This window comes from Thermosynechococcus sp. GLH187 (assembly GCF_031583395.1).
Lineage (GTDB): Bacteria > Cyanobacteriota > Cyanobacteriia > Thermosynechococcales > Thermosynechococcaceae > Thermosynechococcus.
On the sequence record NZ_CP134175.1, the window covers coordinates 2,516,732 to 2,628,746 of the forward strand.

113 protein-coding genes, 2 tRNA genes and 1 pseudogene (2 of these 116 cut by a window edge) are annotated in these 112,015 nt (G+C 54.1%); 63 read left to right on the forward strand and 53 right to left on the reverse strand.

The features are described 5' to 3' along the window. On the reverse strand, window positions 1-276 hold the 5' end (the start) of the coding sequence (gene ftsH / locus RHI63_RS12305; protein ID WP_310743119.1) for an ATP-dependent zinc metalloprotease FtsH. It extends 1,653 nt beyond the left edge of the window; 276 of the gene's 1,929 nt are visible here — the first part of the coding sequence; it begins with the start codon at window positions 274-276; its stop codon lies beyond the left edge, outside the window. A gap of 136 nt (window positions 277-412) precedes the next feature. Here ftsH and RHI63_RS12310 point away from each other — a divergent pair, with 136 nt between their 5' ends. Together RHI63_RS12310 and RHI63_RS12315 are read left to right on the forward strand one after the other, a co-directional pair. Further along, window positions 413-2,212 (forward strand): aspartate kinase, encoded by a 1,800-nt coding sequence (locus tag RHI63_RS12310; protein WP_206200405.1) that lies wholly within the window; start codon window positions 413-415, stop codon window positions 2,210-2,212. Continuing rightward, window positions 2,199-3,113 (forward strand): DMT family transporter, encoded by a 915-nt coding sequence (locus tag RHI63_RS12315; RefSeq protein ID WP_310743863.1) that lies wholly within the window; start codon window positions 2,199-2,201, stop codon window positions 3,111-3,113. Before RHI63_RS12310 ends, RHI63_RS12315 begins: the two co-directional genes overlap by 14 nt. On the opposite strand, the gene RHI63_RS12320 is transcribed toward RHI63_RS12315, so the two are convergent. Continuing rightward, window positions 3,103-3,462 (reverse strand): hypothetical protein, encoded by a 360-nt coding sequence (locus RHI63_RS12320; RefSeq protein ID WP_310821646.1) that lies wholly within the window; start codon window positions 3,460-3,462, stop codon window positions 3,103-3,105. The genes RHI63_RS12315 and RHI63_RS12320 overlap by 11 nt on opposite strands. Before the next feature lie 78 nt (window positions 3,463-3,540). Here RHI63_RS12320 and prmC point away from each other — a divergent pair, with 78 nt between their 5' ends. Beyond that, complete coding sequence (gene prmC, locus RHI63_RS12325; protein WP_206200408.1) at window positions 3,541-4,416, forward strand: peptide chain release factor N(5)-glutamine methyltransferase; 876 nt, start codon at window positions 3,541-3,543, stop codon at window positions 4,414-4,416. On the opposite strand, the gene RHI63_RS12330 is transcribed toward prmC, so the two are convergent. Then, entirely contained in the window at window positions 4,413-4,676 is a 264-nt protein-coding gene (locus RHI63_RS12330; protein ID WP_149819902.1) for a DUF3493 domain-containing protein, read from the reverse strand. The genes prmC and RHI63_RS12330 overlap by 4 nt on opposite strands. A 107-nt stretch (window positions 4,677-4,783) precedes the next feature. On the opposite strand from RHI63_RS12330, the gene RHI63_RS12335 reads away from it, so the two are divergent. Further along, window positions 4,784-5,362, forward strand: a complete 579-nt coding sequence (locus RHI63_RS12335; RefSeq protein ID WP_206200409.1) for a M23 family metallopeptidase — start codon at window positions 4,784-4,786, stop codon at window positions 5,360-5,362. A gap of 19 nt (window positions 5,363-5,381) precedes the next feature. Here the strand turns inward: RHI63_RS12335 and RHI63_RS12340 are convergent. Further along, window positions 5,382-5,455: transfer RNA gene (locus RHI63_RS12340), tRNA-Asp, on the reverse strand. 63 nt (window positions 5,456-5,518) lie between these two features. On the opposite strand from RHI63_RS12340, the gene RHI63_RS12345 reads away from it, so the two are divergent. Continuing rightward, window positions 5,519-5,905 carry a HEAT repeat domain-containing protein gene (locus RHI63_RS12345; RefSeq protein ID WP_302678443.1) on the forward strand — a complete coding sequence of 129 codons (387 nt, stop codon included), beginning with the start codon at window positions 5,519-5,521 and terminating at the stop codon, window positions 5,903-5,905. On the opposite strand, the pseudogene RHI63_RS12350 reads toward RHI63_RS12345, so the two are convergent. Beyond that, window positions 5,858-6,662, reverse strand: a pseudogene (locus RHI63_RS12350) (IS630 family transposase). The gene RHI63_RS12345 and the pseudogene RHI63_RS12350 overlap by 48 nt on opposite strands. A 131-nt stretch (window positions 6,663-6,793) precedes the next feature. On the opposite strand from RHI63_RS12350, the gene RHI63_RS12355 reads away from it, so the two are divergent. Next, a complete protein-coding gene (locus tag RHI63_RS12355; protein ID WP_206200410.1) occupies window positions 6,794-7,126 on the forward strand; it encodes an endonuclease domain-containing protein in 333 nt (110 codons plus the stop codon). Window positions 7,127-7,324: 198 nt separating this feature from the next. On the opposite strand, the gene RHI63_RS12360 is transcribed toward RHI63_RS12355, so the two are convergent. Further along, window positions 7,325-7,762, reverse strand: a complete 438-nt coding sequence (locus tag RHI63_RS12360) for a single-stranded DNA-binding protein (protein ID WP_206200411.1) — start codon at window positions 7,760-7,762, stop codon at window positions 7,325-7,327. A 178-nt stretch (window positions 7,763-7,940) separates the two neighbouring features. On the opposite strand from RHI63_RS12360, the gene RHI63_RS12365 reads away from it, so the two are divergent. From RHI63_RS12365 to RHI63_RS12375, 3 genes are read left to right on the forward strand one after another with little or no spacing between them, the layout of a single operon-like run. Beyond that, on the forward strand, window positions 7,941-9,239 hold the full coding sequence (locus tag RHI63_RS12365) for an FAD-dependent oxidoreductase (RefSeq protein WP_310743120.1): 1,299 nt from the start codon (window positions 7,941-7,943) through the stop codon (window positions 9,237-9,239). A 38-nt stretch (window positions 9,240-9,277) separates the two neighbouring features. After that, the gene (locus RHI63_RS12370) at window positions 9,278-9,853 is read left to right on the forward strand and encodes a DUF3365 domain-containing protein (RefSeq protein WP_310743121.1); all 576 of its coding nucleotides are present in this window, start codon (window positions 9,278-9,280) and stop codon (window positions 9,851-9,853) included. A 12-nt stretch (window positions 9,854-9,865) separates the two neighbouring features. Next, window positions 9,866-10,342, forward strand: a complete 477-nt coding sequence (locus tag RHI63_RS12375; RefSeq protein WP_206200414.1) for a DUF3122 domain-containing protein — start codon at window positions 9,866-9,868, stop codon at window positions 10,340-10,342. On the opposite strand, the gene RHI63_RS12380 is transcribed toward RHI63_RS12375, so the two are convergent. The 3 genes from RHI63_RS12380 to RHI63_RS12390 are packed head-to-tail and all read right to left on the reverse strand — an operon-like array spanning window position 10,339 to window position 13,355. Next, a complete protein-coding gene (locus tag RHI63_RS12380) occupies window positions 10,339-11,814 on the reverse strand; it encodes an anthranilate synthase component I (RefSeq protein WP_399382245.1) in 1,476 nt (491 codons plus the stop codon). The two genes, RHI63_RS12375 and RHI63_RS12380, sit on opposite strands and share 4 nt — an antisense overlap. Beyond that, window positions 11,712-12,614: an energy-coupling factor transporter transmembrane protein EcfT gene (locus tag RHI63_RS12385; protein ID WP_206200416.1), complete on the reverse strand. Its 903-nt coding sequence runs from the start codon at window positions 12,612-12,614 to the stop codon at window positions 11,712-11,714. Before RHI63_RS12385 ends, RHI63_RS12380 begins: the two co-directional genes overlap by 103 nt. A 9-nt stretch (window positions 12,615-12,623) precedes the next feature. Continuing rightward, a complete protein-coding gene (locus RHI63_RS12390; RefSeq protein WP_302678449.1) occupies window positions 12,624-13,355 on the reverse strand; it encodes a PspA/IM30 family protein in 732 nt (243 codons plus the stop codon). A gap of 239 nt (window positions 13,356-13,594) precedes the next feature. Here RHI63_RS12390 and RHI63_RS12395 point away from each other — a divergent pair, with 239 nt between their 5' ends. After that, window positions 13,595-13,909, forward strand: a complete 315-nt coding sequence (locus RHI63_RS12395) for a pentapeptide repeat-containing protein (protein ID WP_310438619.1) — start codon at window positions 13,595-13,597, stop codon at window positions 13,907-13,909. On the opposite strand, the gene RHI63_RS12400 is transcribed toward RHI63_RS12395, so the two are convergent. Then, window positions 13,910-15,010 (reverse strand): histidinol-phosphate transaminase, encoded by a 1,101-nt coding sequence (locus RHI63_RS12400; protein ID WP_206200419.1) that lies wholly within the window; start codon window positions 15,008-15,010, stop codon window positions 13,910-13,912. Window positions 15,011-15,124: 114 nt separating this feature from the next. On the opposite strand from RHI63_RS12400, the gene RHI63_RS12405 reads away from it, so the two are divergent. Then, on the forward strand, window positions 15,125-16,066 hold the full coding sequence (locus RHI63_RS12405; RefSeq protein WP_206200420.1) for a DnaJ C-terminal domain-containing protein: 942 nt from the start codon (window positions 15,125-15,127) through the stop codon (window positions 16,064-16,066). Window position 16,067: 1 nt separating this feature from the next. Here RHI63_RS12405 and panB read toward each other — a convergent pair whose 3' ends face one another. Continuing rightward, a complete protein-coding gene (panB, locus tag RHI63_RS12410; RefSeq protein ID WP_206200421.1) occupies window positions 16,068-16,853 on the reverse strand; it encodes a 3-methyl-2-oxobutanoate hydroxymethyltransferase in 786 nt (261 codons plus the stop codon). A 116-nt stretch (window positions 16,854-16,969) separates the two neighbouring features. Between panB and RHI63_RS12415 the strand changes: the two genes are divergently transcribed. Further along, window positions 16,970-18,493 (forward strand): bifunctional aminoglycoside phosphotransferase/ATP-binding protein, encoded by a 1,524-nt coding sequence (locus RHI63_RS12415; RefSeq protein ID WP_206200422.1) that lies wholly within the window; start codon window positions 16,970-16,972, stop codon window positions 18,491-18,493. 45 nt (window positions 18,494-18,538) lie between these two features. Continuing rightward, window positions 18,539-19,825 carry a homoserine dehydrogenase gene (locus RHI63_RS12420; RefSeq protein ID WP_255521468.1) on the forward strand — a complete coding sequence of 429 codons (1,287 nt, stop codon included), beginning with the start codon at window positions 18,539-18,541 and terminating at the stop codon, window positions 19,823-19,825. Here RHI63_RS12420 and cysW read toward each other — a convergent pair. From cysW to RHI63_RS12450, 6 genes are all read right to left on the reverse strand, one after another. Next, window positions 19,822-20,661: a sulfate ABC transporter permease subunit CysW gene (gene cysW, locus RHI63_RS12425; RefSeq protein ID WP_206200423.1), complete on the reverse strand. Its 840-nt coding sequence runs from the start codon at window positions 20,659-20,661 to the stop codon at window positions 19,822-19,824. The genes RHI63_RS12420 and cysW overlap by 4 nt on opposite strands. After that, complete coding sequence (cysT, locus tag RHI63_RS12430) at window positions 20,648-21,499, reverse strand: sulfate ABC transporter permease subunit CysT (RefSeq protein ID WP_206200424.1); 852 nt, start codon at window positions 21,497-21,499, stop codon at window positions 20,648-20,650. The genes cysW and cysT overlap by 14 nt, the downstream gene beginning before the upstream one ends. Further along, the gene (locus tag RHI63_RS12435; RefSeq protein WP_206200425.1) at window positions 21,499-22,545 is read right to left on the reverse strand and encodes a sulfate ABC transporter substrate-binding protein; all 1,047 of its coding nucleotides are present in this window, start codon (window positions 22,543-22,545) and stop codon (window positions 21,499-21,501) included. Before RHI63_RS12435 ends, cysT begins: the two co-directional genes overlap by 1 nt. An 85-nt stretch (window positions 22,546-22,630) precedes the next feature. Further along, window positions 22,631-22,957, reverse strand: coding sequence for a hypothetical protein (locus RHI63_RS12440; protein ID WP_190278112.1), 327 nt, complete (start codon window positions 22,955-22,957; stop codon window positions 22,631-22,633). A 123-nt stretch (window positions 22,958-23,080) separates the two neighbouring features. After that, the gene (locus RHI63_RS12445; RefSeq protein ID WP_206200426.1) at window positions 23,081-27,061 is read right to left on the reverse strand and encodes a magnesium chelatase subunit H; all 3,981 of its coding nucleotides are present in this window, start codon (window positions 27,059-27,061) and stop codon (window positions 23,081-23,083) included. A gap of 128 nt (window positions 27,062-27,189) precedes the next feature. After that, on the reverse strand, window positions 27,190-27,855 hold the full coding sequence (locus tag RHI63_RS12450; RefSeq protein ID WP_206200427.1) for an ABC transporter ATP-binding protein: 666 nt from the start codon (window positions 27,853-27,855) through the stop codon (window positions 27,190-27,192). A 25-nt stretch (window positions 27,856-27,880) separates the two neighbouring features. Here RHI63_RS12450 and RHI63_RS12455 point away from each other — a divergent pair, with 25 nt between their 5' ends. Next, window positions 27,881-28,768, forward strand: coding sequence for a Sll0314/Alr1548 family TPR repeat-containing protein (locus RHI63_RS12455; RefSeq protein WP_225901589.1), 888 nt, complete (start codon window positions 27,881-27,883; stop codon window positions 28,766-28,768). Here the strand turns inward: RHI63_RS12455 and RHI63_RS12460 are convergent. Next, window positions 28,765-29,754, reverse strand: a complete 990-nt coding sequence (locus RHI63_RS12460) for an FkbM family methyltransferase (RefSeq protein WP_206200429.1) — start codon at window positions 29,752-29,754, stop codon at window positions 28,765-28,767. The two genes, RHI63_RS12455 and RHI63_RS12460, sit on opposite strands and share 4 nt — an antisense overlap. 396 nt (window positions 29,755-30,150) lie before the next feature. Between RHI63_RS12460 and RHI63_RS12465 the strand changes: the two genes are divergently transcribed. Beyond that, window positions 30,151-30,891: a TerC family protein gene (locus tag RHI63_RS12465; protein WP_206200430.1), complete on the forward strand. Its 741-nt coding sequence runs from the start codon at window positions 30,151-30,153 to the stop codon at window positions 30,889-30,891. On the opposite strand, the gene ndk is transcribed toward RHI63_RS12465, so the two are convergent. Then, window positions 30,866-31,318 (reverse strand): nucleoside-diphosphate kinase, encoded by a 453-nt coding sequence (gene ndk, locus RHI63_RS12470; RefSeq protein WP_206200431.1) that lies wholly within the window; start codon window positions 31,316-31,318, stop codon window positions 30,866-30,868. The two genes, RHI63_RS12465 and ndk, sit on opposite strands and share 26 nt — an antisense overlap. A 55-nt stretch (window positions 31,319-31,373) precedes the next feature. Here ndk and RHI63_RS12475 point away from each other — a divergent pair, with 55 nt between their 5' ends. Next, window positions 31,374-32,171: a PhzF family phenazine biosynthesis protein gene (locus RHI63_RS12475; protein WP_310744626.1), complete on the forward strand. Its 798-nt coding sequence runs from the start codon at window positions 31,374-31,376 to the stop codon at window positions 32,169-32,171. Here the strand turns inward: RHI63_RS12475 and cobO are convergent. From cobO to RHI63_RS12495, 4 genes are all read right to left on the reverse strand, one after another. Further along, entirely contained in the window at window positions 32,168-32,770 is a 603-nt protein-coding gene (gene cobO, locus RHI63_RS12480; RefSeq protein WP_206200433.1) for a cob(I)yrinic acid a,c-diamide adenosyltransferase, read from the reverse strand. The genes RHI63_RS12475 and cobO overlap by 4 nt on opposite strands. Before the next feature lie 3 nt (window positions 32,771-32,773). Continuing rightward, complete coding sequence (locus RHI63_RS12485; RefSeq protein ID WP_302677368.1) at window positions 32,774-33,721, reverse strand: RNA polymerase sigma factor, RpoD/SigA family; 948 nt, start codon at window positions 33,719-33,721, stop codon at window positions 32,774-32,776. A gap of 355 nt (window positions 33,722-34,076) precedes the next feature. Beyond that, window positions 34,077-35,912 (reverse strand): flotillin family protein, encoded by a 1,836-nt coding sequence (locus RHI63_RS12490; protein ID WP_302678457.1) that lies wholly within the window; start codon window positions 35,910-35,912, stop codon window positions 34,077-34,079. A gap of 71 nt (window positions 35,913-35,983) precedes the next feature. After that, window positions 35,984-36,304: a hypothetical protein gene (locus RHI63_RS12495; RefSeq protein WP_206200436.1), complete on the reverse strand. Its 321-nt coding sequence runs from the start codon at window positions 36,302-36,304 to the stop codon at window positions 35,984-35,986. A gap of 349 nt (window positions 36,305-36,653) precedes the next feature. Between RHI63_RS12495 and RHI63_RS12500 the strand changes: the two genes are divergently transcribed. Next, window positions 36,654-38,195 (forward strand): bifunctional pantoate--beta-alanine ligase/(d)CMP kinase, encoded by a 1,542-nt coding sequence (locus tag RHI63_RS12500; protein WP_310821650.1) that lies wholly within the window; start codon window positions 36,654-36,656, stop codon window positions 38,193-38,195. Window positions 38,196-38,253: 58 nt separating this feature from the next. Continuing rightward, a complete protein-coding gene (locus tag RHI63_RS12505; protein WP_302678459.1) occupies window positions 38,254-38,607 on the forward strand; it encodes a hypothetical protein in 354 nt (117 codons plus the stop codon). 44 nt (window positions 38,608-38,651) lie between these two features. Here RHI63_RS12505 and RHI63_RS12510 read toward each other — a convergent pair whose 3' ends face one another. After that, window positions 38,652-38,873, reverse strand: coding sequence for a DUF4327 family protein (locus RHI63_RS12510; RefSeq protein ID WP_024123956.1), 222 nt, complete (start codon window positions 38,871-38,873; stop codon window positions 38,652-38,654). 268 nt (window positions 38,874-39,141) lie between these two features. On the opposite strand from RHI63_RS12510, the gene RHI63_RS12515 reads away from it, so the two are divergent. The 4 genes from RHI63_RS12515 to recF are packed head-to-tail and all read left to right on the forward strand — an operon-like array spanning window position 39,142 to window position 42,697. After that, on the forward strand, window positions 39,142-40,350 hold the full coding sequence (locus RHI63_RS12515; RefSeq protein ID WP_310821651.1) for an amidohydrolase: 1,209 nt from the start codon (window positions 39,142-39,144) through the stop codon (window positions 40,348-40,350). A 7-nt stretch (window positions 40,351-40,357) separates the two neighbouring features. Next, window positions 40,358-41,011: a response regulator transcription factor gene (locus RHI63_RS12520; RefSeq protein WP_206200440.1), complete on the forward strand. Its 654-nt coding sequence runs from the start codon at window positions 40,358-40,360 to the stop codon at window positions 41,009-41,011. Window positions 41,012-41,058: 47 nt separating this feature from the next. Continuing rightward, entirely contained in the window at window positions 41,059-41,547 is a 489-nt protein-coding gene (locus tag RHI63_RS12525; protein WP_206200441.1) for a DUF427 domain-containing protein, read from the forward strand. 10 nt (window positions 41,548-41,557) lie between these two features. Next, window positions 41,558-42,697, forward strand: a complete 1,140-nt coding sequence (gene recF / locus RHI63_RS12530; protein ID WP_206200442.1) for a DNA replication/repair protein RecF — start codon at window positions 41,558-41,560, stop codon at window positions 42,695-42,697. On the opposite strand, the gene RHI63_RS12535 is transcribed toward recF, so the two are convergent. Next, the gene (locus RHI63_RS12535) at window positions 42,636-43,022 is read right to left on the reverse strand and encodes a hypothetical protein (protein WP_206200443.1); all 387 of its coding nucleotides are present in this window, start codon (window positions 43,020-43,022) and stop codon (window positions 42,636-42,638) included. The genes recF and RHI63_RS12535 overlap by 62 nt on opposite strands. Before the next feature lie 7 nt (window positions 43,023-43,029). Next, window positions 43,030-43,335 carry a cell division protein SepF gene (locus RHI63_RS12540; RefSeq protein WP_149821405.1) on the reverse strand — a complete coding sequence of 102 codons (306 nt, stop codon included), beginning with the start codon at window positions 43,333-43,335 and terminating at the stop codon, window positions 43,030-43,032. Between the two features lie 237 nt (window positions 43,336-43,572). Between RHI63_RS12540 and RHI63_RS12545 the strand changes: the two genes are divergently transcribed. The 5 genes from RHI63_RS12545 to RHI63_RS12565 all read left to right on the forward strand — a co-directional run bounded on the left by RHI63_RS12545 (window position 43,573) and on the right by RHI63_RS12565 (window position 46,784). Beyond that, entirely contained in the window at window positions 43,573-44,349 is a 777-nt protein-coding gene (locus tag RHI63_RS12545) for an energy-coupling factor ABC transporter permease (protein WP_225901591.1), read from the forward strand. Next, window positions 44,342-44,647, forward strand: a complete 306-nt coding sequence (locus tag RHI63_RS12550; RefSeq protein WP_310821652.1) for an energy-coupling factor ABC transporter substrate-binding protein — start codon at window positions 44,342-44,344, stop codon at window positions 44,645-44,647. Before RHI63_RS12545 ends, RHI63_RS12550 begins: the two co-directional genes overlap by 8 nt. A gap of 7 nt (window positions 44,648-44,654) precedes the next feature. After that, window positions 44,655-45,443 carry a cobalt ECF transporter T component CbiQ gene (cbiQ, locus tag RHI63_RS12555; RefSeq protein WP_310438632.1) on the forward strand — a complete coding sequence of 263 codons (789 nt, stop codon included), beginning with the start codon at window positions 44,655-44,657 and terminating at the stop codon, window positions 45,441-45,443. 1 nt (window position 45,444) lies between these two features. Further along, the gene (locus RHI63_RS12560; protein WP_206200446.1) at window positions 45,445-46,305 is read left to right on the forward strand and encodes an energy-coupling factor ABC transporter ATP-binding protein; all 861 of its coding nucleotides are present in this window, start codon (window positions 45,445-45,447) and stop codon (window positions 46,303-46,305) included. Between the two features lie 116 nt (window positions 46,306-46,421). Then, entirely contained in the window at window positions 46,422-46,784 is a 363-nt protein-coding gene (locus tag RHI63_RS12565) for a response regulator transcription factor (protein ID WP_206200447.1), read from the forward strand. A 2-nt stretch (window positions 46,785-46,786) separates the two neighbouring features. Here RHI63_RS12565 and RHI63_RS12570 read toward each other — a convergent pair whose 3' ends face one another. Both RHI63_RS12570 and RHI63_RS12575 read right to left on the reverse strand, forming a co-directional pair. Beyond that, complete coding sequence (locus RHI63_RS12570; protein ID WP_310743129.1) at window positions 46,787-48,049, reverse strand: phospholipid carrier-dependent glycosyltransferase; 1,263 nt, start codon at window positions 48,047-48,049, stop codon at window positions 46,787-46,789. A gap of 1 nt (window position 48,050) precedes the next feature. Continuing rightward, the gene (locus tag RHI63_RS12575; RefSeq protein ID WP_310445732.1) at window positions 48,051-49,205 is read right to left on the reverse strand and encodes an HhoA/HhoB/HtrA family serine endopeptidase; all 1,155 of its coding nucleotides are present in this window, start codon (window positions 49,203-49,205) and stop codon (window positions 48,051-48,053) included. A gap of 128 nt (window positions 49,206-49,333) precedes the next feature. On the opposite strand from RHI63_RS12575, the gene RHI63_RS12580 reads away from it, so the two are divergent. Then, window positions 49,334-50,194, forward strand: coding sequence for a prephenate/arogenate dehydrogenase (locus tag RHI63_RS12580; RefSeq protein ID WP_225901722.1), 861 nt, complete (start codon window positions 49,334-49,336; stop codon window positions 50,192-50,194). Here the strand turns inward: RHI63_RS12580 and RHI63_RS12585 are convergent. The 4 genes from RHI63_RS12585 to RHI63_RS12600 all read right to left on the reverse strand — a co-directional run bounded on the left by RHI63_RS12585 (window position 50,171) and on the right by RHI63_RS12600 (window position 53,099). Then, window positions 50,171-50,662 carry a phosphate-starvation-inducible PsiE family protein gene (locus RHI63_RS12585; RefSeq protein ID WP_302677354.1) on the reverse strand — a complete coding sequence of 164 codons (492 nt, stop codon included), beginning with the start codon at window positions 50,660-50,662 and terminating at the stop codon, window positions 50,171-50,173. The two genes, RHI63_RS12580 and RHI63_RS12585, sit on opposite strands and share 24 nt — an antisense overlap. Window positions 50,663-50,664: 2 nt before the next feature. After that, entirely contained in the window at window positions 50,665-51,420 is a 756-nt protein-coding gene (locus RHI63_RS12590) for an MBL fold metallo-hydrolase (RefSeq protein ID WP_206200452.1), read from the reverse strand. Window positions 51,421-51,430: 10 nt separating this feature from the next. Then, complete coding sequence (locus tag RHI63_RS12595; protein ID WP_206200453.1) at window positions 51,431-52,927, reverse strand: serine/threonine-protein kinase; 1,497 nt, start codon at window positions 52,925-52,927, stop codon at window positions 51,431-51,433. A 99-nt stretch (window positions 52,928-53,026) separates the two neighbouring features. Beyond that, window positions 53,027-53,099, reverse strand: a tRNA-Thr gene (locus RHI63_RS12600). A 241-nt stretch (window positions 53,100-53,340) separates the two neighbouring features. Between RHI63_RS12600 and RHI63_RS12605 the strand changes: the two genes are divergently transcribed. From RHI63_RS12605 to RHI63_RS12625, 5 genes are all read left to right on the forward strand, one after another. After that, window positions 53,341-54,585: a protein kinase domain-containing protein gene (locus RHI63_RS12605; protein ID WP_302678468.1), complete on the forward strand. Its 1,245-nt coding sequence runs from the start codon at window positions 53,341-53,343 to the stop codon at window positions 54,583-54,585. A gap of 32 nt (window positions 54,586-54,617) precedes the next feature. Then, on the forward strand, window positions 54,618-55,289 hold the full coding sequence (locus RHI63_RS12610; protein WP_206200455.1) for a DUF1614 domain-containing protein: 672 nt from the start codon (window positions 54,618-54,620) through the stop codon (window positions 55,287-55,289). A gap of 69 nt (window positions 55,290-55,358) precedes the next feature. Further along, window positions 55,359-55,811, forward strand: a complete 453-nt coding sequence (gene ndhN, locus RHI63_RS12615) for a photosynthetic/respiratory NAD(P)H-quinone oxidoreductase subunit N (protein WP_149821379.1) — start codon at window positions 55,359-55,361, stop codon at window positions 55,809-55,811. A gap of 130 nt (window positions 55,812-55,941) precedes the next feature. Further along, window positions 55,942-56,202 carry a TM2 domain-containing protein gene (locus RHI63_RS12620; RefSeq protein ID WP_206200456.1) on the forward strand — a complete coding sequence of 87 codons (261 nt, stop codon included), beginning with the start codon at window positions 55,942-55,944 and terminating at the stop codon, window positions 56,200-56,202. A gap of 125 nt (window positions 56,203-56,327) precedes the next feature. Beyond that, window positions 56,328-58,133: a DNA polymerase III subunit gamma/tau gene (locus tag RHI63_RS12625; protein WP_302678469.1), complete on the forward strand. Its 1,806-nt coding sequence runs from the start codon at window positions 56,328-56,330 to the stop codon at window positions 58,131-58,133. Between the two features lie 13 nt (window positions 58,134-58,146). Here RHI63_RS12625 and RHI63_RS12630 read toward each other — a convergent pair whose 3' ends face one another. Beyond that, window positions 58,147-58,512: a DUF309 domain-containing protein gene (locus RHI63_RS12630; protein WP_206200458.1), complete on the reverse strand. Its 366-nt coding sequence runs from the start codon at window positions 58,510-58,512 to the stop codon at window positions 58,147-58,149. 71 nt (window positions 58,513-58,583) lie between these two features. Here RHI63_RS12630 and psb29 point away from each other — a divergent pair, with 71 nt between their 5' ends. The 4 genes from psb29 to ruvC are packed head-to-tail and all read left to right on the forward strand — an operon-like array spanning window position 58,584 to window position 61,669. After that, complete coding sequence (gene psb29 / locus RHI63_RS12635) at window positions 58,584-59,252, forward strand: photosystem II biogenesis protein Psp29 (protein WP_302677349.1); 669 nt, start codon at window positions 58,584-58,586, stop codon at window positions 59,250-59,252. Continuing rightward, window positions 59,239-59,985, forward strand: coding sequence for an HAD family hydrolase (locus RHI63_RS12640; protein ID WP_206201708.1), 747 nt, complete (start codon window positions 59,239-59,241; stop codon window positions 59,983-59,985). The genes psb29 and RHI63_RS12640 overlap by 14 nt, the downstream gene beginning before the upstream one ends. Before the next feature lie 11 nt (window positions 59,986-59,996). Beyond that, the gene (locus RHI63_RS12645) at window positions 59,997-61,184 is read left to right on the forward strand and encodes an NAD(P)/FAD-dependent oxidoreductase (protein ID WP_310438637.1); all 1,188 of its coding nucleotides are present in this window, start codon (window positions 59,997-59,999) and stop codon (window positions 61,182-61,184) included. Window positions 61,185-61,189: 5 nt separating this feature from the next. Beyond that, entirely contained in the window at window positions 61,190-61,669 is a 480-nt protein-coding gene (gene ruvC, locus RHI63_RS12650) for a crossover junction endodeoxyribonuclease RuvC (RefSeq protein ID WP_206200461.1), read from the forward strand. Here ruvC and RHI63_RS12655 read toward each other — a convergent pair. Beyond that, entirely contained in the window at window positions 61,619-61,888 is a 270-nt protein-coding gene (locus tag RHI63_RS12655) for a hypothetical protein (protein ID WP_206200462.1), read from the reverse strand. The two genes, ruvC and RHI63_RS12655, sit on opposite strands and share 51 nt — an antisense overlap. A gap of 112 nt (window positions 61,889-62,000) precedes the next feature. Here RHI63_RS12655 and RHI63_RS12660 point away from each other — a divergent pair, with 112 nt between their 5' ends. Genes RHI63_RS12660 through RHI63_RS12675 form a run of 4 tightly spaced genes read left to right on the forward strand, consistent with a single transcriptional unit; the run spans window position 62,001 to window position 65,629 of the window. Continuing rightward, window positions 62,001-64,046, forward strand: a complete 2,046-nt coding sequence (locus RHI63_RS12660; protein ID WP_310438638.1) for a flavin-dependent dehydrogenase — start codon at window positions 62,001-62,003, stop codon at window positions 64,044-64,046. 34 nt (window positions 64,047-64,080) lie between these two features. Next, the gene (locus tag RHI63_RS12665) at window positions 64,081-64,500 is read left to right on the forward strand and encodes a hypothetical protein (RefSeq protein ID WP_206201709.1); all 420 of its coding nucleotides are present in this window, start codon (window positions 64,081-64,083) and stop codon (window positions 64,498-64,500) included. Between the two features lie 25 nt (window positions 64,501-64,525). Further along, complete coding sequence (locus tag RHI63_RS12670; protein WP_206200464.1) at window positions 64,526-65,167, forward strand: MarC family protein; 642 nt, start codon at window positions 64,526-64,528, stop codon at window positions 65,165-65,167. Window positions 65,168-65,206: 39 nt separating this feature from the next. Next, window positions 65,207-65,629, forward strand: coding sequence for a gamma-glutamylcyclotransferase (locus RHI63_RS12675; protein WP_206200465.1), 423 nt, complete (start codon window positions 65,207-65,209; stop codon window positions 65,627-65,629). On the opposite strand, the gene aspS is transcribed toward RHI63_RS12675, so the two are convergent. Next, a complete protein-coding gene (aspS, locus tag RHI63_RS12680) occupies window positions 65,626-67,431 on the reverse strand; it encodes an aspartate--tRNA ligase (protein WP_206200466.1) in 1,806 nt (601 codons plus the stop codon). The two genes, RHI63_RS12675 and aspS, sit on opposite strands and share 4 nt — an antisense overlap. Window positions 67,432-67,691: 260 nt before the next feature. Between aspS and RHI63_RS12685 the strand changes: the two genes are divergently transcribed. The 3 genes from RHI63_RS12685 (at window position 67,692) to RHI63_RS12695 (ending at window position 71,037) form a co-directional block, all read left to right on the forward strand. Next, on the forward strand, window positions 67,692-67,928 hold the full coding sequence (locus tag RHI63_RS12685) for a hypothetical protein (RefSeq protein ID WP_206200467.1): 237 nt from the start codon (window positions 67,692-67,694) through the stop codon (window positions 67,926-67,928). A gap of 83 nt (window positions 67,929-68,011) precedes the next feature. Further along, the gene (locus RHI63_RS12690) at window positions 68,012-69,760 is read left to right on the forward strand and encodes a mechanosensitive ion channel family protein (protein WP_310743879.1); all 1,749 of its coding nucleotides are present in this window, start codon (window positions 68,012-68,014) and stop codon (window positions 69,758-69,760) included. Beyond that, a complete protein-coding gene (locus tag RHI63_RS12695) occupies window positions 69,760-71,037 on the forward strand; it encodes an NAD(P)/FAD-dependent oxidoreductase (RefSeq protein WP_310743132.1) in 1,278 nt (425 codons plus the stop codon). The genes RHI63_RS12690 and RHI63_RS12695 overlap by 1 nt, the downstream gene beginning before the upstream one ends. On the opposite strand, the gene RHI63_RS12700 is transcribed toward RHI63_RS12695, so the two are convergent. The 3 genes from RHI63_RS12700 to RHI63_RS12710 are packed head-to-tail and all read right to left on the reverse strand — an operon-like array spanning window position 70,971 to window position 72,878. Further along, complete coding sequence (locus tag RHI63_RS12700; RefSeq protein WP_310744633.1) at window positions 70,971-71,732, reverse strand: BMC domain-containing protein; 762 nt, start codon at window positions 71,730-71,732, stop codon at window positions 70,971-70,973. The genes RHI63_RS12695 and RHI63_RS12700 overlap by 67 nt on opposite strands. Then, window positions 71,732-72,496: a pantothenate kinase gene (locus RHI63_RS12705; protein WP_310821655.1), complete on the reverse strand. Its 765-nt coding sequence runs from the start codon at window positions 72,494-72,496 to the stop codon at window positions 71,732-71,734. Before RHI63_RS12705 ends, RHI63_RS12700 begins: the two co-directional genes overlap by 1 nt. Next, window positions 72,477-72,878, reverse strand: coding sequence for an AbrB family transcriptional regulator (locus tag RHI63_RS12710; protein ID WP_206200471.1), 402 nt, complete (start codon window positions 72,876-72,878; stop codon window positions 72,477-72,479). Before RHI63_RS12710 ends, RHI63_RS12705 begins: the two co-directional genes overlap by 20 nt. A 421-nt stretch (window positions 72,879-73,299) precedes the next feature. Between RHI63_RS12710 and RHI63_RS12715 the strand changes: the two genes are divergently transcribed. The 3 genes from RHI63_RS12715 to RHI63_RS12725 all read left to right on the forward strand — a co-directional run bounded on the left by RHI63_RS12715 (window position 73,300) and on the right by RHI63_RS12725 (window position 77,151). Beyond that, the gene (locus RHI63_RS12715; protein WP_310438641.1) at window positions 73,300-74,436 is read left to right on the forward strand and encodes an ABC transporter permease; all 1,137 of its coding nucleotides are present in this window, start codon (window positions 73,300-73,302) and stop codon (window positions 74,434-74,436) included. 47 nt (window positions 74,437-74,483) lie between these two features. Further along, the gene (locus RHI63_RS12720) at window positions 74,484-75,659 is read left to right on the forward strand and encodes a PP2C family protein-serine/threonine phosphatase (RefSeq protein WP_399379010.1); all 1,176 of its coding nucleotides are present in this window, start codon (window positions 74,484-74,486) and stop codon (window positions 75,657-75,659) included. Window positions 75,660-75,732: 73 nt separating this feature from the next. Continuing rightward, entirely contained in the window at window positions 75,733-77,151 is a 1,419-nt protein-coding gene (locus RHI63_RS12725) for a hypothetical protein (RefSeq protein ID WP_206200473.1), read from the forward strand. Here the strand turns inward: RHI63_RS12725 and RHI63_RS12730 are convergent. The 3 genes from RHI63_RS12730 to RHI63_RS12740 all read right to left on the reverse strand — a co-directional run bounded on the left by RHI63_RS12730 (window position 77,148) and on the right by RHI63_RS12740 (window position 79,817). After that, window positions 77,148-78,770: an MBL fold metallo-hydrolase gene (locus RHI63_RS12730; RefSeq protein WP_310821657.1), complete on the reverse strand. Its 1,623-nt coding sequence runs from the start codon at window positions 78,768-78,770 to the stop codon at window positions 77,148-77,150. The genes RHI63_RS12725 and RHI63_RS12730 overlap by 4 nt on opposite strands. Window positions 78,771-78,802: 32 nt before the next feature. Next, entirely contained in the window at window positions 78,803-78,937 is a 135-nt protein-coding gene (locus RHI63_RS12735) for a hypothetical protein (protein ID WP_255451743.1), read from the reverse strand. 64 nt (window positions 78,938-79,001) lie between these two features. Continuing rightward, on the reverse strand, window positions 79,002-79,817 hold the full coding sequence (locus tag RHI63_RS12740; RefSeq protein WP_302677336.1) for an FAD-dependent thymidylate synthase: 816 nt from the start codon (window positions 79,815-79,817) through the stop codon (window positions 79,002-79,004). Window positions 79,818-79,953: 136 nt separating this feature from the next. On the opposite strand from RHI63_RS12740, the gene RHI63_RS12745 reads away from it, so the two are divergent. From RHI63_RS12745 to RHI63_RS12775, 7 genes are all read left to right on the forward strand, one after another. Then, window positions 79,954-80,589 (forward strand): Uma2 family endonuclease, encoded by a 636-nt coding sequence (locus RHI63_RS12745; protein WP_310821658.1) that lies wholly within the window; start codon window positions 79,954-79,956, stop codon window positions 80,587-80,589. 155 nt (window positions 80,590-80,744) lie between these two features. After that, window positions 80,745-81,575 (forward strand): alpha/beta fold hydrolase, encoded by an 831-nt coding sequence (locus RHI63_RS12750; RefSeq protein ID WP_206200477.1) that lies wholly within the window; start codon window positions 80,745-80,747, stop codon window positions 81,573-81,575. A gap of 3 nt (window positions 81,576-81,578) precedes the next feature. Further along, on the forward strand, window positions 81,579-82,913 hold the full coding sequence (locus RHI63_RS12755; protein WP_206200478.1) for a GGDEF domain-containing protein: 1,335 nt from the start codon (window positions 81,579-81,581) through the stop codon (window positions 82,911-82,913). Between the two features lie 91 nt (window positions 82,914-83,004). Then, window positions 83,005-86,196, forward strand: coding sequence for an efflux RND transporter permease subunit (locus RHI63_RS12760; protein WP_206200479.1), 3,192 nt, complete (start codon window positions 83,005-83,007; stop codon window positions 86,194-86,196). 58 nt (window positions 86,197-86,254) lie between these two features. Continuing rightward, window positions 86,255-87,052: an ATP-binding cassette domain-containing protein gene (locus RHI63_RS12765; protein WP_310743139.1), complete on the forward strand. Its 798-nt coding sequence runs from the start codon at window positions 86,255-86,257 to the stop codon at window positions 87,050-87,052. 174 nt (window positions 87,053-87,226) lie between these two features. Continuing rightward, window positions 87,227-87,871 (forward strand): FHA domain-containing protein, encoded by a 645-nt coding sequence (locus tag RHI63_RS12770; RefSeq protein WP_302677331.1) that lies wholly within the window; start codon window positions 87,227-87,229, stop codon window positions 87,869-87,871. Between the two features lie 42 nt (window positions 87,872-87,913). Further along, window positions 87,914-89,332, forward strand: a complete 1,419-nt coding sequence (locus RHI63_RS12775; protein ID WP_206200482.1) for a protein kinase domain-containing protein — start codon at window positions 87,914-87,916, stop codon at window positions 89,330-89,332. Window positions 89,333-89,336: 4 nt separating this feature from the next. Here the strand turns inward: RHI63_RS12775 and RHI63_RS12780 are convergent, their stop codons facing one another. The 4 genes from RHI63_RS12780 to RHI63_RS12795 form a co-directional block, all read right to left on the reverse strand. After that, window positions 89,337-90,476 (reverse strand): DUF4335 domain-containing protein, encoded by a 1,140-nt coding sequence (locus RHI63_RS12780; RefSeq protein WP_310821660.1) that lies wholly within the window; start codon window positions 90,474-90,476, stop codon window positions 89,337-89,339. Continuing rightward, window positions 90,476-91,078 carry a DUF3038 domain-containing protein gene (locus RHI63_RS12785; protein ID WP_149821313.1) on the reverse strand — a complete coding sequence of 201 codons (603 nt, stop codon included), beginning with the start codon at window positions 91,076-91,078 and terminating at the stop codon, window positions 90,476-90,478. Before RHI63_RS12785 ends, RHI63_RS12780 begins: the two co-directional genes overlap by 1 nt. Before the next feature lie 9 nt (window positions 91,079-91,087). Beyond that, the gene (locus RHI63_RS12790) at window positions 91,088-91,291 is read right to left on the reverse strand and encodes a DUF751 family protein (protein ID WP_149821311.1); all 204 of its coding nucleotides are present in this window, start codon (window positions 91,289-91,291) and stop codon (window positions 91,088-91,090) included. A 94-nt stretch (window positions 91,292-91,385) separates the two neighbouring features. Then, the gene (locus RHI63_RS12795; RefSeq protein WP_225901593.1) at window positions 91,386-92,024 is read right to left on the reverse strand and encodes an HD domain-containing protein; all 639 of its coding nucleotides are present in this window, start codon (window positions 92,022-92,024) and stop codon (window positions 91,386-91,388) included. 27 nt (window positions 92,025-92,051) lie between these two features. On the opposite strand from RHI63_RS12795, the gene RHI63_RS12800 reads away from it, so the two are divergent. The 3 genes from RHI63_RS12800 to RHI63_RS12810 all read left to right on the forward strand — a co-directional run bounded on the left by RHI63_RS12800 (window position 92,052) and on the right by RHI63_RS12810 (window position 94,824). Beyond that, complete coding sequence (locus RHI63_RS12800; protein WP_310821662.1) at window positions 92,052-92,558, forward strand: SMI1/KNR4 family protein; 507 nt, start codon at window positions 92,052-92,054, stop codon at window positions 92,556-92,558. Window positions 92,559-92,691: 133 nt separating this feature from the next. Next, the gene (locus RHI63_RS12805) at window positions 92,692-94,038 is read left to right on the forward strand and encodes an AAA family ATPase (protein WP_206200485.1); all 1,347 of its coding nucleotides are present in this window, start codon (window positions 92,692-92,694) and stop codon (window positions 94,036-94,038) included. A gap of 3 nt (window positions 94,039-94,041) precedes the next feature. Beyond that, window positions 94,042-94,824 carry a hypothetical protein gene (locus RHI63_RS12810; protein WP_206200486.1) on the forward strand — a complete coding sequence of 261 codons (783 nt, stop codon included), beginning with the start codon at window positions 94,042-94,044 and terminating at the stop codon, window positions 94,822-94,824. Between the two features lie 193 nt (window positions 94,825-95,017). On the opposite strand, the gene RHI63_RS12815 is transcribed toward RHI63_RS12810, so the two are convergent. From RHI63_RS12815 to RHI63_RS12840, 6 genes are all read right to left on the reverse strand, one after another. Then, complete coding sequence (locus RHI63_RS12815) at window positions 95,018-95,515, reverse strand: chemotaxis protein CheW (protein ID WP_206200487.1); 498 nt, start codon at window positions 95,513-95,515, stop codon at window positions 95,018-95,020. Continuing rightward, entirely contained in the window at window positions 95,508-98,297 is a 2,790-nt protein-coding gene (locus RHI63_RS12820; protein WP_310821664.1) for a hybrid sensor histidine kinase/response regulator, read from the reverse strand. Before RHI63_RS12820 ends, RHI63_RS12815 begins: the two co-directional genes overlap by 8 nt. Before the next feature lie 2 nt (window positions 98,298-98,299). After that, a complete protein-coding gene (locus RHI63_RS12825; RefSeq protein WP_310821665.1) occupies window positions 98,300-101,122 on the reverse strand; it encodes a methyl-accepting chemotaxis protein in 2,823 nt (940 codons plus the stop codon). A 33-nt stretch (window positions 101,123-101,155) separates the two neighbouring features. Next, on the reverse strand, window positions 101,156-101,698 hold the full coding sequence (locus tag RHI63_RS12830; protein ID WP_206200490.1) for a chemotaxis protein CheW: 543 nt from the start codon (window positions 101,696-101,698) through the stop codon (window positions 101,156-101,158). A gap of 2 nt (window positions 101,699-101,700) precedes the next feature. Continuing rightward, window positions 101,701-102,063 carry a PleD family two-component system response regulator gene (locus tag RHI63_RS12835; RefSeq protein ID WP_206200491.1) on the reverse strand — a complete coding sequence of 121 codons (363 nt, stop codon included), beginning with the start codon at window positions 102,061-102,063 and terminating at the stop codon, window positions 101,701-101,703. A gap of 66 nt (window positions 102,064-102,129) precedes the next feature. After that, window positions 102,130-103,365, reverse strand: a complete 1,236-nt coding sequence (locus RHI63_RS12840; RefSeq protein WP_310743142.1) for a response regulator — start codon at window positions 103,363-103,365, stop codon at window positions 102,130-102,132. 268 nt (window positions 103,366-103,633) lie between these two features. Between RHI63_RS12840 and RHI63_RS12845 the strand changes: the two genes are divergently transcribed. Next, complete coding sequence (locus RHI63_RS12845; RefSeq protein WP_310821666.1) at window positions 103,634-104,440, forward strand: hypothetical protein; 807 nt, start codon at window positions 103,634-103,636, stop codon at window positions 104,438-104,440. Between the two features lie 29 nt (window positions 104,441-104,469). Beyond that, on the forward strand, window positions 104,470-105,192 hold the full coding sequence (locus tag RHI63_RS12850; protein WP_310744640.1) for a hypothetical protein: 723 nt from the start codon (window positions 104,470-104,472) through the stop codon (window positions 105,190-105,192). Window positions 105,193-105,247: 55 nt separating this feature from the next. Here the strand turns inward: RHI63_RS12850 and RHI63_RS12855 are convergent, their stop codons facing one another. Beyond that, on the reverse strand, window positions 105,248-107,050 hold the full coding sequence (locus RHI63_RS12855) for an iron uptake porin (protein WP_310821667.1): 1,803 nt from the start codon (window positions 107,048-107,050) through the stop codon (window positions 105,248-105,250). Between the two features lie 313 nt (window positions 107,051-107,363). Between RHI63_RS12855 and RHI63_RS12860 the strand changes: the two genes are divergently transcribed. Further along, on the forward strand, window positions 107,364-108,131 hold the full coding sequence (locus RHI63_RS12860) for a hypothetical protein (protein WP_310821668.1): 768 nt from the start codon (window positions 107,364-107,366) through the stop codon (window positions 108,129-108,131). A 12-nt stretch (window positions 108,132-108,143) separates the two neighbouring features. On the opposite strand, the gene lipA is transcribed toward RHI63_RS12860, so the two are convergent. Beyond that, on the reverse strand, window positions 108,144-109,031 hold the full coding sequence (gene lipA / locus RHI63_RS12865) for a lipoyl synthase (protein ID WP_206200499.1): 888 nt from the start codon (window positions 109,029-109,031) through the stop codon (window positions 108,144-108,146). 172 nt (window positions 109,032-109,203) lie between these two features. Between lipA and RHI63_RS12870 the strand changes: the two genes are divergently transcribed. The 3 genes from RHI63_RS12870 to gndA all read left to right on the forward strand — a co-directional run. Then, window positions 109,204-110,172, forward strand: a complete 969-nt coding sequence (locus RHI63_RS12870) for a protochlorophyllide reductase (protein WP_310438663.1) — start codon at window positions 109,204-109,206, stop codon at window positions 110,170-110,172. A 3-nt stretch (window positions 110,173-110,175) separates the two neighbouring features. Beyond that, the gene (locus RHI63_RS12875) at window positions 110,176-110,658 is read left to right on the forward strand and encodes a DUF3828 domain-containing protein (protein WP_206200501.1); all 483 of its coding nucleotides are present in this window, start codon (window positions 110,176-110,178) and stop codon (window positions 110,656-110,658) included. An 82-nt stretch (window positions 110,659-110,740) separates the two neighbouring features. After that, window positions 110,741-112,015: the 5' portion of an NADP-dependent phosphogluconate dehydrogenase gene (gene gndA, locus RHI63_RS12880; protein WP_206200502.1), read on the forward strand. Its footprint extends 168 nt past the window's final position; the window shows 1,275 of its 1,443 coding nt (coding positions 1-1,275); the start codon lies at window positions 110,741-110,743; its stop codon lies beyond the right edge, outside the window.

Sequence of the window (112,015 nt, forward strand, 5' to 3'; positions counted from 1 at the left end):
CAGTTCTACAAGTTCAGGATTGCGATCAAAGAGCCGTACCTCTTGGGGGGGAGATTGTTCGGGTTGATCTTTACGGCGAAACTTGGCTAGCCCCTGTTCCTGATAGAGTTCGACGGAGCTGACTTCACCCGCCTTGAGGGCATTGAGGAATTGACTGTAGGAAACGGTGTTGTTATTGCTCGATTGCGCTAAACCAATGTGAGTGGGAGCTAACGAGAGACCCACGACCAAAGCCAGTTGACTCAGCCGTTGGGAAAGGCGTTGAGCGTATTTCATCGGCACCCGTTTCCGAAATTCAGTTCTAATTTCCAGTTTAACAGCGATTTTTTAGTTCCCTAGCGCCCTGGATCAGCCACAGCCAAGAATCACCGCCCTAAATATAAAATAGGACAGCATTCTCTTTAGAACGCCCATGGGACTGATTGTACAAAAGTATGGCGGCACGTCCGTCGGTAGTGTCGAGCGCATTCAAGCGGTAGCCCGCAGAGTCAAGGCAACTGTGGCAGCGGGACATCAGGTAGTGGTGGTGGTCTCGGCCATGGGCAAAACCACGGATAGCTTGGTGCAACTGGCCTATGCCATTAGCGATCGCCCCAGTCAGCGGGAAATGGATATGCTGCTTTCCACGGGGGAGCAGGTCTCGATCGCCCTGTTGACGATGGCGCTCCATGCCTTGGGGGAACCCGCCATCTCCCTCACCGGTGCCCAAGTGGGCATTGTCACCGAACCGGCCCACACCCGTGCCCGCATTCTCCACATTGAGACCCAGCGCCTCGAACGGCACCTCAAAGAAGGACAAGTGGTGGTTGTGGCCGGCTTTCAGGGGATTACTGCTGCTGCGGATTTTGAAGTCACCACCCTTGGGCGGGGTGGCTCGGATACCTCGGCTGTGGCCTTGGCGGCGGCGCTGCGGGCGGATTGCTGCGAAATTTACACCGATGTCCCCGGCATTTTGACCACGGATCCGCGACTGGTGCCCAATGCCCAACTCATGAGCGAGATTACCTGCGATGAAATGCTGGAGTTGGCGAGCCTAGGGGCAAAGGTCTTGCACCCCCGCGCCGTGGAGATTGCCCGCAACTATGGCGTGGATTTGGTGGTGCGCTCCAGTTGGACGGATGATCCCGGTACCCGTGTCATTGCACCATCGCGGCCGCCGCGTCCCGTGGAAAATCTTGAACTGGGCAAACCTGTGGATGGGGTGGCGCTGGATACGGATCAGGCGAAGGTGGCACTACTGCGGGTGGCCGATCGCCCCGGCGTTGCGGCACAGCTTTTTGGTGAACTGGCACGGCAAAATCTTGATGTGGATTTAATTATCCAATCCATTCACGAAGGTCAGACGAACGACATTGCCTTCACCGTGCAAAAGCGCGTTCTTAAACAAGCCGAGGCTGTTGCTGTGGCCTTTTATCCCCGCTTGAATCCACGGGTTGAAGAGACGGATGTGCTCGTGGATGCCGACATTGCCAAGGTGAGTATCACCGGTGCCGGGATGATTGGCCGACCGGGGGTGGCCGCTCAGATGTTTTCGGCCTTGGCGGCAGCGGGCATTAACCTACAAATGATTTCCACCTCTGAAGTGAATGTCAGTTGTACAGTGGCCGCAGCGGATGCAGGTCGAGCGATCGCTGTTCTCTCCCAAACCTTTGATGTGGAAGCCGCCACCACTGTCCCCCAAGAAACCCCCGATGCCCCAGCGGTGCGGGGCGTTGCCCTTGATCCCAAGCAGGCGCGGATTGCGATTCGCGATGTGCCCGATCGCCCCGGTATGGCGGCGGCAATTTTCCAGACCCTTGCGGATGCCGCCATTAGCGTGGATATGATTATCCAATCCCAGCGATCGCGTTCCTTGGGGGGTGTGATGACCCGCGATATTGCCTTTACGGTGGCCTCTGCCGATGCCGAGCGAGCCACGGAACTACTCAAGGGGGTTCAGAGCCAATTGGGCTACGGCGACATCCTCATAGATACGGCGATCGCCAAAGTGAGCATTGTTGGTGTGGGGATGATCCACCGTCCGGGGATTGCAGCGCAAATGTTTGCGGCCCTCGCCCGTGAAAACATCAACATTCAAATGATTGCCACCTCGGAAATTCGCGTGAGTTGTGTGGTGGCAGAATCGGAGGGGGTGCGGGCGCTGCGGGCGGTGCATACAGCCTTTGGTTTAGATGGTGAGGCTCCCGTCGTCATTCCCGATGTCGGTAAATAGACCGCCCTATTGGCAAATTGCCCTTGTCCTCGGCGTGGGCGTGTTGGCGGTTTCTACAGCTGCTGTGCTGGTGCGCTGGGGGGTTGCTGATTTAGCCACCGATTCCCTAGGCATGACCGTGGGGTTGAGCATTTTCTTGGCCAGTGGTCGCCTCAGTTTGGCTGCTCTCTTTTTGACCCCGCAACTTTACACGTGGCCGTGGCTAGACCTGACTCGCCAAAATCTGCGTTGGGCACTGGCGGCTGGGGTTGCCCTTGCGGCGCACTTTAGCCTCTGGTTCACCTCACTGCACTACACCTCGGTGGCAGCCTCAACCACATTGGTGACCACAACGCCCATCTGGTCGGCGCTCGTCGGGTACCTTTGGCAGCGACAAACCCTTCAACCCCGTGCTTGGGTGGGCATGGCGATCGCCCTTGGCGGCAGCGCCCTAATTGGGACGGCAGAACCGACGAGTGCTGTGGCAAGGAACCCCCTACTCGGAAATGCGCTGGCGATCGCGGCGGCGTGGGCGGTCAGTGCCTACTTTATCTGTGGTCAAGCGGCTCAAAAGGCGGGTCTGGCGATTCACCACTACGCCCTTGTGGCCTATGCCACTGCTGCCTTGGTTCTCTTGCCCCTGCCGCCACTGCTGGGTCTGACTTACGGAGGTTGGCCGCTGAAGCTCTATGGTGCGATTCTCCTGCTGGCTTTGATCCCCCAGTTGGTGGGGCACACCAGTCTCAATTGGGGGGTGCGTTGGCTTTCCCCTACATGGGTAACTCTTCTGGTGTTGGCAGAACCGATTGCTGCGAGTCTCTTTGCCCTGCTGCTCTTTGGTGAGGTGCCGACAACGGCAGTGATGACGGGGGGCAGTCTGGTGCTGGTGGGTTTAAGTGTAGCACTGTGGCCTAGTCCCTAGGGGGGTTCGGCGATCGCCGCCGCTGTTTGAGGGTATCCAAAGCATCCCCCAAGGCGGTAATGAGTCCCTCACGGGTACGGGCATGATTTTGCCGTTCCTCCTCTAGGGCACGCCGTAGCCGTTCATTGTCCAAGAGGGCTTCAATCAGTTGTGCCTGAAGTTCGGCAACAGAGGTTTCACTGCGCACGCGGGCCTCAATCCGTGCCCGTTCGTCCGCCCATTCCGAGGCTTCGGGATCTACAGGCGGTGGGGGCGGTTCAGGAACCAGTGACGGCAGTTCATTTGCTCGCGCCTGCGCCCGTTGCAGTTGCTCTTGCAGACGTTGAAGCTGTTCCTGAAAATCTGCCACAGTGGATAAGGCACAGTTAGAAATTCTAGGGCTATTTTGATACGAGTATCCTCAGAAAACAAGGGTCAAGATATATTCGTGAGTAGCGAGGCACTCCAAGCATGGTGGCACTGGGCACAGGCGATCATTCCAGCCCCTGAGCGCGAGAGTGGCCTACGGGAGTTAAAACAATTTCTCAGTGCCTTCACACAGTTGAGTCCCCTTGACATCACCCTGCGCCGATTTCCGCCCGAGATTCCTCTAAAACTGCCCCTTGCAGAACTCCAAGAGCGTTGGCAACGCCGCTGGCAGGAGCGGGTTCCCCTGCAATATCTCATTGGTACGGTTCACTGGCACGATCTGGAATTAGTTGTCACCCCCAGTGTGTTGATTCCTCGGCCAGAAACAGAGGAACTCCTAGAAGTGGTGGCAGTAACGGTACCCCCTTGGCAACAACAGGGGCATTGGCTGGATTTGGGTACGGGGAGTGGGGCGATCGCTATTGGCTTGGCGCGGTTATTTGCGGCGGCGCTGGTGCATGCCGTAGATTGTAGCCCTGAGGCCCTAGAGGTCGCGCAAGTCAATATTCAAAAGTACGCTTTGGGCGATCGCGTGCGTTGCTATGTTGGCAGTTGGTTTGCCCCCCTTACCCATCTGCAAGGGCAGGTGCAGGGCATTGTCAGTAATCCTCCCTATATTCCCACCCGCCTAGTGGCCACTCTCCAACCTGAGGTGCAGTACCATGAACCCCCCCTTGCCCTCGATGGTGGTGCGGATGGCTTGCAGGCAATTCGTCAGATTGTTGAGACGGCACCAGAGTATCTTCAGCCCCAAGGCTGGCTCTTTATCGAATTGATGGCAACCCAAGGGGAAGCTGTGGCGGCGCTAGCAATGGCCACCCAAGCCTATGAACGAGTGGAAATTCTTCGGGATCTCAGTGGCCACGATCGCTTTTTGCTCGCTCAAGCAGTTTAGCCGCGATCCCAGCGCCAGAGAGCAACCATCAGGGCAACCACTCCGATTTGTAATGCCAGATTCCACACCAAATCGTTACCAGCAGTGCCCGCCAATCCCTTGAGGCCAAGGATAAAGGCACCCATGAGTCCGGAAGCGGCAAAAACGGCATAGAAAACGCGCCGTAGTCCCCGATAGGGAGCGGCTGCCTCGGCTCGCAGGCGATCGCGCAGAGTTGATTGAGTCACTTCAGCCGGTTGCTGGGGTTTGTGAGTAGCCATTTTGATTTTCCCATCACCTGAAAATATCCTACGTCCCTACAATGGGGAACGGTGTGCATCAATAACGGTCTAAGGCCGTAGGCCAAAAGAGATGTGAGGAGTTTGATATGCATTGGCAGCGAATCAGTGTAGCCCTGGCGATCGCCTTGGGTAGCACGGTTGCAATTCCCCAACTCAGTCAACCCTCCCAAAATACTGGTGCAGGGACACTCCGCTGGAGCGATGCTTCCTTTCCTGTGGAAAATTTCCAAGGCTATACCTCTCCCTTTGGCTACCGGCGATCGCCCACGGGGGAACCCACGACCGAATTTCACAATGGCCTTGATTTTGCTGCTCCTCAAGGGAGCTATATCCGTAATTGGTGGGTCGGGCAGGTGATTGAAGTTTCCGATCACACCGCCTGTGGCACACTGGTACGAATTCAATCGGGGGCTTGGGAACACGTTTACTGCCACATGATGGGGCGGGTTGAGCAGACCCCCCAAGGACGAGCCATGGTCGATCGCGCCGGTGGCATTTTCATCCTAGAGGGGCAGCGGGTACCCACGGGGGCACGTATTGGTCGAGTGGGCATGACAGGCCGCACCACCGGACCTCACCTTCACTGGACGCTCCGCCACCGAGGGCAATTGGTCAACCCTGCCGTGGTTCTACAGGCCATGTATGGTAGCCAGGCCCAACGATAACTTTCTGATTAAAAACTAACGGGACTGACGGGGCTCGAACCCGCAACTTCCGCCGTGACAGGGCGGTGCTCTAACCGATTGAACTACAGTCCCAATTTTTGAGCGATTTTTAGACTATCAGGAAAATCATGGCTTTGTCAACTGGTTAAATTTGCCTTGCTGGGCGATCGCCTGCGGGGCATCAATCAACTGCGTAGCCTTGACCCCAACGATGCCTTTCGGCTCATTCAACCCCTCAGCCAAGATGAAAATTCCCGTGTCCGCTACACTGCGGTGAGTCAAATTGCCAGCCTTGGGCACGTCAATCTCAATCAAGCCCATGACCTGTTGCGCGATCGCCTGCTCCATGACAGCGAAACGGATGTCCGTGCTGCCGCAGCGGATGCGATGGCTGCCCTACAAGTTCCCTTTGCCCTTGAAGATTTAGAAACGGCCTACCACAGTACCGATGATTGGCTGTTGCAGTTTATAGCAATTCTAATCAAGAATGAGACATCATCCAGCACAATACTTGCGAATCACCTCATCAATCGAACTGTTTGACCCTGCATACATCCGCGCTCGCTTCAACGCACTAAAGTTGTGCTCAATCACATTCAAATCAGGAGAGGATTTCGGTAAAAATAACACCTCGTGACCCGCCGCTTTCACCACTGCCTGAATCGCCCCTTTTGGATGAATCGGTGCATTATCCATCATCAACAACGACGGTCTCTTTAACGCCGGCAAACAGTACTGACTCAGCCAGCTCACAAACCCTAACGCATTCAAGTATCCGCAAAACAGCATTGGGGCGATGAAGTCTTTCTGGTATCTATACCGTCCTGCGACTCAACTCTCTCTTTTCTGACGCTTCCCCGCTCGCTCTCCATAAATTCGTTCGCCTCGCGCTGACCACCCATACTCACACTCCACCCAAGAGTCAAACCCCGTCTCATCGATAGACACCCCTGTTTCCTCCCCATGGCTCTCTACCCATGTGTTGAGCTGCTGTTGATACGCTTGTCGCTCTGCCTCACACCTTTCTTGGTAACGTATCTGTTTTCTTTCGAGTGATGCCCATCTGGGCGAGGGCATAACTAATGGTGGAAACTTGGACGCCAAATCGCTGGGCACGGTCGATTAAACGGTCATCGGGATGGGCAGCAACATCCGCTGCTAAGGCCGCCCAATCCAGTTTCCAAGGACGACGGGGGACAACTGTGGGGGCTAAGTCGTCTCGCTTCAGCCAGCGATGGATGGTGGCGCGGCTCACCTGAAAGATTTGAGTTGCTTCACTGATTTTGCCACCTTGCTGGATGTAGGAGACAACCCGCTCTCGTCAGTCTAAGCTATAGCTCATGTTCTTGAGTAACATTCATGACGCTTTGAGTATAGCCTATCCCTCTTGAAAATATCTCACTCCCTTTCGAAATAGCTATACGAAAAAGAATGACGCGATCGGAGGTGATTCTCTGGCAGCATCTCAAGGGCAAGCAGATGAATGGCTATGATTTCGATCGCCAACGTCCTATCGATGAGTACGTTGTTGACTTCTACTGCAAAAAGCTGAAGCTAGCGATCGAAGTTGATGGCTCATCCCACGATAGCGAAGAAGCTCAAGAGCAAGACCGCTACCGTCAGCAAAGGCTTGAAGCCTTAGGGGTTCGATTCTTGCGGTTTCGAGATGAAGAGGTGTGCCACAATGTTGAGGGAGTCCTTGAGGCGATCGCAACCTGGATAAAGGACAACGCCTCCAAAACTTTCCCTCCAGAGAGAGGCTAGGGGTGGGTCTGAGTTGGGCTGACTACGGAAGGGATGCGAAGGGAATTCTTGCCCTGTGAATTGCTGCGTGAATCTCATTTGTGACCTCTGCCCATCAGACTAAGAAGCCTCCCATGGCTCTCTAGTTCTCCTCATCCCAAACTGACGTGGGTGAGATGATGTGTTCGTGCTAAACGCTAGCTGAATCAGCGTCAATCCCTAGAAGGGTACCTCATCTAGGTTAATATCTTCGGGTTCGGGGGGTGGGGGTGCCACCTTCGGTGTGACAGGTGCCGTGGCTGCGGGTGTGGCCATGGGGGTGGTTGCCGGCTGTGCCGGATGATCCACAATATTGCCCTCAACGGTGTAGAAGCGGCTTACCACCAACTCGGCGCGTTTTTCTTTGAAACCTTCGGGGCGGTCAATGGTGTCCATTTTTAGCCGACCTTCTAAGATCAGGCGATCGCCCACTTTGCATTCTGCCTGCATTTTTTGCCCCAAATTGCCCCACGCCACTGTTCGCAAACTCATGGGTGGCTCTTCACTGCGCAGGCTAGCAAACTGCACCACCATTGTGGCCACCGCCATCTGATTTTCTTGGGTGTAGCGCAGTTCTGGCGCTTGAATCACTTCTGCAAAGAGGACGCAACTATTCATCCGATGAGCTTCCAACAGGTCGTGTTCTTTCCAGTATAGTCCCAACGGCTGCCGCGACAAGGCCACAGGATCAATACAGCGCGACGCTGGGGTTCTCCCTAGCACAGACGGCTGTAGCCAATTGTATCTTCTTATACTACCATATAGTTAATTAAATAAACTTACAGAGGACACGGTCATGGCACGGGTGGTTGTCCTTGGGGCGGGCATTGGCGGATTGCCCACAGCCTACGAATTGCGGCATCGTTTGGGCGATCGCCATCAAGTGGTGTTGGTCTCCGATGTGGATCGCTTTACATTTATTCTAGGACTAGTGGCAGTTGCCCTCGGACACCATTCCCTCGAACGCCTGCAAGTGCCCCTAGGGATCGTGAGCCGTCGCCATGGGTTGCAATGGGTGCAAGGCAAAGTTCAGCAGATTGACCCTAAAGCTAAGAAAGTCTATTTGCCTGAGCAAACCCTTGACTACGACTATTTAGTGATTGCCACAGGGGCAGAACTCGCCCTCGATTTGATTCCCGGCCTTGGCGTTCACAGTCATTCCGTGTGTACCCCCGCCCACGCAGTTGCCGCCCATCGAGGATGGCAAGCATTCCTCAAAGACCCCAAGGACTTAGTTGTGGGTGCGGCGCCGGGAGCCAGTTGCTTTGGGCCTGCCTATGAATTTCTGTTTTTGGCGGAGTATGCCCTGCGGCGTCATCGGTTGCGCGATCGCGTCAAGATGACATTCATTACCCCTGAACCCTACATTGGCCATCTGGGGATTGGTGGCTTGGCCAACAGTGATCAACTCACCCTAGACCTGATTGCACAGCGGGGCATTGAAACCATCACGAATGCCGAGATCACGGCCATTGAGCCGCATCGGATTTTGTTGCGGGATGGACGGGTAATCCCCTTTGGCTACAGCATGATTTTGCCACCTTTTCGCGGGCCAGCCTTTGTGCGTGCCTCGGGTCTTGGCAATGAAAAGGGATTTTTGCCCCTGCTGCCCACCCTTCAGCACCCCGACTATCCTGAAATCTATGGGGTCGGTATTAGTGTTCACCTGCCGCCGATAGAAGTCACCCCTGTGCCTATGGGCTTGCCCAAGACGGGTCAAATGACCGAGGAGATGGCGATCGCCGCCAGCCACAACATTGCCGTTGCCCTTGGGGAATTAGCCGCTGACCCTGTAGTGCCGACCCTCGATGCCCTCTGTTTTGCCGACTTTGGTGACACGGGTATTGCCTATATTGCCGCTCCTGTGATTCCTGAGACCCTCGGGCAGAAGCGCCGCTTGGCCTACGCCATTCAAGGATTGTGGGTGAGTTGGGTCAAGGCTGTCTTTGAGCGCTACTTCCTGCTGAAAATGCGATGGGGGCTAAGTGTTCCTTGGTTTGAACAGTGGGGACTGCGGCTCTTCTTTGGCCTTTCCCTTGTGCGTCCCCTTCAACCCCCCCTAGTTTCCAAGCAGCAACCGTTCGCAAAAGTTTGATATGCAACCGTTAACAACACTGACAAGGAGTAATTTTTATGGCGCGCCTCTTTCTCATGGGTCTGTTGATGGTTTGTCTATGGCTCAACAGTTCCTCAGTCACATTGGCCAGTGTGAATCCCGATGAACTGGGGAAAGCCGTAACCGCCATTGAACAGTTGGATCAAATGCGCATTGGCCTTGCCTCTACTTTAGAAGGAAGTCCCACGGAACCCACCCTTGACACCTTTAAGGCTGTTTGTGCCCCCGTGGGCAAGAAAGCGAAGGAAATTGCTGCTGCCAATGGCTGGCAACTGCGTCAGGTAGCCCTCAAGTACCGCAACCCCAACCATGCCCCGCGCACAGCGCTGGAAGTGCAAGCCCTCAATCGCTTTGATAACAATCGTCAACTCCAAGCCTTTTGGCAAACGGATGCTGAAGGGGTGCACTACTTCCGTCGCATTGATGTCCAAGCCAGTTGCCTTGCCTGTCATGGGGCGAAAAATCGGCGGCCTGCCTTTATTCAAGAAAAATATCCCAGCGATCGCGCCTATGGCTTCCGTGTTGGTGATCTGCGGGGCATGTACGCTGTGACGATTCCGCAAATTCAACAGGCACTCCAAACCTCACCCTAGGGAGGAACTTCAATGAAACGTTGGCAGCGTTTGTTACTTGTGATCCTGCTCGTCATTCCCCTGTGGCTAGCGGTGTCCCCCAGTAGCCCTGCCATGATTCGCACCATTGAAGAGGCTCCCAATCAAGTGGTGGTGCAGTCGCGGCATCAGTTGCGCGATAATCGTGGCTTCACGTGGCAGGTGATTCTCTTTTCCCGTCGTGACCAGTTGCAATTACGCTTGGTGGGGTTTCCCGAGCAGTACCACTTTCGCCATCTCGATCCCTTGGTGCTGATCACATCGAGCGGTCAAACCCTCACAGCCGTAGATGACTTTCCCAAGGCAGACTCCGTTGCCAATGTGGGACAGTTTGACCTGTTGCCCCTTGTACCGCGCTTGCCCCAGAGTGAACCCTTGGTACTGCGTCCGCCCCTAGAGGAGCAGGGGATTGAGATTGCTGTGCCTGCGGCTGTGGTAATTGAATGGCACGCTCTGATGGAGGGAGTCTAGGAACGGGGGCTGATGGGCGTAGGTGTCCCAAGGGCAAGGAGTAGGGCTTGGGCTTTGCTCAGGGATTCTTGCCATTCCCGCTCTGGATCACTGTCGGCCACAATACCGGCGCCCACTTGCCCCCAAGTCGTCTGGCGATCGCCCGCCACCAAAAGAGTACGGATGAGGATATTCAAGTCCAAATGCCCCCGCTGATCCCAGTAGCCACAGGAACCGTAGAACAAATTGCGGGGAAAGGGTTCCAAATCGGCCAAAATCGCCATGCAGCGTACCTTGGGACAGCCGGTAATCGTGCCACCGGGAAAGAGGGCACGGATCACATCCACAGGAGACAGCCCCGGCTGCAACGTGCCGCGAACATTGCTCACCAAGTGAATCACATGGCTGTAGTACTCCAGCGTTAGGAGTTCATCCACCACCACACTGCCCCACTGGCACACTCGCCCCAAGTCATTGCGCTCTAAATCCACGAGCATCATGTGTTCTGCCTGTTCCTTGGTATTGCTAAGGAGTTCCTCGGCCTGGGCGCGATCGCCCGCTGGGGTTTGGCCGCGCGGACGGGTACCAGCAATGGGTCGGGTTTGCACCCTATCTCCCTGCACTTGCACCAAGCGTTCCGGTGAGCAACTGACAATGTAGCCCCAAGGGGTCTGCCAAAAACTGGCAAAGGGAGACGGGTTAATCTGCTGCAGCCGCAGGTATTGTTGCCAAGGATCAACGCGCCCGTAATGGCAAAAGCGGGCCGACAGATTGGCCTGAAAAATATCCCCGGCACGAATATGGCGGAGAATCTGCCGCACCGCTGCTTGGTAGGTATCGGGTTGCCAGCCAGCGGCTAGTTCAATGCTGCCGGGGCGATCGGGTAGGGGCAGATGAAGGGCAGGGGACGTTTGCTCTAGGCTCTGTTGGAGAAGGGTTAACTCTGCCTCGGTGGAAGCTGCTAGATAGAGGAGATCTTCCTGATGATCTAAAACCGCGAAGGCTTGGGGTTCATACCAAAAGGCCACTGGAAAAGGGAGAGGATCAGGCTTCAGAGGCGGCAGGGCTTCAATTTCCCACGCCAACTCATACCCCAGCCATCCCAACCAGCCACCAGTAAAGGGCAGATGGCGCACCGCTTCAGGAACCGCTTCACATTGGGGAAAGCTGTGTAGCGTCGGCAGGACTTGACCCAAGGAGAGTGGCCACTGGCGATCGCGCCGTGGTGACCCCGCACAAATGGAGTAGCGCGCTTGGGGAGTCGGGGCTTGGGCTGGGCTTTCCAGTAAAACGGCAATTGGCTCAGTCAAAAACAATTGCTGAAAAATAGCGCGACCCGTGCGACGCCGCAGCGGCAAACAGCACCATAGCCACGGCTGACAGGGGAACATCAATGGTGTGTCACCCCCAACCAACCCAAACGAACCAACCAAAATAACCCCATGCCCCCCAGAGCCAACCAATCTCGCCGCTGCAGTCGCAGATGGTGCCAGGGATTATCGTAGGTTCCCGGTTCTTGAAAGCCCCGCACCTGCATCGCACAGGCCACCTGTTCTGCCCGCAGGAGTAAATTGTCCAACAGCCGTACTGCTAAGGTGAGCCACAACTTGATGCTGCCCTTAATGCCCACCAGTCGCCAATTGATAGCACGCGTCCGCACTGAGCGGCTCAGGTTTTGCACCTCTTCTAAGACCAAGGGAATAAACCGCAGCGACAGCGTCAAGGTCAGGGCAATTTCCGCCACCGGCAGCTTAAAGCGTTTCAGGGGCTGCATCAGATTTTCCAAGCCAGCGGTGACTTCTTCTGGGGCAGTGGTCAGCAAAAACAGATGCGTGCTGTAAAGGAGCGTAAACAGGAGGGTACTCAGGCGTAACCCCAAATCCAGCGATCGCTGGGAGACTTGCAGATGAATCGGAAACTGACCCACTTGGGCACGAAACTGCCACAGGATATAACTGTAACTCGTGGGCGGAGCGGTGGCTTCCAAAGGGCGGCGGGGTTGATAGGTGACCGCCATCCCATCGGGCATCAAAGCCGTGATGACTAGAATTAAACTCCCCACCAAGAGGAGCCACAGCAGTTGCCGCCGCCACACCCGTGCGGGAATCCCCCCTAGGAGGGTCAGGAGAATTAAACTGACCACTAGCCCCAACCGCCAACTGACATCCGCCAAAATAGGTGCCAACAGAAACGTCATCAACCATGCCAACTTAACCCGCGGATCAAGGCGGTGCAGCCAAGTCACCGGTTGTTCAAGGTATAGCCCCAAAGGGAGCGATCGCAGGAGATCCATGGAAAATAACTAGTTCTTCTTCAGTTCCCGCCGCAGGGCTTCCAACTCTGGATCGTAGGCAGGGGTGCTGCTGGGTGACAGTTGCGGGTTGGCCAATTCTGCCTTCAGCCGTGCCAAATCGTCATCCACACTGCCGGCTTCGAGGGCGGCAAACTTGGCTTCGAGGGTATCGCTATTGAGTTCAGCCACGGCTTGGGAGCGAGCCTCCATTTCCTGAACCCGTTCCTCCATGCGCTCAAAGGCGGCCATGGGGGCATTGGTGTTGAGGCTGCTAAAGGTTTGTTGCAGTTGCTCTGAGGCCTTGGCTGCCCGTGCCCGTGCCACCAGCATTTCTTTGCGGGTTTTCGCTTCCGCGATTTTGCTTTCAAGCTGCTGCATTTGTTTTTTGAGGGCTTCCACTTGGGTCACGGACTGCTCCAATTGCCCTTTGAGAGCCATGGCTGCATTCAGTGCTGTTTTTTTGCGACTCAAGGCCTCAAGCGCTAGTTGCTCATCCCCATGTTGCAGGGCAATTTTGGCACGGCGCTCCCACTCAGCCGCCTGCTGTTGATGTTGGTTGAACTGTTGCTCTAACCGCTTTTGGGAGGCGATCGCTTGGGCGACGGCTTGCCGCAGGGTCACCAGATTGTCCTGCATTTCAATCATGGTCTGCTCAAGGATTTTTTCGGGATCTTCAGCAGCACCCACCAGCGCATTGAGCCAACTGCGAACCACACGGCTGACGCGATCAAACAGTCCCACAGCGTTATCTCCCTATTGGTTCCTTATCTATAGCAGTATGCCACTTTCCTTAGACCCTTTGGCCACGAGTTCCAAAAACGGTCGCTGCCCTAGGCTTAAACTATAGTAAAATCATCAGAACCCTGATCCTACTTTTAGTGATGTCTGCTTCTTCGGGGCAACCTTCAGACGCCTTTGATAAACACGGTTTTCTCAGTCGCTACGCCCCAGCCATCATTAATCAAAATAGAGCTGATCAAATGCTGGCAGACTATGCCAAAGGGCGGCGTGACTTTCGGCGATTGGATTTGCGCGGTGTCAACCTAGAAGATGTGAATTTGGCAGGGGCCGATCTCAGTGGCTCGGATTTAAGCAATGCCACACTGACCAACGTGGATTTGACCAATGCCAAGCTGATTGAAGTTAAGCTGATCAATGCTGAACTGACGGCTGTGCAATTGCGCCAAGCCAACCTGAGTCGCGCCAACCTGCGGGGTGCCACACTGACCTACACGTCTTTAGCCACGGCAACCCTGCGGGGAACAGTCCTGCCCAATGGCCGCTTGTCCGATTAGCTAAAGCTGGTGCAAAAAAGCTTGCAGCCGTTGCCAAAAGCGCTCCATCTCCGCTGGTGTGCCAATGGTGACCCGAATGCCGCTAGCGATCGCCCGTACAAGAGTCCCCTGACGCCGCAAGGCATCACACAGGGGCTGGGTGTATTGCGGTTCCTGCAAGCGGAAAAAGAGGAAATTGGCCACACTCGGCCATACCCGCAGTTGGGGGCAACCCTGAAGCCGTTCATAGAGGCGCTCCCGCTCCGCTAGCACCGTGGGAATCTCTGCCAGCAACGCCGGCCGATGGTCAAGGGCAACTTGCGCCGCCACTTGAGAAAACGTAGGCAGGTTATAGGGCAGACGAACCTTTTCTAAAACCGCAATCACCTCGGCATTGCCAATGGCGTAGCCCACCCGATGGGCGGCGAGTCGAAAGGCCTTGGAAAACGTACGCAGAATCAACCAGTTGGGATGCGCTGCCAAGTCCCCCACCAGTGTCTTGCCCGAAAATTCAAAATAGGCCTCATCAATCACCACTAAAATGTCCTCAGGAAGCTGCTGTAGCCAGTCCACCTCCGCTGCGGTTAGGGGGTTCCCTGTTGGGGAGTTGGGTTGCAGCATAAAGAGAACGCGCACGGGGGGAGCCGCTTGGGCAATGAGGGTATTGGCTTCAGCAATTTGCACGGCAAAGGTGTCAGGATCGCGGGGCGATCGCTGGACGGGAATCCCTAGGGTTTGGGCGAGGATCCCGTATATGGAAAATGTCGGTTCTGCCACTAGGATAGAACCGTAGCCCCCGATCGCAGTGGCCAGTAAAATCGAGCGAATTAGCTCATCGGAGCCGTTGCCAACCGCAATTTGGTGTGGGGAGATCTCCGTTGAACTGTGTTCATTGACATAGCGGGCGATCGCCTGCCGCAGCGGCCAATGATGACTGTCGGGATAGCGATGACTGGCGAGGGTGCTGACATACTGTTGAGCTAACGCCTCCTTAAGGGCAATGGGCAAATCCCACGGAAACTCATTGGTATCGAGGTAATCCAGTTCTAGGGGTAGGGAGTCACTGCTGGGGGTGGAGTAGGCGCGGAGGTTGCTCAGTTCTGGACGAAGAAACGTCGCCATGCCAAGACGGTATAAAGGGATTCAACTATAATAGCACTGAGCTTTTTGCCTTAATTTGCTGCTAGCCCTGACACTAAATCTTCATCTTTTGATTACGTAGAGGCGAATGTTCCTATGGCGCGTACCGACTTCAAAGATTACTACCAAATCCTCGGGGTCAGCAAAAATGCCACGGATGCCGAAATTCGGCAAGCCTTTCGCCGCCTCGCGCGCAAGTATCACCCCGACTTAAATCCGGGGGACAAAGAGGCAGAAGCTCGTTTCAAGGAAATTAACGAAGCCCACGAAGTGCTCTCAGATCCGGAAAAGCGACGCAAATACGATCAATTTGGTCAGTATTGGCAACAGGCCAGTGCGGCGGGTGCCGGTGGCTTTAATGTCAATATTGGTGACTTTGGCGCTGACTTTAGTCAGTTTAGCAGCTTTGAAGACTTTATCAACGAGTTGCTGGGGCGATTTGCCACTGGCACCACCACAGGGCGTACCCGCACTTGGAGCAGCGCTGGCTTTGATTCATCGCCATTTGGGAGCACCGATATTGATTTAGAGGTACAAATTAGTTTCCAAGAGGCCTTTGAGGGGTGCCAAAAAACCTTCAAGATTGGCAATGAACAGGTGACTGTGACGATTCCCGCTGGCATTAAACCAGGAACGAAGTTACGACTGCGGGGGAAAGGTCAATATAACCCCTACACCCAACAGCGAGGGGATTTATATCTCGCGGTACAGGTGGCGCCCCATCCCCTCTTCCGCTTTGAAGAGGATCAATTGGTGATTGATTTGCCAATCACGCCGGATGAAGCTGCCTTGGGTGCTCAAGTCACGGTACCGACGCCCTCTGGGACTGTGGTTTTGAATGTGCCCCCTGGTACGCGATCTGGGCAATCGCTGCGGTTGCGGGGCAAAGGGTGGCGCAGTAGTAGCGGCATTACTGGCGATCTCTTGGCCAAGGTGCAAATTGTGCCCCCCAAATCCCTGAGTGCCCAAGAAAAAGAACTCTACGAAAAGTTGCGATCGCTGCGCACCTTTAACCCCCGTGCCCATTGGCCGCTCTAAGTTAGGGAAATTGCCGCGATTTTACAGCTTGGCAGTAGCTCTTAAGGGCAGCGATCGCCTGAGTGCCCAAGTCGGCATACACCTTAGCAAAGGGGGGCACCTGTGGACTCAAGCCCAAAACATCTGCCGTCACCAACACCTGACCATTACAGTAGGGGCCTGCGCCAATTCCAATCGTGGGAATTTCCAGCTTGGCAGTAATCTGCTGTGCCAAATCCGCAGGAATATGCTCCAAAATCACGGCAAAGGCTCCTGCTTCGGCCAGAGCAAGGGCATCTGCGAGAATTGCTTCTGCCCCCTGTGGCGTCTTCCCCTGTTGTCGCCATCCCCCCAACTGATGCACCCGCTGCGGCAACAGACCCACATGACCCAGCACCGGGATGCCGGCCTCCACTAAGCGCCGCGTTGCTGCCTGCACCACCGGAGAGGCACCTTCCATTTTCACTGCTTGGACGTCTGCTTCTTTGACTAAACGCCCCGCTGAGCGCAGGGCCTGTTCGGGGCTTTCGTGGTAGCTCAAAAAGGGCAGGTCACACACGAGGAAACTGTGGCTGACGCCCCGCCGCACCGCCTGCGCATGGTGAATCATCTGATCAAGGGTCACCGGCAACGTGGTTTGATAGCCAAGGGCAACCATACCAAGGGAATCCCCGACAAGGATCACATCCACCCCCGCCGCATCCAATAGCCGCGCCCACAGATAATCCCAAGCTGTGAGCATGGTAATCGGCTCTCCCTGCTGTTTTTTTTGCTGGAGTTGGGGTAAGGTTACGGGGCGACGCACCATAGTCAAATCCACGAGCTTCGTATCCCCATCCTCTAAAGGAACGCTCAAAACGTCAATTTAGCCACAGGCATAGAGTCTAGTGATATGATTGGGGCGCGATGTTAGCCACAATACGCATGTCTTTGCCTGCCTTTGTCGAAGCCCTATTAACCCCTGCTGCGTACCCCCATGCAGTGACCTCTCCCATTCAATTGCTGCAAACGCATATTTCCTACGTATTTCTGACGGGGGACTATGCCTATAAGGTGAAAAAGCCGGCGGATTTTGGCTTTTTGAACTTTACAACCCTAGAAAAGCGGCTATTTTACTGTCGGGAAGAGTTACGGCTGAATCGCCGTTTGGCGTCAGATCTCTACTTGGCGGTGGTGCCCATTGTGGCGGTAGGCGATCGCTATTTTGTGGCGGATCCCCAAGACTTACCTGCGGGAGCTGAGGTGATTGACTATGCCGTGCAAATGCGGCAATTTGATCAGTCGCAACTGTTTTCGCACCTCTTTGCAGCCAACCAAGTCACCCCCCACCTGATTGAATCCCTCGGTAAAGAACTGGCTCATTTCCACCGCGCCGCTGCCACAGATCCCCACATTAGTGAATTTGGTTCCCCGCGGGCGATCGCCCAAGTGATTAACAATTGCCATGCCTTGGCGGCTCAGTTTGTCGGTCGCTGTCAATCCCCAGAACAGTACGCGGCGATTCAGGCTTTTACCGATGACTTTCTGACCCGGCATCAGGAGTGGTTGGTGCAGCGGCAAGCCGCAGGCAAAATCCGCGAATGCCATGGGGATCTGCACCTGAACAATATCTGCCTGTACAACGGCAGGGTGCAAATTTTCGACTGCATTGAGTTCAACGAAGAATTTCGCAATATTGATGGCATCTATGACGCCGCCTTTTTGCTGATGGATCTAGAGTTTCGGGGTCGCGGGGACTTGGCCAATCTCTTCCTCAATACCTACTTGGAGTGGAGTGGGGACTACGCTGGGGCGGTGCTGTTGCCCCTTTACCTTTGCATCAGAGCCTATATTCGCGGCAATGTGAACGCCTTGGCCCTCAACGATCCCGCCATTAGCGAGGCCGAAAAGGCACAGATTCAAGCCACGGCTGCGGCCTACTATGAGGCGGCCTATCGCTACACCCAACCACGTCAAGCCAAGCTCTATGTCATGTGCGGTCTCTCTGGGGCAGGCAAAAGTACACGGGGACGGGGTCTCGCCCAAGCCGAGCAAGCCATTCAAATCCGCTCCGATGCCGTGCGTAAGCACTTGGCGGGCATCCCCCTTGACCGCCGCAGCAGTGATTTCCCGCAGGTCGATCTCTATTCTGAGGCCATGACCCAAAAAACCTATAATCAGCTCTTGGCCTATGCAGAATTGTTGCTGCGTCAAGGACAAACGGTGATTTTGGATGCCAAGTACGATCGCGTGGCGCTGCGCCAACCCGTGATTGCTTTAGCTGAGAAATTGCAGGTGCCCTTGGAGATTCACTTCTGTAATGCACCGCCTGAGGAACTGCGCCGTCGTCTGAGCGATCGCCAAGGGGATATTGCCGAGGCCACGCCCGATCTCATTGCTGCCCAAGTGGCGAGTTTTGAATCCTTTTTGCCTGAGGAGGAACCCTACGTTCGCCATGTGTGTGACTAGGACGAGCGCGACTGATAATAGGAACAGTGCAATAGGACGGGTCTGATGTATCACATTGGTTTACTAGGGTTGGGCACTGTTGGTGGCGGTGTGGCGCAAATTTTGGCGGATCCAGCGGGGCGCCACCCGCTGATCAAGGAACTGGCGATCGCCCAAGTGGGGGTACGGGATATCCATAAGCCCCGTGCTGTTGCCCTTGATCCCAAGCTCCTGACCACTGACTTAGAACGCATTGTGACTCATCCTGAGATTGACATTGTGGTGGAAGTCCTCGGCGGCATTGAACCGGCGCGATCGCTCATCCTCAAGGCCATTGCCCATGGCAAGCACATTGTCACCGCCAATAAGGCCGTCATTGCCCGCCATGGTGCTGAAATTTTTGATGCGGCCAATGCCCAAGGGGTCTATGTGATGCTCGAAGCGGCCGTGGCCGGTGGTATTCCTGTCATTCAAGCCCTGAAACAGAGCCTAGGTGCCAATCGTATCCACAGTGTCAGCGGCATTCTCAATGGCACCACCAACTACATCCTGACCCGCATGCAGCAGGAACAGGGGGATTTTGCCCCCATCCTTGCCGATGCCCAACGCCTAGGGTATGCCGAAGCCGATCCCAGTGCTGACATTGAGGGATGGGATGCCGCGGATAAAATTGCCATTCTGGCCAGCCTTGCCTTTGGGGGGCGGATTCGCCGCGAGGAAGTGTATTGCGAGGGCATTCGTGGGATCACGGCGGTAGATATTGCCTATGCGGAAAAACTCGGATTTCGCATTAAACTGCTGGCGATCGCCCGCCAGCTCAGTGGCCAGCCCCTAGAGGTGCGCGTTCATCCGACGCTCGTGCCCCTTGAGCACCCCCTTGCCGGCGTCAATGGCGTCTTTAATGCCATTCTCCTAGAGGCAGAGCCTTTGGGACAGGTGATGTTCTATGGTCCCGGTGCCGGTGCAGGGGCAACCGCCAGTGCCGTCGTGGCGGATTTAATCAACATTGCCGCCCTTCTCCCCCAAGGACGTGCCAGCCATCCCTTGCTCACCTGCCAGCACGATCAGTTTATGCCGCTGCTACCGATGGCGGAGGTGGATAGTCGTTTCTATGCCCGTGTCCATGCCCAAGATCATCCGGGAGTCCTAGGGAAACTGGGTACCTGTTTTGGCAACCACAATGTTAGCTTGGAATCCCTTGTGCAAATTGGCAGCCACAATGAACTGGCAGAAATTGTGATTGTCACCCACCATGTGCGCGAAGGGGAGTTTCGTCAAGCTATGGCCGAGATTGCCCAAATGACCGATATTGAAGCCGTGCCCTCGATTTTGCGCGTCCTCGGCACCTCCTAGGGATTGGGCTTGATCCCTGTTTTCCGCTCCAAAATTTCCTTAACCACGAGCGTCACAAGCGCTAGCAAGCCAAGGATCACCGCTGCCGCATAGGCGGACTCCGTATTGTAGTTTTTGTAGGCATCCTCCACAAAGAGGGGCAGGGTTTGCGTCAGACCTGCCACATTGCCAGAGACCACTGCCACAGCGCCAAACTCCCCCATCGCTCGCGCATTGGTCAACAAGACCCCATAGAGCAGCCCCCAGCGGATATTGGGCAGGGTGACTCGCCAAAAGGTTTGCCACTCATTGGCGCCTAGGGTTTTTGCGGCTTCCTCCTGCTCGGTGCCGATTTCTTCTAGAACAGGGATGACTTCTCGCGCCACAAAGGGCAAACTCACAAAGGCTGTTGCCAGCACCATCCCCGGAAAAGAGAAAATAACGCGAATATCTAAAGCTTGCAGCCAGCCCCCGAACCAGCCATTGCGGCCATAGACCAGTACCAGCATCAGTCCGGCAACAACGGGGGAGATGGAAAAAGGTAGGTCAATAATGCTCAGTAAAAGGGTGCGTCCCGCAAAGCGATGGCGGGCGATCGCCCAAGCGGCACAGAGACCAAAGATCGTGTTTAAGGGCACCACCACCAAGGCAAGGGCAAACGTCAGCCACACCGCATGCAGAAAATCCGGCTCCAGCAAATTTTCCAGAAAGGGCATGACTCCCTTGTGAAAGGCTTGGAAAAGGACATTGGCCGCCGGCAGCAAAAGCACAAGGGCTAAGTAGGCGATGGCAATGACAATCAAAAGGGCATGGAGCCATGGCTTTTCTTGGGTGGGCGAGGGTTTAACGCTCCGCATAGCGCCGCCCCCACGCTTGCAGCAGATTAATCAGAAATAAAATCGCTAGGGATACCAAGAGCATCACCGTACCAATAATGGTTGCTGCCTCATAGTCATACTGCTCTAAGCTCTGAAACACCAGCACTGAGGCAATCAAGTCCCGAAAAGGAGTGTTGGAGGAAATAATCACAATTGAGCCAAATTCCCCCACTGCCCGTGAGAAGCCTAGGGCAACGCCTGTGAGAATAGCGGGCATCAAAGGTGGCAAAATCACTCGCCAAAAGGTCTGCCCATGAGTAGCACCCAGCGACCATGCTGCCTCCTCCACATCCTTTTCCATTTCGGTGAGGACGGGCTGCACCGTGCGAATCACGAAGGGTAAGGAAATAAAGAGCATCGCCACCGCCACCCCCCAGCGGCTGAAGGCAATTCTGATTCCGAAGGGCGCTAGTAAGCTACCAATCCAGCCATTTTCGCTATAGACCGTTGCGAGGGTGAGACCCGCCACCGCCGTTGGCAATGCAAAAGGTAGATCCACGACAGCATCAAAGAAGCGCTTCCCCGGAAAGGAATAGCGCACCAGCACCCAAGCAATCAGGGTACCAAAGACGCCATTGATCAGCGCTGCGATGAGGGCAGTCACAAACGTGACTTCATAGGCCGACAGGGCGATCGCCCGCGTTGCCACCTGCCAAAAATGCAGTGGCCCAGCACTACTGGCACGGCTCAAGAGGGCAGCAATGGGTACAGCCAGCATCACGAGTAAGTAAAAGACCGTGATTCTCCAAACCCAAGGAAACTGCCAGCGCTGTTTCTGAGGAGAGAGTGACGGCGAAATGGGGTGGGTAGCGGTCATCAGGCTTGATTCTCCTGCTGAATTTGATCAAACAGGGCGCCATTAGCGAAAAATTGGGCTTGCACCTTCTCCCAGCCCCCTAAATCTGCCACGGTAAAGAGGGTGGGCACGGGTGGAAACGTCTGCTGATGAGCGGCAAGGACGGTGGCATCCACGGGTCGAAAACCATATTGGGCAAAGATCTCCTGAGCTTGGGGAGTATAGAGAAAGTCAATATAGGCCTGTGCTACCTCCCGTGTGCCATGTTTATCCACGTATTGATCCACAAGGGCGATCGGGTTTTCAATCAGGATATTCACAGGAGGAAGGATATAGGAAAGGGTCTTGCCCTTTTGGCGAGCCAAGATCACTTCATTTTCATAGTTGATCAGGGCATCCCCCTGTCCCTGTTTCAAAAAGGCATCAGTGGCTTCACGACTATCGCGGGGGAGAGCAGCCACATGGCGAAAGGCTTCAGTCACAAACTGCCGCGCCTGATCAAACGTTCCCCCTGTTTCCGTGACCGATCCCCACAGCGCAAGGAAGTTCCAGCGAGCCGCGCCAGAGGTTTTGGGATCGGCAGTCACAAATGTCACCCCCTCACGGGTGAGATCCTGCCATGTTTGCAGATTTTTCGGGTTGCCGTCACGGGTAATCAGGGCACCGACAGAAGTGGTGACAATGCTGTTGTGGGGGGCTTGGCTAGCCCAATCGGGGCGAATTAACCCTGCTTTGGCAATGCGATCGACATCTAAAGCAAGGGACAAGTGGACAATATCGGCTTCTAGGCCATCAATCACCGCCCGTGACTGACTGCCCGAGGGACCATAACTCGTTCGGAAGCGCACTTTTTGTTGATGTTCCTGTTCCCATTGAGCAGCAAACAGGGGCATAATAGCCTCGTGCGCTTTTTTAGTGACCGAGAACGAAGAAAGCGTTAGATTCACCTGAGCAGGGCGACCATCGGGCAGAGTGGCCTGAAATTGACAAGCAGCGGTGAGACCACTGAGACCTACCGCTAGTAAGAACAAGCTCAACCAAACCCTAAAACGCCGCCAATTGACCATTCTGCCATCAATCTACGATAAATCGGTCGGAATACTGATGTGTAATCCATCTTAGCAGAAGGGGCGGCGATTCTGACTGGAATTCTTAAAACGTGATCAGCACCCCACTCGGATTCGCGGGAATCACATACTGCGGTTGATTGCGATGGGGCTTTTTGCGGTGATGGCGCGATCGCGGGGAGGCTGGCGGAACACTAACCACTCTTGGCTGTACCACATACACGGGTTGTGTTTGAGGGGTAGGCACCACATAGACGGGTTGGCTAGAGGGACTGGGCACCACATACACCGGCTGACGGGAACCACCAAGATTCACGTTGACATTCAGTTGAGCCGCGGCGGTATCCACAAAGGAAAGAACCGCCAAACCAGTCAAGGACGATAGGCCAACGACTTGAAGTGTCTTCAACATCGTCAACTCCTCCACAGAAAAAACGTACTGCGGGGTCTGACGCTTAAGGAGCAGGGTGGGTTCCGATCACATCGGCGTCCAAATAAAAAGGGGGAAGAGCTTCCCCCATGCTATTCACGTTGTTTACTCAACGCCCTCAATCTTGTCCTCGACCTCTTGATAGAGTTGCCGCAGCAGTTCCAGATTGGCTTCACTGGTCTGCCAATAGCCGCGTCCGTGAAGTTCGAGGAAGGTGCTCACCATTTTGCGGAAGGAGTGGGGGTTGGTATTCAGAAGCCGCTGCCGCATCTGCTCATCGAGAATAAACGTGGCATTCGCCTCCTCATAAACCCAGTTATCCACAGCTCCTGCGGTGGCCGACCAGCCCATTGTGTTGACTAGTCGCTTCGAGATCTCGCGCACCCCTTCGTAGCCGTGGGAGAGCATCCCTTCATACCACTTGGGATTCAGGAGCTTGGTTCGGCTGTCGAGGCGAACGGTTTCCGAGAGCGTCCGCACTTGGGCATTGGCTGTGGTGGTATCGGCAATATAGGCCTTGGGTTGCTTGCCATCGCTGCGCAGTGCCGCCACCAGCTTGGTCGGATCTGAGTCAAAGTAGTGGCTGACATCGGTGAGGCTAATTTCTGAGGAGTCGAGATTCTGGAAGGTTACATCCACGGTTTTGAGGGCGGTTTCAAACAAATCCCGCGCCTGCTGCATCGTCCCCGGAGAATCTGCCGAGAAGGCAAAGGACTTACGGGAGAGATACATATCCTGAAGTTCCGACTCCTGCTCCCAAGAGCTATTTTCCACCGCTAGGTTGACATTCGCCGCGTAGGAACCGGAGGCATTGGTGAAGACCCGTGTGGCCGCTTGGCGCAGGTCAATCCCCAATTCTGAAGCCTGTTGCAGGGCGTGCTTGCGGATAAAGTTTAGCTCAAGGGGTTCATCGGCTTCGGCAGCCATCTTGATGGCACGGTCAATGAGCGCCATCTGGTTGATAAAGAGATCGCGGAAGACCCCAGAACAGTTGACGACAACATCAATGCGTGGCCGCCCCAGCTCTTCTAGGGGGATGAGTTCCACTTTGTTGACCCGTCCCAAGGAATCGGGTAAAGGACGTGCCCCCACTAGCCAGAGCACTTGAGCAAGGGACTCGCCATAGGTTTTGATATTATCTGTGCCCCAGAGCACCATGGCGATGGTTTCTGGCCATTGGTTGTTGTTTTCCGCTTTTTGCCGCGCTAGAAGGCGATCGACCACAACTTTGGCAGACTGCACAGCAGCGGCAGTGGGAATGGCTTGGGGATCCAAGGCGTGGATATTTTTGCCCGTCGGCAAGACCTCAGGATTGCGAATTGGATCGCCACCGGGGCCGGGGAGAATGTACTCGCCTTCAAGGGCTTGCAGCAGTGCCCCCAGTTCATTGTCGGCCACAATCTGCTGTAAACAGAATTCGAGGTATTCCATCAGGGGCTTGAGGGCAGCGGCATCCACTTGGGTATAGCCTGCACCATGGAGGGATTCAATCCACGGCTCTTTGCGCCCCATGTTAAAGAAGTTCAGCTTCGAGACCCGCGACACACGACCCTCGGCATCGGCTTGGGCTTGGACGAGGGCACTGACGGCAGCACGGGTCGCCTCGTTAATCTGGCGCAGCAGTTCAACATCCGCCAGTACCCCGCGATCGCTATTTTGATAAATCTCATCAATGTCCCGCCCTAGACTCTCGGCAATGAGCCTAGGCAAGCTCTTAATGCCGTCCTCAGAGCGATCCAAGCTGGCAATATTGACCAAGGTAGCCACTGCTTCTTCCGTTGTCGGCGGTTTGCCAATCACGTGCAGGCCACAGGGCAGGAGGCGGCTTTCAATTTCCATCAGCTTGATATAGACCTTGCCCACGAGGGTATCGCGCTCCTCGGCAGTGAGATCTGCCGCGTCCTTAGCGGGGAGAGCCACATCCTGATCGAGATTGACTAGGCGGCACTTGTCCATGATCGTGTTGACAATCTGAACCCCCCGACCGCTATCTTTCAGGGTTTGGTAGGAACCAATGAGATCGCTGAGTTCCCGCAGCCCTTTGTAGAGGCCGGCATTTTCCGCGGGGGGCGTGAGGTAACTAATCGTGTTGGCATAGCTGCGGCGTTTGGCAATGGTGGCTTCGGAGGGGTTATTGGCAGCGTAGTAGTAGAGGTTGGGAATACAGCCAATGAGATTATCGGGGTAGCAATCCCCAGACATGCCCATCTGTTTGCCCGGCATGAACTCCAAAGAACCGTGGGTGCCAAAGTGGAGCACTGCATCCGCCTGCCAAATGTGGTTGAGGAAGGTGTAATAGGCAGCAAAGCCGTGGTGGGGACTGGCAGAGCGAGAAAAGAGCAGCCGCATGGGATCCCCTTCGTAGCCAAAGGTGGGCTGCACGCCAATAAAGACGTTGCCGTAGGCTTTGCCGTAGATGAGCAGGTTTTGGCCGTCACTGTTCAGGTGCCCTGGCGGTTTGCCCCAGTTTTCTTCAAGGCGCTTGGCGTAGGGGGTGAGGCGCTCGTATTCCGGCACGCTCATGCGGTAGGCAATGTTGAGTTCAGGACTCCCCACTTGGGCACGGGCATCGTGGAGAATTTCCTGCATCAGGGCTTCGGCACTCTCGGGCATGTCCTGCACGTCATAGCCGTTGTTTTTCAGGGCTTCCATGACTTTGTAGATGGAGCCAAAGACATCCAAGTAGGCGGCGGTGCCAACATTGCCTTTATCCGGCGGGAAGCTAAAGATGGTGATGGCGACTTTCTTTTGCACCTTGGGTTTGCGGCGCAGATTGGCCCACTTCAGTGCCCGCTGTACGATCATTTCGACGCGGTCTTGGAGGGCGATCGCCTTACCGGTCATGCCATCGCGACCGGAAAGAATAATTGGCTCAATGGCACCATCCAGTTCCGGTAGAGCAATTTGCAGCGCCACTTGAATCGGGTGCAGCCCCAGATCGCTGTCTTCCCATTCCTCAGTGGTTTGAAACACCAAGGGCAGTGCCACCATGTAGGGACGGTTGAGTTTTTTCAGTGCCGCCACAGCTTTGGGATGATCCTGCTTGGCAGGCCCCCCCACAAGGGCGAATCCCGTGAGAGAGACAACGGTATCAACAATGGGTTTCTCAGGGTTGACGGGATCGTAGAAAAATTTTTCTAGGGGCGTCGAAAAGTCCAGCCCACCAGAGAAGACGGGAATCACCCGCGCCCCTTGGGATTCAAACTCTTGCACAATGGCGACATAGTGAGCGTCATCACCGGTGACAAGGTGGGTACGCTGCAACAGCAGGCCAATGGTGGGCACGAGAGGGTCTTTGAGATCAGCGCCAATATCGCGGCGACTGTTGAACCAGTTGAGGTACTCCTTAAGATCCTCAAACATTTGCGGTGCAAGGGGGTGCCAAATACCGGTGTCGGGGTAGGTGACCGGTTCTTGGTAGCTGAGGTTGCTGTTTGGCTGACCTTTGAAGACGTAGCGATCGGCCAGCATGAGGAGGAAGTTTTCTAGGTTCTCTGGCGACCCGCCCAGCCAATACTGGAAGCTGAGCATGAAGTTGCGGGCATCCTGAGCCTTGTCAATGGGGAGGTACTTCAGCACTTGGGGCAGGGTTCGCAGGAGTTTGAGCATGGCATCTTGGAAGCCGGCACCTGACTTCTCCTTGCGCTTTTTCATGAAGTTGGCAATCACGCTCTTGGATTGGCCAATCTGAGCCAAGGAAAAGCTGCCCATTTTGTTGAGGCGCATCACTTGGGGCAGCGAGGGGAAGACAACCGCTACATCCAAGCGATCGCGATAGGGCTGAACCGCCTCGACCACCTTATCCGCTAAGTCCTCAATGAAAATCAGGGAGGCGATAAACACATTTGCCCGCGCCACGTCCTCACAGAAGGCGGCATAGTTTTCGGGATTGCGCAGTTCCTCAAGGAGATAGCCACTGATTTCAATGGCCACCTGTGGATGGGTATCGTTAATGCTGCGAACCGCTGCCGACAGCGCGCTCTGGTATTGGGCTTCAAGTACCACATACACCACTCGCAACAGCGATCGCCCATTTAACGCCGCTGGCGCGATATGCCGAATCGTGGACTTGACGTGGGTGAACATGCGTTCAAACTCCTTGTAACGATCGAGACCAAACCCCAAGGGGGATATACCTTTTGTGGTTGTAGCAGAAAATCAAGCTGGCAAGCGACTTTGCGGTTCTGTGGTAACAAATTGCAAAGTATTGCTACCTAAGTATTAAAACTTATTACAGGACTGGATCGCTGGGAAATCAAGGGCACTAGACAACCGTTTTCCAATCGCCACGTGCGATCGCTAATCTCCCGCAATTCAGTGGCCTCATGGGTGACCACAAGCAGGCTCCAGTGTTCCTTGAGGCGGCGCAGCACCTGTACCAATTGGCGGCGCATTGACCAATCCAGACCTGCCGTCGGTTCATCGAGCAAGAGCAGGTAGGGTTGGCGCACTAGTTGCACAGCAAGCGCGAGACGACGCTGCTGACCACCACTCAAGGATTCGGGGCGGGTGTGCAAAGGCAAATGATCGAGACCCACATCGGCAAGGGCGCGGTAAAAGTTTTCGTAGGGAATTTCTGGGTGGCCAAAGCGTAGCTCTTCGAGAATAGTACTGCCACAGAAGTAGCGATCTGGGAACTGAAAGACCAATCCGGCCAACTGTTGTAAATGATCGGGTGTGAGAACCTGATCCTGCCATCGAATGATTCCCCGACTGGGGGTGGCCAAGCCCGCTAAAATCTCTAGTAGGGTGGTTTTGCCGGATCCACTGGGTCCGATAATTAATCCCAGTTCAGCCATACCCAAGTCTAAATTAATGTCCCGCAAAATGGGCTGAGGGGTGGCGGCGGGGTGGTAGCTGAGATGGTGAACCGAAAACAAGATGCAGACTCCGGAGGTAACGACCGTGCAAACACGTCAACTGCGCCTGTGGCAACGCTTTGCTCTCTATCTTAGTGGAGCGATCGCCCCCTGGGTACTGAGTACCGCTGCCCTTGCTGGGGATCCTTTCCGTACGGGCGCTCAAGCACGACCCATTTCCGATCAAACGGAAGCTGTCTTTGTTGCCCTCTTTCGCGATGGCAACTATGTCAAAGGTAAAGAGTTACTGCCGGCGGCCTTGGAGCGCGATCGCCAAGAACCCCTAACCCTGACCTTGGCTGCTGCCATTGCCTATCTCAATGAGGATTGGGCAGGGTACAAACGCTACGCTGAGGAGACCCTGCGCGCTGCCCAAGCCCTCACGAGCCGCGATCGCCTGCGGGGAAATCTCTATCAAGCCGTGGGGCATTTCCTGATGGCTGGCTATGAAATTTCCGATGCCGGATCGGGGCCTGTGGCTGGTGCCCCCGCCGCTCTGTTGCGGGTACAGCGGGTTCTCGATCATGTGGGGCGAGCCGAAGCTGTCAATCCTCGCGATCCGGAATTGAATCTTGTTCGTGGCTTTATGGAGTGGGGTATTGCCAGTAATGTGGGCTTTGTCAGCATGGATCGGGCCATTCAAACCCTGCAAACCTACGCCGCTCCCAATTACCTGAGTTATCGAGGCTTGGCCTTGGCCTATCGCGATCGCAAGCAATGGCCGCAAGCCTTAAACGCGGTTGATCAAGCCTTGGCAGTTGCCCCCAACAATCCAGAACTCCTTTATCTGAAAGCGCAAATTTTGGCCGCCAGTGGCAACCGATCGCAGGCACAGCAATATTTCCAGCAAGCCCTAGCCAAACAAAGCCAATTGCCGCGAGGGATTCGCGAGGAAATTCAGCAGTTTAGCCGCCGCCTTTTGCCCCAAGGCTAGGTTGTTGGCTCAGACAGCAGCTTTAAAATTGGCAGCTTGGCAATATCTGTGCTGAGCAGAGGCTGAACCTGTTCCAAAATAGCGCAAATTTCTTTGCGGCAGTTCCACTGAGGGATTTCGCCATAGCGAAGCGTCAGTTGCGTTAAAACTTCCAGCGCATAATCAGGAAAGTCCAGTGCATCAGCAATTGCCGCCAGTTTTAGCAAGTGGCTAGGGCTCTGTAGGTGCTGGTTTTGCTGCTGTTGACTCTCATTGAGCAAATCCCGCAGGTAAATTGCATCGGCCCATAGCAGTTGACCCCCTCGCCGTTGGGAGTGAAATGGGGAAACGTAGCGCGGTAATCGGCACCAACCATCATTGGTGAGTAGGTCAAAGAGCACAAAGCCTTGAGCGCGCAAATATGCATCAATATCCCCAAAGAGGGGTTGCCCTCTGTAAACCTCCGAAAACTCAACTTCAACTATGATTGCTAAAGTACTGGCTGCCAGAAGCCGCTCACCGCCTTGCAACACATCTAGATCTGCACCTTGGACATCCACTTGCAGGACATCTACGCTCTCAAGGCCTTCAGCTTGGGCAAATGCGTCAAGGGTGGTTGTTTCCACCTGAACACTTGCCGCTACATCCAAGCCAGGATTAAATCCTTGAAATCGCGATGTGTAGCTCAAATTTGGTGGATATAAAGAACTGCAATGAATGGCGTTGGTAATGTAAAGGGTTGATTCTCCCACCTCTTTGCCCAACGTCAGCGGATAGTGACGCTCAAACCACGTAATTCCTTGGGCGGCTAAGGCGGTATTGGCCTGATCACAGGCGTCGGCATCCGCATCAAAACCATAAATTCTGAGATTGGGGGCAAAGATATGCCATGGAGATTGGGCATAATCATCCTCATGATAGATTTTGCGAGAGCCAACGATGCACAGCGTTAAAGAAAGCGGATCGAGCTTGCCTGCCGCTTTTAGCGTATTGTTAACGAGTCCCATAGCAACGTAGAATTCCTGCAACGTCAACGACAATTCTGAATTGTGCCCCAGCGAAGACTGTCTTTTGCTCAATCATCGCCACCTTGGTAAAGCGAGCGATCCAAGAATGTTCACCCCCTTGGCTCCCCAAGATTCAAGATTTCAGTCCTCGTGATAGGTTAACGGTGAAAATGCGACAGGATGCAGGACTATGCACACCAGAACCAAAGGGGAATCGCTTGTCCGCTGACTGGATGTGCGTAAGGCCTACCGTCAGCCCAACGGTCAGGTCACTAGCATTTTTGGTTGCGCCTACGTCTGGGTTTGAGGGTGTTCCATCTTTGGGAAAAGGGCTGTACCGCTCCTGTGCGACGATAAATATAAGCAGCCAAAAATCTGGAGAACTTCCCTCACCCGATGATTGATGAACTATTGGAACTCTCGCCCAACTGGGGACTGGATACCCTGTTGTTACTTGTGGTGTTGTTGGCACTCGAAGCGGTTCTCTCAGCGGACAATGCGATCGCCCTAGCGGCCTTGGTACGAGGCATCGAAGACTTAGATGCACAACGGCGGGCACTCAATCTGGGACTGGCCATTTCTTACGTTTTTCGCATTGGCCTGATTTTCACAGCGACTTGGGTCTTGCGGTTCTGGCAGTTTGAGTTGGCGGGGGCACTCTATCTGCTGTGGTTATCGGCAAAGTACTTTTTCTTTACGACCGAGCCAGAACATGAACACGAGCGGGTGATTCGTTCTTTTTGGCAGGCAGTCCCCCTATTGGCCTTAGCGGATTTGGCCTTTTCCCTCGATAGCGTGACAACGGCGATCGCCCTGTCGGATGAGCGTTGGCTGGTATTACTCGGCGGCACGATTGGCGTGATTATGCTGCGCTTTATGGCGGAGCTATTTATCCGCTGGCTAAAAGAATTTCCTCGACTTGAGGATGCGGGCTATTTCACAGTGATGCTGGTGGGTCTGCGGCTGCTCATTCGCGTGATTAATCCCCAACTGGTACCCTCGGACTGGGTGATGATTAGCCTGATTGCCCTTTGCTTTACGTGGGGCTTTTCCAAGCGGGAGGTGGAGGAGCCAGACACCCCCCCAACCCTTCCCAAGTCAACCCATGAACCTACATCTCATACACCCAAGAGGTGAAGGCCGGCTCCCAAGGCACCAGTTCCTGCGTCTGGAACCAGAGATTGATTTCCCGCTCGGCATTTTCGGGACTGTCGGAGCCGTGAATTACATTCCGTCCCACATCTACAGCAAAATCGCCCCGGAGCGTTCCTGGCTCCGCATTGAGGGGATTAGTGGCACCAATCAGTTTGCGGGCATTGGCAATCACCCCCCGGCCTTCCCAGACCATGGCCACCACCGGTCCAGAGGTAATGAAATTCACTAGCCCCGGAAAGAAGGGCTTATCTTTGTGTTCGCCGTAGTGCTGCTCTGCCAATTCGCGGCTGACCCGCATCAGTTTGAGGCCGACCAGTGTGTAGCCTTTTTGTTCAAATCGTTGGATAATCGTCCCCACTAGCCCACGCTGAACGCCATCGGGCTTAATGGCTAGAAATGTCCGTTCCACGCAGTCTGTCCTCTGCTCGATCTACAGGATTGATTTTACGGTTTTCGGGGGTCGGATGCCGCTACCACTGTACCAAGTTGATGCCTTTACCCAAGAACCCTTTCGGGGTAACCCGGCGGCCGTATGTGTCCTAGGGACGTTTTTTGAGGATGCAACCTTGGGGGCGATCGCCCGCGAAATGAATCTTTCAGAAACGGCTTTTGTCGTACCGCTGGCCAGTGGCTTTCACCTGCGCTGGTTTACCCCTGTGGCAGAAGTGGATCTCTGTGGTCATGCCACCCTCGCAACAGCCCATGTCCTCTGGCAGCATCAAGGGGTGGTAGGGGATCTAGAATTTCACACCCGCAGCGGTCTCCTGCGTGCCCAGCGCCTTGGGGATTGGATCGCCCTTGATTTTCCGCAGCAGCCCGTAATGCCCCTTGCGGATCAGCAGGTGCAAGCCTCAATCATTGCAGCGCTCGGGACACCACCCATATTTATGGGGCAAGCGGGCAGCGATCTGCTGGTGGATCTGGTCGATGCCAGTGCTGTAGCCCAGTTGAAACCCGATTTTGACCAAATTGCCCGCCTGCCTTGCCGAGGATTGATTGTGACCGCCCAGGCCAATGGCGCGGAATATGACATCGTCTCCCGTTTTTTTGCCCCCCAACTGGGCATCCCTGAGGATCCGGTCACTGGCTCGGCGCACTGTAGCTTGTATCCCTACTGGCGAGCAAAACTGGGGAAGGACAAGTTATTGGCCTATCAAGCCTCAGCGCGGGGGGGCGTGATTAAAATTCACCCCCACAGGGGCGATCGCCTGCGGCTATTGGGTCAGGCGGTTACGATTTTCGCTGGCGAACTCCTGCTTTAGAATTCAATCCCCGGCTGGGCTTTAACGCCCTGTTCGCGAAAGGGATGCTTGACAAGGGTCATTTCCGTCACCAGATCTGCGGCGTCAATCAGGGCTGGGGGAGCACCGCGTCCGGTGAGAATCACATGGGTCATTTCTGGCTTGCGGGCAAGTCCCTCGAGCACCTGTGCCACAGTTAAGTAGTCCAGCTGGAGGGCGACATTAATTTCATCGAGCAGTACCAAGCGGTACTCGGGGTTGGTGATGTAGCTCAGACCCAGCTCCCAAGCCGCTTGGGCACAGGCGATATCCCGCTGGCGGTCTTGGGTTTCCCATGTAAAGCCCTCCCCCATCGCATGGAAGGCCAGTTGGTCTGACCAATGGCTAAGAACCGCTTTTTCCGCTGGCTCCCACGCCCCCTTGATAAATTGAATAATTGCCACGCGATAGCCATGCCCCAAGGAACGCAGCACCATGCCCAAGGCTGCTGTGGTTTTGCCCTTGCCGTTGCCCGTATGGACAATAATGAGACCTTTTTCACGGGTGCGCTCCGCGAGGCGTTGCGCCTGCACGGCTTTGCGCTGCTGCATTTTTTGGCGGTGCTGTTCGTCAGTGAGCATGGGCTAGCTGGCAAGGTACTCGTGAATATCGCCGCGGCGTTTGCGGAGTTTGCTGAGGGCCTCCCGCTCAATTTGCCGCACCCGCTCGCGACTAATGTTGAGCAGTTCGCCCACTTTGGCAAGGGTGAGGGGCTGGCCGTTTTCTAGGCCAAAGCGTAGGGAGAGCACATGGCGTTGCTGCGGGGTCAGATCCGCCATCAGCCGTTCAAGGTCACTGCGCAACGAGGATTGAGCGGCAAACTCCTCCGGTGAAATGGACGGATCCTCGAGCAATTCCCCCAACTCCGTATCCTGATTATCGCCGACACGGACATCAAGGGAGAGGGGTTGTCGCGCCCGTTCGAGATATTCCCGCACTTGGGCAGGGGTTAATTCCAGTTCTGCCGCCAGTTCATTAATCGTGGCAGCGCGACCGAGGCGTTGGGACAGTTGTCGCTGGGCTTTTTTGATTTTGTTCAGCTTTTCAGTGATGTGGATGGGCAGACGGATCGTGCGCCCCTTTTCAGCGATCGCCCGTGTAATGGCTTGGCGAATCCACCAGTAGGCATAGGTGGAGAAACGATACCCCTTGGTGGGGTCAAATTTTTCTACCCCCCGCTGCATCCCGATTGTGCCCTCTTGGATTAGATCAAGCAGATCCACATTGCGCTTGATGTACTTTTTGGCAACCGAAACCACCAGCCGCAGGTTGGCCTCCACCATTTTGCGTTTGGCGCGCTCGCCATTTTCGATAATTGTCTCTAATTCTGCTTCACTCATGTTGGCGGCGGCGGCCCATTCAGCACGGGTAGGTTCACGGTTGAGTTCTGCCGCGAGCTTTTCGCGAATCTCGTTCATGGCGGTAAGCTGCTGCACCTGTTTGCCGTAGATCACTTCCTGTTCGTGGGTGAGCAATGGCACACGGCCAATCTCCCGTAGGTAAGTGCGCACTAAATCTTTTGAAGTATCCATAGTCCCTATCGCTCGTTCTCAAGGTTGACAGCAGTGATTCGTCCAAGGCCTAGGAATATCGTTTTCTCTATAGGATGGGCGATCGCCCCTGCTAAAGATCGCGGCCAAGCCAACGGTGCTTTAACAGCGTTTTCGTAGATACGTTACATATATTAAGAATCTTAACATTTCTAAATCTGTTCATCGGAATACTAACACCGACCTTTGGTGGTTCTTAATCTTTTTTTTATATTTACCCCATTGAAAAATCTCTATGAATTTTGAAAATATAGATGGAGTTAATAAATCTTTGGTTCACGCCTCAGACCTACTGAAGAGTTATCCATTCTTGCGGCTAGGGGTATGCAGTCGCGTCTTAGGAATGAGACGTATTTTCTTGGAGTAGGGATTTAATTTGTGCTAACAACTGCCCCAGTTTCCCCTCCTCAAAAAGGGCATTGATCAGGGCTAGCCCGCTGGTGGATAGGAGCAGTTTATTGAGATCAGCAGGGGTGCCCCCGTTGGCAAAGGTATAAATTTTGGCATCGCCAATCACCCCCGGTTGCGGGGCAAGGGCTTGGAGAACTTGTGGCAGTTGCGGTGCCAGTTCTGGCCAGAGGGCTGTAATCACTTGAGCTGTCAAGTTAGCCTTGCTAATCACATTTTTGGCCGCGAGCATGGCCTCCATCCCTTCAGCTTCAGCAAGGGCTTTATCACGGTTGGCCGCCGCAAGGGTGCGAATCGCTTCCGCCTCCAGTTCCGCTGCCTGTTGGGCAATTTCCGCTTGCCGCCGCCGCCGAAAGGCATCAATTTCCACAACGTTTTGCTCTAGCACCCGTTTTTCAGCCGCTTCCCGCTCTGCGGCAATAATCGCTAGGTTTTTCTGGCGATTGGCTTTTTCCACTTCGATGGCGGTGGTGACCGCAGATTCTGCCCGTGCCCGCTCGGCTTCGGCAATCAGACTTTCTTTTTTCTTGGTGGCAACGGCGATCGCCACATCCTCTTGGGCAAGACGCGCTTGACGCTCGGACTCCGCAATGGCCACCTGTGCTTGCAAACGGTTGGCCTCCACCTGCTGCTGGCGACTGATCTCGGCGATTTCTGCCTCCTGCTGTTGCTGGGCTTGCGTTACCTTCAGGAGTTTATTTTTTTCCTCCAGTTCAATGCTGGCCTCGATTTCCTTCTGTTGGATGGCAAGTCTTTTGCGGATTTCTTCTTCCTCAACCGCTTGGGCTTGGAGCAACTTTGCCCGCTGAATCGCGGCTGCCTCTGCTGCTTTGGCCTCCTCAATTTCCCTTTCCCGCTGCGCTTTTAGGGCTTCCACCTTCAGGCGTTGGCTTAACAGTGCCGCTTCTTTTTCCTCTTCAATTTGCAGGGAGCGTTTTTGGGCATCCAGTTCCTTTTGTTCGATCGCTACCCGGGTTGAGAGTTCGACTTCCCGCTTTTGTTGAATCGAGCGTTGAATCGTTTCTGTGCGCAGCCGCACCCCCTGAGCATCAAAAAAGTTGTTTTCGTCGTAGGTGTCACTCTCTTGGACTTCTGAGATGGCAATGTTGTTGAGGGTGAGTCCAACTTTTTGCAGATCCTGCTGCATCAGGTTGAGTACCTCTTGGGCAAACCCTAGTTTGTCGGAGTCAATTTCAGCCAAGGACTTGTGTTTTGCGGCTGCGCGAATGGCATCGTCCGCCCGTTTTTCAAGGGCATTCTTGATGTCTTCGGGGGTAATGCGGTTATTTTGGGAAAGGCGAGCGGCGGCAGTGAGGACATCCTCTTCGGTGGCATTGATGCAGACATAAAAGGTGACCCGCATATCAGCCCGCAGATAATCTTGGGTACGCACCGCCAATTTGCCCGTTCGCTCTACGTCAATGGAGATTTCCCGCAGCGGTACCCGTGTCAACTCATGGAACCCCGGCAGGGCAATGCAGCCACCATTGAGAATGACTGTTTTTTTCTTAACAAAAATCCCCCCCGTGCGCACAAAGGCTTCGTTGTTGGGGGTAATGACATAGACGCGCGTGTAAGCCCAAATGCTCAGGAGCAGTAAAATCACAATGCCGGCAATCACACCGGGAAAAAAGAGCAGCCCACCCAGATTACCCATGACAATGGGGGGAGACTCCGCCAGTACTGTGGCTTTGGTTTGGGTGCGGGGAGGTGCTGGCAATTCTGGTGTCGGTAATGCCTGCAAAAATGTCAGCCAGTAAAGCATAGAACTGCCCCCTCAGCGTTAATTTCAGTGTGGCATTTTGGGGGCGATCGCCCGCTATTTTTAAGGGTTCTTTAATTCGCTGGAGCCACTTCAGTGGTTGAGGCCACGGCGGCATCTTTGCGCTTTTTCTTCTCTGTGACTGTCACAGGTCGCATTTCAATATGGTTGAGCAGTGTCGTGACAAAGGCAAAGAGCAAAAAGGGCAAGGTTAAGACCAAAATTAGCCCCCCGACCAGAAACGCCTGCACGGGATTGTTGTAGAGGGTGAGGGATGCGGCCAAACCAATAAAGATCACAATCAGCCAAACAATGACTTGGCCATAAATATCCCCGAAGGTGAGGGTGCAGACGAAACGGTATTTTTGTAAGCTGTTTTGTAGTTCATTGGCCATAGGGGCTATCCTCGCGGCGTATGCTGAACAGTTCCAGTTAAAAAATAAGCTTTTGGCTCAGGGGGAGTAAAACGGAGGTTGCGTGACAGGGTTGGCAAGTACAGAGAAACGAAGGTACCTGAATTTTAGAAAACCTGCCCCCAAGATTAAAGCCCTTGCAACAAATGTACAAACTTTGGTTAGAAAAAGCGGGCACGGGCATTGGACAGCCCTTTTCTAACATTGGGATCCACCAAACCCGCCTCTCTGATCGTGGCTTTCAGAAGCTGGCGTGTCTTCTCTCGGTGTGAAAAGGGCTGTAATATGACAGATTGTATCAAAACTGCACCGATCGCCCCCGAAGCACTCTATGGGTAAGTTTTACCGTTTGACCACCACGGCGGGTTTACAGGCTGCCCTCGGCACATTACCTCCCGCAACCACCCTTGGTTTTGTGCCGACAATGGGGGCACTGCATGGGGGGCATGCCGCCTTGATCCAGCGGGCACGGCAAGAGTGTGATGTGGTCGTTGTCAGTATTTTTGTCAACCCGCTTCAGTTTGGCCCCCAAGAGGATTTGGAGCGCTATCCCCGTGCCCTTGAGGCGGATACGGCACTTTGTCAGCAGTTAGGGGTGGATCTGCTCTTTGTGCCCAGTGTGGCTGAACTGTATCCAGCGGGGATGGAGAGTCTCACGGTAGTTGAGCCACCAAGGGAGTTAACGGAACGCCTCTGTGGGCGATCGCGCCCCGGCCATTTTCGCGGGGTAGCAACAATTGTGCTGAAGCTCTTGCATTTGGTGCAGCCCGATCGCGCCTATTTTGGCCAAAAGGATGCCCAGCAGTTAGCAATTATTCGCCGCTGTGTGGCGGATTTGAATCTGGACGTGGAGATCATTGGCTGCCCCATTGTCCGCGATGCCGATGGCCTTGCCCTCAGTTCCCGTAATCAATACCTCAGTGCGGGCGATCGCGCCACCGCCTTAGCCCTAAGTCAGAGCCTAGAGGCAGCGACTGCTGCTTTTCGTCAAGGTTGCTTTGCTACCAGCGATCTCTTGGAGCAGGTTCACAACCATCTGCGCCAGTTTCCCCAGTTGCGCCTCGACTATGCCGAATTGGTGCATCCCCAGACCCTTGTGCCCTTGGAACGCATTGAGACCGTGGGACTGCTGGCGATCGCGGGTTGGGTGGGGCAAACGCGCCTCATTGACAATTGCCTATTGGATCGCCGCCTGCCGATTCTGGCTGTGGATGGCCCTGCCGGCGCGGGGAAGTCAACCGTGACGCGACTAGCAGCCCAAGCCCTAGGGTTGCAGTACCTTGACACCGGTGCCATGTATCGAGCAGTAACTTGGTGGTGCTTGGGCAATAACATTGATCTCAGGGATGAGCCAGCCGTCGTAGAGGCGATCGCCCATTGTCAGTTGCGTCTTGAGAGCAGCGATCCCCCTCAACCCACACGGGTGTGGATCAACGATTGCGAGGTCAGCCAAGCGATTCGTTCCCTAGAGGTGACGCAGCGAGTGTCCCAAATTGCCGCCCTGCGGGGTGTGCGACGACTCATGGTACAACAACAGCGGGCGATCGGAGCCAATGGGGGCATTGCTGCCGAAGGTCGTGATATTGGTACCCATGTCTTTCCCGAGGCAGGCTTGAAAATTTTCCTAACGGCCTCGCCCGAAGAGCGTGCCCAGCGCCGCTGGCAGGAGTTACAACAACAAGGACAATGCGACCTCTCCTACGAGGAATTGCTCGCTCAGATTACCGCTCGCGACACAGCGGATCAGCAACGCACCTACGCCCCTTTTCGCAAAGCTGCCGATGCCATAGAAGTCTGTACGGACAACTTGGCGATCGATGAGGTGGTGAGTAAAATTGTTCATCTCTACCGCAGTCGCTTTCCTCAACCTTGATGAGCAAGGGAGATTTCCCGTACAGTAGCAGAGGAGAGTTCACGCCGAGCACATTTCTATGGATCGCAATCCCCTCGATCTTGTACAACAACTCTACTACACCGGTATTGGAGCGGCTGCTGCTGCCATTGAATCCCTACAGGATGAGGCTAAACGCCAAGAATACCTGACGCAACTGCGGGTGGATGCCCGCCAATTGGCCACCGTCTGTGCTGAGAAAGGCCGCCTCACCGAAGCGCAAGCACGGGAACTGATTCAAGCCTTCATTGCCCAACAGCAGCAACCCTCTTCGACCCCTGAGCCTGCTCCTCGCGAGAGTGCTGACTTAGCCGCAGATATTCAAACGCTTCTCGAAACGCTGCGCGCCATTCGCCAAGACCTACAGCAGGATTCTCAGGCACCCACGTCCTAGGATTTGCGCATTATTGGGAAGTCGGTGCCCTGAATGATGGCTCTTTAGTCGTTGTCCCAGCACTCACGGCCAATGAGGTCGCCAATGCGATCGCGCAGCATAAAATCACAGCGCTCTAGCTCTGCCTCAATGAGGGGCCACTCCCGAACGGGCACAAACTGGCAGAGGGTGTAAATGGGCTGCTGCCGACTCACCACACCTTTGGCCACCAGTCGTCGTGCTTCATCTTTGACGAGTTCGATGGAGTATTGAAGGGATTGAACCATAACATCCTCGTTTGGCTGAAGAGACCCTAGGATTCAGAATTGGCAAAGTGTAATATCCAATACTGAACTATTTTAACTTTTGCCCTAGGGAGCTACCTGTCATAATAACAAATGTTTCCTAAGTCAGGGGGTTCTGATCAAAAAATCCTACTACTGGTGGAAGCGAGTGGCGCGTCACCTGTTCTTGAGGTTACATTGACTGTCACTGCCCCAGAGCATCGTTTATCCTAGAGAAAGGCAATGCTAAACAAAATCTAAAGACTGCCCCATGGCTTTCCATCTTCCCCAATTGAGCTGCCAACTGCGTCCAGAGGTGGCTGCCCTCCAAACCGAACTTGTGCAGTGGCGACGCTATTTGCACCAACGACCAGAATTGGGCTTTCAAGAACACCTGACGGCGGCCTTTGTCAGTGAGAAACTACGGCAATGGGGCATTCAGCATCGCACGGGTATTGCGGAAACGGGAATTGTGGCCGTGATTCCGGGAGCGCGACCGGGGCCAGTGCTGGCGATTCGCGCCGATATGGATGCGCTGCCAGTGCAGGAGGAAAACGATAAGCCCTACCGCTCTCTCCATGAGGGGAAAATGCACGCCTGCGGGCACGATGGTCACACAGCGATCGCCCTTGGGACTGCGAAATACCTTGCTGAGCACCGCGATTTTGCTGGTACGGTCAAAATCATCTTTCAACCAGCGGAAGAAGGCCCCGGTGGGGCTAAACCCATGATTGAAGCGGGAGTTCTCGATGCCCCGAAAGTGGATGGCATTATTGGCCTGCACCTCTGGAACTTTCTGCCCGTTGGTACGGTGGGGGTGCGTAGTGGGCCGTTGATGGCGGCAGCGGAATTCTTTGAGTGTGAAGTACACGGCAAGGGGGGACACGCCGCTTTACCCCAATTTACGGTGGATACGGTTCTCGTTGTTGCCCAGATCATTACGGCTTTGCACACTATCGTCTCGCGCAACGTGGATCCCCTAGAGACAGCGGTGATTTCCGTGGGGGCAGTACATGCGGGCACCGCCAAGAACGTGATTGCCGATACCGCGACCTTTCGGGGAACAGCGCGATACTTTAAGCCAGAGTTGGGGGACTGGCTACCCCAGCGCATTGAACAGGTGATTGCGGGTATCTGTCAGAGTCATGGCGCCACCTATGACTTTCGCTATGAGCGGATGTATCCCCCCACGGTGAACGATCCCAAAATGGCAAAATTGGTGCGCTCTGTGGCTGAATCGGTTATCGAGGTGCCTGCGGGAATCACCTCCCACTGCCAAACCATGGCGGCTGAGGATATGTCGTTTTTCCTGCAAGCGGTTCCGGGTTGCTACTTCTTTTTGGGGTCAGCCAATGGCACACTGGGGTTAGATTTTCCCCACCATCATCCCCGCTTTGATTTTGACGAAACTGTTTTAAGTATTGGGGTTGAGCTGTTTGTCCGCTGTGTGGAGAAATACTGTGGTCTAGTGGAGACCTAAATTTCCTATGTCCCTCACGGTACTCATTGCCGATGATGATCCCGGCATCCGCCTGTCGGTGAGTCACTTTTTGGAATCCGAAGGGTACTGTTGTCTGACGGCGGGAGATGGTGCCCAGGCTCTCGAAATGATCCACCGCTATCAGCCCCATCTGCTGATTACGGACATTGCCATGCCCAACATGAATGGCTATGAGTTGGTGCGGCAGGTGCGCCAGCATCCCTCATTGCGCTTACTACCAGTAATTTACCTCACCGCACGCACAGAACTAGAAGAGCGAATTCGCGCCTATCGCACCGGGGGCGATGTCTATCTTTCCAAGCCCTTTGACCTCAATGAGTTGGCAGCGGTGGTGCGTAACCTGTTGGATCGGGCGCAACTGGTACAAATCGAATGGCAGCAACGACAGCAACCCTTTGCGGCGCCGAAAACACGAACCCTCAGCGTTGATCTCACTCAACGGGAAAAGGAAGTGCTAGGGTTACTCGTGGCAGGACTCTCCAATGCCCAGATTGGCGATCGCCTGCACTTGAGCGCCCGAACGATTGAAAAGCACGTCAGTAGCCTCTTTCAAAAAACAGCGGTTCACAATCGAGCTGAGCTGGTGCGACTGGCCATTGAACAGGGCTTGGTGGAGCGACAAACCAGTTCCCAAGCTTGAGCCATAGCTGTTACCGTCAAGGAAGAGTGTTGAGGACCTGAAACGCGATGCAACGGATTCCCCCTGCCCCCGGCCAAGAATCGGTTTGGGACTATCCCCGTCCGCCCCGTGTTGAACCCACCTCAAAACACCTGCGGGTGGTCTTTAATAGTGTGGTGATTGCCGACACCCAGCGGGGACAGCGGGTACTAGAAACCAGTCATCCCCCAGTGTATTACTTTCCGCCAGAGGATGTACAGGTGCAGTATCTGGTGCCCTCAGCACGGCAAACCTTTTGCGAGTGGAAAGGACAAGGCGCCTACTACCACGTCAAGGTGGGCGATCGCCAAGCGGATAATGCAGCCTGGTACTATCCCAAACCTACCCCTGCTTTTGCGCCAATCTGCAACTACATTGCCTTCTATGCTGCTTTGATGGATGAATGCACCGTGGATGGTGTGGTGGTGATTCCGCAACCGGGGGGCTTCTATGGCGGCTGGATTACTCCGGACATTGTCGGCCCGTTTAAGGGGGCACCGGGGACTTGGGGCTGGTAAGGGCTGCTAAGTGTTTCTCAAATCACTCCATCTGCGCCACTTTCGCAACTACAGCGAGCAATCGGTGACGTTTGCTGCGCCAAAAACCATCGTCGTTGGGGACAATGCCCAAGGCAAGTCCAATTTGCTAGAGGCTGTGGAGTGGCTGGCCACACTGCAATCCCATCGCACCCATCGCGATCGCGACCTTATTCAGCAGGGACAAGAGAGTGCCCAAATTGAAGCCACCCTAGAGCGCCAAGGCGTCCCCCTTGATCTGGCGGTGAGTTTGCGCCCCCTCGCAGGCCGTGTCCTACGGGTGAATGGCTGTACCGTTAAGCGCACGGCGGAATTTCTGGGGCAACTCAATGCGGTGGAATTTTCCTGCTTGGATTTGGAACTGGTGCGGGGCACACCGGCCATTCGCCGCAACTGGTTGGATCGGATTTTGGTGCAATTGGAACCCCTTTATAGCCAACTGCTGCAAACCTACCAAAAAGCCCTGCGCCAACGGAATGCTCTCCTCAAACAGGCCGGCAGCCAAGGATGGGATGAAGCCCTCTGGCAGGCATGGAATCAGCAATTGGTGATCAATGGCACCCGCATTATCCGCCGCCGACAGCGCCTCATTGAACGCTTGGCTCCCTTGGCACAGGATTGGCATCGCGTGTTGAGTGGCGATCGCGAGACACTCACCTTGACTTATGAGAGCCATGTGCCCCTTGGGGATGGCACTTCTGAAGTGATTGTGGCTGCCTTTAATGAGGCCTTGGCCGCTCGCCGCACTATTGAACTGCTGCAAAAAACCAGTCTGGTGGGACCGCACCGTGATGATGTGGGCTTGTGCCTCAATGAGCAAAGTGCCCGTCAATTTGCTTCCCAAGGGCAGCAGCGCACGCTGGTATTGGCGTTGAAACTGGCGGAACTGGCTCTTGTGGAAAGTGTGGTGGGCGACACTCCCCTTTTGTTGTTGGATGATGTCCTCGCCGAATTGGATTTGCAGCGGCAGGGAATTTTATTAGAGGTGATGGGCGATCGCTACCAAACGCTGATTACCACCACCCACCTTGCCCCCTTTGCCACCCCTTGGCGGCAACAAGCACAAATTCTTAAGGTGACGGCGGGGACGATCGCAAGCGTGCCTGACACTGCTGCTGAAACCAGTGACTAATCTGGGAAACGGTTAGCTCAGCAATGGGCACCCCCTCCCTTGCAGCAATTTGCCGCAGTTGCTTGAGGGCACTGATTAAAATTTGGCCATACCATGTCATAAACCCCCCTTGGCGCTGCTCCTCCGCTTGCAACTGGGGATCGGCAGCAACAAGTTCATAGACTTGGGCTTCCGTCAGGTCTTCGAGGGGGTTTCCCTCAGTCTTAGCTCGCAAATAGCGCTGGGCATACACCGCCACTCGAATGGCAAAGCGATCTGCGGCCGGTAAGAGCAGTTGATCAATCTCTTGACACTCACTGACGGTGAGCAGATCTGCAGGATTCATGAACGGCTTAGGCCAGTCCAGCGGGTGTCGGTGCTGCTGTGGATTCTTGGATATTAATCACGTTGGGCGTAAAGAGAAAGACACCATCTCCAAGGCGCGATTGATGGCCATTGATGGCATAGGTACTACCAGCGGCAAAATCAGAAATGCGCTGTGCCTCGGTGACATCGAGGTGCTCTAGGTTGAGAATCACTGCCTTGTCAGCCCGCAGCGCTTGAACGATCAGGGTCGTATCACTGAGGGACTGCGGCTTGATCACCACTACTTCATAGCCACTACTCAAGGAATGACCAAAGGCAGTCAGTTCACTCATGACAACTCCCCCCTGGGAACATAGCAACAGTACCTACGATTCAATAATGACATTAGACTTCATCCTGTTATACCGACTACATCAAAATTTATGCAAATTCCAGCCTTACAGTCTTGGCACTGCGTGAATTTTTGAGCAGGCATAGCTCTTTCTAATATCGGTTGCAGCCCCCACTGGGCATAGGCAAGTTACTGGTTGCGCACTAGAATAGGCGCACTTAGGTTTAGGAATGTCTCAATGATCAAACGTAGCCAAGCGAAGCGATATGGCTCCCTTGGGGCGATCGCCCTTCTGAGCGCGTATCTCGTGGTCGCGAGTCCTCACCCCGCCTTGGCGATGCACATTAGCGAGGGGTTTTTGCCCCTTGGCTGGGCAGTGGGCTGGTGGCTGGTTTTTTTACCCTTTTTGGCATGGGGACTATGGGCACTGCGACAACAGATTCAACAGCAACCAGAGTCAACCCTGCTGATTGCCTTAGCCGGTGCCTATGCCTTTGTCCTCTCTTCGTTGAAGATTCCTTCCGTTACGGGTAGCTCTTCCCATCCGATGGGGATTGCCTTGGGAGCCGTTCTCTTTCGGCCACCGCTGATGGCCGTGCTGGGGACATTGGTGCTGCTCTTTCAAGCCCTGCTCCTTGCCCATGGCGGCCTGACCACCCTAGGCGCTAATGGCTTTTCGATGGCGGTGGTGGGACCTTGGTTGGCTGGGTTGACCTATTGGGGGATGTCCCGTGCCACGGCTAAGCCAGCGATCGCGATTTTTAGTGCTGCTCTGATCAGTAACTTGGCCACCTACTCGGTGACTTCTTTACAATTGGCATTGGCCTTTCCCGATAGTATGGGTGGGGTGGCGACGGCTTTTGCCAAGTTTGCGGCGCTCTTTGCTGTGACGCAGATTCCCTTGGCGATCAGTGAAGGGTTACTCACGGTGTTGGTGTGGAACTGGTTGACCACGTATTGCACAGCCGAATTGCAAACCTTAAAACTCTTGCCTGGAGGGGAATCCAATGAATAAAAAAACAGTGGCCTTCCTATTGGGCGGCGCAATTCTTTTAAGTACACTTCCCTTACTGCTGGTTAAGGGTGACTTTGAAGGTGCCGATGCCCAAGCCGAAGCGTTAATCAGCGATGTGGCACCAGACTTTGAACCTTGGGCAGAGCCATTGTTTGAACCGCCCAGTGGTGAGATTGAATCCCTGCTGTTTGCTGTGCAAGCAGCTCTGGGGGCGGGGGTCATGGGGTTTATCTTGGGTCAGTACCGCGAACGCCATCGCCAAAGGGCAACCGCTGCCTCAAAATCGCAACAGTCCTGAGCAGTCAATGCACCATCACCTCGATACCTATGCCTATACCAATGGTCTGCGGCATTTGCACCCTGAACAAAAGTTGATTTTTGCGATCGCCAGCCTGTTATTGACGTTTTTTGCTCGCCCCCTTGTCCAGAGTTTGCTTTGGCTGTGGCTGAGCCTTTGGATTCTCGGCTATGCCCGCATTCCGTGGCGGGTTTATTTCACCCTCTTAGCCACAGTTGCTGCGTTTTGGCTGGTGAGTTTGCCAGGGTTAGTGGTGCAAATCATCCCGACGGAGACTTTACGGACTTCGGGGCAAGTGGTTCTCAGTGACATCTCCCTAATGGGCTGGTCGTTCTTTATCAGTGCCGAGAAATTGCACCAAGGCTTAACCCTAGGACTGCGGACAATGGTTGCCAGCACCTGTTTACTATTGATTTTATTGACGACCCCCTTTCCAGCCCTGTTGAGTGTGGCCGAGCGCTGGCGGGTTCCCCATTTCATCCTCGATATTCTGATGTTGATGTACCGCTATATCTTCACCCTCTTAGAAACCGCTTTCACACTGCAATTGGCGCAGCGGGCACGGGGCGGCTATCAACGGCGATCGCGCTGGCTCGTTAGTGTCAGCCTGTTGGCGGCTCAACTCCTGCGGCAGTCTCTGTACCGCTATGAACAGGTGAACCTTGCCCTGCTCAGTCGGGGTTTTCAGGGGCAGTTTCGGGTATTGCGCCCCCAGTCCTATGCCTATTCCCAACGGTATGGCCTTGAAATCGTCATTGGTGGCGGTGCCCTCATTCTGCTGAACGCAATCATCTGAGATGTCTGTGCCGCTACTGGAATTTCATCAGGTTGGCTTTCGCTATCCCAATACCACTACCCCCGTGCTGCAAGACTGCTCCTTTACGCTAGAGGCGGGACAGAAAGTTGCCCTTTTGGGGCTGAATGGCTCAGGCAAATCAACGCTCTTTTATCTGGCAGCGGCCCTCTATCGGCGCGATCGCGGTGAAATTTACTGGCAAGGGCAACGGCTCGTCCATCAACCAGAGCGACTGCGGCAGTGGCGGCAACGCATTGGCTTGGCCTTTCAAGACCCCGAACAGCAACTGGTGGCAGCCACCGTGGCGGAGGACATCTCCTATGGGCTGTACAACTTAGACCTACCCACCGCTGAAATTGAAGCCCGCTTGCAGCAAACCCTAGAGGACTTTGATTTAGTGGAGCTTGCCGATCGCCCCCTGCATCATTTGAGTTTGGGGCAAAAACGGCGGGTGGCACTGGCTGGAGTAATGGCCTTAGCACCGACGCTATTACTGCTTGATGAACCCACCACCTATCTCGACTATCAGCAGCGGCAGCAACTGGAGCAGGCTCTAGAGAACATTCACCAGCAGGGAACCACGATTATGATTGCCACCCATGATCTTGATTTTGCCTATGGCTGGGCCGACTGGATCATGGTGCTGGTCAATGGTCAGGTCACCGTGAGCGATCGCGCTTCCCATGTCTTTGGGCAGTGGCCGACCCTTGCCCCTGAATTGGGAACGCCTACCCTACTGCACCTGTGGCAACAATTTCCGCCCTTTTGGCGTCGCCAGCGACCCTTGCCCCGCACCCCCTTAGCCTTGAGTCAAGAATTGGCTGCTCTCTTTCAGGAATTCCAAAGGAGCGATCGCCCCTAAAGACCAAGGTGCCGATGTTCAGGACTCCGGTGAAAATGATAAGCTAGGCGATGGGTAGAATATCCAACTGTTCACTAATTACCAGCGTATTATTTGCGGCATCAGGCAGAACCTTTATGGCCACAATTATGGTTGTTGATGACAGCCCCACCCTGCGGGCAATGATTGTTCAGCTGATGAAAGAGCAGAACTATGACGTTGTTGAGGCTGAGGATGGTATCGAAGCCCAAGAAAAGATCAAGGCTCAATGTCCTGATTTGGTGATTCTGGATGTGGTGATGCCGCGCATGAATGGTTACGAACTGTGCCGCTGGATTAAGGGTGAAGCGGCTTGCCAAAGTGTGCCCGTGATCATGTGCACCACCAAAAGCGAAGAGTTTGATATTCACTGGGGTAAAAAGCAGGGGGTGGATGCCTACATCACCAAACCCTTTGATCCTGCAGAACTCATTGCCACTGTTAAACAACTCCTAGGATAGTCCTAAATCCAAGACGGCAACCACATCCGCCTCAAAAAGTCTTGGGGCGTCAGGGGTAGTCCTAAATACAGGGGGAGCCAGTAGAGGAAGCCCCCAACAACGACCCCTAGGACGGCAATGCCTGCCCAGCGTGCCCAAGCTCCCCAATCGCGGCTGGCTTCCCAGACCAAGGCCAAGGCCATAAAGCTATAGAGGGCAGCGGGGAGGGAGTGATAGATAAAGACACAGCGGCTCACCAGTGCCCAGGGCAAGAGATTGGCAGCATAGTTTAAGAGCACAAAACGGCCTGCGGTTGTCGTCAATCTAAGGGGGATAAGAGCCAACGTGGCCAAGGTGCCCAGCCACAGAAGAGGGGGATTAAAGAGGGCATAGACGGCATAAACCCATTGGGTATCTGCCAGTGGTAGGGGCGGGCCAATGACGGGCACGGTTTCACTGAGGGTTTGCACCCGCTGAAAAAAGTAGCTCATGGGGCGCAGCAGGAGCGGCCAAGACCACCACGGCGAACAGTAGGGATGGGCAGTACTGGCAACACTGCGGTGAAAGTTAAACATTTGGCGATGGAGGTCAAGTAGGCTCTGGTGGGGATGAAACTGGAGATGGGGTAGCCAGAGCAGGGTATAAACCACAAAGGCGACAACGGGGAGTAGCAGGCACATCTGCCACCACTGGTAAGTGGTCTTCCATTCAGCAGGCAGCGGTAACCTCTGCTGGAGAAGCCAGAAAAGCCCTACCCCCAACAGGAATCCCAAGCCACTCCACTTCACTGCCCCACAGGCGCCAAAGGCAATGCCTGCGGCCATCAGCCAGAGCGATCGCGCCCTTCCTTGGTAGCGCAACCCCCATAGCCAGAGAATCTGTGCCACCACCCCAAAAAGGACAAGGGAGATATTGATGAGAGCATAGCGAGACTCCACCAAAAAGAGGCCATCGAGGGCAACAAAGAGTCCCGACAACAACGCCACGGGCGATCGCCGCGTCAGGAGATAGGCCAACACCGCCACTGCTATGGGAATCAGTGATCCCATCAGGGCATTCAACCAGCGATAGCCCCAAGGGTGAAAGCCGCCCCCCAGCCAAATGCTCAGGGCAATCAGGTATTTTCCCAAAGGCGGATGGGCATCAAAGAAAGGAACACCGGCGAGATAGTTGCGGCCAAAGCGGGCAAAATAGACCTCATCAAATACCAGTGTGGGAAAGCGAGTCAGCCCCCAAAAGCGGGTGGCAAGGGCAAAGAGCCACAGCAGCAGTAGCCCCAAGGGCATCCTAAGCCGCTCCCTGCAACTCCGCTGTCCGCACTGCAATCCGTTGGCTGCGATCGCCCCGTTGAACGGTCAGGTTGAGAACTTGCCCCACAGCGGCACTATCAACAATCCCCTGCAACTGATCGGCACTGGTAATCGGTTCCCCATCCACGGCTGTAATCACATCCCCCCAGCGCAGACCAGCTTTTGCGGCCGGTGTATTGGGCAACACTTGCAGGACAAGAACGCCATTGACCTCTGGCAGAATCACTGGTGAGTTGGGATTAGCATTGTTTTCCTTGGCCATTGCTGGCGTGAAGGTGGTCATTTGAATGCCAATGTAGGCGTGTTGAATTTTTTCACCGCGAATCAGGCGCTCTTGCAGGGCTTTGGCCTTATTAATTGGAATCGCAAAGCCAATCCCCATGGCATCGGCACGAATGGCAGTGTTAATGCCAATCACTTCTCCCTCTTCGTTGAGCAACGGCCCCCCAGAATTGCCGGGGTTGATGGCCGCGTCCGTTTGAATAAAATCAAGGCGCTTATCGGGGATACCCACTTGGGCGCTGGAACGGTGGAGTGTACTGACAATGCCCAATGTGACGGTGTTATCAAGGCCAAGGGGATTCCCGACGGCGATCGCCCAATCCCCCACTTTCACGTCACTGGAATCGCCGAGGGGCGCAGTGGGTAGGGGTTCGGTGACCCCTTTGAGTTTGACAATCGCTAAATCAGAAACCTCATCGACGCCGCGCACCTCGCCCTCAAAAACGCGGCCGTCTTTTAGGCGCACCGTCACCGTATCTGCTTGACTCACCACATGGGCGTTGGTCATGACAATGCCACTGGGATCAATGATGAACCCCGACCCCTGACCCCGCAGCCGATCCTCTTGGGGGGGCAAGGCTAAACCGGGGAAAAATTGGCGAAAGAAGGGATCACTCAAGAGGGGATCCGCTGGGCGCACAATCGTGCGTTCGGTATCAATGCGAACAACCGCATCGCCAACCCGCTCCACTGCGGCTGCCACAAAACTATGGTGAGCTGCTGCTGCCCACACCGGTGTACCGCTACTGAGGCACCAAACAAGAGCAAGGCCAAGGCAGCATTTGAGGGTCTGCTGAAGCAAATGGGCAAGGCGTTTCATCATTGGTGGCCTAAAGCGCAACAGAGTCATTTCTGATTGTATCGAAGCCCCCCCTCTGGCTGTGAATCCAAAGCACAAATCTGCATAGGAGGGGAATGTCCCTCAGAACAAGAATCAATGTCACAATCGTAAAGGTATTCAAGTTTAGGGGCACTATGCTGCGGATTGGCATTGTCGGGCTGGGACTCATTGGTGGTTCACTGGGCATTGATCTGCGGGCAAAGGGGCACTATGTGGTTGGGCTGAGTCGGCGTCCTGAAACCTGTGAGCGGGCGATCGCCAAGGGTGCCATTGACTGGGGCAGTACGGAGCCAGAAATTTTGCGTGCCCTTGATCTGGTGTTTCTCTGTCCCCCCATTGGCAGCATTCTCAGTGTCGCCTTGGATATTACCCCCTACCTCAGTCCAGAAACAGTGCTGACAGACGTGGGATCCGTCAAGGGAGAAATTGTCCCCGCCCTCGAAAAACTCTGGCCTCGCTATGTCGGTGGGCACCCGATGGCCGGTACCGCAGAATCCGGCATTGAAGCGGCGCAAGCCCATCTCTTTGACAATGCCCCCTATGTTCTCACCCCAACCCTCTACACTGACAGTGCGGCCATTGACTGTGTGGCTGGTGTGGTCAATGATCTCGGCGCCAAGCTACTCTATGCCACCCCCTCGGATCACGATCGCGCTGTTGCTTGGATTTCCCACCTTCCCGTCCTCGTGAGTGCAGCACTGATTCTTGCGAATGCCCAAGAAGCCAATGAGCCGATTCGGAAGCTTGCCCAGCAGTTGGCTAGCTCCGGCTTTCGCGATACCAGCCGTGTTGGCGGCGGCAATCCAGAGTTGGGACGGATGATGGCGGAATATAACCGCGCGGCGTTGCGCCACTGCCTGATCCACTACCGTGCCACCCTTGATGATCTGATTCGCCAAGTGGAGCAGGAGGACTGGGAGCGGCTGCAAACCACCCTAGAACAGGCGCAAGCCTACCGCGAGCAGGTCTATCCCTCAGGGACGCCGCCGGTAGTTTAAACGACGCACAATCCAGTAACTGGCAGACAAGGCCAAGATGGCGATCGCCAGCCCCAAGAGCTTTGCCACCGTTTCCGGTTGGCCAATATCCAGAATGATAATTTTGCGGGCAATGGCAATTAGAGACGTGACAATTACTAGCTCAACGATTTGCGACGAGACGTGGGTTTTCAGGTAGGCGGTGATATTTTCAAGAATCTCCAGAGCCACAAGCACATTGAGAAAGAGGCCAAAGATTTTCACCAGTTCAAGGCTAAACTGTCCCAAGGGGGGTGAGAATAGCTCCACGGTCAAAATCCGCCCCAAATCAATAATGGCGACGATGACCACCAGCAGCATCCCGATCGCCAGCACCCGAGTCGCGATCCCCTCAATCTGACTGAGCAACTGCAAAAACCGCTGATTGTCCTGAAGTAGAAGAATTACCTCTTGCCAAAAGAGAATCAAAGGCCGTAGCCAGCATCGCATCCCTAGACCTCAGCCAGAAGAACAAGGGGAGTGTAGGCTACTGGTTCCACCAAACGAGTGTTGAGGCCTAGCCGCTGAAACGCCACTTGCAGTTCCTCAAGGGTGCCTTTGACCGAGAGCAGTCGCGGTAGCCATCCCTGAAGACGGAGGGTACCATTGCCAGCAGTGGTGATCATCACCTTGGGCTGAAGCCATTGTCCCAATTCCAATGCCGTTTTGCCCCCCTTGAGAATCGCACCCACCATGGGTAAACAGACATCCAACAGCGGCGTAATCACCACATCCACCTTGCCGTAGGTGCGCAGCCACGAATCATGACAGCCGTGGGGTTCATAGTAGAGACTTTGAGTGCCCCAGCGCACAATGTAACCATTTTCCTGTTGACGAGGGCCGATACTGGCGCCCTTGGTGGCTTGGATTGTGAGATCGCGGTACGTGTAGGTTTGGTGGGGGCTAAGGGCAATCACTGTTTCAAAGCCAAGGCCTTGGGCAACTTTGGCAGCACTGGGGGAGGCAATGACCGGTAGGGCGCGATCGCAGGTGCGGAGGGTAGGTTCATGGCAGTGATCTGGTAGCCCTTGGGAAAGCAAAATGACATCCCCATCGCTTGGCATGGGGCAGGGGCGCGATCGCTCCGCCTGAAACAGCCAAGGCGTGTTGCCAAAAGTCAGTGCCCCCACAAACCACGGATCAACCAAAATCCGCGTATGACCTAACTTCCACAACCAAGTATTGCTCTCCAACCACGTTAACTGCATTGCCCCGCTCCTACAGTAATCGCGCCAAGATATTGTAAATTAGCAAAAAAATGTTGCCCATAACCATGCAACCCAACCCCACTAAACCACAAATGAGCAGCGCTGTCACACCCCCTAGGCCTGCTTGCAAGAGGGGGACAAAAAAAAGAACTGCCCCTGAAATGACTGCAATGATCAACTGCTCCCAGTGTTCAATCCAGCGTTTGTACTGCAAAAACACCAAAAAGGCAAATAGAGCACCAATCAACCCCGCACTCACACCAACAGGCAACTGCCAAGCGGTCATCAAACTAAAAATCATCAACCCCAAGGCCGTCATTTCAAAGCCCGTAAAGCCAGCACCAATGAGAATTTTCAATGCCGGTAAGGGAGGCGCAGGCTGGCGGGGCGGTTTTGCTTTCGGACGTGGTGTGCTGGTCGGTGGCATCACCGGTCCAGGTGAAGGAGGGGGTGCCGGTTGTGACACTACGGGTGGCGGGGAAGGGGGTGCTACTGTTACTGGTTGTGGCAGTGGAGGCGGTGGTGGGGCGGGGGTAGAGTAAGCATTTAAGTCCGCTAAGACCTCTGCCGCTGATTGGTAGCGATCGCTAGGCGCCGGTTGTAGCATGCGATCGAGAATGGCTTGCAGTTGTGGACTGACTTGGGCATAGGAATGCCAATGCCAGCGGTTGTTATAAGCGTCGAATAGCTCACTGGGATCTTTGCCGGTCAGCAATATGATACAAGTCACTGCTAAGGCATAGAGATCTGAACTGGGATAGACCCGTTCCCCCCGTGCTTGTTCCGGTGGCGCATAGTATTGGGTATAAATACCCGTAAAGTGTCCTTGTTGTCCCCCCGCTTGGGAAATCTGCTTCACCGCACCAAAATCCAGCAGATAGAGCCGCCCTTGGCCGGGAAACTTTGTCTTGCTGGGGTGCTGGCGCATAATATTTGAGAGCTTAATATCACGGTGGATCGAGCCGTGGTCATGGACGTACTGCAACACGGGTAGGAGTTCCCGCAGCACCTGCCGCACCTCTTCCTCACTAAAGCATCCCTTTTGAGCCAGTTCATCCTCGAGGGTTTCGCCGTCAATATATTCCTGTACCAAGTAGAAATACTGCTCTACCCCTTGTCCATCCACACTGGGGACTTCTTCAGCAAAAAATGCTAGTAAATCAGGAATCTGCGCATGCTGCCCCAGTTGGTCGAGAACTTCACCCTCTCGCTCAAAGAGTTCCTGAGCTTTTTGCCGACTCTGGGGATCGGACACGTTGGGACGAAATTGCTTAATCACACACTCACGCCGACCAGGGGTATCCAAATCCCGTGCTAGATAGGCCGCCCCAAACCCCCCCTGACCCAGAACCCGCTCTGCAACGTATCGTCCCCGTAGAATCAAGGGCATCCCACAGGCCGTACAAAATCGCTCCGCCACGCGACTGTAGCGTTTGTTGGGGTTGTCTAAGTCTGGAACATCGTTTTGGGGACAACGACAGTGGGGACGGGTGCAATAGACAAGCATGGCAAGGGTGGCAAGATCGTTTCCTTGATCATCCTAGTGCCGTCATGGCAGGCAAGGCTAAGCCAAAGACCCAATACTTTTTGGGCGAACACTGAGTAAAGCTGATGGTCGGACTCGAACCGACGACCTACTGATTACAAGTCAGTTGCTCTACCAACTGAGCTACACCAGCACTACCCCTAGTGTACTACGCTTTGGCAGTAGTGAGAAATCCGAGACTATAGTCTCTTTCATAAACAATTGCGCACTGCCAAGCCAGATAGACAGTCTAAAATAAGGCTGCATGCTCAGTTAGAACAGTTAGCCTTGGCATCTTGAGCTGTTTATGATTTATTGCAAAACACTGCAGACATCGGCAAAGTGTAGGAAAATAGGCTAAATCTCGATGAGTTTGCTGTGGCAGTTCCACACCCGTGATTATTCTGCACCTGTTAGATCCTTGGAAACGCACCCCGGTCAAAACATGGCGTTTCCCGATTAAAACGACCATCCGTATTGGTCGTGCCGCAGATAACGATGTGATTCTCAATGATATTCTCATTAGTCGCTATCACGCTGAACTGTGTTGCTATCGGGATCCAGAAAATCTCGGACGTTGGTATCTCAAAAGTTTGGGGGCGATCGGGACGTTTGTTGATGGTCGCCTTGTTGATGAGAGCAAACTTGCCAGTGGCAGTCTCATTCAGCTAGGCCCCACAGGCCCAATTCTTGAATTCCATGAGCAAACCTTTCGCCGCAGTGCGCCCACCCTCAGTGAGTGTACCCATGCCGGTAATATGCCGGGGAATCTGTTTTGCATTCACTGTGGTCAACCCCTCAATGTGCAGCGCACCGTACGCAACTATCACATCCTGCGCCTTTTAGGGCATGGCGGCATTGGCACAACCTACTTGGCCTGTGAAGCGCAACCCTCCGGGGGATGGACTGGCAAGGTACCGGAGGTGTGGGTTCTCAAAGAACTGCGGTCTGATATGGAGGACAATGAAAAGGCACAGGAACTCTTTGAACGGGAAGCTCGCATCTTACAGCTCCTTGACCATGCAGGGATTCCCCGCTTTTATGACTTTTTTGTGGAAGATGGTAAAAGCTATTTGGTGATGGAACTCATTCATGGCATTGACCTAGAGCGCTGGGTACTGCGCAATGGCACGGTGCCGATTCCTCAGGCGGTGCAGTGGATGATTCAAACCTGCGGTGTCTTGGACTATCTGCACAATCAGGATCCACCCGTGATTCATCGGGATCTCAAACCCAGTAACCTACTGGTGCGATCGCGCGATAACCAAATTGTTTTGATTGACTTTGGGGCGGTCAAAGAACTGGGGCATTCCCCCGGTGGCACCCGCATTGCCGTGGAGGGCTACAGTGCTCCGGAACAGATGATGGGTCAACCCACCATTCAGTCGGATCTATTTGCAGTAGGCGCAACCCTAGCCTTTTTGCTGTTGGGGGATAGTCCGATTCGTTTCTATCACCACTGTGATGGCTTTCATCGCCTTGATGTTTCGGATCGCCCCGAGATTCCCGACCCCTTGAAACAGGTGTTGCACCGCGCTACGGCTCCTCTGTTGCCCGATCGCTATCCTTCCGCGATTGCTTTGGCCAAAGCGCTGAGGGAGGCTCTGGCGGCAGTGTCCCAGGCGTCCTCCCACGTTTGAGTCCCAAGTTTTTAAGGTCATTTTGCGTTTCTATGATTTATCTGCCTGTTACTGCTCTACTTTTTGTGCTGCTGTTACTGTCGCTGCCTTTCCTTTGGCTAGCGATCGCCCTCGATGCTGTACAAGTGGCCGTTGCCAAGTTGGGCTTTTCACCTACTGCTGCTTCGGTCTTACTGCTGCTTGTGATTCTCGGCAGCACGATTAATATCCCCCTCTATGAGCGGGTTTCTACGGTGGCCATTGTTCCCGACTTTGAAGAACTCTGGCTCAGTCGGTTTTGGGGCATTCCCCTGCGCAAAATTGAGCAAAAGACGATTGTGGCACTGAATGTGGGGGGCGGCTTGATCCCGACGGTGCTAGCCCTCTATCAATTTACCCGCGTCAGTCCCTTGGCAATTCTCTTGGTGACGGCAATTGTGGCCGCTGTCAGTTACTACTCTGCTCAGGTGGTACCGGGGATTGGTATTCAAATGAATGCCTTGGTCGCGCCCCTAACAGCAGCAATGACAGCCATTTTGATTTCTGGGGGCGTGGCGGCGGCACCCATTGCCTTTGCCGGAGGTGTGCTGGGAACCCTGATTGGTGCAGATTTACTCCACCTACGGGAAATTGAGCGGATGTCGGCGGGAGTGCTGAGTATTGGTGGTGCGGGTGTTTTTGATGGTATTGCCTTATGTGGGCTATTTGCCCTGCTATTAACTTAGGCATACCCGTAGTAGGAATGACCATGATAAAGTGCTGGATGGAATGCTAAAACCTGTGAGAAAGGATCTATGGGTCTGCTGGCTGGCTATCAATTTGTCAAGGATTTAGAATCCGCTGGGGCATTGGCACTCTTTGTTCCCCCGGAGGGTGGTTTTGAGGGTCGTTATCAACGGCGACTGCGTTCCAAGGGCTATACCACCTTGCACATGAGCGCACCGGGTTTGGGGGATTTAGCAGCCTACCTGACCCAAGCGCACGGGATTCGTCCGGCTCACACGGGCAAGGAAGACATTCGCGTTTATTTCCAGCCCCCCCTAGTGACCTACCACTTGGAAAACCTGCCCCCCAATGCCAAGGGACTGGTGCTTTGGCTGATTGATGGCAAGCGGCTCTCAAGGCAGGAATTTGCCTACTTGGCACAGTTAACCCAGACCCTACCGAAGTTCAAAGTGGTGGTGGAAGTGGGGGGCGATCGCACTGTGCGCTGGGAACCCCTTGCTGATTGGGTCGCTGCCGCTTAAGACCAGACACGTCTTGCGTCAATCAATAAACTGCCTACTCACCCCTTGACGGTTCCCCTGAAACCCTGAAGGATATAGGTCAAGAGAGCGCGATCGCGCTGTATCAAAAATAACCATTGGGGAAGGGACAATGACCTCGAATTCCGATATTTCAGGGAAAAAAACTGCAGCCGGCATTTGCGGTATTCTCTTGGGTGCCTTGGGCATTCACAAGTTTGTTCTCGGCTACAACACGGAGGGCTTGATCATGCTACTGGTGAGTCTTTTGACCTGTGGCCTGCTTGCCCCTGTCATAGCCATTATTGGCCTCATTGAGGGCATTATTTACCTGACCAAAAGTGATCAAGAATTTCACAGAACATACATTGCTAACAAAAAAGGCTGGTTTTAGATCCTAGGGCTGGTTCCATCGCAGGCGCATCAGGGGGTCAGCCTATGGCCATCGTTGGCCTGTTAGAATAACATGCGTGGCATTTACCCATCAGCGTCTTCTGGCATATCCATTGCAGCCCAGCAGTGACCTACGAACCCCTGCATCACAAATATCGTCCCCAACGCTTTGCAGATCTAGTGGGTCAAGGGGCGATCGCCACCACGCTTACCCAAGCCCTACTCAAGGAGCGCATTGCCCCTGCCTATCTTTTTTGTGGTCCTCGCGGCACGGGTAAAACCTCTAGTGCCCGTATTTTGGCTAAGTCCCTCAACTGCCTGAGGAGTGCCAAGCCTACCCCCGATCCCTGTGGCCAGTGTGAAGTCTGCCGTCAGGTGGCCAACGGCAACAGCTTAGATGTGATTGAAATTGATGCTGCCAGCCACACGGGGGTGGACAATATCCGCGAACTGATTGAGAAGGCACAATTTGCCCCAGTACAGTGTCGCTACAAAGTTTATGTGATTGACGAATGCCACATGCTCAGTGTGTCGGCCTTCAATGCCCTCCTCAAAACCCTAGAGGAGCCGCCGCCCCATGTGGTCTTTGTCCTTGCCACCACAGATCCGCAGCGAGTCTTGCCAACAATTATTTCCCGCTGTCAGCGGTTTGATTTTCGGCGGATTCCCCTAGGGGAGATGGTTGCCCACCTTCAGCACATTGCCGATAAGGAGCAAATTGACATTGAGCCGCAGGCCTTGACCCTGGTGGCGCAATTGTCCCAAGGGGGACTGCGGGATGCTGAAAGCTTGCTGGATCAGTTGAGCTTATATCCTGAACGGATCACCGTAGAACATGTATGGCAACTGGCTGGGGCAGTACCAGAACAGGATCTGCGGCAATTGCTGGGGGCGATCGCCCGTCGGGATGCGGTGGCGGTTCTTGAGCACACCCGCCAATTACTAGAACGGGGTCGCGATCCGCTGACAATTCTGCAAAATCTGGCCAGTCTCTACCGTGATTTGCTCTTGGCGAAAACCGTCCCTGAACGGCAGGACTTGGTAGCCCTGACAGCAGAAACTTGGCAGGCTTTGATTGCCGTTGCTGAGGGATGGTCCGTTGAGGAGATTCTGCATGCCCAACAACATCTGCGCACCTGTGAAAGCCAAATCAAACAGAGCAGTCAACCCCGTCTCTGGCTGGAAATTAGCATTCTGGGGTTGATGACGGAAACGGCACCCCAATCCAGTGTGCCCAATGTAGCGCCTACTGCCATTCCGAAGCTCACGATTGTCTCGCCCCCTCAGCCTGACCCCCCAGGGATTGCGGCACCCCCCAAGGAGTCAGAGTCACCAGTCAAACATATTCAAATTAAAGACACGAAAGACACGGTTGCTCCAGCTCCTGAACCCAAGCCAACCCCTGAACCGCGGGCAGATCATACCGAACCTGTGTGGGAACAGGCACTACAGGTCTTGCAGCAGATGCAAATGAGCACCTATGCTCTGCTCTCGCAGCATGGTCATCTGCGACAAATGAGCGATCGCGAGGTGCACATCGGCATTGTTAATCAAACTTTGTTAAATCTGACAAAGAATAACCAAGCCAAAATTGAAGCCGCCTTTGCCCAAGTTCTAGGCCGCCGCATCAAAGTCGCCTTTGAGATTGCCCCCCTACCCCACAAAACCACGCCTGCGCCAAAAGCCAAGGAGCCGCCGCACTCCGCTGTCGTCGTTCCCTTTCAGCCACGGGAAGAGCCACCGCCACCCCCCATAGAACCAACCTCTACTCCACCCCCGCCCCCTCTCACCACTGCCCCGGATCCTGTGCGTGAATCTGCCGAAAAACTGGCACGATTCTTTAACGGGGTGGTTATTCGCTTACCCGATGAGGGAGAAAGTCCAGACACCCCAATTGCTGAAGCCTCTGAGGAGGATGAGCTTGAGTTTTAAGGGCTGTCGGGGTCTAGGCTTGATCGAGGGATTGCGCAACAGCAAGATGCAATTGAATTTTTGGCTCTGAGTCAAGGGGGGTCTGAAGCTGCGCCTGTAACGCCGCCACTGCCGTCAAAAAGGCTGTCAAATCTAGGCCGCAAAAGTTCGGATCACACTGCTCTAGACGACGCCGCCCTTCCCCCAACAGCAAAATCGCCCCCCGCTGGTTACCCCGACTCAGGTGATAGCAGGCCACGGCAATTTGTAGCAGACCTTGGTAAAACGTGCGCTCAGGTTCACTGGCCTCTAACCAGATGGCTTCGAGGGTGTCATGGCAGGCATAGAATTCGCCGCTGTTGAATTGAGTGATGGCTAGGGCAAGCTCAGGACGCATCATTGATTGGGAAAGCGCAATGGGCGATAATAGTAAAGAATCATGACATTTTTTAACGAATATCGGCAGAGCTTGTGCAAAATCCTCGAACTGTCTCTGATACCAAACGCGCCTTTTATGCAGCTCACACGCGACCGATTCACTCGATCTACCGTCGCTTTATTGAAGAACTGCTGGTCGAAATCCACCTGCTGCGCGTCAATGTAGATTTTCGCTACTCTCCCCTATTTGCCCTTGGGGTCGTGACCGCCTTTGACCAGTTTATGGAGGGGTATCAGCCTGAGGGCGATCGCGCCAGTATTTTTCATGCCCTCTGCGGCGCTGAGGAAATGAACCCGCAACAGCTGCAGGCGGATGCCGCCAGTTGGCAACAGTACCAAGGCCGCCCCTTGAGTCAAATCCTCGATGAACTCAACAGGGGTCAACCCAGTGCCCCCCTCAACAGCCTCAACCACGAGGGCAAATATAGCCGCCTCCATGCGGTAGGACTGTATGCCTTCCTTGAGGAGCTGGCGGGGGATCTGACAACGAATCTCAACGAGACACTGGATCAACTGGCTCCCGTCATTAAGCTGCCGATCGAGAAAGTCAAGCGGGATCTTGAACTCTACCGCAGCAACCTCGACAAAATCAATCAGGCTCGCAGTCTGATGAAAGAACTTGTGGAGCAAGAACGCAAGCGTCGTGCTCAGGAGACCTCTCCCCCACCCGCTGTAGATGCTAGTTCCGATGCACCGGCCTGATCCGCCCCAACTCATTACCCTCGATGCGGTCGGCACCCTCTTTGGCCTACGGGAATCCGTGGGTACCGTTTATGGTCGCTTTGCTGCTGAAGTCGGGGTTCAGGTTGATTCAGCCGCATTAGATGTGGCCTTCTTTAAGGCCTTTAGGGCTACCCCGCCCTGCGCTTTCCCTGATCTTGAGGCTTCACAAAGGGCAGAGGCAGAATTGCGGTGGTGGCAAGGGGTTGCGGCAGACACATTTCGCCGCGCGGGCGTCTTGGATCAATTTGCTGATTTTGAGACGTTTTTTGCTCCAGTCTTTGCCTACTATGCCACGGCTGAACCTTGGTCTCTGTATGAGGATGTCTTGCCTGCTTTGAAGAATTGGCAAACGCAGGATATTCCCCTGAGGGTGGTGTCCAATTTTGATAGCCGTTTGTATGGTGTCCTCGAGGCCTTGGGGTTAGCGCCGTTTTTCAAGGAGGTGTGGATTTCCAGTGAGGTGGGGGCGGCGAAACCGAATCGGCTGATCTTTGAGCGGGCGGTGACCCCCTATGCGACCTCTCAGGTTTGGCACATTGGTGACAGTTGGGAGGATGATGTCCTCGGTGCCCAAGGTGCTGGTCTGCAAGCGATTTGGCTGCGGCGCGATCGCCCGCTCTTGCCAGATCCAAGTATCAAGGAGACCCGAGCAGTGCCACAAATTGCTGACCTCTCAGAGGCGCAAGTTATACTGAGTGGGAAAGCGTCATAACGGAATCAGCGGTGACAAGCCAAATTTGTATTCTAGGTGGTGGGTTTGGCGGCCTTTATACCGCCCTCCGCCTTGCTCAATTTCCTTGGTCTGCGCCTCCAGAGATCACCCTTGTGGATCAGAGCGATCGCTTTGTCTTTACTCCCCTCCTTTACGAATTAATTACAGGGGAGCTACAGGCGTGGGAAATTGCCCCGCCCTTTGTTGAGTTGCTCAAGGAGACTCCGGTCGTCTTTCATCAGGGAACTGTGAGCGCTGTGGATCTCAAGGAAAAAACGGTGCACTTGACTGAGGGCACCCCGCTCACCTACGACAAACTGGTTCTCGCCTTGGGAGGGGAAACCCCTAAAAACAGCATTCCCGGTGTCGCAGAGTATGCCTTGACCTTCCGAATTCTCAGTGATGCCTACCGTCTCGAAGAAGCGTTGCAACGGCGGGAGCGCTCCGATCGCGATCGCATCCGCGTGGTGGTGGTCGGTGCTGGTCCTAGTGGCGTGGAATTGGCCTGTAAACTAGCGGAGCGCTTGGGCAGCCGCGGGCGCATTCGTTTGGTGGATCGCAACACCGAGATTCTCAAGTCTTCTCCAGAATTTAATCGCAAGGCAGCTCTGCGTGCCCTTGAAGAGCGGGGGGTTTGGATTGATTTAGAAACAACCCCGGTTGCTGTCACTGCGGATCAGATTTCCCTGCAATACAAAGACCGCGTGGATGATCTGCCCGTTGATATTGTCCTATGGACGGTGGGTACAGCCGTTTCACCCGTGATTGCTGCCCTTGATTTGCCCAAAACCTCCACGGGGCGCCTGCAGGTGATGCCCACATTGCAAGTCGTTGATCATCCAGAGATTTTTGGCCTTGGGGATGCCGCGGATGCGGTAGATGAACAGGGACAACCGATTCCCCATACGGCACAGGCGGCTTTTCAACAGGCGGATTATGCGGCTTGGAATCTTTGGGCCAGTCTGAGCGATCGCCCGCTACTGCCCTGTCGTTATTCCCATCTCGGTGAGATGCTCACCCTCGGAACTGATCGCGCCGCCTTGGCAGGGCTAGGACTGACCCTCGATGGCCCTCTGGCTTACTTGGCACGCCGACTGGCCTACCTCTACCGCATGCCCACCTTTGAACATCAACTGAAGGTGGGGCTGAACTGGATGGCGAAACCAATTTTGGATCTGTTGACCGGCACCGTGAACTAGAACGTGTGCGCATTCTTGGCCTAGACCCCGGCCTTGCTACCCTTGGCTATGGCTGTATTGAGGTGCAGAACAACACCTGCCAAGTGTGTGATTTTGGTGTGATTACCACTCCTGCGGATATGCCCGCGGGCGATCGCCTCCAGAGTCTCTACAGCGATCTGCACACGTTAATTCCTGCCCTCCAACCAGATTTAGTGGCTTTGGAGCGCCTCTTTTTCTACAAAATGAGCCATACGATTGTGGTTGCTCAAGCGCGGGGCGTGATTCTTTTAGTCCTGAGTCAACTGCACTGTCCCCTAATGGAATTCACCCCTCCCCAAGTGAAGCAAGCCCTCACCGGCTATGGCAATGCCGCGAAAATAGACGTTCAACAGGCGGTGCAACGGGAACTCAATCTCAGCACGCTGCCCAAGCCCGATGACGCTGCCGATGCCCTAGCGATCGCCCTCACGGCCAGTCGTCACTGCCCCTGCCTCGACACTTGACCAAGCCATTGCCACCGCTTCACTGAGCCATTGGCGGGTTTTGCGATCTAGCAGATCATCCTCGGCGAGTACCCATTCCTGCACCTGCGCTAGACTGTGGCCTTCGGCACGGCAAATCGTAATCACGCCGGCGATCGCTGCCGCCACCACCTCTTCACTGACAGGCTGCTGGCTGAGGGCTGCTATTTCTTCGAGACTCCTTGGAATGGGATAATGCATAGGGCAACAGGGTAATTCTGAGAAACCGTAAACTCTCTTAAACTGTTTAGTACAGTGAAGTTTACGCCAAATCGTGCCGTTGTCAAGCTCCTTAGCGGACTTTTGAAACAAAATGCAAGAACTGTTATACCTTGAGGTGCCCACTCCCGATACCGCAGCGGTGATTCACTGGCTGCACCACACCTTTGAGCCGCGCATTGGCACCATTGCGCCAAAACCGACCGGGGGTTGCTGGCAGGTTCCTGAGGCGCCCACGGAACTGGCCATTTTCCTGTGGAGCTTGCAGCGAACCACATACCTCAAGGTGATGCGCTGGGGAAAGCGGCCTTTCCCCCAGGAGCGTGCCTGTCTCCAACACCTTCAACAGCATTTGCGTTTGGCCTTTCCACTGCAACCTGAGGCGCTTCCCCCTTGGCCGGCTGGCAAGACAATTTTTGAAGCTTTGGCCGATCGCTATCCGCTGACCGTGAAATACTTCCAACACATGCCCCAAGGTGAGGCGGATTTAGAGCGGGTTTATTGGTGGGAGCAACGCTGGCGCCAAGGGGTACAACAGCCCACGCCCCCGGTTCCTGTTTTGCACACTGCAACGACACCCTGTGATCCCCCTCGCTATGACCTAGTTTATGTGGGGGGTGCCTTGGGGGTGATCCACGCAGCGGTGATGGCGCGGTTGGGCTATCGGGTTCTGGTGATCGAGCGGTTGCCCTTTGGCCGCATGAATCGGGAGTGGAATATCTCCCGCATGGAATTTCAGAGTCTGATTGATTTGGGCTTGTTTACGACTGCGGAGTTTGAGAGCCTGATTGCCCGCGAGTACCGCGATGGCTTTAACAAGTTCTTTGATGCCACTAGTCCTCCCCATTGTCGGGCACCCGTACTGCACACCCCGACGGTTCTCAATATTGCCCTTGACTCGGCCAAATTCCTGCATCTGTGCGGTGAGAAACTGCGCCAAGCAGGGGGTGAGATTTGGGATTGGACAGAATTTGAGACAGCCACGATTCATCCCAATGGTGTGGTTCTGCAAACCCAGCACCGCCAAACCCAAGAACAGCGACAGGCGATCGCCCGTGTCCTCATTGATGCGATGGGCACCGCCTCCCCCATTGCCCGTCAACTGAACGGCGGTCGTGCCTATGATAGCGTCTGTCCGACGGTGGGGGCGATCGTCAAGGGCATTGTCCCAGAGGTTTGGGATGGCAACTATGGCGATGTTCTCTTTAGCCACGGCGATATTTCGCGGGGACGGCAACTCATTTGGGAACTGTTTCCGGGAGCGGGGGAAGAGCGCACCATTTATCTCTTTCACTACCACCACATCCAGCCAGAGTTTCCCGGCTCTTTGCTGGAACTGTACGAGGACTTTTTTACCATCCTGCCGGAGTACCGCCGCTGCGATCTCGATCAACTCACTTGGGTCAAACCCACCTTTGGTTACATCCCCGGCTACTTTAGCCACCACCGGGGCGATCGCGCGGTGGCCTTTGATCGCGTCTTGGCCATTGGCGATGCCGCCTCACTCCAGTCTCCCTTGGTGTTTACTGGTTTTGGCTCCCTGGTGCGCAACCTGCCCCGCTTGACGGATCTACTGGACACCGCCCTGCGTCATGACCTTGTGCAAAAGCAATTCCTCAACCAAATTCGCGCTTATCAGAGCAATACAGCGGTGACATGGCTCTTTTCACGGGGAATGATGGTGCCCAGCGATCGCCCCCTGCCCCCAGAGCGCGTCAATGCCACGTTGAACACCTTTTTTGGCATCCTCGCCCAAGAATCCCCCGAATTGGCCGATCGCTTTATCAAAGACCGCGCTGGCTGGCTGCCCTTTAACCGTATGGCACTGCGAGCTGCTTGGCAAAACCCCGGCCTCCTTTGGTGGATCTACGAAATGGTGGGGGTTGGGGATCTGCTGCGCTGGCTGCAAAGCTACCTCAGTTTTAGCTTGGATGCCCTGTACCATGCCCTCTTTGGCTTTTGGCTGCCCCCCTTGGTGCGCCGTTGTCAACCGTGGCTAGAACCCATGGCACCACAACTTTGGTTTTGGCTCTTGGTGCAAAGCTATGCCCTGAGCTACTCTGTGGGGCAACCCCGCCTTGAGCGTCCTTTGGCACCGCTGCCAACCCCTAGAGTTGATCAAGCGGTTTCCCCTCGCTAACCTTGGGAACAAAGGTGTTGCGGAGAGAATGACGGTGAATGCAGCAGAGCAGGCAGTGACCGTGCAGATGGCCAGCAAATTGGGGGCGATCGTCCACCTCTTTAAGCAGTGCAATGCGGATCTGCGGGCAGACCTGCACCCTTGGGCCGATGACCCCCATACCCGCAACCTAGTGGATCCCGATTCAATTGACATTGGTTTTCACCTACCGGGCTGGAGTCGCCGCTGGCAAGCCCGCAGTTTGCTTCTGCAAATTCGCCTCTATTGCGATCCAGACTCTCCCCAGCGCCGTGCCATTGGTCTAGACATCGTGGGGTTTAGCTATATGAGTGAGCAGTGGCGGTTCAGTAGTATTGGTGCTGGCGTATTCAGTGGTAACAATCTGCCCAGCGAAGACCTCCAACAGCAACTGCGCTCGATTAGTCAAAAAATCCTTGCGGTCTTAAATACTTAACTTGTAGGGCAGCAACTCTTCGGCAATGCTACATCCAACCGTCTCCTTTCTGGTGGGAACCTTGGCTGCATTGTTTCCAATTGCAGACCCCATTGGTGCAGTGCCTGTCTTTTGTGCCCTAACAGCTAGACATCCCCTCAAATACCGTCGGCAGAAAGCCAAAGAAACGGCCGTGAACGTTTTCGCGGTTTTAGTCACCTTCTTTCTCGTGGGTAAGTTTATCCTTGGCTTTTTTGGGATTTCCTTAGCAGTGGTGCGCATTGCTGGGGGCTTAATTGTCGCTCACACCGCTTGGCAAATGGTCACTTCGCATCAGCGCTTAACGCTTCAGGAGCACGCCGAAGCCATTGATAAAGACGATATTGCATTGACACCCATGGCGGTTCCGTTGATTAGTGGCCCAGGGGCGATCGGGGTGACGATGACGTTATCAACACGCTGCCAAATTTGGGAAGAGTACCTCGGTTGTCTATTGGGAATTGGATTGTTTAGTGGCGTAGTTTATCTTTGTCTTTTGTTAGGTGAATCTGTGATGCAAAAGTGGGGCAAAACGGGTGTCGGTGCATTAACCCGTATTCTCGGATTCCTGATTCTGGCGATCGCTGTGCAGTTTATCGCCGATGGCAGTCTGGAATTGATGAGGACAAAGCTATGTGAAAGTCGCTAAACTAAGCCCTTGATGGCATGAACCTAATTGATTTTCAACATGACCCTATTGCGCCTTTTTGTCTATGGCACCCTTAAACCCGGCTATCAACCCCATGAAATCCTCTGTCGGCCTTGGCTGAGTGCCCATCAATCAGCGCTGGTGAGAGGTCGCCTTTATCACCTACCGATGGGGTATCCCGGTCTGACGGCTGAGGAAGGTTGGGTGCAGGGGGAGTTACTGATCTTTCATGATCCACCTCCCAGCGTATTGGCGCGGCTGGATGCCTTTGAAGGCTACCATCCGAACTTGGCTCCCGAAGTAAATGCCTACCATCGCCAACAGGTGCCAGTGTATGACTTGAATCATCAACCTTTGGGCACAGCATGGGCTTATATGATGAGCACTGAGCGGGTGCGGGATGTCAACGGCGAATGGCTGCTAGAGGGGGTGTGGAATCGGCCAACAGACCTACGTGCCTAGACTTGGGTTTTAGCAGTGGTTTTTGCGGGCTTGGCGGAAGCCACATGGAGTTCCTTGAGTTGCTGTGGCTCAACACTGCTGGGGGCACCGGTAAGAAGGCAACGCGCCTGTTGGGTTTTCGGGAAAGCAATGGTGTCGCGAATGGAGTCTTCGCCGGCAAGGAGCATGACTAAGCGATCTAGGCCATAGGCAATACCCCCGTGGGGAGGGGTACCAAATTCAAAGGCCTCGAGAAGGAAGCCAAATTTTTCTTGGGCAGCCGTCTCATCAAGGCCGATGGTTTCAAAAACTTGCCGCTGCAATTCCGGTTGATAAATACGCAGACTGCCGCCGCCCACTTCGTAGCCATTGAAGATCAGATCGTAGGCTTGGGCACGGGCAGTTTTGAGATCCTCAAGGTCGGCGGGATGGGGTGCCGTAAAGGGATGGTGCAAGGCCTCAAGGCGCTTTTCTTCGGCATTCCACTCAAACATGGGGAAATCCACCACCCACAGCAGATGGGTTGCCGTCGGATCAATGAGGTCAAATTCACGGGCAATGGTCTGGCGCAGGCGATCAAGGGTTTTATTCACCGTTGCCGTATCCCCTGCCCCAAACAGGAGGAGATGCCCCGGCTCGGCACCCGTGCGCTCTAAGAGCGTGGCTTTCTGCTCTGGGGAGAGGTTATCCTTGATGGCACCAATGGTGTCAATCTCGCCGTTGTCGCGAACGCGGATATAAGCCAGCCCCTTGGCGCCGGCAGTGGTGGCCTCTTGGAAGAGATCGCCGCCGGGTTTAATGCGCACGTTCGAGATGCGGTCGTTACCATTGGGAATCGGCAAAATTTTCACCACGCCCCCTTGGGCGATCGCGCCACTAAAAACTTTGAAACCAGAGTCTTTCAGAATATCGGAGACATCCACCAGTTCAAGGCCATAGCGGGTATCGGGCTTATCGGTGCCATAGCGATCCATGGCCTCTTGGTAACTCAGGCGGGGAAAGGGGCGCGGCAGATCAATGCCCTTCACGGTTTTGAAAATGTGGCAGATGAGTGCTTCGTTGAGATCAATAATTTCATCCTGATCCATGAAGCTCATTTCCATGTCCAGTTGCGTAAATTCTGGCTGGCGATCGGCCCTTAAGTCCTCATCGCGAAAGCAGCGAGCAATCTGGTAATAGCGATCGCACCCCGCCACCATCAACAACTGCTTGAACAATTGCGGCGATTGAGGGAGGGCAAACCATTCTCCCGGATTCACGCGACTGGGCACTAGATAATCGCGAGCCCCCTCCGGCGTCGAGCGGGTGAGAATAGGAGTTTCCACCTCAATAAAGCCCGCCTCATCCTCGAGGAAGCGCCGCATGGCTTGGACAACGCGATGGCGTAACTGCAAATTCCGTGCCATCCGTTCCCGCCGTAGATCAAGATAGCGGTAGCGCAGCCGCACCTCTTCCCGCACTGGCTCATTCTCGGTGCTGGAGATGGCAAAGGGCAGTTGCTGGCGCACCGTATTGAGGACATCAATGTGATCGGCGTAGATCTCAATGTCCCCCGTGGCCAATTTTGGGTTCACCGAATCCGCAGGGCGCTTGCTGACACGGCCAACAATTTTTACCACATACTCACTGCGCAGGCGATCGGCTTGAGCATAGGAGTCGGGAGTGCGCTGGGGATCACTGACAATTTGGACAATGCCGGAGCGATCGCGCAAATCAATAAAGATCACGCCGCCATGATCACGCCGCCGATCCACCCAACCGTAGAGGGTGACGGTTGTTCCGACATCCGTTAGCCGAACATCGCCACAGTAGTGTGTGCGCATAGACCCCAATGATTTGTGAGTATGTTGGTAAAGCCTTACTATTTTAGCGGTTCACCGCCCTACCGTTAGCGGAGCATCCCCAAAGAATCACAGGTTTGCAGGAGGGCTGCACTTTAGAAATCGCAACAGAAGTTTGCAGGACTTCATGTGGATTCCCTAACTTTAGTTGCAGCTTCAGCAGATTGCGCCCCAATTTCCGAGGGGCAACGTATGGTAGTAGATAGGTAAAATCTAAAGAAAACCTTAAAAGGAGGGCAAGTATGACCCCCTCTCTCCTCCGGCAGTTCTGGCACTTTGTTGAGCAAGTACAGGTGGGACGATTGTTGAGTATGGATGATCACGCCCTACAGGGGTGGCTGGTGACGCAGTTTAGTGACGTTTATCCTTTAGAGCATAACCAGCGCTATCATCTGGAACGCTACATTTCCTCGCGTCTCTCGTTAATCCGCGATGTGGCAAGGGAGCAGGTGCTGCAAGCTAGGGTCGACTGCCCCTAGGGAACCGTGAACTGAGTTCAGCCTTCAAAAGGTGAGAGGATAGTCCTAGTTCGTGTTGCCGTGCAGAATATCAGTACGTGCGAATGATCAACGGGTATCAGCGATTATGGCGGTGGGGAGCGATCGCCCTTGTGACCTTCTTGCTAGCCATTCTCTCTCCTTGGCCAAGTGTGGCTCAGCTCGCCGTACCCGGCATCAGTCAAACCGCAGTCACCCCCCCACCTCCCGGTGTTACCCGCATTGGTGAGCTGGAAATTGCCGATGTTCGCTTCGATGGCAGCACCCTTTTTACCATTGCTGCGCCGACGGTGCGCGATCGCACTCATCCCAGTGAGGCCATTCCCGTTGAAGTGCGCGCTGAACTCATTGAGTCAAATCTACGGCGCGTCCTCCATAGTGCTATCCGCCAGCGACGGCGATCGCCCGAACTTGTAAACATTGGTGTGGCTCGCCTCAATAATGTGTTGGTGATCAGTGCCCGCATTGGCCAAGCGGAACGCACCACTCGCCTCCTGACGGTGACAGAGGCCGACAGCGACTACCATCAACTGCCCCCTGAAACCCTTGCCCAGCAGTGGCGAGACATTTTGCAACAGCAGATGAACCGAGCGATTCAGGAACGCACCGACACAGCCCTGATGTCGCAAATTCAGGAGGCTGTCTTGATCTTTATCAAGGTGGGTGCAGGTAGTTTCGTCATTTTAATTGTGCAACGCTTCTTGATCCGCCAACGCAAGCATCTACAAGGGCAACTGGACACAGTGACCACTCAAACGACGGAACCGGAGTGGGTTTTGCCGCTTCTGCCCCATCTGCGGCACCACTTTTTTCTCAAGCAGCGCATCAAGCTCATTAGTCTCGTTCGGTATCTACTGTTGTGGGGACAAGTGGCTTTGTGGCTACTCGGCCTAGCGGCAATTCTACGCCTCTTCCCCATGACCCGCTGGCTGAGTTCCCAAGTCTATGGCTTGCCGATTCTGTGGATGGTGGTCTGGTTTGGCACGGGGCTGCTGAATCAATTTGCTGACTTGGCCTTTGATCGCATTCGTGTTTTCTGGGAGCAAAATAATCTGCTCAAGTTTGCTGATACCCAGCGTAAAACCCTGCGGATTAGTACCACTGTGGAAGTGATGCGCGGCTTTAAGACCGTTGTCATTTATTTGATTCGACTAGTGGTTATCTTGGGTTCCTTAGGGGTACCTGTTTCCTCCATTCTCGCTGTGGGGGGCTTTTTAGCCTTGGCCATTTCCCTAGGGTCACAGAACTTGGTGAAGGACATTATCAATGGTCTGCTCATTGTCTGGGAGGATCAGTACGGCATTGGCGATGTGGTGGAAATTGAACCCTACTCCGGCTTAGTGGAAAATCTCAATTTGCGCATTACTCAGTTGCGCAATGCCGAGGGTCAGCTGATTACAATTCCCAATAGTACGATTACCAAGGTAGCCAACCTGACCCGCACTTGGTCACGGGTTAATCTCGAACTGTGGGTGGATATTGAAACCAATCCCGATCGCCTGTTGTCGTTGCTGAATGACTTGAGTATCCACTTTTACGAAGAACCGGAGTGGCAACTGAAGATGCTGGAGCGGCCAGAAGTTCTAGGAATTGATCAGATTACCGCCAGTGGCTTACTCGTGCGCATTTGGATTAAAACCCAGCCAGGACAACAATGGGTCGTGGGGCGGGAGTTTCGGCGGCGGGTGCTCAACCTGATGGCCACAGAGGGGATTGCCGTGGGTCGGCTGCATCAACAGCTGCATTTGGCGCGCGATCGCAACGGCAAAAACGACAACGATGAACATACCTATCCTTCTCCTTTGGAATCTTGATGGCAGGTCAGCGCATTTTGGTCATCGGCGGTGGTGCCGCTGGATTTTTTGGAGCGATCGCCTGTGCGACGGCTAATTCTCGCAATCTCGTCACGATTTTAGAAGCTGGGGCAACGCTGCTGAGCAAAGTCCGCATCTCTGGTGGTGGTCGCTGCAATGTCACCCACCACTGTTTTGATCCAGCGCTATTGGTGCAGCACTATCCCCGTGGTGGCAAGGCCTTGCGGGGTGCCTTTAGTCGCTTCCAACCCCAAGACACGATCGCTTGGTTTGAGGCGCGGGGGGTGAAGTTGAAAACCGAAGCCGATGGGCGAGTCTTTCCCGTCAGTGATGACTCAGAAACCATTATTGACTGTCTGGTGCGAGAAGCAACGGCTCTGGGCATTCGCCTCCGTACCCGCGCAGCGGTGAAGGAGATGGTGAAAGTCGGCAATGAGTTTCAAGTCACGGTTGCTCAGCAGCCTCAACCCCTTGTGGGCGATCGCGTCCTTCTGGCCACCGGCAGTAGTTCCCAAGGCTATCGCTTGGCGGCACAATTGGGACACACCATTATTCCCCCCGTCCCTTCGCTGTTTACGTTTCACATTGATGACCCGCTCTTGCAGGAGCGCTCAGGCCTCAGTGTCGAACCCGTGGAAGCAACCCTCAAACTGTTGCAGCAGCCGCCCTTAACCCAAACCGGTGCTATTCTCGTTACCCATTGGGGCTTGAGTGGCCCTGTGGTCTTGAAACTCTCGGCATGGGGGGCGCGTGCCTTAGCGGCGCAGAACTATCGCGGCACCTTGGTGGTGAATTGGCTCCCCCATCTGTCACTGCCGCAGATTCAAGGGGAGTTGGCAGCCTGTCGTAGCCATACCCCGAAGCGAGCGATCGCTAGCCATTGTCCCTTTCCGCTGCCGCGCCGCCTCTGGAGCTACTGGACAACCAGCGTGGGGATTCCGGCTGAGCAAACTTGGGCACACCTCAGTAAAAAACAACTGCTGGCACTGGCGGAGGCCTTGCACCGAGGTACCTTCGCGATCGCTGGCAAAGGCGCCTTCAAAGAGGAGTTTGTCACCTGTGGTGGGGTGGCTCTCAAGGAAGTGGACTTTAAGACCATGGCCAGCCGCTGCTGTGAGGGGCTATTCTTTGCGGGCGAAGTTCTCGATATTGATGGCGTGACGGGGGGCTTTAACCTGCAAAGTGCGTGGACAACGGGCTGGATTGCCGGTCAGGGATTGGCAGAGGGTTCGACGGGCACCGTTTCGGCAGGCGCTTCCACGGCCAAACTCTCTTGAGCCGCACCTTGGAGGGCAAGGGGTTCGGTTTCTTTTTGCTTGAGGGTGAGGGGTAGGCGCAGGGGTTGCAGTTCCCGTTGTAGGGCGGGTGCCAAGGGCAACGATTGATCCAAATCCTCAAGGGGACGAGGTACCAACATCACTGCATGGAGTTCACCAATGCGATCGGCTTCTGCCATCCCGGCCTCAAGGGCGATCGCGGTATTGGAGGCCGTGCCGCGAATAATGGCCGTACATAGACCGGCGCCAATGGTTTCGTAGGCCGTTAGGATCACATCTGCCGCCTTGAGCATGGCATCCGCTGCCCCCACCATGGCTGGAAATCCTCGCGTTTCCAATAGGCCAACCGCGTGGCTACTGAGGCGATGGCCGCGACTTTTAGAGGCAATCTGGGCGAGGAGACTGCCAATCGGAAGAATTTTCTCTAGGTTGGGGTCAGGCCGGGGAATGACTAAGGTACTGAGTTCTTGACCAAACTGCTGCGCCCGCTCAGCGCCCTCTTCCACAGCTAGACGCACATCGGCAATTCGCCCGCGCACGATCGCGCTACAGTGGCCACTGCCAATTTTCTCATAGCCCACTAGGAGGACATCGGCGGATTTGAGCATGTGATCGGCAATGCCCACTATCGCCGGAAAGCTCTGGGCTGAAACCAGTCCCAAGGCTAAATCCGTAAAGTCATCCCGTCGCTCCATTAGCGGAAGTCGTCAATCCTGTTCATCGGGTGCATTTCTATCTTAACGGTTGGGTTGCGGAGGGCGCGGATCCCCCAAAAAACCAGATGATCATCTTCATGCCAGCGATCGGCATCTAAAAATGTCTTTAACAGTTCACTGAGAAAGGGGCGATCGCCCCCGGTCACAATCACCGTACCTTGGGGAAACGCCTGAAAAAAGGCGCCCAGATAGGCGTGCAACATGGCGGCAGTACCGTAGTAAAGACCGCTTTCAATCGCTGTGGTAGTAGTGGTTCCCCAACGGGGGGGTGGTTCGGGGGGAAGCGTCACATAGGGTAACGCCGCCGTATAGTCCGCCAGTGCTCGTGCCATTAACCCAACACCCGGGAGAATCACACCGCCCGCAAATTCAGCGCGATCGTTGGCTAGGGTCAGCGTTAATGCAGTTCCCGCATCCACCACACACACTGGTGCCCCATAAACCTGAAGCGCTCCCCAGAGGGCAAGGGCACGGTCAATCCCTAGGCTGGGGTACATCCGAGGAATGGGAATATCCTCGAGGGTGAAGGCGATCGCCGTCGGATAGACTTGGTGCAAGGACACAGCACCAACACTCGCACCCCAGCAGGGGAGGTTGGGATAGTCTTGGGCAGGATTAAAGGCAAATTCCTCAGGGGTGAGGTGCCAAGTGCGGCTGAGGTGTTCACCCGTAAAGAGTGCCCAGTGCTGCCGACTATTGCCAATCATTAGGGCGAACCATTGATTACTCTGTGGGGGCACCATCCACTTCTTCTGGATCGATGAGATAGAGATGAATATGTTTGTATCCCTGCTTAATTTTGAAGGTATCCCCCGGCTTTAGGTTCATGGCTTTGGTATAGGCAGAACCAATGACAATCTGACCATTTTGGTGCACCTTCACTCGATAGGAGGGCGATCGCCCCCGTCCTGATTGACCATTGACGTCTTTTTCTGATGACTGGACTTCTAGTCCGCCGGCAGCGAGTACCGCTTCGTAAAATTTCCCTAAGTTAACACGCACCTCACCAGATTTTGTGACGCGATAGTAGCCACAGAGCTTTGCGGCTTCTTTACGGGATGCAGAACCCAGTTCACTTAATCGCTGCAAGAGCGCTTTACCAGTTAGGGGCTTTGGTTTTTCCATTCGCTCTATATTTCCTCTGTCAGAACACTATTCAAATGAATAAAGCAACTCAATTGTTCTTTAATCAACAGGTACCCGCACTAGAGAGAAAAAGGGAGCCTGCGAGAATGATCTGACTAGAAATCATTAGATTTAATCAAGTTACCACTTTATTTGAAACACAAAGTATTTTTTTAACAATATGTTAGTTTGAAGCAATCAGTATAATCATATAGTGATACCGAATCTATTTAACAAGAAAAGGAATTTGATGTTAGTTTGTTAAGTTTTATTTATCACTTATTGATTTTTGAGTCAAATTTATCTATAGCATCATGCCTCTCTAAAAAGAGGGAAGACATGTCGGCATTGAGTCTGTCAGAGCAGCCCTAGGATAGCAAAAAGGCTGTATAGTGGCTGTACCCTAGCGGATGAGTGACGAATGACCCCTTGGCAAGCGTTGCGGCGCAACCCCTTAGTGATGGTCAGTTTGGGGGTGTTGCTGACGTTGTACCTGCTGGCGATCGCCGCGGATTTTATTGCTCCCTACAGTCCCTATACCTTTCAAGTGGAGGGTGCGCTGCTGCCCCCTACCCGCATTTACTGGCGCACCCCCAACGGTCAGTGGCTTGGCCCCCATGTCTATCCCACCCGCTTGGGGCCTGTGAACTTGGAAACAGGGGAACGTCCCCTGATTGTAGACTGGCAGGAACCGTCGCCGATTCGCCTCTTTGTCAAGGGCAGCCCCTATCGCTTCTTGGAAATTACCCTGCCCCTACCGACTCGCTGGAGTCTCACCAATCCACAAATTGAACCACGTACGATCTTTGCCGGGTTCCCCAGCGATCGCCATCTCTTTGGCACGGTGGGTAAGGGCTATCTGAATCTGTTGGGCACGGATGACCAAGGACGCGATCAGTTCAGTCGGCTGCTCTTTGGTGCCCGCATTAGCCTCAGTATTGGCCTAGTGGGGGTGGCGATCGCCTTCCCGATTGGCATTCTGGTGGGGGCAATTTCTGGCTACTTTGGCGGTTGGCTCGATGCCGTTTTGATGCGGGGCATTGAGGTGCTGATGACGCTGCCGACCATCTATCTGCTGGTGGCTTTGGCGGCAGTACTCCCCACGGGACTCAGTAGTGGTGAGCGATTTTTGCTAATTACCGTAATCACATCCTTTGTGAGTTGGGCGGGGCTAGCACGGGTGATTCGCGGTCAGGTGCTGGGGATCAAAGAAATGGCCTTTGTCCAAGCGGCGCAGGTAATGGGGGGGCGATCGCTCTATATTATTGTGCGGCACATTATTCCCCAGACAGCAACCTACGTGATGATTGCCGCAACGCTCTCGATTCCCAGCTTTATTGTGGCGGAATCGGTACTCAGTCTCATTGGTCTAGGAATTCAGCAGCCGGATCCCTCTTGGGGCAATATGCTCTCGTTGGCAACGAATGCCTCAATCTTGGTCTTGCAACCGTGGCTAGTTTGGGCACCCGCCACACTGATTGTACTGACGGTGCTGTGTTTCAACATTGTCGGCGATGGCCTGCGGGATGCCCTTGATCCGAGGCAAACCCCAAAATAGCCAAGAGCCTTGGGATACACTAGGGGGAGATTTTGCAGGCTGAAGCTATGAGCGGCGATCGCCAGCCCTATCGAATTCTCGTCATTGATGATGACCCTACTAGCCGACTGCTGCTGCGCAAAACCCTAAAGGATCTGGGCTACCAGGTCTCGGTTGCTAGCCATGGCCGCGAGGGAATCGCGATCGCCACCGCTGAGAAACCCGCCCTGATCATCTGCGACTGGATGATGCCCGAACTGGACGGCCTAGAGGTGTGCCGTCAAATCAAGCAGGATCAGGAACTCTCCCGCAGTTTTTTTGTGCTGCTGACCGCCAAGGGGGAACTGGAGGATCGCATTCAGGGCTTGGATGCTGGTGCGGATGAATTCTTATCCAAGCCCATTGACCCCAATGAACTGCGGGCACGGATTCAGGCGGGTCTGCGCCTTTATCAGCTCAACCAAGATCTGCTCAAGCAGAAACAACTCCTTGAGGCGGAACTGCACGAGGCTGCGGATTATGTGCGATCGCTCCTACCAGATCCCCAAGAAGCCCCCTGCAAAATTAACTACTACTTTTTGCCGTCAAGTCAGTTGGGCGGCGATTGCTTTGACTTTTTTGGGGTGGGCGATCGCTATTTAGTGCTCTACATTCTCGATGTTTCCGGCCATGGCTTGGGGGCGGCTCTGCCTTCGGTCTCCGTCTTGAACCTCCTGCGCAGCACCACGCGAGAGCAAACGAGCGGCACATTTGACTATCGGCACCCTGCCCAAGTCCTCGAAGCCCTCAACAATGGCTTTCAAATGACGGATCAGCACGAGAAGTATTTCACGATTTGGTACGGCGTGTACGATCGCCAAACACGGCAGTTGACCTATGCCAGTGGTGGACACCCGCCGGCACTGCTCCTCACCCCTGAGGCTGATGGCTGGCGAGCGACTCTCCTCAAGACACCGGGCATTCCCATTGGCATGTTTGCTGACATGGTCTTTAGCCAAGCCACGATTGAAGTCCCCCCTTCGGCAGTTCTCTACCTCTTTAGTGACGGCATCTATGAGTTTGAAACAACCGACAATCGGGTTTGGGGTCTCGAAGCCTTTAGGGAGTTGCTCATTGCTGCCCACACCCAAGACCCTGTGCCGGCGCTGCCCCAGTTGATTGCCCAAGTGCAGAGCCATGCAGCGCCCGATGCCTTTGGCAGTGATGATGTTTCATTGGTGCAAGTGGCCTTTCCATCGGCTTAACTTTGCATCTGAGATTGCATAATGTGGCCTTTTCTGTGCAATATCCTAAGCAGTGGGAGAGTGAAAATGAGCTATGGGCGGATGGGAGTTTTTACTGCAAAAGGAGGGCGATCGCGCTTGGTTGCCCCTAGAACCACCCTCGGCGGAAGTTTTGGAGGGCAGTTACCGCTTGATGGCGCGCTGTCCGGTTGCCGAAACCTCGGTGGAAGTGCAAATTACCCATCTTTACGATGATCAGGGGGTGCCCAAGCAGCGCTACCAACGCCGCACCCACCGCAGCAGCTCCACAGGACTCATGGGTATTCTGCCCTTTACGTATTTGCAGGCGGGGCGTTGGGAATTTCAATGCCGTGTGGCCCAAGACGGGGTGCTGGATGCAGAGGTGTTTGCGATCGCCCTTGATGTCCTTGCCCAAAGCGAAGAGTGGGATTTGCCGGCACCAGAAACCTTGCCTGCGGTTCCAGAGCAACCAGTGAAAGCTGCCGACCCCCCTAAGCCGCAAGCACCCTCCCCTGCTGAGCTGCCCACGACGCTCATTGAGCTGCCCCAAAGTGCCTATACGATCTTTGCCGATGAAACGCTGGTTTTAGAGGGCACAGTTGCCGTTCCCGGTACGGTGGTGATTCGTTTGCGCAATCCCGTCACGCGCGATGTGGTGCAGGAGCACTCAGTGCCCGCGATCGCCCGCGAGGGGAAATGGGGGTTTCATTGTACACTCACCCCCTTGGCCGATTATCCAGTCATGGTGGGGGAAGCCCGCCTCCTGCCCAACCAACCCCTAGAGCACAGCGATCTTCGCCAAGTGCAAGCCTTTATGGTCACGGTGTTACCGGCACCGGAGATTCCTGCCGTCTCTGCGCCCCGCCAACCCGCCCCATCTAAGAGCGAAACACCCGCTGGCCCGCAGTTGCCCATCTTAGGGGATAGGACTCTCGAACCTGTGCCAGTGAGCGGCTTTTCCCTACCGCCCCAACTGAAGCCTGTAAAAGCCCCTGTTGTCGTGGATTTGCCTAGCTTTTGCCAGCCCCTATCTGCCGTTACCGTACCGCCGCCTCGGGATTTGCCCATTGATCGCCAAGAGCGATTTTGGTCGCGATTGCAACAGTTAGCGGAATTAGCGCCCCCCGTTGAACCCACACCGCCAGTATCCACAAATCCTGAGAGTCCCTATCTATTGACCCCCCCCCAGCTCCTGCTGTCACCGGAGCCACTGGTATCGCCGCTGCACCTCAAGGTGAATTTGCCGGCAACACAACGGGGTTGCTCTGTGAAGGTGTGGATCACCAATGGCGAAACAGGAGAGTTAATTGCTGGCCCCCGCTGGCTCGTGGAGTTTGATTTTTATCGCTATGGGGACTACTGGCAAACCGTCCTTCACATTGACGTGCCCGCGAGTGTGCGTTCCATTGCCCTGATGGCGATCGCTATTGACCCCAAAACAGGCGCGGAAAGTCCGACGGTCACCCTGCGGCGGCAGCTCCAAGGGGCCTAGCTTTCGGGTTCGGGTTGTGTTTCTGCCCGCTCAAAGGCTGGACAATAGCCCTCTGGTGCCACTTTGAAGTTGTAGAGCGCAGAAGCCTCATTCCAGCAGCGCTGACCCCGATAAAACTGGCAATTAAAACAGCTCTCCTGATCGGGGGCGATCGGGGTCGATGCCCCACCCAGCACTTCCTTGGGGGTCATACCGCGAATCAGTAATTGCTCCCCCTGCCATGAGGCAAGGACAAAGCCCGTATCCGCCAACCGTCGCCAGCGTGGATCTGTGGTAATAGAAGCGGGTAGGCGAATCATCGCTTCATCGTTCCACTCACTCACCTCCCCCTCATAGGCCAGTTGCACCAACGAACTCGGCGTCGAAAGCGTCAGTTGGCCAATGGGAAATTGAATCGTTGAGCCACTGGTGGGGGTGTGCAGATGGTAGCGGTTGCTCAATTCATTCAGGCTGGCTAAATCGGCAAGGTAGTTGGGGTCGCCGTGGATAAGCACCACATGCTGCGGGCGAATATTGTGAATCAGTTGCGTCGTTGCAGGGCCATCGGCATGGAGGGAAAGTAAAAACGTATCCACCTCTACATTGGGCAAGCTGGCTAAGGTAGGATCACCGCCCCGAAAAGGCTGACCATAGCGCAGACGTGGATAGAGTACCAGCCAAGGCCGTTTCCCCTGAGCTAGGTAGGGACGCAGGTCTTGATCCTCCTCCACAAGGACAATGGTGGGGGCTGCGCCTCGAATTTGCGCCAAATCGCTTAAGGGCTGCACTTGGGGTTTGACCCGCTGATCCCAAAAGAGGGACTGGTGTTGGGCAAAATTTTGAATGGCCGTGGGTAAATGGGGCAACACCGTGAGGTAGGCATCACAGCCGCGAGCGATCGCTGGCGTGACCCAAATTTGAATCGGCTGTCCCGTAAAAAGATGATGACTGCGCAGTAGGATGAGAATTTCTTGAGCAGTACCGAGGGGCGGCAGCGGCAGTAGGACATTGTAGCCTTGATCAACCGCCGTGCGGATGCGTTCTGCCAGTTGGTTTTCCTGTTGACGGCGGTGGGGATGACGCGCGGTGCCCAAGCTGGCCTCAATGATCAGCACATCCGGCTGCAATCCTCGCAGATCCGCAAGGGGTAGCCCTTCCGTAAAGCGAGTATGGGACAGGAAAAAATCCCCAGTATAGACCACGCTCAGGGGCGATTGCTCTGGGTTGGGGTCTTGGTAGGTGAGGGCAAAAACAGCAGCCCCCGGTAAATGCCCTGCAGGAAAGAGTTCGGCGGTCAGGCCATCCCCAAACTCAACGGGCGATCGCCAAGGCAAAGCACGACAGAAAGGGGGAACCGTTTCATGCGGCCAATTGAGGGGCAAAAGCTGGGTCGTGACCTCACTGGCATAGATGGGAATATGGGGAAAACGGCGATGGAGTGCCAATAGACTCTGGGCATGATCCGCGTGGGCATGGCTACAGAGCACCAAATCAAAGGGATGCTGTTCAATTTCATCAAGGGGCAAAACATCAAGGGACGGCACACCACAGTCCAGCAAAATCCGATAGGTGCCAATTCCTAAGCCAATGCACACCCCCTCATCTGCGTGACCCACCCCATAGTTGAGGCACTCGATCATGAATGACGAACAGTCACCCTCCTTGGTTAGCTTTAGTGAGCAGAACCGTTGCCGTGGTAGTTATCGGTGTCGTAGAAGCCATTGCGGGTGCCAAAGACCAAACACAGCACAATAAACACCGGCGTAATGGCCAGTAGAATGGGTTTCACGTTAATAGCAACGTCCATGGCTGCACTCCTCGCTCTTGTCAACTCAGTCAATGGTGTCTTCTGCTACTCAGTGTATCGTGGATCATTGGGGGGCATGTGCTGATTTTCTCTCCTCAAAGTAACGCAACTGCCGCCAACCCACAAAATTGGCATAGGGCTGGCGATCGCCCATGCATTCTGCCACGTGTTCTAGGGGCGACAGGTGCTTCGGTTCTGCCCCCGCCAAGCGTTGATAAAGCGCCAGATCAGAGGCGGGGTCACTGCGTTGGCCATCCCGCAGATAGTAGGACACCCGTGCACAGCGAGCCACGGACATGTACTTACACTCCTCAAGGCTATATTGCTCGCGCTCACTGGGATCGATATAGGGAAGGTGCCAATCCCCCACCGCCACAGGTGTCGGTTCATGGGTTTCCAGCAAATGCTGAATCAGCTTAGCCAAGGCTTGCATTTCGGGCTGGGCATCGGGGTGGTTGCGCAGGCGCAAAAAATTATCCCACTCCGTGCTACTCACCACCGTTTGCATCCACAGCCACGGCTCCAGCATGCGGTTCACCACCTGCTTGTGAATGCCTAGTTCATGGAGTTGGCGTGCCCCCTCAAGAACCGCGAGGCGGGTTTTCAGCCAAATTTCCTTGGCAGCCTCCTTATGTTCACTTTCTTGGCGCGCCTGCATCCCCCGCTGGTTTTTTCCCCAATGGTAAGGAATGACCGGGTTGTGTTCGACTTGCTCCATCATTTTGGCCACAGGCACCGCTCGCGAACTAGCGGAATTACGGGAAAACACGCGATGGGTGAGCAGTTCACTATGGATAAAACGCGGGTACGTCAGTTGCAGCGTCACCAAGCGCACCCCTGCTGGCGAAATTGAATCGGCAATCACACGCCCGTCTTGCATCTTTGTCTCGTCTGAATCTCTGCCTTTTCTAGGCTAGTGCAAGGGGAACACTGTCCGCGCGATTCGCAACCGCAAAGCGCGTCAACCTTGATGCTGTGGCACAGTGGAACTAGACCTGTTGTGGATATACCTTGCCATGTATGCGGTTGTTTCTCCAGCCAAAATTATTCTTCCCCCCGGCAGTGTCCTACGCATGCCCGGTACGTGGCAAGATTACTGTTGCCTCCGCAACAGCCGTGGCGATGGTTCGATTCCCCGCATCAAGTTTCGTCGGGGGGAAATTTTGCTCATGAGTCCCTTACCCCGTCATGGCCGCGAAGCGAATATCGTTGCCGATGTTGTCAAAGTTTTGCTGGATAGTGAGGAGCGCAATTACGAAGCCTTTACGCCGATCACCATGGAGATTCCTGAGATGGGTGGCATTGAGCCTGACTATTGCTTCTATATTAACAACTGGACGGCAGCCGTCGGCAAAGACCGTATTGATTGGCAAACCGATCCGCCACCCGACTTGGTGATTGAAATTGATGTCACCACCTATACGGCGGCTGAGGACTACCTTCTTTATCGTGTTCCTGAAGTGTGGCTTTTTACGTCAACGGGCTTGAGCATTTATGCTCTCGATGGCCAGACCTATGTCCCTCGATCCAAAAGCCGCTATTTTCCAGACATTAACTTAGTAGCGTTGATGAGTGCTGTCCTCGAAGAGGCGGCAACCCAAGGCACAGGGGCTGCGCTGCGACGGTTGCGGCAACGGTTCGCCGGTCAATAGCAAATTGTTAAAGATTTCTTTCTCAGGTGAATGGAGTTTTGTAAGATCATCTAGGTGCTATGTTTTTTCTAGCATTGCCCTTCAAGTTTCGAACTCAATTTATCCACTGAAAATTAAAAAAACTTAATTAATTGGCTGAGTAGTGCGAAACGTTTATGCAAATCACGCATCAAGTTGCTGGTCTTCCCGAGTCTCTCAAGCCATACGTCCAGATTGACCAGTGGGGGACAGTTCCCGTTGTTCTAGGACACGGTTTTGGTACCGATAAAAGCGCTTGGGATTACCTAATGCCTTTCTTCCCTGAGGGCTTCACCTATATTCGCTATGATCTTGCAGGCTGTGGCTCCGACGAAGACACGTTGCGCCGCTACGACCTGCAAAGACACAGTCATTTGTATGGTTATGCTGACGATCTCATTGAATTACTAGATAGCCTTGGTGTCCAATCCTGCATATATGTTGGTCATTCCGTCAGTTGCATGATTGGCGCAATTGCCGCGATCGCCAGACCTGACTTGTTTCGACGACATATCTGGCTCAACCCCTCCCCTTGCTATCTCAAAGATGAGAATTATCCCGGTACCCTCACCCCCGAAGACCTACAGGCCATTTATGACGCCATGGTCACCAACTACCAAACATGGGCTGCGGGTTTTGCTCCCCTGATGTTTGGCCTGACCGAGGATCACCGGCTAGCTGATTTTTCAAAAACCCTCTTTCGATTGCAGCCAAGTGTTGCATTGCGCACACTTCAGGTCATTTTTGATTCTGATACAAGGGCGTTTGTGGGCAAAGTCTTTCAACCCGTGCACCTCATTTTCAATCGTGACGACTTTGTGGTTCCCCAACCTGTGGCACTGTGGCTGCAGGGGAAACTGCCAAATAGTACACTTGATTGGATCGACGCGCGAGGCCATCTTCCCCACATGACTCATCCTGAGGCCGTTGGCTCTTTACTCAAAAAATATATAATCCATTCTGATTAGGGCATGCTCAAAAGTTTGCACGAACACCTCGCCCGCCAACTTCTCCCTACTCCCGATGCCATTACAGCATTTTGTCATCTAGTTGCTAATTGGTCGCAGTCTGAGCTTGTCTTAGCCTTAACAGTCGATGAACATGGCAATCGGGCAGAGATTATCACCACAACCAGCACCAGCCGATTTCCCAACGTCGAAATTATTGCTCCGTGGCCAGATTTGGTTGAGGAGGCTGTCATTGATATCACGCCTTTTCTAAAACTGCCTTCTATCTTTTTCTGCCTTTTGGATAAGGTTGAGCGAATCGTTTATATTCCCTGCGGTGAGCCAGAGCAGTGGCGGCAAGGGTTGCTATTGGTGAATCCCGTAGAGGGGCTGCTGTGCCAACTCGCAGAACAAAAAGGCTACATTGCAGCTCTTTACCGGCAACTGTTGGCTCATCATCGCCAACGGCAAAACAGCTTCATCTTTGAAGTGCAATTCCAAGATATTTTCGACACCGTGCCGCTGGGCTTGGTTTTGATCAAGGGGGATGGCTCTACAGCGATGGTTAATGCCTATGCCAGTCAATGGTTGCAACTGCCAGCCGGAAGCCATCCGGTTCAGATTGTTGCCGAGCACATGAAACAAGCACGCCAGAGATGCGATAACCGCGATGAGTTAACCAGAATTTTTCAAGGGCTGAGTGCCGATGCCAACTTTAGTGCAAAGGGGGAGTGTCTGATGGGCGAGAAAACCTTCCTCATTGATACCCACCCCGTGCGAGGCGACAGTCGGCTAGGGCGTGTGTGGATCGTTTCTGACATCAGTGATATGCGCCAGCGAGAGCAAGCACTTTTGGCCTTGGCTTGGTTGGATCCCTTGACTGGGGCGTTTAATCGCCGCTTTCTCTTGAGTCGGGTTGAGGCTTATCAGTCCCAAGCAGCGACAGGGGACGCGCTGCTAATCGTCATGATTTTCGACATTGATCACTTTAAGCGCATCAACGATACCTATGGGCATGATCAGGGCGATGTGGTTCTGCGCACATTGGCGGCAAGGACAAAGCAGGTGATAGAGGCCTGTAAAGATAGTATTTTGGTTCGCTGGGGAGGCGAAGAATTTGTGCTGTTGTTTTTTGCCACCAATGAAGACCATGCTAAATCCGTTGCCGAGGAACTTTGCGCTGTGGTGAGAAGCCAACCAATTGAACTAGGGGATCAGCAGTTTTTGACTGCAACCATTAGTTTGGGTGGCACGCTTTTTCGACCCGGTGAACAGGTGCTCAGTAACTCGATTCCTCGCGCGGATCAAGCCTTGTATAAGGCGAAACATGGGGGGCGCGATCGCTGGGTTTGGGCATGACACTTTACCCCACTGACTGGGATGAAAGCTCAGAAACGATTTGTTAGAGTAGCGGTGTCTAAAGGATGACTTGTACACCAGTTAAACTTGCATGACCTCCCCACGGTTTAGTTTTAGCGGCTTGGCGGTGACCCGCCACATCGGCACCCTGATGCTGACCCTGACTGTCATTGTGTTGGCGGTCTTTATTCTCATGCGGCTGCAAGTGGATTTGTTGCCGGCGATTACGTACCCGCGCATTGGGGTACGGCTGGATATTCCGGGCGTGGTACCTAGTGTTGCTGTTGAGGAGGTGACCAAGCCCCTTGAGGAAGCCCTGAGTCGCACGGAGGGGGTGGTGCAGGTCTATTCGCAAACCCGCGAAGGTCAAGTCAGTATTGATTTATTTTTTGAACCCGGTGGCGATGTCGATCAAGCCTTAAATGAAGCCACTGCTGCTTTTAACCGTGCCCGCAGTAGGTTGCCGGATATTATTGAGTCGCCGCGCCTCTTTAAGTTTGATCCGTCGCAATTGCCGGTCTATGAGTTTGCCCTAACCTCAGCAACCCTCAGTGGCCGTGAGTTACGGGTCTTTGCTGACGAAGATTTGGATCGAGAGCTGAGTGTTGTCCCCGGCGTGGCGGGAGTCGATGTCTCTGGGGGGACAACCGAAGAAGTGCGAATTCTTGTGGATCTGGATCGATTGCAGGCCACGGGGGTGGGGCTAAATCAAGTTTTAACTGCTTTGAGCGATCGCAACCAAGATGTCTCAGGGGGACGCATTCGCGGCCAAACGGCAGAACCCCTAACCCGTACAGTGGGACGGTTTCGTAATGCCAGTGAAATTGAGGAGGTGATGCTGACGGGTGCCAATGGTCAGCGAGTCTATCTGCGGGATGTAGCGCAAGTCATAGATGGCAGTGCCGAGCAACGGGTATTTGTGACTCTCAATGGCCAACCTGCCGTCAAAGTCAGTATTCTTAAGCAGCCGGAAGCCAATACGGTGGAAGTGGCTGATGGTATCAAGCGCCGTTTAGCCGAGTTACAGGCAGCCAATCTCGTGCCCCGCGATGCGCAGATCATTCCTGTCCTTGATGAGTCGGTTTATATCCGCAACTCCCTGAACAATGTGATCACGGCAGGCCTGACGGGAACCCTGTTGGCGGCGATCGCGGTGCTGCTGTTCCTTGGCTCGGTGCGGCAAACCCTGATTATTTTGCTGGCCATTCCCCTGTCAACGATGGCCGCGATGTTGCTGATGGGGCTATTTAACTTCTCCCTCAATGTGTTTAGCTTGGGTGGACTCGCCCTTGGGGTTGGCATCGTTGTGGATAACGCCATTGTGATGTTGGAAACCTTGGCGGATATTGACCCCCACCCCATGAGCCAAGAACAGTACCTTGAGGAGGTAAAACGGCGTAGCCAAGGCATCGAATCAGCGCTTTTGGCCTCTACCCTCACTAACTTGGTCGCTATTTTGCCCTTTTTGTTGCTGGGGGGCTTGATTGCGCTGCTCTTTAATGAGTTGATTCTAACGATTAGTTTTGCGGTTGCCGCATCGCTGCTGGTGGCACTCACGGTCGTGCCGGCCTTGGCCTCCCGCCTTTTGGGGGTGCCGGTGCAAAATCGCCTACGGCAGGTCGCGTTTATTCGCCTTTTTAATGAAAAGTTCCTCTGGCTGACGGGGCGCTATGAATGGGCCTTGGGGCAGGTGCTACGGGCACGCTGGCTGGTGGTGGGGCTGGCGATCGCCCTTCTAGGGGGAGGCAGTTGGCTTTTAGCTCAGCAAATTCCCCAAGAACTGCTGCCGCGCATTAATACGGGTCAAGTCAACCTCATGGCCATTTTTCCACCGGGAACCCCCCTGCCCACCAGTCGGCGGGTCATGGCGGCAGTGGATCAGGTGCTGATGGCACAACCGGGCACAGAGGCCGTCTTTACCACAACGGGGGGTGCCCTCTTTGGCACGAATACAATTGCCAATCCGCTGCGAGCTAATAGCAACATCATTCTACGGCGTGGGGTGAATGTGGATCGCTACATTACAGAAGCAACAAAAGCCCTTGATCAACTTAACCTCGTGGGGGTGCGGCTGCGCTTGAGTCCCGGCCAAGTGCGCGGCATTATTCTCACCAACTCACCTGTACGCGGTGCCGATGTGGATGTGATGCTGCGGGGCAGTGATGAGCAGACCCTCAACCGCTTTGGTCGCCAAGTCCTCCAAGTCCTTGATGAAAAGGCCACATTGGTGCGCTTTCGTCCCGATGTAGATCCTCGCCAGCCAGAAATTGCAATTCTGCCGGATTGGGAGCGCGTCAGTGAACTGGGGCTGAATACCCTCAACCTTGGCCAGACGATTCAAACCGCCTTGGAGGGGTTTGTGCCCACCCGCCTGCAACGGGGCGATCGCCTAGTGGATATTCGTGTCCAACTGGACAGTGAAAGCATTCAAACGCCCGCTGACCTGACAACGATTCCCCTTTTTACCGCCAATAACCGTCCCCTCCGCCTTGGGGATGTCGCTCGCATCGAACCCAGTCAAGCCCCCGGTGAAATCCGCCGCATTAACCAGCAGCAGGTCTTTATGCTAGCGGGCAATCTTGTTGAAGGTGCCAGTCTCAGTGCTGCCCTTGCCCAAGTGAATGACATTCTCAACGATCTGGAGTTTCCGCCGGGGGTGTCCCTAATGCCAAGTACGGCGGCTCAAGCCAATCAGCAATTGCAACAGGCCTTAGTGGTCTTGGGTAGTTTGGCGGCCTTTCTCGTGTTTGTGGTCATGGCGGTACAGTACAATTCGCTGCTTGACCCCCTAGTGATTATGTTTACCATTCCCTTGGCCTTGGCCGGTGGCATTTGGGGCTTGTACCTGACACGGACGGCCATTGGCGCCACGGTCATTGTCGGTGCCATTTTGCTTGTGGGGATTGTCGTCAACAATGCCATCATCATGGTGGAGTTGGCGAATGAGATTTACCGACAGGAGGGCTGTAGCCGTAGCCAAGCCATTCGCAAAGCTGCCCCTGCCCGTCTGCGCCCGATTATGATGACCACGATTACAACGGTGGTGGGGATGTTCCCCTTGGCATTAGGGCTAGGTGAAGGCTCAGAATTTTTGCAGCCCCTTGGCATTGTTGTGTTTTCTGGCTTGGCTGTGGCAACACTGCTCACCCTCTTTCTTATTCCCTGTTTTTATGTGATTCTGCACGGCTTTGAGCGTATCGCCCAGCGCAGTCTTCCTGAGCCATTACCAGCACCAGTCGTTCCCCCCACGAGTCCCTCCCCTGAGGAGCTTCAGGAACGCTAAGCTGTAGGCCAACATTACTGTTTAGAGTGGTAGTGACGCCTCTGCCCAAGTCCTGCCGATGACTGCTGTTGACCCGCTTGCCGTTGGCCAACATACTCTCCTTGAGGTACGCCAACTGAGCGTGTTTTACCGCAATCAACCGCTGCTCAGCAATGTCAGCCTCACGATTCAGCCGCGCCAACTGGTGACCTTGATCGGTGCCTCTGGGTCTGGCAAGAGCCTACTGTTAAGCTGTTTGAACCGCTTGATTGAACTTTTTCCGCATCTCCATGTGACTGGCGAAATTCACTATCGGCAGCACGCCCTCAAGGAGTGGAATGCGTTGCAACTGCGCTGTCGTATGCCGATGATTTTCAGCAGACCGAGTCTCTTTCCAACATCAATCTATGAAAATGTCGCCTTTGGTGCTCGGGTGCATGGCTATCAAGGGGATCTCGATGCCCTTGTGCAATCTTCCTTGGAACAGGTGAATCTGTGGCAAACTCTGAGGAATCATTTGGGCGAGCCGGCACTAGAGCTATCCCTAGAGCAGCAACAACGCCTTTGTCTGGCGCGGGCGATCGCCCTGCAACCGGAGATTCTGTTACTGGATGACCCCTGCAGGGGGCTTGATACTACTGCGACCCGCCGCATGGAGGAGTGTCTGTGCCACCTCAAACAAACCTACACCCTGATCATGGCAACCCATCACCTACGACAAGCAGCGCGGATTTCCGACTGGACAGCCTTTTTAGCCCTGCAAACCAATCCTCAGGGACAGACAGTGGGTCAACTGATTGAGTACGCTCCCACGCGCTTACTTTTTCAAAGGCCACAGCATCCCTTAACCTGCGATTATGTCAGTGGTCGTTTCTAATCATTCTCACTGAGCAGCAGTTTGGCAATGAACCCGTATAGAATTGGGGTGTAAAAGCTAACCTAAATATAGAGGCAGCTAGCTTTTTTAGCTTTACTCTGGGAAGTAGAGAGAAACGATGGGTACCTTAATCTTAGGTTGGTTGGATCGGCAGTGGCATAGGACATCATTTCTATGATGATCTGTTCCGAGTGTTTCCATCCCAATCCCGTTGGTGCTGTTCAATGTGAAGCGTGCTTTTCGCCCATGCCCAGTATGACTCCTTGTCCAAATTGCGGTGCCCCAGTTCAACCAGACGCTAGTTTTTGTGGCCAGTGTGGTTTCAATCTGCGTCGCCTTGCCGTCAGTGCACCCCCAATGCCAGAGGTAATGCAACACACAGCCAGTGCTGCACCAACCGTGGAAGCCGTTGCCCATCAAGGCCGCCTGACAACGCTACCCCCGCCGCCCCCACCACCGGCCCATGTCTTCTCGGTTGAGATTGCCACCATTGAAGCCAAGCTGATTCATGTGCAAACTCGCACAGAACTGCAAATTCCCACAGGGCGTCCCGTCATTCATATTGGCAAGCCCAATGATCGGATTCCCCCCGATATTGATGTGGCTGGCTTTCCCAACTCAGAAATTGTCTCCCGTATCCACGCAGATCTGCGGATTGAGGGGAATGCCCACTATATTGAAGATGTGGGAAGTGCTAATGGAACTTACATTAACAATACTCCCCTTTATCCGGGCAATCGTCACCGCCTACAATCGGGCGATCGCATTGCCCTAGGCAAGGGGGATTTAGTCACTTTTATCTATGAACGCATCTCCTAGTTCTTTAGAGTGTATTCAGGTACGAAGAGGCGGTTAGACAACGTGATTACATTGACATTACTCCATCCCGTTCAAGCCACCCCAGTCCAAAGCTGGACCTTTGAGAATGAAAATGTCATCCGTATTGGCCGAGCAGTCGATAATCACGTCGTGCTCTATAGCGCGGTGGTGTCGCGTCACCATGTGGAACTCCGTCGTAATGGCTTGCAATGGGAAGTGGTCAATCTTGGCACCAACGGCACCTATTTGGATGGCAAACGTATTCAACAGGCAACCTTGATGGATGGTGGCATCCTGCGTTTGGCTCGCTCTGGACCCAATATTCAAATTCGCCTCGGTTCTGATCAGCGTCCCGCCACTCCCAATGCCCGCATGGAAACGGTGCCCGAAGGTCGCTTGGTGGATGTTGAGAAGGGCACCTATTCAGGGGAAGAAGAAGCCATCGGTACAGCCGCCGAACCCACCTCCCGTGCTGAAGAAAGCACCCCCACCACCAGTAGTAGCAGTGCCACCGCCCAAGCGGAGGAAGAGGCTGAGTTTGCGGTGACAGGCCAACTACCGGTTCATTTACTCAGCGAGTGGCGTGCTCCCCCCGATTGCCAGCACAACCATGCCCAAGAGAACGATGTTTTTTGCATTGACTGCGGTGTGCCTCTGCGCGTCTGGAAAACCCTCGGCAACTACCAGATTATTCGTGCCCTTGGTCAAAGCAACATTTATTTGGGCTGGCGCAGTGGCTTAACGGCGGTGATTAAGGGACATAGTCTTGCGGCGTCACGCAACGAAATCCGTGCCTTTCAGCGCCAAGCGCGCCAATTGTGCAAAATCGAGCATCCGGTCTTACCCCAGTTTTGGGAGGCCTTTCAGTGCGGCAGCGATTCCTACTTGGTCTCAGAAATGATCTATGGCCAATCCCTAAAACAGCGGATTCAGGATCAAGGGCCAATGAACGTGATTGAGGTCAGTCGTTGGCTGATTCCTGTGTGTGAATTGCTTGAGGTGCTGCACCAGCAAGACCCCCCTGTGTTGCATTTACACATTCGTCCCTCCAATCTCATTCATCCCTACGTTAAACGGGAAACAACAGAACTCGTGCTTGTGGGCTGGGGCAAAGCATCCGTCTTAACCTCTGACTCAGGGACATTTATTGGGACAGTGGGCTATTCGGCGCCAGAACAGCAGGAGGGAAAACCCGAACCCGCTTCCGATCTATTTGCCTTGGGGGCAACGATGGTGTACTTGCTCACGGGCTATGAACCGGAAACCTATTTCCGCTGGGGCACCCGTGAATATCGTCTCTATGCCGAGGACATTCCCCATTTGGATCCACTGATGGTGGATTTAATTAACTGCTTGACCCATCCTGATCTTCGGGAACGCTATCCCAACGCCGCCGAAGTCAAGAAACGCTTGCAGGAAATTGCGACGATTACCCCCGTCGTCTCTTCAAGTGCCTCATAGAACATCAATTTTCACCAAACACTTGCACGCTTCCAGAGGGCATCAACACTAACCGCAGTAAAATCGGGCGATCGCCCCCCAAGGGACTCGCTAGAGGGCTTTGCTGTAAAGGAATTGGGGTGCGATCAATAAAGCGAACGGCTGCACCATTGAGGGGCAGCGCTTGAGCAAGGGTGCCATCGGGGTTGAGCACAATGCGGTATTCCAAACTCGTGTCTAAACTGGCCGGTGGGCGCCAACGGTCTTGAAAATAGGTTTTCACCTCCCGCAGGGTGGTTGCAGGGACGGGGGTGGTTTCGGCTGGAGGGGTGATCATTGGGGCAGGTTCAATACTGGCGGGCGCGCGGCCAGCGGGAGCTTGCACCACCACGTTATTTTGATCAGGGGGTTGCGGGGGAGGTGCCTCTTGGGCAACAGGGGGCGGGGGTGGCACGATCGCTGGGGGCGGCATTTCTGGCGGTGAGGGCAGCGGCACAAGGGTAGATGTTTCAGGGGCAGCTGGCGGCGGGCTAGGTAGGGGAGCCAGTTGTGGGGTTTCCGCAGGTTCTGGCAATTCTGGCAAAGGGGATGGCATCGCTAGGGGAGGCAAGTTAGGTTCCTCACGGGTGGCCTCAGAGGAAGTGACGACCATTGAAGCGGGGGGGATGAGCCAGCGTTGGGTAACAAGGGTGAAGGCAGCAACCACACCCACGGCCACCGCTGCACTTTTGGCCCAGATTGGGATTTGAGCAACAATTGATTGGGCGCGCTCCACCAGTTCCGGCAACGGCTCCATCACGGCAGACCAGTCATCAAGAACCGTCACCAAATCGTATAGTTCTGTCAGTTGCAGAAGAATTACCTGCCCATCGGGTAGATGGAGTTCATGTTCGAGGGGCGATCGCGATCGCAGGACAAAGCCCTCTGCGGTTACTTCTGTCGGTGTTTGGTGATGACTCAGGAAAGCCTCAATATACTCGTTGACTAGGGTTTTGAGTTGATAGAGCTGGCGATCGTTGCCCTCAAAGCAGAGTTTTTCTCCGACAGCCAGTGTAAAGTGGAGCGATCGCACCGGCGCACGGCGCAGCTTCTGACTGAAGGGCAAAAATTCAGCAGCAACATCCAATTGGCAGGTGGGTTGAGAGTAGCTGAGGGTGGTACTCATTAGACATCGGAATGGGGAAACAGGGTGGGCAATTCAGGAGCTGGTGCAGGTATTGGTTCAGGTTCCACCAACGATAGTGAGGGGGGCGCGGGAGTAGTGCGTTCTAGCAGGGTGATCCAAAGGCGACGTGCCCCTTGGGGCGTACTGTAAAAGAGCAAATCCACGAGTAAATCTAAGGCCAGTTGTGCCAATTCACGACCATCGCTGCTGTTGTCGGCCATTCGCTCTTGATACAAATTGGTGAAGCGGTCAATGTAATCCCCGAGAATGGGTTCTAAGTGGGGCGGGCGACCTTGACTCGTCTGCTGTTGCCAGCGTTCAATGGCGGTGCGGATGGTTTGCTGGTGTTGCTGCGCTAAGCGGGTGCAGATCAAGGCCAAGGCACGGGCTTCATCCACATCCAATTTGCGTCGCCCATTACGACCTCGCCGCAGAGGACTTGATTGCCGCAGTCGCCATAACCCCACGCGATCGGGCAAATAGGCCTCAAACCCCATGGCTTCTGCCAATGCTAGTACCTCTGCCGAACCCACATGAGCCAAGGCTTCGAGACTCAGCAAAATCAGGTCAATTTGTGCCTTGATGGGCAGGGAAGAGGTCATCGTGCCACCTTATGCAGCGGTTAAACCCAACATTGCGCGTAACGTCAATGCCACAAATGTGAGGAGTCCCACCATGAGGCCAATAAGGGCGATCGCACTCAGCGGACGCTTCAAAAGAGGCACCAATGGCTCAACGACATTCCACACTACGCCCAATAGAACCGTAACAAAATACCGTTGGTAGCGCAGGACATTTTCCCAAAAGCCATCCATTGATTGATGCTCCTAACTTGGTGACGCCAGTGGGCTTGAAATTGCTTTCATGATACTACTCCTGCGGAGACTCTAGGGAAGCACCACCCTTGGCCTATACCATAGGCACATAACTAGACGGCAGCACAAAGCCCTCCCGACTCACAACGGCACGGGTCAGTTCTTGGTAGGTGTGTTGCAACTGCTCTAACAGGCCTAGAGGAATAAGATGAGCACCCTCAAAGGCAGCAATCAACTCGCGGTAGTACCAAAGAACCCCCTCTCGACCCGCCTGAAAACGTGCCCAAACATCACCACCAATGTTGCCATAGTCTCTAAGAATGCACAGTAGGTTGTGCAATTTATCACTGGCGGAGACCAGTTGAGTGTCGCGATCGGCAGTGGTGCCCTGTTGGATGTGTTTGATATAGGCTAGTTTGCGAGTTGCCCAAGGCAATTTTGCATCTCCTTCTAGGGTATTGGCCACTGAATCAGAACAGGCGCGGACAATTGCAGCAACGCGATCGCCATAACGCTCACGAATAGCCTCTAGGGTCAGCAGTCCCCCTTGATCTTCAACAGCATCATGGAGCAAGCTGGCGATCGCCACATCCTCATCGGCACCATACTCAAGGGCGATCATTGATACTGCGACTAAGTGGGAAATATAGGGCACATTTGATCCCTTGCGCGTTTGTTCACGATGCAGAACAGCGGCATACTCCAAAGCATCGAGATAACGTAGAGAGGGCATCTGCTTCACCTCAAGCATCTATTGCTATTGTGCGACAGCTCTTTTCTGAAATGTGGCGTACATGAAGGGGATGCGATTCTCTTCTGTACCGGTTTTCAGAGTTTTGAGTGTCTTTGGCAGCAATACGAACTCGATCAAGACATTGGCCGCAGTTGCCAAGACCCTGATTTCTTTAGCATTTCCTTTTGGAAGAGTCGGGTGGCTTCCCAAGTTATTTTTATCAAAGGGGCGGTGAAACCGTTGATTTATTATCCCCACTGGATTCCAATTACTTGTATGAATGGTGACATTCTGCGATACATTGACCTTGACCCCGCGCCCACAGGGACGATCGGGCAGATGATCGAGGTTTGTGACGAAAACTGTAGCTATGAAGTTCTTGCTAATTCCTTTGAAGAGTTACTCAGTCACGATGCTCAGCAGTTGATCGCAGGTGACTATCAATTCAATCCAGAGTATGAAGAAGTCATGCTTCAAACCCCCAAAAATATACTGGAGTGGGAAATGCCAGACTGGCTGGCACGCTTGGCTTAAGGGAGAATCACCATGCACTTGTCATATTTAGATCATATTATAAAGATTTGTTAACAAATTGAATTGCTTATTGTTGTCAAGGATAATTTTGTTAGATGTGCCTCTGAGCGCGCTCCCTGCATAGCGGCTTCCCATGGGCAATGAAGCAAATACGGAACAGAAAATTATCCTACCGTTGCTCAAGCAGTGGGGCTATCAGTCTTCTGAGTATCAAGCCAAACCTCGAATTGGAAAGGGCTACCCTGATTTTTTGGTGACCTTACCGATGGCGGGCGATCGCCCCCTGAACTATCTGATCATTGAGGTGAAAACCCCAGTGCAGTCCCGGCTGACGGGTGGCCAGCAATTGAGGTACTACATGGAAGCAGCGCAGGCTGTTTTTGGGTTACTCACCAATGGCCGAGAATATCACCTTTTGTATCAAAATCCCCTTAGAGAACCACTTCAGCCGGTGACATGTGCTTCAGGGATCCTCGATAAACAAACCATTCAGAAACTGACTAAAATTTTACACCGCTCTGCAGCCGCTGCTCTAGTGACTGCCTTAACCCAGCAAAGGCTCAAAGTCTATCATTATTTTGAAAAGGCACTTGCAAAGAGTTTTTCTATCTCCTCAACTGCTTCTCAGGAGTCACCCATGATCATTACCGTCTTTAATCACAAGGGGGGCGTTGGCAAAACAACGCTAACCCTCAATCTTGGTGCTGCCTTTGCCACGATGGGTAAGCGAGTTCTCTTGATTGATATTGACCCACAGTCCAACTTAACCATTGGCGTCGGCATTAACCCCCTCAAAGATGTAGAAGAGCAAGGCAAGAAGGATATTGCTGACCTATTGCTAGAGCCAAAGGTTGGCCTAGAAGATGTGGTCTATCAAAGAGCTTGGGGCAACCTACACCTTGACATTGTTCCCGCCCACATTCGCCTAGCTGACAAGGAACCCGCACTCATCAGCACGATTGATATTGATCGGGTATTACAACGAAAACTCAAAAATCATGGCTATGACATTGTGCTGATTGATCCACCACCCGCCTTTGGTAAAGTCAATGCCATTGCTTTGATGGCATCTGATGGGGTACTCATACCGACGCAATTTGCTCCCTACCCTATACGGGCAATAGAGTACGTTCTAGCCCGCCTTGAGGCCATGAGGGATGCCATGGAAACTCCGCCTCGACCCCTTGGAATCGCTGTGAGTATGTATAATCGTACAACATCGGCAGCTAACTATGAGATGAAAGAGAAGTTGTCGACTATTCTTGAAAAAGCAGCCAATGGAAGACAGACCGTGCAAATTCTACCCGAATCAACATGGATTGCACACCGAGTTGTGATGTTGCGAGCCACAGAGTCTCAGCAACCGATATTTAGTAGAAAATTTTATGAAGAATTAGATCGATCAGGTAAAGAATCGATTGATGATTTAACGACTTCATTTGAAAATTTAGCTCGCTATCTTTTTACTCAGGCATCATAGAGTATGAGTCACTCCAATCGCATCTCAAAGCACCTCGGCTTACATCAGACACATCAGGGTCAGATTCATATTGATTATCTGACAATCCCAGAGACCTATCCCAAAGACTTATTCTCTGCTTCACCACAACTGATCCGTGAAGACTTAGACAAATATAAAACCAACCTCATCCCCCTCATTATTCGTCCAGTCACTACACCAGAAGGTGAGACAGCGTATGAAGTGGTCTTCGGCAAGGAGATAGTTGAATTTGCCCGTGAATTGGGTATCCATCAATTATGGGCATCAAGAATTGAGCTTGAAGATGAAGAAGTTCTAACCTTCCAAGAAAGATGCAAATCTATCTTGCAAATAAATTCTAAAGATGATGGCTCTTATTCACAAAAATCAGAGAGAAGTAACTTAGTTGATCAAGATTCCCAATTAGCTATGAAATTATTTTCTGAGTTACAGAAGAGCTTAAATGACCAAAATAAGGCTATTGTAAATTTTCTAGAAAAAATTTTCCAAGAATTGGATGATCTGAAAAGAAAATTTAGTGAATTGCAGCAGGATATCTCTAAAGAGACAAAGACTAATCCCAATCCACAAAAACAAAAATCTGTGCGCATCAACTCCTATAAAAGCGCTAAGAATCTTGCCAAGAGTGTTCCGAGGTTAGAGCTTAAAGAAGCTGAAAAAATTATTCAAGAAATTAAACAGGGTAGAAAATTTAAGTCTATTGATGAACTGAAGGCAATCGCACTATCAGGCCGTTGGGATGAAGTTAGCATCTCATTTGGGTAGAGCTTTCTGCAATACAGCCCTTGTAGTTATTGGATAACCCGCGGAGGCATGCAGGGTCAAACTGTTCGATTGATGAAGTGATTCGCAAGTATTGTGCTGGATGATATCTCATTCTCTATTGGAATAGCTATAAAAGTCGGTTTCATACAGCGTACTCATGGCTGGTGCGCCTCCATCTAGAAATGCAGGCAGGTTATCGCGTTTTTAGGGTGTGCAGAACCTGCTCAATATCAACGATAAAGATCGGGGGTAGCTCCTGATCTTCTTGACTACTGACCATGAGGGAACTGACGTTGTGAATACTCCCCCAGTGGAGATAGTTACTGGGAATAGGATGAATGGCATCCCGTGGAATGCGCTCAATCACGGGGGGTTCTATGAGGGGCAGGCCAAGCCATTCCCCTGCTAAGCGGGGCTGGAGAATGAGCAAAAATTTTAGCTTCTGGGTTTCTGAGGTTGAGAGGGGATCATCAAAGAGACAGCGGCCAATATCAATGACTAGAATTTCGTGATTTTCATAGGTGACAAGGCCAATCCCCCGCTGGTGGGGATCGCCATGAATAGGTGGTAAAGGAATGACCCGATAGGCCTGTGCCATGGGCACGGCAAACTGCTCTTGACGCACGATAAAGGTCAGGAACTGCTCTAAAACAACGGGTTGGCTTTGGCGGCGACGGCGGCTTTTAAGCATGGCGGATCAACTGATCAAGGGTGGCCAAGAGGTCACTTTCGCGGAAGGGTTTGCTAAAGTAGGCAGCTGCCCCTAGACGTTCTGCAAGCTGGCGATGTTTTTGACCCGTGCGGGAGGTGAGCATCATGACGGGGGTGTTTTGGCACTGGGGAATGCGGCGAATTTGAGTGAGGACGCCAAAGCCATCGAGGCGGGGCATTTCAATGTCGCAGATAACAGCGTTGACGTGTAGCCCCCCTTGGAGTTTATCAATGGCTTCCTGACCATCTTTGGCCTGCTCAACCCGATAGCCGGCTTTTTCGAGGGTACTGGCGAGAAAACGCCGCACGTTTACTGAATCATCAACCACAAGGACGGTGTCTTGGCTAGGGGCAACGGGGCTAGCCACAGGGGCATGAGAACTCTCTTGTTCTGCCCAATTAAAGAGGGCAAGGGGATCGAGTAGGGGGACAATGCGGCCATTCCCTAAAATTGTGCAGCCACTAAAACCCTTGGGCAGGGCTAATTCGCCTTCGACTTGGCGAATGGTGACTTCCTGCTCGCTCCAATAGCGATCGACCCGCAGGGCAAGGGCACTATCCCCTTGACTGACAATCATCAGGGTTGGTTCGTTAATCGCCGGTGCGCCCTCCATTTCCACGGGACGATAGGGGCGCTGAAAGTGGAAAATCTGGGTGAGGTCAATTACAGGAATGAGATAGCCTTCCCAGTCAATTAGGGTTGAGCCAAGGGTTTCGATGGGCGGGTAGCGATCGCCCAGCACCATTTCCTCGATTTCTTCGGTGGGTACCGCCAAGAGCATGCCAGTGGCCTCCACCAAGAGCACCCGTACCACTGAGAGGGTGTAGGGAATTGTAATTATAAATCGCGTGCCTTGGCCGGGGGTACTGTGGATCTGGATGTCCCCACGAATTTGCCGCAGATTGGTGCGCACTACATCCATGCCAACACCGCGCCCGGAGAGGCTGGTCACCTGTGAGGCCGTTGAAAAGCCCGGCTCAAAAATCAGTTGCCAAAGGTCGCGATCGCTCGCGGTTTCCAACCAGTCGCGGGCTAAGCCCAATCGCCGTGCCGTTTGCCGAATTTTCTCTGGATTTAGGCCTCGGCCATCATCCGCCACAGTAATAACGGTTTGGTTGCCGCGATAGGCCGCCTTTAGGGTAATGGTTCCCGCTGTGGGCTTACCAAGGGCTTGGCGTTCCTCTGCGGGTTCTATTCCGTGATCAAAGGCATTGCGGACAAGGTGCAAGAGGGGATCCGCCAACACACTCAACACCGTGCGGTCAATGAGAACGTGGCTGCCCTCAATCTCTAAGTTGACATTTTTACCATGCTCGCGACTCAATTCGCGGATTAGGCGAGGATAGCGGTTGGCCAGATCCGCAAAGGGGCGCATCCGCACTTGGGTAAACCGAGCTTGAAGTTGCTTGGCGGTGCGGTTGAGATCACGGCCAGTGCGTTCGGTGTCCTCTAGGCTCAATTCCAAATCGCTGGTGATTTCCTGCACTTGGACAATGGTTTCCATCACCTCTTGGGAGAGCAGATGCACATCGGTATAGCGATCGAACTCGAGAACATCGAAGCCATGCTGATTTTGGGGATTAAAGTGATGGGGGGCACTGACACGGTCATACTCTGTGCGCAGACGAAAGTTGGCACGCTCAAGGGCACGCACTTTTTGCTTGAGACCCACTAGCAGATCATGGAGGCGTTCCCGTTGTAAATCCAGACCATTACACTCAATGAGCAATTCCCCGATCAGATCACTCAGTTGATCCAACTGATGCCCCGGCACCCGCACGGTCATTTCCTTGGGTTCTTGGGGCTGGGGAGTTACTGGGGTGGTCTCAGCCTCTGGCGCAGGGGAAGGGGCTGCTGTAGGGGTGGGTGGGGGGGACAATAAATCACCTAAGGAGAAGGTCTCCACTTCAGCACTGGCAAAGTCCTCGACCCCTAATTCTTGATTGAGGTTGGCCAGCGGTAAATCAATAATGGTTTGATCCTCGTCCTCTTCTTCGTCAGCGGTTTCCGGGATTTCCAAGCGCGTGGGCAGAGCGTCAAGTTGACCAGTGATCACAAGGGCTTGACAGCGTCGCCATTGCTGCACAATGTGGGCAGCCGCTGCGCTGACATCACAGTTGGGTTGCTCCAGATAGGCACTGACGGAGGCACAAAACTCAGCAAATTGAGGCAGTTCGAGCATTTGTCCGAGGCCTTCCAGTTCTTGGGCGGCGATCGCCAGCTCCTCTCTGAGGCAGGGTTGGCCGGGGGTGTCCAGAACAGTTTCCAAGCGTTGTAGGCAGGCTTCCACCTCGGTTTCAAAGAGAACCACCCGCATCTGCTGGCCATCATCGCCACTGAGGAGCGTCAAATCATCCTCCGCCGTGGGATCGCCCAAGCGTCCGTGCAACTCATTCAAAAGTGGCTCGACTTGGGTGCGCCACCAGCCCTCATTGGGGTTCACGCCTTGGCGATGGAGGGTAATAACTGCTTGCAGTTGATCCACTGCTTTGAGCAGGAGGTGTTGCACCTCGACATCGTCGCAGGGGCGCGATTTCAAGACCTTGAAGAAATCCTCAAGGCGATGCGCCAGTTCACTGAGGGACATAAAGCCCATCATCGCTGCCCCCCCTTTAATGGAGTGAGCCGCCCGCAGTACAGCATCAATCATCCCCGGCTGGTGGGAGAGTTCCAGTATCCCTGCTTCAATCGTTTGCAGGTAGTCCTGAGCCTCCTCGAGGAACTGGAGACGAATCGTTTCCTCAACGCCGGGTTCGGGCATGGTTATCCCTCAGCAGTCACCTTAAAGATGTTGACGGAGTTTTGGAGTTCTTGGGCCATGTCCACGGTGGCTTGCAGCGACTCAGAAATCTCTTTGGATGTGGCCGACATCCCCTCTGAGACCTTGGCAAAATCGCGCATCAACGTGTTCACCGTATTGGCGGTGCGGGCTTGGGAGACAGTAGCTTGGGAAATGGACTGCACCAACTCGTCAATGTGCTGCGACACCTGCACAATTTCTTGGAGATTCTGCTTGGTTACCTCCACAAGGCGGGTGCCTTCAACCACCTGAGCGGTACCTGTTTCCATGGCACTCACCACCTCATGGGTTTCCTGCTGAATTGTTTCTACGATGTGCTCAATTTCGCGAGTTGCCGCTGCCGATCGCGCCGCCAGTTCACCCACCTCTTCGGCAACCACAGCAAAGCCGCGGCCTTCTTCACCGGCACGAGCCGCCTCAATACTGGCATTGATGGCCAAGAGGTTGGTTTGTAGGGCAATCTGGTTAATCAGCGAAATCACCTTGGAAATCTGTTGCGAGGATTCGCCCAAGCGTTTCACCTTTTTGGCGGTTTCGGCCACGGTTTCCCGCAGGTAGAGAATGCTATCAACGGTGGCATCCATCGTTTCACCACTGATGACCGCTCGCTCTGAGGCTTTGCGCGCCACTGCTGCCGCCTCGTTGGCACTATTGGCCACGGATTCAATCGAGCTGGACATGGCTTTAACGGCATCTAGCATCCGCTTCACTTTCTTGGCTTGCCGCAGCGATTCTTCCGCCAGCTCAGTCATGGCTGTCTCATCCGCCAAGAGGGCGGTGTTCACTTTTTCCGTGGTGGCTTTCACTTGCACCACCACATCCCGCAGACTCTCAATGAGGGAGTTGAAGATGTCAGCAACGGTACCAATTTCATCGGCGGTGATGTCGGCCCGTACCGTCAGATCCCCTTGGGAGGCTGCCTCGACTTCGGTGAGCAGGTTAATCAACTGCATTTGAATGCGTTCCGTACGCTGCTGTTGCTCTTGGGCAAGGCGTTCGGCCTCTTTTTGGGCAGCGGTGGTCTGCTCCAGAAATTTGCTGCGCTCAAGCACCAGTCCGGCTTGGTTGGCCAACTGGAGGAAAGCATCAATTTCGGGCTGCTGCCACTGACGCGGCTCACTGCACTGGTGGGCAATTAAAAGCGCCGCCAATTTTTTCTCCACCAACACGGGAACGACTAAGTTGGCTCGCACCTTCAACGGAGCAAGTTGTTTGAGGTGGCAGTCTGTCAGACCCGCATTGAGAATGTCTGCTGTGGCTTGCACGCGTCCTTTGGTGTAGGCATCAACCCAATTTTGACGGAAGCAGGGATCGTCAATCACCTGTTCGAGGGCTTGGGGCCAGCCGACGGCTACAGACTCGGCAACGACTTTGCCGACATAGTTCTCATCAAATTCATAGAAGATCACGCGATCGCACTCCAAAAGATGGCGCCCCTCATTGACCAGATTATCGAGAATTTGCTGGCGATCGCTCTGCTGGGTTAAATGGAAAATACTATCGCGCAATTGTTGTGCCCGCTGAGCCGCCTGTTGGGCTTCAGTGAGGGACTGTTCTAGCCGTTCAGCCATCTGGTTAATCGTGCGGTTGAGGGTTGCCAGTTCATCATCCCCCTCCACAGGCAGACGGGTTTGGAGATCCCCTTCACCAATTTTCGTCACCGCCTTGGTGGCTCGCAGCAGGGGTTGAATCTCGCGATCGCTGGCATAGATGGCAATTGCTGCCACCACAATGGCCGTGACCCCCACCCCTAACAGGAGGGTCCAAGTGAGGTTTCGCAGCGGTCTGAGCGCATAATCGCGATCCGTATCTAGGACAACCGCGGTAAACGGGTGGTTAGCACGGGCGTAGCTAGCAAACTGAAACTTGCCATCAGAGCGGCGTTGTTCAACCAGCGTGCCCACTGCGAGGTTGGTTTCCCACTGTTGACTGAGTTGGGGAAAGACTTCCGCCAAGGGTCGGCGCTGCAACTCTGGGATAGAGGCAGCCACGATTTTTCCCTGCGACCCTATCAGGTAAAAATTTTCATATTGGTTATGCTGATAGTCTCGCAAGGCCTCTTTAAGGCTACTTTTGGGTACCCGTAACCGCAGCACTGCCGTGATTTGCTGGTTTTGGGGATTGATCAGGGGCATTGCCAGAAACAGCCCGAAAGGACGGCTAGGGGCAGGCAGCGACAGCGTAGGCTCAAGCGTTAAAACCAAGCCCCGAGTTTGGATTGCCAGCTTAAAGTACTCGTGATTTTGGAGAATGTTGTTGGCTAGCTGGTTGCCTGCTGCAGATTGGGCAATGACAGTCCCTTGGCCATCGTTGGCAATGATGGCGGCACTGTCGAAACGAGCAGAGTTCTCAACAAACTCATTCAAAACCCCTTCCAGCTTGCGGCGATTCCGCTGCTGAAGTTCTGCAGTATAGTGCCTGTTTAAGAACAGACTGATAAGCCGTGCATCCCCTTGCCGGTCTTGCAGATACTCATTCAGCGCCCTTGCGGCATCCCCTACCTCCTGTTGTTCGAGTGAGATAACCTGCTCTATGAACTGTTGCCGTACCAGTTGATTGGCCACGAAGCCCACCCCCACCATGGGCAGTGTAGCCAAGACAACAGCATGGGTAATGAATTTTGGACGAAGACCCCAACCCCTGCGCCGTGGCGAAGGAGGCGGCAAGGGTTGTTCAGGGGATTTGCCGTTGGTGGTTGCTTTTTTCTCCTCTAGGGGAGGGAGTTGGTAGTTCAATACCGACGGTGGTAGAGGGGGAATATCAAGGGAGGGTTTGGCAGTGGTCATTGTTGGCACATCCTAACAGCATTAACAGCAGGGCTATCCGACATCAACAGCAAGAACACTTGAGCAAGACCTTTCGGCGATCGCTGCCCCATCAAGGATAAAGAACAACTCCTCTCCTAAGCGACAACAGCCTTTGAGGTAGGGAACCAGCGCCGCACTCACTGTACCCACAGGCGATTGAATGGCTCCCTCAGCAAGACGGACGATCCCCCGTACCTCCTTGAGCGCCAATCCTAGGTATCCCTTGGGGGTGTGCAGCAGCGCGATCGTCAACACCGAAATATCCGCATCCAGTGGCTCCAAGTTGAGCAAGTGGGCTAAATCCAGCACCCAAACAATGCGGTTACGAAAGTTCAGCAGTCCCATCACCACTGCGGCCATATTAGGAATCACCGTGAGCTGTTGCGGTGGGATCACCAACACCTGCTGAATCTCAGTCATCGGCAGCAATGCCGTTAATTGGTCGTGGATAACCAAACGCAAATAGGGCGCCCCTTGGGGGCGATCGCGTAGCGTACCCTTTGGGGAATCGCCCCGCCCTTCACCATGATTCAACCAAGGTGCTGCCCCAAGCATCGCTACACCACCACCGACTTCAGTGCCCGCAGGAGATCCTCACGGCTGAAGGGCTTCGTGACATAGGCATCTGCCCCCTGCTTCATTGCCCAAAGGCGGTCTAGCTCTTGGTTTTTCGACGTGCAGACAACAATGGGGAGCTTTTCTGTTTCCGGATTTTTCTTGAGACTGCGGCAAAGTTCAAAGCCGCTCATCCCTGGCATCACCACATCCGTCACCACCACATCGGGCTTGTACTGCGTGACTTTTTCTAGAGCCTCCTTGGCGTCGGTGGCTGCAATGACGGTATAGCCCGATTCCTGAAGAAGCGAGGTAATCAGTGCCATTTCCGAGGGGGTATCTTCCACCACTAAAACCGTCGTCATGTCATCTCCCAAATGTCAATTCAAATAATCGATTACTGTCAATATACTGCCCACAGGTTGCCTGTACTACGTCAAGTACTGAAACACCATTTTTAAGAGTTCCGCTTGGGTAAAGGGCTTGGTCATATAGTCCGTCGCTCCCACGAGGCGGGCTTTAGCGCGGTCAACGAGACCCGTGTTACCCGTGACCATAATGATCGGCACTGACTTAAAGCGTTCATGGTTGCGAATGACTTTACAAAACTTATAACCATCAATGTTGGGCATCCCCACGTCCAGCAGGATCAGATCTGGATTGAGGCGCATCACCTCCATCAGGGCTTTTACAGAATCATTGAGGGCAATGACTTCAAAGGCATCATCCGCCAAAAACCGCTTAATTTCATTGAGCATGGTCGGACTATCGTCAATGCAGATGATCCGATAGGTACGGTTTGGCACTTTTGAGGTAAAAAAGCCACTGCCCAAATCGCCACTCTCCTCTGTAACGGTAGGCGTGGTTTCCTGCCACAAACTGGCATCAAAACTGGGCAGCAAATCAAAGGGATGTTGCGGCTCACGAACGACTACGGCTCCTTTATCAATCAAGGGTAAGAGGCTACGCACCAAGGCAATTTCATTTTGGTTCATGAGCACGGCCAAGTGGCGGAAGCTAAACCCCCGCAACATCGACCCCAAGCGTTGCTGCTGCTCTGGGGTTAAATTGACTTGCGCACCACTAAAGAAGTAGGGGCGCTGAAAAGGCGAGACAATTTTGTGGCCAAGGCTGAGCCACTGCTGAATTCGGGATTTGCACTGCTGAATCAGTCGGGTGGCGTCAAAGCGGCTGACAATTGGCACTTCAACATAGGGCACAAGTTGATGGTGACCGCTCTTGAGATATAAAAACGACTCTAGGACTTCAACGATTAGCCCCTCGACTAGATGGCTAAAGTGCTCTGGGGTAATGATGTCTTGAGTAAGCAACCAGCGCAGACTCTCATATTCATAGATCGGGGTGGGGGTGTTGGCCTGTTCCCATTGCTGTCGGACTTGGACACGTAACTCGCGATCCAAGGCGGAGACGTCCCAGCTCAGTTGCCGCAAATGGCGCTCAAAGCGATCGCCCGGTTCAATCGTGTGGGTAGCATAGACAATACTTCCCTGATCAAAGTAGAGAAACCACTGCTGCCCTTGAACGCTCACCCTGAAGCAACCTGTGCCTCCTGAAGTGCTGAGTTGCTGGAGTAATCGTTCCGGCTGAAGCGTTTCTGTAAACTGTGGTGTTCCCCCGCCACTAAAACCGCGATCTGATGTCATCATATTTAGCCTCCGAGCTGCTACCCCCACCGAAGTTTCGTCCTACTCCGGCAGCAACCAGCGATATTTGACAATAAAACCAATTGAGATGTTTTCCTCTCCTTAAAGTGAGAGATGTGCTTCAGAATACTGGTGTGTTGATTATATTAAGCGGTATCGGCGAAAAAATGAAAGAAAACTTCAGAAAAGTTAATGACCTTCACAAAGGATAGTAGACTACACCCCTTTTCTAAAAAATGACGATGCCTCTGCTTTTTTGCGACTGTTACCAATGACCTCTACACTTGAAGAAAAACTACGGACGGCATTCTCACCAGAACAGGCGCACCTACTGGCGGAAGTAATTCGTGAGGCCTATGACGACTTGGTGAAGGCCAAAGACTTCAATGAACTGAAAGTAATTGTGGCCGATCTGGCTCAAGCCCAGAAGCGGACGGAAGAACGGGTCGATCAACTGACTGTCACTGTTGCAGAACTGGCTCAAGCGCAGAAGCGGACTGAGGAACGAGTTGAAGAACTCGCGCAAGCTCAAAAACGAACGGAAGAACGGCTCGAAGAACTCGCGCAAGCTCAAAAACGAACGGAAGAACGGCTCGAAGAACTGGCGGCAGCTCAGAAACGAACAGAGGAACGAGTGGATCAACTGGCGGCAGCCCAAGAGCGCACCGAGAGAGCAGTGAAACAACTCGCACGCCAAGTGGGTGGACTCAGTGAAGCCTTGGGTGGGTCGCTGGAAGACCTCGCCCTTGAGGTGGTGCCAGAGATTCTGGAATATCGCTGGGGCATGGAAATAGAGTTCTGTGACCGCGACACCCTCCCCCTGCGCAATGGGGAGTATGAATTTGATTTAGTGATTCGGGGTCAGGTGGCAGGGCGACCAATCTTGGTACTCGGGGAAGTGAAAAGCAACATCACCGAATCAGAGGTAGAGCGATTTTTGAATCTTGTGGCTCAGGTGGAAGCGCCCGAGGAGATTCGTCCCCTCTTTTTTGGCTATCGCGTTGAGCGTGCAGCTAAAGCGTTGATTCGCGATCGCGATGCGGTAATGGTCACCACACGCGGCAAGTACTTTCCCTAGAATGGGAATATGGCTAATCAACACTAGCAATGACCTCTGCACTCGAAGAAAAACTACGGGCAGCGTTCTCGCCAGAACAGGCGCACCTACTGGCGGAAGTGATCCGTGAGGCCTATGACGACTTGGTGAAGGCCAAAGACTTCAACGAACTAAAGGCGATTGTCGCGGATCTGGCGCAAGCCCAGAAGCGCACGGAAGAACGGGTGGATCAACTGACTGTCACCGTTGCAGAACTGGCTCAAGCGCAGAAACGGACGGAAGAACGGGTAGAAGAACTGGCGGCAGCTCAGAAACGAACAGAGGAACGAATGGATCAACTGGCGGCAGCCCAAGAGCGCACCGAGAGAGCGGTCAAACAACTCGCACGCCAAGTGGGTGGACTCAGTGAAGCCTTGGGTGGGTCGCTGGAAGACCTCGCCCTTGAGGTGGTGCCAGAGATTCTGGAATATCGCTGGGGCATGGAAATTGAGTTCTGTGACCGCGACACCCTCCCCCTGCGCAATGGGGAGTATGAATTTGATTTAGTGATTCGGGGTCAGGTGGCAGGGCGACCAATCTTGGTACTCGGGGAAGTAAAAAGCAACATCACCGAATCAGAGGTGGAGCGATTTTTGAATCTTGTGGCTCAAGTGGAAGCGCCCGAGGAGATTCGCCCCCTCTTCTTTGGCTATCGCGTTGAGCGTGCAGCCAAGGCGTTGATTCGCGATCGCGACGCGGTAATGGTCACCACCCGCGGTAAATACTTCCCGTAAAAAAATCCCCCTCCACAGGGGAGAGGGATCTAGGGTGAGGGCAAATTCACCCGCTCTAGAACGTGAACGTAGTCCGAATCACGCCTTGCAGAATCGGCTGACCAGAAATAACCCCACCCCCATTGGTATTGTTGGGGTTGATAATCGCTGTGAAGATAGGCGTGATGCTGATGTTGTCACTGATGGGGAATTTGTAAAAGGCCTCAATGTTAACTTGGTTAGCATTATTGAAGACGCCGCCAAAGGAAGGAGCACTGTTGATAAACGGCGCACCCGCCGCTGCCGCCAGTACTGAACCTGGCACCAGCAAGTCTTTGTAGCCAATACCGGCCATAAAGTTATAGGCCATCATGCCAGCTGCTCCACCAACACCAGGAGGCGTAGGCAAGTCAGAGAATGGTAGGGGCGAAACATTGGGAAAGTAGCCATTGGGAATCCCTGCTACCCCTGCACGGCCAAAGATGCCCAAGCGACCCAGATTGAGCTCAAAGTTGATGCCCCCCGCTTGCGCCTCAATGCCATAGGTTTTGGAGTAGGTACCTTGAAGCTTCACCACATAACTGTTGCGACCATTGCCAAAGGTGTTGGCATACTCCAACTCCAAGGAAGCTTGGTAGGGATCACCCGCAAACCCACCCCCCGGACTTGGAGGGGCAATGCCAGAATTAGCTCGTCCTGGCTCTGCCGCAAGATACAATGCCCGCACGGTAAAAGGACCTTCATTGGGGTTCCACTGGATAGCAACCCCTGCACCCCCTAGGTAGTTCATGGCGTAGGGCACAATGAAGGGGTTGTTGAGGAAGAAGTAAGTGCCAAAGTCACTAGCAGGAGAGTTCGCCCAGCTATTGGTGTCAATGATATCGCTCGGATAGAACCGTGTCCCTGCAGTAATGGTGATATCTTGGGTGGGCTTAAACGTATAGGCTAGGCGGTATAGCTCCACATTCGGACCAAAGTTCGACCAGTAGTACTGGCTGGGGCTAAAGTAGGGAAGCGGCCCCAGTGCATTATTAAATGTATTGCCAGGTCCGAGGGTCGAGCCTGTTTGCAAACCCAGACCATAGGTGCTAATGGCATCGCGACCGCCATTGCCCGTAGACAGCGTGGTTTGCAGCAAATCAGTGCCGGTAAAGCTGGTATTCAGGTTCAGCAGCACCCCAGCAATAACGGTGGGATTCGTGCGACCAGGGGCATCGGTAAGGCCAAGTGGACCAACTCCAAGTGGAGGTGCAACCGAAGGATTTGGACTACTGGGACGACCACCGTACTGCACCGACATCACCGCCGTACCCGTGAGCTTGGTCGTTGTCGAGAACTGGGTGGCTTCAAGGGCAGCGGTGCGGGCTTCGAGGTTGTCCACGCGACCGCGCAGGGTGGCGAGTTCAGCAGCGAACTCATCCATGAGTCTCTGAAGCGTAGCGAGGTCTTCTTTGGTGGCAAAGCGATCGCTAATCACATCGAGGCAGGCGTTCAATGCTGCTGCCATTTCATAACGGGTGGCGGCACGGTTGCCACGGAAGGTGCCATCAGGATACCCCGCGATACAGCCATACTTTTCAACCAAGGAGGCGAGGGCTTGGTAGGCCCAGTCGGTGGGACGCACGTCAGACAGCTGCGAGACAGAGGTCACCTGCCCCATGGATTCTTCGTTGGCCAGAAGCTGATTGACAGAGGTAATCGTGCTCGAAGCGTCTGCAATGGTGTTGGGGGCAGGCAGTGCTTCAGAAACTTGGAGATTTTGTGGTTCAGCAGCAATTAGGTTTTCGAAGTTGGCGGGTTCATTCGCGGTAGCAATGTTAGCCCCTGCGACCACACCCAGTAGGCTCAAGCTACCTGCTAACAGGTACGTCTTTTTCACGATGTTACTCCTCACTCACGAGCGTCTGGGTTCGGCAGATGGATAAACTCACTCTGCTGTTCCCTAGTACTTAGCTTACACAATATAGCTTAAATGTGTTGCAAGCCGATTATGCAAGTTCTAATAGATCCTAAGTGCTTCCCCTTTGATTTGTCAAATACTTTGTTTTGATTTGTTGACACTGGAATTTTATTCGTCTGGCTGGCGTGGTACGAGCTGCACACAAGGAGCCTTTCTGATAGAGGGGGTGGCAACCAGAGAAGTTCTGCCTAGTCGGTACAATAGAAAGTACAGCCAAGATTTCATAGATGCAATGACCTCTGTCCTCGAAGAAAAGCTGCGGGCGGCGTTTCCTCCCGAACAAGCGCATCTGCTTGCAGAAGTCATCCATGAAGCCTACAACGATTTGGTGAAAGCAAGAGACTTCAATGAGCTGAAGTCCATCGTAGGCGAATTAGCTCAAGCCCAAAAACGCACTGAAGAGCAAGTTGAAGAACTCGCCCAAGCCCAAAAACGCACTGAAGAACGGGTTGAAGAACTCGCCCAAGCTCAAAAACGCACTGAAGAACGGGTTGAAGAACTCGCCCAAGCTCAAAAACGCACTGAAGAACGAGTGGATCAGCTAGCTGTTGCTGTTGCAGAACTGGCTGAAGCGCAAAAGCGCACTGAACGAGCCGTCAAACAACTTGCACGCCAAGTGGGCGGCCTCAGTGAAGCTCTCGGTGGCTCCCTAGAAGACCTTGCTCTGGAAGTGGTGCCCGAAATCCTAGAACATCGCTGGGGCATGGAAATCGAATTTTGTGAGCGGGATACCCTGCCGCTGCGCAACGGCAGTTATGAGTTTGACTTAGTGATTCGCGGCCGCATAGAAGGACGACCAGTGTTAGTGCTAGGGGAAGTCAAAAGTAACATTACTGAATCAGAAGTGGAGCGTTTTTTGGATCTTGTGTCTCAAGTAGAGGCCAACGAGGAGATTCGCCCTCTGTTTTTTGGCTATCGCGTTGAGCGGGCAGCCAAGGCGTTGATTCGCGATCGCGGTGCGGCAATGGTCACCACAAGGGGCAAATACTTTCCTGATTGAATGAAGTACCCATCACGCTTCTTGGGTTGGCGCGGCATCTGCTGCATGGTAGGAGCTACGTACAAGAGGCCCCGATCGCACGTGGGAAAAGCCGAGTTCGCGGGCAATCTTGCCCAAGGTGTTAAATTCTTCAGGTGTCCAATACTTGACCACAGGCAAATGACTCAACGAGGGGGGCAGGTATTGTCCCAAGGTCAGGCGATCGCACCCCACGGCTCGCAAATCTTTTAGAGTTTGAATCACCTCTGCTTCGGTTTCTCCCAAGCCCAACATCAAGCCCGACTTGGTGGGAAGGTGGGGATTCAGTTCCTTAACCGTGGTCAAGACCCGCAGTGAACTCTCATAGGTGGCACCCCGTCGCACCGGGCCTTGCAAGCGGCGTACAGTTTCGAGGTTGTGGTTGTAGCAGGCAGGCTGTGCCGCCACAATTTGGGCAATGCAGTTCCGTTGGCTCAAGCGTCCCCGATCCATACGAAAGTCGGGGGTGAGGACTTCAATTTCCGTGCCGGGACAGCGTTGGCGAATCGCGTGCATGGTCGCAACAAATTGACCCGCCCCCTGATCGGCTAGGTCATCGCGAGCCACAGAGGTTAAAACTACATAGCGCAATCCTAAGGTAGCCACAGCAGCCGCAATTTTTGCTGGTTCCTCTGGATCAACGGCAGCAGGAGCGTGGCCTTTCTCCACTTGGCAAAAAGCGCAGGCACGGGTACAGGTGGCGCCTAAGAGTAAAAAAGTGGCGGTTTTTTGGGCATAGCATTCACCGCGATTGGGACAGCGCCCCTCTTCACAGATGGTGTGGATGCCATAGTGGCGCACGAGGCGTTGCACGGTGGAGATCTCACTGGCTTTGCCAAGGGGTTTGCGCAGCCACGGCGGCAGGGGTTGGGAGATAGTCATAGAGTCGGGTTAATCCTGAAAATAGGGGAGAGGCGAGCTAGATACAAAACTTGATTAACTATCGAGTCTATTTATTAAGTAACTGTAAATGATCCCTAGGGGTGCGCCTAGGGGGCGATCGCTTCTATGGCAGGATCAATAGCGACGTTACCGCAGGTATGCCACAGAACCTATGAGTGATCAGCCACGCCCAACGGTCATTATTACGGGTGCATCCTCTGGAGTCGGATTGTATGCCACCAAAGCCTTAGCTAATCGGGGCTGGCACGTTGTTATGGCCTGCCGCAATCTTGAAAAAGCAGAGCAAGCCGCCAAAGACTTGCAGATTCCGCCGCAGGCCTACACGATTTTGCATTTGGACTTGTCCTCGTTGGCCAGTGTGCGCGGCTTTGTGGAGTCATTTCGGGCATTGAATCGCCCCTTGCGTGCCCTTGTCTGCAATGCCGCTGTCTATTATCCCCTGCTCAAGGAACCGATCTACAGTGTGGATGGCTATGAAATCAGTGTGGCCACCAACCATTTGGGGCACTTTCTTTTGGCCAACCTCCTCCTCGATGATTTGAAGAAGTCTCCCGAAAGCGATAAGCGCTTGGTGATTCTCGGCACGGTGACGGCCAACCGCAAAGAACTCGGCGGCAAAATTCCCATTCCTGCTCCCCCCGATTTGGGTAACCTCGAAGGCTTTGAGAAGGGCTTCAAGAAACCCATCGCCATGATTAACGGCAAGCCCTTCAAGTCGGGCAAGGCCTATAAAGACAGCAAGCTCTGCAATATGCTCACGGTGCGGGAACTACATCGCCGCTTCCATGATTCGACGGGGATTGTCTTTAGCTCCTTGTATCCGGGCTGTGTGGCGGACACCCCCCTCTTTCGCAACCACTTTCCCCTCTTCCAGAAGCTCTTCCCCCTCTTCCAGAAAAACATCACGGGGGGCTATGTCAGTCAAGAACTAGCGGGTGAGCGCGTCGCAATGGTGGTGGCCGACCCAGAGTTTCGCCAGTCGGGGGTGCACTGGAGTTGGGGTAACCGCCAAAAAGAGGGCCGCAAAGCCTTTGTCCAAGAACTCTCGGCAGAGGGCAGTGATGAGCAAAAAGCGCGTCGCCTGTGGGAGTTGAGCGAAAAACTGGTGGGTTTGGCCTAGCCGATGCAGTGGTGGTTGCCCCTCGGCGTTAGTCTTGCCCTTGTCATCGAGACGGGGGCGATCGCCAGCTCAGCACCAGAAACAGTGGTGAGCCAATTTTATCAGTGGTGGGTGCGAAACCAAGATCAAGGCCGCCAACGGTTCTCTCAGCAGCGAGCAGCGTTTACGCCCGATCTATACCAGCAGTTGATGCAAGCCTTTCGCAAACAGCCACGGGATGGCGCTTGGCTAGACTTTGATCCCTTTTCCTTTACCCAAGTGAGTACTCAAGGGGTGAAAGTGCGCAACGTGCGGCGATCGCCCAATCATCCCCAAGTGGCGGAAGTGGATATTGAGGTTATGGTAGGTCTACGGGGGCGATCGGGAACGCCTGTGCCGATAAAAGTACTCCTGCGCCAAGGGGGCGATCGCTGGCAAATTGATAACCTGATCTACCTGAGCACGTGGGACAACCTGCGCTGTCTGCTGCGGGACATCAACCGCTAGTGAACCTTAACGTCTTCTTCCATTCCTCTGGCTGAGCTTGCCGCTATGGTGGAAGTGATCCTTGCCATTGCAGGACGGATGTATGTCACAGCAAGATTTTGGCGTCATTGGCCTCGCTGTCATGGGGGAAAACCTTGCCCTCAATGTGGAGCGAAATGGATTCTCCGTGGCGGTTTATAATCGCACCCCCGCCCGCACTGAAGCTTTCATGGCCGAACGAGCCGCCGGCCGTCGCTTCAAGGCCACCTATCGTCTTGAGGAATTTGTGGCGTCGCTGTCGCGTCCCCGCCGCATTTTGGCGATGGTCAAAGCCGGCAAACCCGTGGATGACCTGATCCAGCAACTCAAGCCACTCCTTGAACCGGGCGACATTCTCATTGATGGGGGCAACTCCCTCTACACGGATACCGAACGCCGCGTTGCTGAAATGGAGGCAGTAGGGCTGTGCTTCTTTGGCATGGGCGTCAGTGGCGGTGAAGAAGGTGCCCTCAATGGTCCGAGTCTCATGCCCGGTGGCAGTCGGGAGGCCTATCAAGCCCTCGAACCCATTCTCACCAAAATTGCAGCGCAAGTTGATGATGGCCCCTGTGTCACCTACATTGGGCCGGGGGGATCGGGGCACTTTGTCAAGATGGTGCACAACGGTATTGAGTATGGCGATATGCAACTCATTGCCGAGGCCTATGACCTGCTGAAAAACCTCCTTGGCCTCAATCACCAGCAACTTCATGAGGTTTTCAAAAGTTGGAATGAGACCCCCGAACTCAACTCATTTTTGATTGAAATTACTAGCCAGATTTTCACCTATATTGACCCAGAAACCCATTTGCCCCTTGTGGATGTGATTGTGGATGCGGCAGGTCAAAAGGGAACCGGTCGCTGGACGGTGGAAAGTGCCCTTGAAATGGGGGTGGCCATTCCAACGATTACCGCTGCCGTGAATGCCCGCATCATGTCCTCCATCAAAGCCGAACGGATGGCGGCTGCCCAAGTCCTCCCCGGCCCTGCGGCTCACTTTAGCGGCAATAGGCAAGAATTCATTGACAAAATTCGCGATGCCCTCTACTGCTCAAAGATTTGCTCCTATGCCCAAGGGATGGCGCTGATTGCCAAAGGCTCCCAAGAACTCTTTGATAATCAACTAAACCTTGGCGAGATTGCCCGCATCTGGAAAGGGGGCTGCATTATTCGCGCTGGCTTCCTGAATAAGATCAAGCAGGCCTACAGCGAAAATCCCCAACTGGCCAATCTGCTGCTGGCGCCGGAGTTTCGGCAAACCATCCTCGATAAACAGGCGGCGTGGCGGGAGGTGTTGGTGGAGGCGACCCGTGCTGGGATTGCTGTGCCCGCCTTTGGC

What these genes read in the sequence shown, in the direction of transcription:
- RHI63_RS12310 (WP_206200405.1), top strand. Translation starts at nt 413, where the DNA reads ATGGGACTGATTGTACAAAAGTATGGCGGCACGTCCGTCGGTAGTGTC.
- RHI63_RS12315 (WP_310743863.1), top strand. Translation starts at nt 2,199, where the DNA reads ATGTCGGTAAATAGACCGCCCTATTGGCAAATTGCCCTTGTCCTCGGC.
- RHI63_RS12330 (WP_149819902.1), bottom strand. Translation starts at nt 4,676, where the DNA reads ATGGCTACTCACAAACCCCAGCAACCGGCTGAAGTGACTCAATCAACT.
- RHI63_RS12335 (WP_206200409.1), top strand. Translation starts at nt 4,784, where the DNA reads ATGCATTGGCAGCGAATCAGTGTAGCCCTGGCGATCGCCTTGGGTAGC.
- RHI63_RS12355 (WP_206200410.1), top strand. Translation starts at nt 6,794, where the DNA reads ATGACGCGATCGGAGGTGATTCTCTGGCAGCATCTCAAGGGCAAGCAG.
- RHI63_RS12360 (WP_206200411.1), bottom strand. Translation starts at nt 7,762, where the DNA reads ATGAATAGTTGCGTCCTCTTTGCAGAAGTGATTCAAGCGCCAGAACTG.
- RHI63_RS12365 (WP_310743120.1), top strand. Translation starts at nt 7,941, where the DNA reads ATGGCACGGGTGGTTGTCCTTGGGGCGGGCATTGGCGGATTGCCCACA.
- RHI63_RS12370 (WP_310743121.1), top strand. Translation starts at nt 9,278, where the DNA reads ATGGCGCGCCTCTTTCTCATGGGTCTGTTGATGGTTTGTCTATGGCTC.
- RHI63_RS12375 (WP_206200414.1), top strand. Translation starts at nt 9,866, where the DNA reads ATGAAACGTTGGCAGCGTTTGTTACTTGTGATCCTGCTCGTCATTCCC.
- RHI63_RS12385 (WP_206200416.1), bottom strand. Translation starts at nt 12,614, where the DNA reads ATGGATCTCCTGCGATCGCTCCCTTTGGGGCTATACCTTGAACAACCG.
- RHI63_RS12395 (WP_310438619.1), top strand. Translation starts at nt 13,595, where the DNA reads ATGCTGGCAGACTATGCCAAAGGGCGGCGTGACTTTCGGCGATTGGAT.
- RHI63_RS12400 (WP_206200419.1), bottom strand. Translation starts at nt 15,010, where the DNA reads ATGGCGACGTTTCTTCGTCCAGAACTGAGCAACCTCCGCGCCTACTCC.
- RHI63_RS12405 (WP_206200420.1), top strand. Translation starts at nt 15,125, where the DNA reads ATGGCGCGTACCGACTTCAAAGATTACTACCAAATCCTCGGGGTCAGC.
- panB (WP_206200421.1), bottom strand. Translation starts at nt 16,853, where the DNA reads ATGGTGCGTCGCCCCGTAACCTTACCCCAACTCCAGCAAAAAAAACAG.
- RHI63_RS12415 (WP_206200422.1), top strand. Translation starts at nt 16,970, where the DNA reads ATGTCTTTGCCTGCCTTTGTCGAAGCCCTATTAACCCCTGCTGCGTAC.
- RHI63_RS12420 (WP_255521468.1), top strand. Translation starts at nt 18,539, where the DNA reads ATGTATCACATTGGTTTACTAGGGTTGGGCACTGTTGGTGGCGGTGTG.
- cysW (WP_206200423.1), bottom strand. Translation starts at nt 20,661, where the DNA reads ATGCGGAGCGTTAAACCCTCGCCCACCCAAGAAAAGCCATGGCTCCAT.
- cysT (WP_206200424.1), bottom strand. Translation starts at nt 21,499, where the DNA reads ATGACCGCTACCCACCCCATTTCGCCGTCACTCTCTCCTCAGAAACAG.
- RHI63_RS12435 (WP_206200425.1), bottom strand. Translation starts at nt 22,545, where the DNA reads ATGGTCAATTGGCGGCGTTTTAGGGTTTGGTTGAGCTTGTTCTTACTA.
- RHI63_RS12440 (WP_190278112.1), bottom strand. Translation starts at nt 22,957, where the DNA reads ATGTTGAAGACACTTCAAGTCGTTGGCCTATCGTCCTTGACTGGTTTG.
- RHI63_RS12445 (WP_206200426.1), bottom strand. Translation starts at nt 27,061, where the DNA reads ATGTTCACCCACGTCAAGTCCACGATTCGGCATATCGCGCCAGCGGCG.
- RHI63_RS12460 (WP_206200429.1), bottom strand. Translation starts at nt 29,754, where the DNA reads ATGGGACTCGTTAACAATACGCTAAAAGCGGCAGGCAAGCTCGATCCG.
- RHI63_RS12465 (WP_206200430.1), top strand. Translation starts at nt 30,151, where the DNA reads ATGATTGATGAACTATTGGAACTCTCGCCCAACTGGGGACTGGATACC.
- RHI63_RS12475 (WP_310744626.1), top strand. Translation starts at nt 31,374, where the DNA reads ATGCCGCTACCACTGTACCAAGTTGATGCCTTTACCCAAGAACCCTTT.
- cobO (WP_206200433.1), bottom strand. Translation starts at nt 32,770, where the DNA reads ATGCTCACTGACGAACAGCACCGCCAAAAAATGCAGCAGCGCAAAGCC.
- RHI63_RS12485 (WP_302677368.1), bottom strand. Translation starts at nt 33,721, where the DNA reads ATGGATACTTCAAAAGATTTAGTGCGCACTTACCTACGGGAGATTGGC.
- RHI63_RS12490 (WP_302678457.1), bottom strand. Translation starts at nt 35,912, where the DNA reads ATGCTTTACTGGCTGACATTTTTGCAGGCATTACCGACACCAGAATTG.
- RHI63_RS12495 (WP_206200436.1), bottom strand. Translation starts at nt 36,304, where the DNA reads ATGGCCAATGAACTACAAAACAGCTTACAAAAATACCGTTTCGTCTGC.
- RHI63_RS12500 (WP_310821650.1), top strand. Translation starts at nt 36,654, where the DNA reads ATGGGTAAGTTTTACCGTTTGACCACCACGGCGGGTTTACAGGCTGCC.
- RHI63_RS12505 (WP_302678459.1), top strand. Translation starts at nt 38,254, where the DNA reads ATGGATCGCAATCCCCTCGATCTTGTACAACAACTCTACTACACCGGT.
- RHI63_RS12510 (WP_024123956.1), bottom strand. Translation starts at nt 38,873, where the DNA reads ATGGTTCAATCCCTTCAATACTCCATCGAACTCGTCAAAGATGAAGCA.
- RHI63_RS12515 (WP_310821651.1), top strand. Translation starts at nt 39,142, where the DNA reads ATGGCTTTCCATCTTCCCCAATTGAGCTGCCAACTGCGTCCAGAGGTG.
- RHI63_RS12520 (WP_206200440.1), top strand. Translation starts at nt 40,358, where the DNA reads ATGTCCCTCACGGTACTCATTGCCGATGATGATCCCGGCATCCGCCTG.
- RHI63_RS12525 (WP_206200441.1), top strand. Translation starts at nt 41,059, where the DNA reads ATGCAACGGATTCCCCCTGCCCCCGGCCAAGAATCGGTTTGGGACTAT.
- RHI63_RS12535 (WP_206200443.1), bottom strand. Translation starts at nt 43,022, where the DNA reads ATGAATCCTGCAGATCTGCTCACCGTCAGTGAGTGTCAAGAGATTGAT.
- RHI63_RS12540 (WP_149821405.1), bottom strand. Translation starts at nt 43,335, where the DNA reads ATGAGTGAACTGACTGCCTTTGGTCATTCCTTGAGTAGTGGCTATGAA.
- RHI63_RS12545 (WP_225901591.1), top strand. Translation starts at nt 43,573, where the DNA reads ATGATCAAACGTAGCCAAGCGAAGCGATATGGCTCCCTTGGGGCGATC.
- RHI63_RS12550 (WP_310821652.1), top strand. Translation starts at nt 44,342, where the DNA reads ATGAATAAAAAAACAGTGGCCTTCCTATTGGGCGGCGCAATTCTTTTA.
- cbiQ (WP_310438632.1), top strand. Translation starts at nt 44,655, where the DNA reads ATGCACCATCACCTCGATACCTATGCCTATACCAATGGTCTGCGGCAT.
- RHI63_RS12560 (WP_206200446.1), top strand. Translation starts at nt 45,445, where the DNA reads ATGTCTGTGCCGCTACTGGAATTTCATCAGGTTGGCTTTCGCTATCCC.
- RHI63_RS12565 (WP_206200447.1), top strand. Translation starts at nt 46,422, where the DNA reads ATGGCCACAATTATGGTTGTTGATGACAGCCCCACCCTGCGGGCAATG.
- RHI63_RS12570 (WP_310743129.1), bottom strand. Translation starts at nt 48,049, where the DNA reads ATGCCCTTGGGGCTACTGCTGCTGTGGCTCTTTGCCCTTGCCACCCGC.
- RHI63_RS12575 (WP_310445732.1), bottom strand. Translation starts at nt 49,205, where the DNA reads ATGACTCTGTTGCGCTTTAGGCCACCAATGATGAAACGCCTTGCCCAT.
- RHI63_RS12585 (WP_302677354.1), bottom strand. Translation starts at nt 50,662, where the DNA reads ATGCGATGCTGGCTACGGCCTTTGATTCTCTTTTGGCAAGAGGTAATT.
- RHI63_RS12590 (WP_206200452.1), bottom strand. Translation starts at nt 51,420, where the DNA reads ATGCAGTTAACGTGGTTGGAGAGCAATACTTGGTTGTGGAAGTTAGGT.
- RHI63_RS12595 (WP_206200453.1), bottom strand. Translation starts at nt 52,927, where the DNA reads ATGCTTGTCTATTGCACCCGTCCCCACTGTCGTTGTCCCCAAAACGAT.
- RHI63_RS12610 (WP_206200455.1), top strand. Translation starts at nt 54,618, where the DNA reads ATGATTTATCTGCCTGTTACTGCTCTACTTTTTGTGCTGCTGTTACTG.
- ndhN (WP_149821379.1), top strand. Translation starts at nt 55,359, where the DNA reads ATGGGTCTGCTGGCTGGCTATCAATTTGTCAAGGATTTAGAATCCGCT.
- RHI63_RS12620 (WP_206200456.1), top strand. Translation starts at nt 55,942, where the DNA reads ATGACCTCGAATTCCGATATTTCAGGGAAAAAAACTGCAGCCGGCATT.
- RHI63_RS12630 (WP_206200458.1), bottom strand. Translation starts at nt 58,512, where the DNA reads ATGATGCGTCCTGAGCTTGCCCTAGCCATCACTCAATTCAACAGCGGC.
- RHI63_RS12640 (WP_206201708.1), top strand. Translation starts at nt 59,239, where the DNA reads ATGCACCGGCCTGATCCGCCCCAACTCATTACCCTCGATGCGGTCGGC.
- RHI63_RS12655 (WP_206200462.1), bottom strand. Translation starts at nt 61,888, where the DNA reads ATGCATTATCCCATTCCAAGGAGTCTCGAAGAAATAGCAGCCCTCAGC.
- RHI63_RS12660 (WP_310438638.1), top strand. Translation starts at nt 62,001, where the DNA reads ATGCAAGAACTGTTATACCTTGAGGTGCCCACTCCCGATACCGCAGCG.
- RHI63_RS12670 (WP_206200464.1), top strand. Translation starts at nt 64,526, where the DNA reads ATGCTACATCCAACCGTCTCCTTTCTGGTGGGAACCTTGGCTGCATTG.
- RHI63_RS12675 (WP_206200465.1), top strand. Translation starts at nt 65,207, where the DNA reads ATGACCCTATTGCGCCTTTTTGTCTATGGCACCCTTAAACCCGGCTAT.
- aspS (WP_206200466.1), bottom strand. Translation starts at nt 67,431, where the DNA reads ATGCGCACACACTACTGTGGCGATGTTCGGCTAACGGATGTCGGAACA.
- RHI63_RS12685 (WP_206200467.1), top strand. Translation starts at nt 67,692, where the DNA reads ATGACCCCCTCTCTCCTCCGGCAGTTCTGGCACTTTGTTGAGCAAGTA.
- RHI63_RS12690 (WP_310743879.1), top strand. Translation starts at nt 68,012, where the DNA reads ATGATCAACGGGTATCAGCGATTATGGCGGTGGGGAGCGATCGCCCTT.
- RHI63_RS12695 (WP_310743132.1), top strand. Translation starts at nt 69,760, where the DNA reads ATGGCAGGTCAGCGCATTTTGGTCATCGGCGGTGGTGCCGCTGGATTT.
- RHI63_RS12700 (WP_310744633.1), bottom strand. Translation starts at nt 71,732, where the DNA reads ATGGAGCGACGGGATGACTTTACGGATTTAGCCTTGGGACTGGTTTCA.
- RHI63_RS12705 (WP_310821655.1), bottom strand. Translation starts at nt 72,496, where the DNA reads ATGGTGCCCCCACAGAGTAATCAATGGTTCGCCCTAATGATTGGCAAT.
- RHI63_RS12710 (WP_206200471.1), bottom strand. Translation starts at nt 72,878, where the DNA reads ATGGAAAAACCAAAGCCCCTAACTGGTAAAGCGCTCTTGCAGCGATTA.
- RHI63_RS12715 (WP_310438641.1), top strand. Translation starts at nt 73,300, where the DNA reads ATGACCCCTTGGCAAGCGTTGCGGCGCAACCCCTTAGTGATGGTCAGT.
- RHI63_RS12720 (WP_399379010.1), top strand. Translation starts at nt 74,484, where the DNA reads ATGAGCGGCGATCGCCAGCCCTATCGAATTCTCGTCATTGATGATGAC.
- RHI63_RS12725 (WP_206200473.1), top strand. Translation starts at nt 75,733, where the DNA reads ATGGGCGGATGGGAGTTTTTACTGCAAAAGGAGGGCGATCGCGCTTGG.
- RHI63_RS12730 (WP_310821657.1), bottom strand. Translation starts at nt 78,770, where the DNA reads ATGATCGAGTGCCTCAACTATGGGGTGGGTCACGCAGATGAGGGGGTG.
- RHI63_RS12735 (WP_255451743.1), bottom strand. Translation starts at nt 78,937, where the DNA reads ATGGACGTTGCTATTAACGTGAAACCCATTCTACTGGCCATTACGCCG.
- RHI63_RS12740 (WP_302677336.1), bottom strand. Translation starts at nt 79,817, where the DNA reads ATGCAAGACGGGCGTGTGATTGCCGATTCAATTTCGCCAGCAGGGGTG.
- RHI63_RS12745 (WP_310821658.1), top strand. Translation starts at nt 79,954, where the DNA reads ATGTATGCGGTTGTTTCTCCAGCCAAAATTATTCTTCCCCCCGGCAGT.
- RHI63_RS12750 (WP_206200477.1), top strand. Translation starts at nt 80,745, where the DNA reads ATGCAAATCACGCATCAAGTTGCTGGTCTTCCCGAGTCTCTCAAGCCA.
- RHI63_RS12755 (WP_206200478.1), top strand. Translation starts at nt 81,579, where the DNA reads ATGCTCAAAAGTTTGCACGAACACCTCGCCCGCCAACTTCTCCCTACT.
- RHI63_RS12760 (WP_206200479.1), top strand. Translation starts at nt 83,005, where the DNA reads ATGACCTCCCCACGGTTTAGTTTTAGCGGCTTGGCGGTGACCCGCCAC.
- RHI63_RS12765 (WP_310743139.1), top strand. Translation starts at nt 86,255, where the DNA reads ATGACTGCTGTTGACCCGCTTGCCGTTGGCCAACATACTCTCCTTGAG.
- RHI63_RS12770 (WP_302677331.1), top strand. Translation starts at nt 87,227, where the DNA reads ATGATGATCTGTTCCGAGTGTTTCCATCCCAATCCCGTTGGTGCTGTT.
- RHI63_RS12780 (WP_310821660.1), bottom strand. Translation starts at nt 90,476, where the DNA reads ATGAGTACCACCCTCAGCTACTCTCAACCCACCTGCCAATTGGATGTT.
- RHI63_RS12785 (WP_149821313.1), bottom strand. Translation starts at nt 91,078, where the DNA reads ATGACCTCTTCCCTGCCCATCAAGGCACAAATTGACCTGATTTTGCTG.
- RHI63_RS12790 (WP_149821311.1), bottom strand. Translation starts at nt 91,291, where the DNA reads ATGGATGGCTTTTGGGAAAATGTCCTGCGCTACCAACGGTATTTTGTT.
- RHI63_RS12795 (WP_225901593.1), bottom strand. Translation starts at nt 92,024, where the DNA reads ATGCCCTCTCTACGTTATCTCGATGCTTTGGAGTATGCCGCTGTTCTG.
- RHI63_RS12805 (WP_206200485.1), top strand. Translation starts at nt 92,692, where the DNA reads ATGGGCAATGAAGCAAATACGGAACAGAAAATTATCCTACCGTTGCTC.
- RHI63_RS12810 (WP_206200486.1), top strand. Translation starts at nt 94,042, where the DNA reads ATGAGTCACTCCAATCGCATCTCAAAGCACCTCGGCTTACATCAGACA.
- RHI63_RS12815 (WP_206200487.1), bottom strand. Translation starts at nt 95,515, where the DNA reads ATGCTTAAAAGCCGCCGTCGCCGCCAAAGCCAACCCGTTGTTTTAGAG.
- RHI63_RS12820 (WP_310821664.1), bottom strand. Translation starts at nt 98,297, where the DNA reads ATGCCCGAACCCGGCGTTGAGGAAACGATTCGTCTCCAGTTCCTCGAG.
- RHI63_RS12825 (WP_310821665.1), bottom strand. Translation starts at nt 101,122, where the DNA reads ATGACCACTGCCAAACCCTCCCTTGATATTCCCCCTCTACCACCGTCG.
- RHI63_RS12830 (WP_206200490.1), bottom strand. Translation starts at nt 101,698, where the DNA reads ATGCTTGGGGCAGCACCTTGGTTGAATCATGGTGAAGGGCGGGGCGAT.
- RHI63_RS12835 (WP_206200491.1), bottom strand. Translation starts at nt 102,063, where the DNA reads ATGACGACGGTTTTAGTGGTGGAAGATACCCCCTCGGAAATGGCACTG.
- RHI63_RS12840 (WP_310743142.1), bottom strand. Translation starts at nt 103,365, where the DNA reads ATGATGACATCAGATCGCGGTTTTAGTGGCGGGGGAACACCACAGTTT.
- RHI63_RS12845 (WP_310821666.1), top strand. Translation starts at nt 103,634, where the DNA reads ATGACCTCTACACTTGAAGAAAAACTACGGACGGCATTCTCACCAGAA.
- RHI63_RS12850 (WP_310744640.1), top strand. Translation starts at nt 104,470, where the DNA reads ATGACCTCTGCACTCGAAGAAAAACTACGGGCAGCGTTCTCGCCAGAA.
- RHI63_RS12860 (WP_310821668.1), top strand. Translation starts at nt 107,364, where the DNA reads ATGACCTCTGTCCTCGAAGAAAAGCTGCGGGCGGCGTTTCCTCCCGAA.
- lipA (WP_206200499.1), bottom strand. Translation starts at nt 109,031, where the DNA reads ATGACTATCTCCCAACCCCTGCCGCCGTGGCTGCGCAAACCCCTTGGC.
- RHI63_RS12870 (WP_310438663.1), top strand. Translation starts at nt 109,204, where the DNA reads ATGAGTGATCAGCCACGCCCAACGGTCATTATTACGGGTGCATCCTCT.
- RHI63_RS12875 (WP_206200501.1), top strand. Translation starts at nt 110,176, where the DNA reads ATGCAGTGGTGGTTGCCCCTCGGCGTTAGTCTTGCCCTTGTCATCGAG.